The sequence below is a fragment of the Bradyrhizobium sp. LM2.9 genome (genome assembly GCF_054056555.1).
This window is the reverse complement of the sequence record NZ_JBSRYJ010000002.1, coordinates 1,999,602-2,112,207: the sequence shown is the minus strand read 5'-3', so window position 1 is coordinate 2,112,207 and position 112,606 is coordinate 1,999,602. Positions and strand designations below refer to the sequence as shown.

The window sequence follows — 112,606 nt, the reverse complement described above, 5'->3', positions numbered from 1 at the left end:
CCCACGAGCAGGGCGCCGTGCTGATGCTGAAGGGGCTGACCGTCTGGTATCTCCTGCACAAGACCTTCAAGGTCGAGCCGCATCATCGCGTGCTGATCCATGCCGCGGCCGGCGGCATCGGCCTGCTCGCCTGCCAATGGGCGAGGGCAATGGGCGCCCACGTCATCGGCACCGTCGGCTCGCGCGAAAAGGCCGAGCTTGCCGAGGCCAATGGCTGCGACCACGTCATCCTCTACAACGAGGAAGACTTCGTCGCGCGCGTCAAACAAATCAGCCGCAACGAGGGCTGCGACGTCGTCTATGACGGCGTCGGCAAAGCGACCTTCCCGGGCTCGCTATCCTGCCTCAAGCCGCGCGGCATGTTCGTCTCCTTCGGCAATGCCTCAGGCCCGGTGCCGCCGTTTTCGATCGCCGAACTCAACGCACATGGCTCGCTGTTTGCGACGAGGCCGAAGCTCAACGACTATGTCGGCACCCGCAAGGAGTTGCTGGAAGGCGCCGACACGCTGTTCGCCGCTGTCATCAATGGCAAGCTGCACGTGCCGATCAACCACGCCTACGCGCTCAAGGACGCCGCCAAAGCGCATATCGATCTCGAAAGCCGCAAGACCACGGGCGCGTCGATCTTGAAGCCGTAGTTCTTCCGTCGTCATCCGCTCCCGTGTCCCGGCTCTGCAGCGCACCGCGAAGGGGCGCTGCGCTGCGTTCGGGGGTACGAGGCAGGCCTTACGCCACCCGCCGTGCCGCGCCGGCCCTGATCAAAATCCCGTCGAGGCAGCCGATCATCTCGGCGATCTCGGCCCGCGTGACGTTCAGCGCCGGCATGAAGCGCAGCGTGTCGACCTGCGGCGCGTTGAGGAGCACGCCGGCCTCGAACGCCTGCGCGACGATGCCGGGTGCGATCGGCAGCTTGAGGTCGAGCGCGAGCAACAGGCCGCGGCCGCGCACCTCGCCGAGGCCGTGCCGGGCGGAGACCTTTTGCAATTCGCTTTCGAGCAGCAAGCCGGTCTCGGTGACCGCCTTGAGGAAGTCCGGCTTGCTGACCTCGTCGAGCACCGCAAGTCCTGCCGCGCACATGATAGGGTTGCCGTTGAATGTGCCGCCCTGATCACCGTGCTCGAAGCAGGCCGCGCGTTCGGTCGCGAGCAGGGCTGCGAGCGGCACGCCACCGCCGATGCCCTTGCCGAGACTCATGATGTCGGGCGCGATGCCCGTATGCTCGTAGTGGAAGAGCTTGCCGGTCCGGCCCATGCCGGTCTGGATCTCGTCGAAGATCAGCAGGAGACCGTGCGCGTCGGTAAGCGCGCGCAACTCCTGCAAGAACTGATCGGTTGCAGGCCACACGCCGGACTCGCCCTGGATCGGCTCGAGCATCACAGCGACGGTGTTGTCGTTGATCAGCTTTTCGATCGAAGCGATGTCGTTGAGCTTCGCCTTCTTGAAGCCCGCGACCTTCGGCTCGAACAGTGGCTCAAAGGCCTTCTTGCCCGAGGCCGACATCGTCGCCAGCGTCCGGCCGTGGAAGCCACCCTCGAAGCTGATGATCTCGAACGCGCCGCCTCTGTGCAGGCTGCCATATTTGCGCGCGAGCTTGATCGCGCCCTCGTTGGCTTCCGCGCCGGAATTGGCGAAGAACACCTGGTCGAACGCACTGTTTGCGACCAGCGCCTGCGCGAGCTTCAGGCTGGGCTCGTTGTAGAAGGCCGGGCTCGGCGTCAACAGCCGCTTGGCTTGCGCGGCGAGCGCGTCGGCGATCGCGGGCGGGGAGTGGCCGAGGCAGTTGACGGCCCAGCCCTGCACAAAATCGAGATAGCGCTTGCGGCTGTCGTCCCAGAGGTAGGAGCCGGCGCCGCGGACGAACACGGCCTTGGGCCGAGCGGTGATGTCCATCAGCGCGTCATACGGGTGCGTGGTCATGTCGAACTCCTCTGGAGGCGGATCAAAAATGCGCGCGAAATGCAAAAAGGCCGCACCTTGCGGGTGCGGCCTTCTCGAAAACTGGGCTGAATTCAGTGGTTCAGCGGCGTCGTCGGACATGGCGCACCCTCTCATCGTCGCGGAAGCGACGGCGGAGCATTTCGATGCGCTGATGGGTCCGAGCGTTGATCATGGGGCGCGGCAATACAGGCGAATGGCGGGGCTTGTCAAGCAGGCGTTTTACAGATCACCCGCCCAGCGTGCATGGGGCAGGTCCGATCCGTGGCTTGCCCGGCGTGTGGCGGTTGTGACGTCGCGGGTGACGAGGAGGCGCAACTCGTGCGGTTGCGCGCGGTACGATGCGCCGGATGTCACTCGCACGATTGAATTTTATCGATCGTGCGCCTAGAAACCATCACGTCTCTAGCGCGTTTGTGATCGACCAACGCGAATTGGTTCGAACCGTACGCATGACGGTTCAGACCAAGAGGGGCGGGACCAACCAGATAGTTTTAAACCTTGTCCGACACGCCTTACCCGATCGACCTCGACAGCATTCGCGGCGCGTTTCCGCCGGGCATCGAGGCACCATCCCTTTTGGTCGACTTCGCCGGCTGGCTGAAGGGGCGCCCCTGGGGCAGCGTCGGCTGCTTCTCGCTGCAAGGCCAGTTTTCCGATCAGGCGCCGATCTTCGACGGCAGTCCCTTGCGCGACAGGTTTTCGCTGTTCATGCGGCTGCCGGATGGCTCGGCCGTCGGCGGCTGGTATGGCGCGGGCCTTGACCGCGACAATCCGCCGATCGTGGGGCTTGGCTCCGAGGGCGACTACGAGCTGCTGGCGCCGAGCCTCGATGGCCTGCTCGCAAAATTGACATTGCAGCAATTCGACAAGGCGTGGCACGATCTGCTGCCGCATGACGAGGTCGAATGCCAGACGGTCGAACTCGCACAGTGGCTCGCCGGACGGCCAACCGGGGAGGCGGCGGCGCCCGATGACAATTCGTCGGAGCTGCCCGACTTTCGCGGCTTCGTGGAAAAATGGAGTCGGGATCGCGAAGACTACTGGGCCAATCATCGCTTGATGGCCGAGCTCGGCTGGCGCCTCGCCGCGCATCTGCCTAAAGGCAAGAAACCCTGGGACAAGACGAACTTCGAGATCGCGATCGTCGGCAAGCAATACGAGGCGCGCGTCCTGACGCGCGGGCCGCAGCCGTTCGAGGAAGCCGGCTCGATCGAATCCCTGCTGCGCGATCTGCGTGAGGAGATGCGCCGCGCGCAGCCCGAGCTCGGGCTGTGGCACGCCATGAAGTTCGGACTCTATGCCGACGGCCGGGTCATGCCGAACTTCGAATACGATGTGCGCCCGAGCATCGACGGCGAACCTGCGAAGCTGTCCGAGGCACAGGCTGATCTTGCGCGCGCACCGCGGCCGGAGCGCTGGGTGCCGAAATGGCTGGTGTGACGAAGCGCCGTCAGAATCCCGCGACGCTGCCGTGCAGGTCGTATTGGTCGGCGCGCTCGATCTTCGCGGTGACGATCTCGCCAACGCGCAAGGGGCGGCGGCTCGACAGGTAAACCGCGCCGTCGATCTCGGGCGCATCGGCCTTGGAGCGGCCTTTCGAAACAGTCGGACCGACCTCATCGATGATGATCTGCTGGCGCGTGCCGACCTTGCGCTTCAGCCTGCGCGCTGAGATCTTCTGCTGGCGGGCCATCAGCGCGTTGTAGCGCTCCTGCTTGATCTCTTCCGCAACAGGATTCCCGATCGCGTTCGACGTTGCGCCTGCGACCGGCTCGTATTTGAAGCAGCCGAGCCGATCAATCTCGGCTTCGTCCAGCCAGTCGAGCAGATAGGCGAAGTCGGCATCGGTCTCGCCGGGGAAGCCGACGATGAAGGTCGAGCGCAGGGCGAGATCGGGGCATTCCTCGCGCCAGCGCTTGATTCGCGTCAGCGTCTTGTCCTGCGCCGCCGGACGTTTCATCGCCTTCAGCACCTCGGGACTCGCATGCTGGAACGGGATGTCGAGATAGGGCAGCACCTTGCCCTCCGCCATCAGCGCGATGACCTCGTCGACATGCGGGTAGGGGTAGACATATTGGAGCCGCACCCAGGCGCCGAGTTCGCCGAGCTCGCGCGCGAGATCGAGGAATCTGGCGCGGACCTGGCGATCCTTCCACGGGCTCTCGGCATATTTGAGATCGACGCCATAGGCCGAAGTGTCCTGCGAGATCACCAGCAGCTCTTTCACGCCGGCACTGACCAGGCGTTCGGCCTCGCGCAGCACGTCATTGGCCGGACGAGAGACGAGATCGCCGCGCAGCTTCGGAATGATGCAGAAGGTGCAGCGGTTGTTGCAGCCCTCGGAGATCTTCAGATACGCGTAGTGGCGCGGCGTCAGCTTGATGCCCTGCGGCGGCACCAGATCGAGATGCGCATTGTGCGCCGGTGGCAGCGCGCGGTGCACGGCGTCCAGCACGCTCTCATATTGCTGCGGGCCGGTGATGGAGAGCACACCGGGATAGGCCTGCTCGATCTGCTCGGGTTCGGCGCCCATGCAACCCGTCACGATCACCTTGCCGTTCTCGGCCATGGCCTCGCCGATCGCCGAGAGCGATTCCTGCTTGGCGCTGTCGAGGAAACCACAGGTGTTAACGATGACGATGTCGGCCCCGTCATGCTTGCGGGCAAGCTCGTAGCCCTCGGCGCGCAGGCGCGTGATGATACGCTCGGAATCCACCAATGCCTTGGGACACCCGAGCGACACGAAGCTCACCTTGGGCGCAGCCGTCTGATCCATATCCAAATCTGCCTGATTGACGGGCCTGAGCTAGTCCCAATTGCCCATAATTACAACCCTTTGCAGGGCCCTCCGGCGTGCTATGGGTGAATCACCTGCCGTGAGTGAGCTATGAGCGCCGAACAGTCACCCAAAATCGTGATCGTCGACGAAAGCCCGATCCGGGCTGCGATCCTCGAAGAAGGGTTGCGGGAGGCCGGATTCACGCAGATCGTCCATATCCGTGAAATGCAGAGCCTGCTTGCCCGTATTTATGCGGTCGACCCCGACATCATCGTGATTGATCTCGAAAATCCCAGCCGCGACGTGCTGGAGGCGATGTTCCAGGTCAGCCGCGCCGTGAAGCGGCCGATCGCGATGTTCGTGGATCAGAGCGATTCATCCTCGATCCAGGCGTCCGTGGAAGCGGGGGTCTCCGCCTACATCGTCGACGGGTTGAAGAAGGAACGCATCAAGCCGATCCTCGACCTTTGCGTGTCCCGCTTCAATGCTTTCGCAAAACTCCAGGAGGAGCTGGAGCGCACCAAGTCGCAGCTCGAGGATCGTAAGATCATCGAAAAGGCCAAGGGCATCCTGATGAAGGTGAAGGGCCTCACCGAGGACGAGGCCTATGTGCTGCTGCGCTCCACTGCGATGCGCGAGAAGAAGAAAATCGGCGAGATCGCGCAGTCGATCATCACCGCGTCGGAGATGCTGAAATGACCGCTCCTCTCCGCATCGGGTTCATTCCGCTGGTCGATGCCGCCGCGCTGATCGTTGCCGTCGACAAGGGCTTCGCCGCGGCCGAAGGGCTCGATGTCGAACTGGTGCGCGAAGTCTCTTGGTCCAACGTCCGCGACAAGCTCAATATCGGCCTGTTCGACGCGGCGCATCTGCTGGCGCCGGTCGCAATCGCGTCGTCGCTCGGGCTCGGTCACGTCAAGGTGCCGATCGCGGCGCCCTTCAATCTCGGCATCAACGGCAACGCGATCACGGTGTCGCCGGCGCTTCATGCGGCGCTGATGGAGGAGATCGACGGCGATCGCTTCGATCCGCTCGCTACGGCAAAAGCGTTGGCACGCGTTGTCGCCAAACGGCGCAAGGCGGGAGCCGATCCGTTGACCTTCGGCATGACCTTCCCGTTCTCCACCCACAATTACCAATTGCGGTTCTGGATGGCGGCGGCCGGCGTCGATCCCGACGAGGATGTGCGCCTCGTGGTGCTGCCGCCGCCCTACATGGTCGATAGTCTTGCCAACGGCCACGTCGATGCGTTCTGCGTCGGCGCGCCCTGGAATTCGATCGCGGTCGATCTCGGCATCGGCCATATCCTGCATTTCGTCTCCGACATCCTCGCCCACGCGGCGGAGAAGGTGCTGGCAGTTCGCCAGGTCTGGGCCGACAAGCATCCCGACGTGGTCGCTAGCCTCGTGCGCGCCGCGGGTGAAGGCGGCCGAGTTCATTGAGCATCCGGAAAACCGAACCGAAGCGGCGCGGATCCTGGCGCAGCCCGAACGGATCGGAGTCGACGCCGAAGTCATCCAGCGCACCCTCACGGGACGCCTCAAGATTTCGCCGGACGGCACCTTTCGCGAGAGTGGCAGCTACCTTCTGGTGGGACGCGAAGAGGCAGGGCGCCCCGATCCGGTCCAGGCCGCCTGGCTCTATGCGCAGATGGTGCGCTGGGGGCAGACGGCGTTGAGTTCGGAGGGCGTCAAGACAGCGATGGCGGTGTTCAGGCCCGACCTCTACGACGGCGCTCTCGGCCGACGGCCGCCCACGCAAGCCCCCGCGGCATTCGGCGCATTTGCCGGCCCCGCTTTTGATCCCGCGAATATTCGGGGGCATCTTGCGGCCTTCGAGGTGGGCCGCTGGAAGGCCTGATTCGCGTTTGCATTGTTTTTGGGCGCTGGAGATCAGCGTCTAAATTTTAGGCCGACTGCTCGAATTTCATAAGAATTCCAGAGGCGCGAGTTCCCTAGGGCGCGCCTAATCATCTGATATTGCACCAAGTTTCATTTCATCAAAGCTGGCACGCAACTTGAATGTTGCAGTGCGGCCAGCCTGTCACAGGTGCCTGCTGAGCCAGTCCCGCAGCAACGAAGCTGATCGGACCGTTGGGTGCAGAGCCGGCTATCAAGCCAGCCGAGTTCCTCGCGGGTCGTGCACTTTCCGTCGACACCCAGGTGGCCGCAGGAGCTTCGTTACTGACCATGAAAATCGACACCGTCTCAGTCGACTTTACCGACGACCAGAAACGCTATCTCGAAGGCTTCACGAGCGGTTTGCAGATCAGCCGGGTCGGCCGCGGTCTCGGCGGCGCCGGCAAGGCGAGCCCCGAACCGACCGGCCCCGATGCCGTGCACATCAAGGCGCAGGACAAGGTCATCGCCGCGGGCAAGAAGCTCGCCGATCAGGAGAAGATCAAGCGCGACGAGCATCCCTTCGATGCTTATCCGCGTCTCCGCCAGCAGGCGCTCGACAATACGCCGCCAAGCCTGGCGGACAATTTCCGCTGGCGCTATTACGGCATCTTCTACGTCGCGCCGACGCAGGACTCCTATATGTGCCGTCTGCGGATTCCGAACGGCATCCTGAAGCACTGGCAGCTGTCCGGCCTTGCCGATCTCGCCGATGAAACGTGCGGGCCCTACAGCCACGTCACGACGCGCGCCAATCTGCAGCTTCGCGAGATCCCGCCAAAGAACGCCGTGAAGCTGATCGAGGGCGTTCAGGACCTCGGCCTGTGCTCGCGCGGCTCAGGCGCCGACAACATCCGCAATGTGACGGGGACACCGACGGCGGGCATCGATCCGCAGGAGCTGATCGACACGCGGCCTTATGCACGCGAATGGCACTACCATATCCTGAACGATCGCTCGCTGTACGGCTTGCCGCGCAAGTTCAACGTCGCCTTCGACGGTGCCGGCAGGATCGCCGTGCTCGAGGAGACCAACGACATCGCATTCACGGCCTTTGAAGTGAAGGACGGTTTCGGCGTCGAGCCCGGAGTCTGGTTCCGCCTCGGCCTTGGCGGCATCACCGGGCATAAGGATTTCGCCAAATATTCCGGCATCGTCGTCAAGCCTGAAGAAGCCACGGCCGTTGCCGACGCCATCGTGCGCGTGTTCATCGAGCACGGCGACCGCACCAACCGCAGCAAGGCGCGGCTGAAATACGTGCTCGATGCCATGGGCCATGATGGCTTTCTCAAGCTCGTCGAGGAGCGGCTGAAGAAGCCGTTTACGCGCGTGCCGGAAGAGGCGTTTCTCCCGCGGCCGGCCGCGGACCGCATGGCGCATATCGGCGTACACAAGCAGAAGCAGGACGGTTTGCACTGGATCGGCGTGTCGCTGCCGCTCGGCAAGATCAGCTGCGATCAGATGCGGAGCCTCGCCAAGGTGGCGCAGGACCTCGGTGACGGCGATATCCGCCTGACGGTTTGGCAGAACCTGCTGATATCAGGGGTGCGCGACGAGAATGTCGAGCTCGCCGTCGCGGCGATCAAGCAGATCGGGCTCGCGGTCGAAGCCTCGCACATCCGCGCCGGCCTGATCGCCTGCACCGGCAATGCCGGCTGCCGCTTTGCCGCGGCGAATACCAAGCGCCACGCCGCCGAGATCGGCGACTGGTGCGAGCCGCGCGTTGAGATGGACAAGCCGGTCAACATCCACGTCACCGGCTGCCACCATTCCTGCGCGCAGCATTACATCAGCGACATCGGCCTGATCGGAGCACGCGTGCCGGTGAACGAGGAGGACACGGTCGAGGGCTATCATCTCTTCACCGGCGGCGGGTTTGGCCCCGATGCCGACGTCGGGCAGGAGATCTATCACGACCTCAAGGCCGAAGACGCGCCGAAGACGGTCGAAGGGCTGCTCAAGGCCTATATCGCCCATCGCTCGTCTCCCGACGAAACGTTCCTGTCCTTTGCGCGCCGCCACGACGGCGAGACGCTGCGCAAGCTTGCCGATGCCGAGGTGTCTTCATGAACCAGATCAGCCCTCCGCCGAAACTCGACATCATTCCCACGAGCGCTCCGTTCTCCGACGCGCAACGCTCCTGGCTGAACGGCTTCTTTGCCGGGCTTCTGTCGCCCGATGCAGCAGCGCCGCTGTCGGCCGAGCAGGGCGCCGCCGTGTTGCAAGGCGCAGCCGGTGACGGCGACGACGGCGAATCTCCGTGGCACGACCAGACCATGCCGATCGCGGATCGGATGAAACTCGCCGAGGGCCGTCCCGTGCGCCGCAAGATGATGGCGGCGATGGCGCAGCAGGATTGCGGCCAGTGCGGATACAATTGCCACGACTATTCGGAGGCGATCGCGGGCCGCAGTGAAGCGCGGCTCAACCTTTGCGTCCCCGGCGGCAAGGAAACCGCGCGGATGCTGAAGTCGCTGTACGAAGAGCTGGACAAGACGCCGATGGCCAAGGCGCCCGACAAGCAAGACGCGGTGGCAGCCCCCGCCGTGACCGTGACGATCGCCGAGCCCGGCCGCTCACGCGACAACCCTGTTGCGGCGACCTTCCTGTCTCGTCGTCTTCTCAACAAGGGAAAGTCTGAGAAGGAAACCTATCACGTCGAGTTCGGTCTCTCCGAGAGCAAGCTCGACTATACCGTCGGCGACAGCTTTGGCGTGTTTGCGCGCAACGAGGTCGGCCTCGTCGACCAGATCATCGCGTTGCTCGGCGCCTCTCACACCACGAAGGTCAATGGCAAGACGTTGCGCGAGGTGCTGATCGACGACGTCTCGTTGTCGCCTGCGCCCGACACGCTGTTCGAGCTGCTTTCCTTCATCACCGGGGGCGCGCAGCGCGAGAAGGCGCGGGCGCTGGCGCAGGGCGAGGATCCCGATGGCGATGCCGCTACGCTCGACGTCATGGCGGCACTGCAGAAGTTTTCGGGCACGCGTCCGCACCCAGAGGCCTTTGTCGAGGCGCTGGAGCCACTCCAGCCGCGGCTCTATTCGATCTCGTCTTCGCACAACGCGACACCCGGAAAACTGTCGCTGACGGTGGACTCCGTGCGTTACATCATCGGCAAACGCAAGCGCATCGGTGTCGCCTCGACCTTCCTCGGCGAGCGCATCGGCGAGGGCGAGAAGCTCAAGGTCTATGTGCAAAAGGCGCACGGCTTCGGCTTGCCGCAGGATCCGAAGACGCCGGTCATCATGATCGGTCCCGGCACCGGCATAGCGCCGTTCCGCGCCTTCCTGTTCGATCGCAAGGCGACCGGTGCGCCCGGCAAGAACTGGCTGTTCTTCGGCCATCAGCGCAGCGATTGCGACTTCTTCTACCAGGAGGAACTCAATGCGATGAAGACCTCGGGCCTGCTCACGCGCATGTCGCTGGCCTGGTCGCGCGACGGTGAGAAGAAGTTCTACGTGCAGGACCGCATGCGCGAGGTCGGTCGCGAGTTGTGGACGTGGCTTGCCGAGGGCGCTCATCTCTACATCTGCGGCGATGCCAAGCGCATGGCCAAGGACGTCGAGCGCGCACTGGTCGACATCGTCGCCCAATTCGGAGCACGTTCGACCGACGAAGCCGTCAGTTTTGTCGCCGAGCTCAAGAAGGCCGGCCGCTTCCAGGCTGACGTGTATTAAGGCGCGGCAACGAGCACAGGCGGGCCGGTCGGTTCCGATCGCCTCGGACTTTAACGAATAAGATGCTCGGAACCCGCCCGCGAGGAGAATTTGCATCTTCGATTGGGCTTCTTAGGAGAACCCGCATCGCTATTTCCGCGGGTGTCTTGCCCACCACCCGGATTGATCCTTCATAATCCCGCAAATGGGGCGTTGGAGATCGACCATGCGCGAACTATCGGCGGAAGCCAGGCTGCACTTCTACGCGCGCTCGCTCTCGCGGCGGACCGCGGCGAGCATGCATCATGCCGCGATGTACAGCGCCTTCGCCGTCATCGCGGCCATCGTGTTCGGCACGCTCTCGGTACACCCGTTCTGATCACGCCCCGCGCTTGAACGGGGCCACTTCGATTCCCGCATCCTTCAAGGCCTGACGCAGGCCGCGCGCGATGTCGACTGCTCCCGGCGTATCGCCGTGGATGCACACCGTGTCGGTGCGCATCTTGATGACCTTGCCTGTCACCGAGACCACCGCGCCATCCTGCACCATGCGCACTACGCGGTCGGCAATGGCCTTGGCGTCGTGCAGCACCGCGCCAGGCTTCTTGCGCGAGACGAGGTTGCCGTCGTCCTCATAGGCGCGATCGGCGAACACCTCGTGCACCATCGGCAGATTGGCGTCTTCGCCGGCCTTCACCAACTTCGAATTGGCGAGCACGACGAAAATCAGGCCGGGATCGACCGCCTTGATGCCGGCTGCGATCGCCTTCGCGGTCATGTCGTCCTCGCAGGCGACGTTGGACAGCGCGCCATGCGCCTTCACATGCGTCACCTTGTGGCCGGCGGCCGTCGCGATCGCCTGGCAACGCGCCGATCTGGTAGGCGACGAGGTTCTCGATCTCGGAGGCTTTTAGCCCCGCGATCGGATGCCGGCCAAAACCGTGCAGGTCGCGATAGCCGGGATGTGCGCCGACCGAGACGCCGCGCGCCTTCGCAAGCTCGACTGTCCGGCGCATGATGTCGGGGTCGCCGGCATGAAAGCCGCAGGCGACGTTGACCGAGCTCGCCAGCTCGATCATCGCAGCGTCGTTGCCCATCTCCCACGCGCCAAAACCTTCGCCGAGATCGCAATTGAGATCGATCGTCTTCATGGTGTCCTCCGCCTTTGGTCTTGTCGTTTACGGCTCGGCCGCGACCTGCCAGGTCCGGGCGTCGACGGCACTTACAGCATAACCCGCGACGTTGGCATCGCTGAGCGCCTCGATGTTGAGCGCGACGGTGTCGGCAGAGCGCAGGCGATCGGGCAGGCTGCGGATGGTTTGCGCGAATTTCTTCGCCTCGTCTTGCGCCTCGGCCATGCTGACCGCCTTGAAGCGGAACGCCGTTCCTGCCGAGGTCTGCGCGAGGCGGCCCACATCGGCCGTGATCACGGTTGCGATCTTCGGGTAGCCGCCGGAGGTGCCGCGGTCCATCATCAGCGCGATCGGCGCGCCGTTGCCGGGCACCTGGATGCTGCCGTTGACCGTGCCGTCGGAGACGATGTTGTGGCCGTGCAGATGCTTGATCGCGGGGCCTTCGAGCCGGTAGCCCATGCGATCGGAGGTCGCCGAGATCTTCCACTCGCTGTCGAGGAACAGCGCCTTGTTGGCGTCGTCGAACTCGTCGTCCTGCGGTCCCAGCAGGACGCGGATCGGACCGCTCGATGGCTTCGGCAGTTCGATGCGCAGCTCCGGCGCACCGCTTGCGGCGCTGACAGATAATTCGTCACCGGCCTGGAGCGGGCGCGGGTAGGGGCTGCCGAGGCCGGCGCGGGCGTTGACCGCGAGACTGCCGAACACCGGCTCGCCCTTGATCCCGCCTTCGATCGCCAGATAGGTGAACGCACCGCTGCGAGCAAAACCCAGCGTCAGCGTCTCGCCGTCCTTCAGCGTCAGCGATGTGTCCATGGCGACCGGACTGCCGGCGATGTCCACATTGCGCGGCGCGCCTGAAATTGCGACCCGCACGGCCCCGTCGCGGGCGGTGAACGAGGCGCCGAACGGGCCGACCTCGATAGCGGCGGCGAACGGTTCGTTGCCGACAAGCGTGTTCGCTGCCGCGAGCGACAGGCGGTCCATCGCTCCGCTGACCGTCAGGCCATAGCGTTGCGCTCCGTGGCGTCCGCCATCCTGGACGGAGCTTGCAGGCCCGATGCTGGCGATCACAAGCCGGCTCATGCGACCACCTGCTCGGCAATGATCTCGCCGGCCTCGGCGGCGCGATCCTGTTCCTCGAACGTCTTATGGTCGATTGCGAAAAACGTCACGCGATCGCCGGGTTCGGTGAGGAAGGTCGGATTGCGGTGGAGCTGATAGGTCCGCACCGGCGTGCGGCCAAGCAGGTGCCAGCCGCTGGGCGCAGCCAGGCACTGGATTCCGGCCTGGATGCCGCCGATCGAGATCGTGCCGGCAGGCGTCAGCAGCCGCGGATTCTGTCGCCGCGACATCTGCAGGGATTTGTCGAGGCCGCTGAGATAGGACCAGCCCGGCGTGAAGCCGATCATGGCAACCTTATAGTCGCCGGCGACGTGGCGGGCGACGATGTCGTCGGGCGTGGTGTTCAGCGCCTTCGCGACATCCTCGAGGTCAATGCCGTGCTCGCCGCCATAGGCGACGGGAATGCGCCAGCGGCGCGCATTGGTGGCCGGCGGCAACGGTTGGCTCGCGAGCGCGAGCAGCTTGTCGCCGAGTGCGTCAAAGCCGATCTCGCCGGGGTCGTAGTGCACCAGCAGCGAGCGATAGGTCGGCACGGACTCGGTGATGCCGTCGATGGGACTTGCTGCGAGCGCCTTGTCGAGTGCCAGCACGCGCTGGTTGGCGGCGTCGTCGATGGTACGGCTGAATTCAACCGTGACGGCGCTGTCGCCACTGGGCAGAAGGCGGGGCGGGGGAAGCGTCGCGGACATGGGCTGTCGAAATCGGGCTTCTGGAGATACGCGGGCTCGGCCTTGAGTTCCGCTTCTTCCTGCTTCGCGTAAATGCGCCCCCAAGTCCAATAAATTAATGCAGGGGGAGACGATAAAGCCTTGTTATCGCGACGCATAACAGCGCTGCGGCCCTGCATGATTGGTACCTTCTTGGCCCTTGACGGCACGCCCGCACCTCGCAAGATGCGCGCGTTCATTCCCGCCCATCCGGAGCTCGTCTGTTTCCATGTCGCTGTCCCCCGAAGCCCGCAAGACCCTCGCCGGCATCACCACCGCCACCATCACCACGGTCCTGCTGAAGAAGGGCCTGCGCAACATCTGGATGCGCGGCGCGCGTCCGCTGCGCCCGGGTCTGCCGCGCCTGGTGGGACCGGCCTTCACGCTGCGCTTCGTGCCGGCGCGCGAGGATCTGGCGACGCCGGAGTCCTGGTCGTCGCCGATCTCGACTCGGACCGCGATCGAAGCAATGCCGGAGGGCTGCATCGCCGTGGTCGACGCCATGGGGATCACCGATGCCGGCATCTTCGGCGACATCCTGTGCGCGCGCATGATGAAGCGCGGCGTCACCGCACTCGTCACCGACGGCGTCGTGCGTGACGTCGAGGGCGTGCTCGGCACCAACCTGCCGGTCTGGTGCGACGGTTATGCCGCACCGCCGTCGGTTGCCGGTCTGACCTTCGTCGGCTGGGGCGAGCCGATCGGCTGCGGCGGCGTTGCGGTATTCCCGAACGACATCGTGGTCGCCGACCAGGACGGCTGCGTGCTGATCCCGCAGGCGATGCTCGAACACGTGCTCAATGAGAGTGTCGAGCAGGAGCGGATGGAAGCCTGGATCGTGAACGAGGTGAACAACGGCGCGGTGCTCCCGGGCCTCTATCCCATGAACGCCGAGACCAAGGCGCGCTACGCCGCAAGCAAGAAGTAACAGACAGCAAGCGAGGTTACCCCATGGAGATCACTGTCGCAGGCACGCGGCCGACCCGCCGCGCGCCCAAGGAACACTTCACCGGCACGGTCCTTCAGGACCCCGTGATCATGGCGCCCGCGCCGGCGCGGCTGAACTGCTCGCGCGTGTCGTTCGAGCCGGGCGCGCGCACCAACTGGCATCACCATCCGCTCGGGCAGACGCTGTACGTCATCTCGGGCGTTGGCCGGGTCCAGGCCAAGGGCGGGCCCATCAGGGAAATACGTCCTGGTGACACCGTCTGGATTCCACCGGGCGAGCTGCACTGGCACGGCGCTACGCCGACCAACGGCATGACCCACATCGCCATGCAGGAAGCGCTCGACGGCGTGTTCTCGACCTGGCTGGAGCCGGTGACCGACGCGGAATATGGGGCGGCGGTCGGCTAACTCTCGTGCCCCCGGGACAAGACGCATCGCGTACCGCGATGCGTCGCTGCTCGTCCGGGACACGGCACTTTACATCCTTTCCGCCGTCCACGTGCCCGTGCACATGGTGCCGCGCCAGGTGCCGGAGCCTGAGGTGCCGCTGAGCCGGCCGAAGCCGACGGCGCGCTTGATGCCGGTGCTCAACGTGACATTGATGCGGCCGGCATCCGCGACGCGGCCGGACGCCGTCACTGCGGCGCTGCTCGACGCGATCTGACCATTGTTGATGCCGATCGAGACGGTCGAGCCGTTACCGCAGGTCTCGCTCGACGATGAGATACGGACATTCCATGCGCCGTCGAAAGTGCTGGCGCTGGCCTGAGCGGCCGGCAACGCGATGACGACGATCGTGGCGAAAAGACATTTGCGAAAACCGTTCATGACACGCCCCTGTGGTTGAGCCTGCGGGGATCCTGGCATGGGCGCCGTACCGGCGATGTGAGGGCTGTCACGCGCGCGACGGGCTCTGTGACGTCGCGCACGTCGCAATCGATTTGGCGGACAAAAGCAAAGGGGCCCGCGTTGCAAGCCCCTTTGTCTCGGTCAGAGTGTCGTCTCGACGTCAGTTCAGACGCGTCCAGGTCTGGCCGCCGCAGAACATGCCGCCAAAGGCGCAGCCCTGCACGCGCAGCCGATCGGTGCCCTTCAGCGCGATGGTTGAATCGTAGGTCGAGCCGGAGTTCGGATCGAGGACGCGGCCGGACCATTTCTGGTCCTTGTTCTGATCCTTGCCGGGCTTCATGTTGATCAGGACCTGCTCGCCGTTCTGGTTCGATTTCGAATCGACCGAATAGCCGCAGAGATTGTTGCCGCATTGCTCGATCCGGACCTTGCCTTCCTTCTCCTCGGTGAGCCAGACGCCGAGCGGTGAATTGAGATCGCGCGTGGCCGCGGCCGCGGGAGCCGGCGGCGCGACTGCAGCCGACTGAACGGGGGCAGGCGCAGGCGCCGGGACGGGAGGCGGAGCCGGAGGCGCGGCTGCGACCGTCGGGGCTGGCGGTGCGGGCGGTACTGCGGCCACCGTCGGGGCAGCACTCGAGGCCGGCTGAGGCGGCGGCACAAGCGCGTCTTCGGCCGGAGCATTGTTAGCCGTGGTGGCCGGAGGCGCCGGCGGGGCAGGAGGCGCCACGACCACGGGGGCTTGGACAGGGGCCTGCTCGGCCGCCGGAGGTGCTACGACAGGCGCGGGTACCGGCGCCGGATTGGCCGGCGGCTGCGGGTCGGCCTTGGCTTGCTGCGGTGCCTGCGGGTCCGCTTTAGGAGCCCCCTTGGCATCGGTCTTGGTCTTCTTTGCCTTGCCCTGGCCGGTGTTGTCATAGACGCCGGGGATTTGCACCGTGCCGCGGTCGGGATCGATGCGGATGGTGCGCCCGCCATAGTCGAAGGTGTACTGCGCCTGCGCAGCGGTGCTCGCCAAAAGGAATGCGGCCGTGGCCAACAGCTTCCTCATTTCCGTCTCCTGAAACAGGTGGTCCCCGCACCGACGCTTACGCCCCGGTGCGATCGGCAAAAAGTGATCTAGATCACTGTCACCGTATGAGTCGTGCTCCGGCTGTTCCGGGTTCAATAACACCGGAGCCGGTCCAAAGTTTGGCCGGGGCAAGCGACAGGAGGACGCGCCCTAGTCGAACCAGGCGGCGTAGATCTTCTTGTAGCTGCCGTCCTCCATGGCGATGTGCAGCCATTGGTCGACAAACGCCTTCAGCGCCATGTCGCGCTGGAGCCAATAGGCCTTCTCGGAGAAATCGAACGGCTTTTCGGGATGCACCGCGCAGAGCACGCCAGAATGCTGCTTCTGCTGGTAGCGCGTCTCGGAGGCGTCCGTCATCATCAGGTCGGCATTGCCCTTGGCGATCTCATCGAAGATCACGGTATTGTCGGGGAAGACGGTGATGTCGGCGTCCTTGATGTTGGCACGCGCAAAGCGCTCGTTGGTGCCGCCGGGATTGACGATCACACGGGTGCCCTTCTTGTCGATGTCGGTGATGCTCTGGTATTTGCCGACATCGGCACAGCGCGCGATCGGCGTCTTGCCCTCGCGCATGATCGGCCTGGAGAAAAAGCCCTTCTTCTGCCGGTCGAGCGTGACCGAGATGCCGCCCATGGCGATGTCGAATTGGTCAGCCTCGAAATCCTTCATCAGCTTTGGCCAGGCCGTCGGCACGAATTCAACCTTGACGCCGAGCGCCTTGCCTAGCGCCTCGGCCATATCGACGTCGAAGCCGCTGAACTGCTGCGTTGTCTTGTCGAGATAGGTGAAGGGCTTGTAATCGCCGGTCATGCCGACGCGCAAAGTGCCGCGCTTGACGATCTCGTCGAGGCGGGAGGACGCCGCCTGCTGTGCGTGGGCCGAAATGTTTGCCAGCAGGACCACGGCCAAAGCCGCCAAAATTCGAATGGTCATTCGAACGATCATCTCTTTTCCACCCATGCCCGAGCTGTCATTGTGCAGCTCTTGAGGCTTGGATCTAGACCAGATGCCCGTCGCTGGCGAGGCGGAATTGAAGGGAATTTTGAAGTGACGATCTCGATGTATGACGCCTCGGTCGGCGTCTTCGTGCCTTACCTGCGCAACCTGTCCGCACTGCTCGACAAGGGCGTTGCCTATGCCGAAACCCGGAAGTTCAATCCGTCCGTCCTGCTCGGCATGCGCATGTCACCAGACATGTACGATCTGGCGCAGCAGATCGGCGAGGCCTGCCGCCATGCCGCGGTCGCTTCGGCCTTGCTGGCCGAGCGCGAGCCGGTGACGCTGCCGGTGCTGGAGCACGACATGGCCGGGCTTCAGGCCCGCATTGCCACGTCAATCGAGTTCATCGAAAGCCTGCCGCGCGCGGAGATCGACGCCGCGGCGGAACGGAATGTCTTCTTCAGGCTGAAAAACGGGACCGAGCTGCCGTTCACCGGACGGACGCTGCTGCTGACCTTCAGCGTCCCGCAGTTCTTCTTTCACGTGACGACGACCTACGACCTCTTGCGGCACGCAGGTGTCGAGCTCGTGAAGAAGGATTATCTCGGACGACGATAAGCCTAGGCTTCGCCCTTGCGCTCGTAGTCGGCGAGCGAGCTGCGGCCGGCGATCTCGCTGCGCAGCTCTTCGAAGCGCCGATGTGCCTCGTCCTCGTGCGCGTCGACGAAATGCACGGCAGCCTCGCTGGTCATCGGGCCGCTGATCACGGGCACGGACTGCTCCCCGATGGTTTCGTGGACGTAGAACTGGCTGTCGTCGCCGCGATGGACCGTCCATTTCAGACGGATCGCCACCATCGGCCCCGGACCGACCTTGCTGTAGCCGTCGGCATCGGCGTGCTCCGGCACCAGCGGCTGCTCCTCGACCACCGGATGCTCATCGACCATCGGGTGCTCATCGGCGACCACATGCTCACCAGCAACCACCATTTCTGTTACGGTCAGGGTCTCGGTCTCGCGCACGACGAGGACGGGCTCGGGGTGCTCCAAAATGCTGGCGATGGTCGCCAGCGTGTGGTCGGTCGGGTCGATCTCTGACAAGGGTCCATCCTCCAGCTCGACGCGGCCGGCAAGTCTGTCCCACTGCCGCCGCGGCCGGACCTATTACGCGGGTTTGATTAAGGCTGAGTGAGGGCTCGATCTGCACCAAAATGGGACGCATTCTGGCGTTCCGAAGGCGGGCGGGTGGGCCGCCCGCCCCCGAGGTCGGCTCAGCCCAGGACGTCCTGGTTGATGATGTTCTGCCTGATGGGATCGCCGTCCAGCACACTCAGAATATTGCGCGCGGTCTGCTCGCTCATGCGGCTCACCGCCTCCACCGTGACACCGGCGACATGCGGGGCCATGATGACGTTGGACAGCGCGAACAGCGCATTGCTCACCGGCGGCGGTTCGACCTCGAACACGTCGATGCCGGCGCCGGCGATCTTGCCCGAGACCAGGGCGTCGTACAGCGCGGCCTCCTTCACGATGCCGCCGCGAGCGGTGTTGATGAGATAGGATTTCGGCTTCATCCGGCCGATCCGCGCGGCGTCGAACAGGCCGAGGGTTTCCGGCGTCTTCGGGCAGTGGATGGTGACGAAATCGGCGTGAGGCAGCGCCGCGTCGAGATCGGCGACGGGCTCGCAGCCGGCCGCTTTGATATCTGCGGCAGGTTTGTAGGGATCGTAGACTTGCACGTTCATGTCCATCGCCAGGCAGCGCTTGGCGGTACGGGTGCCGATCCGGCCGAAGCCGATGACGAGGACGGTCTTGCCGTAGAGATCGAACGGCAGCATGCCGAGCCGGTCGGCCCATTTGCCATCCTTGACGCAGGCGTGCATCTCCTGCGCGCGTTTTGCCAGCGTCAGCATCATGAACAACGCCTGCTCTGCGACCGAGGGCGAGTTCGCGCTGCCCGCGACCATCAGCGGCACCTTGCGGCGGGAGAGGGCGGGAACGTCGACGGCGTCGTAGCCGACGCCGATCCGCGTCACCACCTTCATGTCTTTCGAGGCTTCGAGTTCGGTCTCGCCGAAGGCGGTGGCACCAAGCGCCACGCCGTGGACCGGCGCGTGGCTCTCGAGCAAGGCCTCGAAGTCTTTGGCGGAGATCAGGTTCGGAAACTCGATGAGCTCGATGTCATCTCGCTGGGTGAGGAGGGTGCGCGCGCCTTGCGACAAAGTTTGTGTAACGAAAATCTTCTTTTTGTTGGTCGCCATTGCTCCCCGCCTGCTCGCGTTTCCAAAACCGGCGTCACAACACGACGCCGGTCTCTTCGTTTAGCAGGTGCATATTGTTGAGGTCCATCGCCAAACGCATGGGAGCCCCGTCCGCAGCGCCGGCATTGGGATCGACACGGCCGCAGACGGGCGTGCCCTCGAGCCCGAAATAGACCAGGGTCTCCATGCCCATCGGCTCGGTGACGTCGAGCACGGTGTCGAAGGTTTCGACACCCGGCCCCAGATGCGCGTGCGACTCGGTGAGATGCTCGGGCCGGATGCCGAGCAGGAGCTTGTCGGTGCGCGGCAGTGCGTTGTAGCGAGTGGCGCGGGCCGGGCGGCAGCGCGAAGGCGATGCGGTCGGTCAGGCGGATCTGGAGTGTGCCGCCGGCGTCCTCCAGCCGGCACGGGAGGAAGTTCATCGCGGGCGAGCCGATGAAGCCCGCGACGAAGCGCGTCGCCGGCTTGTGGTAGAGCTCGTTCGGCGTGCCGATCTGCTCGATGCGGCCCTTGTTCATCACCACCACGCGATCGGCCAGCGTCATCGCCTCGACCTGGTCGTGGGTGACGTAGACCGTGGTGGTTCGTACCTTCTGGTGCACCTTCTTGATCTCGATCCGCATCTGCACGCGCAGCTTGGCATCGAGATTGGACAGCGGCTCGTCGAACAGGAAGACCTTTGGATTACGCACGATGGCCCGCCCCATGGCGACGCGCTGGCGCTGGCCGCCGGAGAGCTGCTTCGGTTTGCGGTCGATCAGGTCGGTGATGTCGAGGAGGCGGGCGGCTTCCGTCACCCGCGCCTTGATCTCGGCCTTGGGATAGTGCTTCAGGCGCAGCCCGAACGACATGTTTTCCGCGACCGTCATGTGCGGATAGAGCGCGTAGTTCTGGAACACCATCGCGATGTCGCGGTCCTTCGGCGGCACGTCGTTGACGACGTCCCCGCCGATCATAATGTCGCCGTCGGTGATGTCTTCAAGTCCTGCGATCATGCGCAGCGTCGTCGACTTGCCGCAGCCGGAGGGGCCGACGAGCACGATGAACTCATGGTCGGAGATGTCGAGATCGATGCCGCGCACGGCTTCGACGTCGTCGTAACGCTTGATCACCTTACGCAGGGAAACGTCGGCCATTGCAGTTCAACCCCTCGTTCTCAACCCTTCGTCGCGCCGGCGGTCAGGCCGGCAATGTAATAGTCCATCAGGAAGGCGTAGATGACCAGCGGCGGGGCTGCGCCGAGCAGCGCGCCGGTCATGATCTGTCCCCAGTTGAAGACGTCGCCCTTGATCAGCGTGGTGGTGATGCCGACCGGCAGCACGAGCTGGTCGATGGATGTCGTGAACACCAGGGGATAGAGGAACTGCGCCCAGGACACGGTGAAGGCGAAGATGGTCGCGGCGATCAGTCCGGGCAGGGCTACCGGGATGAAAATCCGCGTTAGGGTCTGGAGCCAGGAAGCGCCGTCGATGAGGGCAGCCTCGTCCAACTCCTTCGGGATCGAGGCGAAATAACCGATCATGATCCAGGTGCAGAACGGCACGGTCAGAGTCGGATAGATGAAGACAAGAACGTACCAGCGGTTGAGCAGAGTGATGCCGGTGAAGTCCTGGACCACCGCGAGCATCTTGAACAAGGGAATGAACAGGAGGCTGTCCGGGATCAAATAGGTGAGAAAGACGCCGGTCGCGAGCGTCGCCGAGCCCCAGAACTTCATCCGCGCCAATGCAAACGCCGCCGGAATGCTGATCAGCATCGTCACGATCACGACCACGATCGAAATCATCGACGAATTCCAGAAGAACCGCAGGAACTGGTTCGAGGTCAATAGCTCGACATAGTTCGACAGGGTCGGATGAAAGACCCACCACGGATTGGTGGCGGCCGAGATCTCCGCGCTGCTCTTGAGCGAGGTGATCAGCATGTAGACCGGCGGGATCAGGAAGAAGATCGCAAACAGCACCAGGAAGAAGTAGGACCAGCGCAGCGCCCAGGTGCGGTCGCGGCTCATGCTTCGCAGCTTGACCTTGCGTGTCGGTCCGGCCTTGTCGATCGCGAGCGTGCTCATCAGGCTTCGTTCCCACGTTTGTTGACATCGCGCAGGATGAAGACCGCTGCGACGGCGAGGATCGGCACCATGAACAGCGAGACGCAGGCGCCGAGCGGAATGTCGCTGCTCTGGATGCCGACCTGGAACGCCCAGGTGGCGAACAGATGCGTCCGGTCCAGCGGACCGCCGGAGGTGAGGATACGCACGATGTCGAAATTGGCGAAAGTGACGATCAGCGAGAACAGCGTGGTGATGGCGATGATGTTGCGCATCATCGGCAAGGTGATGTGCCAGATCTTCTGCCACCAATTGGCGCCGTCGATCGCCGCGGCTTCGTAGAGCTGGTCAGGCACGGATTTCAGCGCGGCCAGATACATGATCAGGAAGAATGGCGCGCCGTACCAGACGTTGACGAGGATGACGGAGAAACGCGCCCAGAAGGTGTCACCGAGCCACGGGATCGGACCGATGCCGAAGAACGAGAGGGTATAGTTGAAGGCGCTGTAGGAGGGGTCGAACAGCCACAGCCATGCCAGCGTGCTCATCGCCGGCGGGATCACCCAGGGCACCAGCAGCATGCCGCGCCATTTACGTTGCTTCTTGCCCGGAATGTTGTGGACGAAATGCGCGACGATGAAGCCGATCAGCGCCTTGAAGACCACGGCGGTAATCGCAAAAATGCAAGACTGTCTCACCACCATCCAGAACGTCTCGCGTTTGAACAGGAAGGTGAAATTGCTGAGGCCGACGAACTTCGTCATCGCCTTGTTCAGCGTCGCCAGGTAGACCGAATAGAAGGCGGGATAGAGCACGAGCAGGGCGATCAGGAGGATCAGCGGCAGCGTCAGGAAGAACGCTACGGTCGATTTCCGTCCCATTGCATTGCGCAGGCTCGTCCGTTTGCGCGGGCCCGCAGCACGAGCGAGACGGCCTTGCTCAACGACGACATCGGCCATGACGTTAGCCTCTTTGCAGGACATGTAGCAGGACATGTGGAATGGCGAAGCCGGCGCTGCCGTCGGCTTCATTCGGCAAGCGGATCGAGCGAGGGGTGCCTCGGCGGCTCACGCGCGAAGCGTGAACCCCCATGGTACATACCCGTCTCAGGTCCGCATGAAGCCCTCGCACTCACCCTCCGCCCAGGCGAGCGCCGTTTCCAACTTCTCTCCTTGCGCAAAGCGCAGCGCCATCTTGGTCAGCGTCGCCTGGAAGTAGATCTGCTGGGCGATCTTCGGCGGCGCTGGAGACGCTGCGATCGACATCGTCTGCTGCTTGTAGGGATCCGGATAGTGGAACAGCGTGCCCTTCGGCGGCCCTTCCTCGGCCCAGGTCTTGAACTTCGTCATGTTTGCGTAGGCCGGGAGATCGTACCCGCCGCTTGCCGCGACGAACTTCTCGATCGCCGCTGGCGAGGACAGGTGAACGAGCAAGCTCTTGGCCGCTTCCTTGTTCTTGCCAAAGGCCCAGACGCCCCAGAAGTAGGGCAGGAAGGGCGCAAAACGTCCCTTCGGACCGGACGGGAAGCCGTGCGTCCAGCACTGTTCGGCGACTTGCGGTGCGTCGCGCTTGGCGACCGCCCAGGCACTCGGCGGATTCAGGATCATCGCCCCGCGGCCCGAGATCAGCCATTTGTTGTTGGAGGCATCATCCCAAGACGGTGCGTCGGTGGGCAGAACGGCGATCAGCTTCTTGTAGAATTCGAGCGCCTGTCTGACCGCGTCGGTCTTGACGGTGATATCGCCCTTGGCGTTGACCAACTCGGCGCCGAATGACTGGAAGATCGCGCCCGCGGTGTCGACGCTATCGGTGGTCTCGCCGAGACCGATGCCGAAGGGGAAGCCGGCCTTGTGGCAGGCCTCGGCCGCCTTCAGGAACGTCTCCATGGTCCAGTTGTCCGCTTTTGGCGGACTGCCGGCCGGATACATCTCTTGCACGTCGATGCCCGCGTGCTTCTTCATCAGGTCTATGCGGGAGCAGGGGCCCTTGATCTGGCTTCCCGGTGTCGCGGGCACTGCCAGCCATTTTCCGCCCGACTGCCCGAGATATTTGACGGTGCCGTTCACCTCGCCGTTCTGCTTGATGAGCGGCTCCATGACGTCGTTGAGCGGCTCGAGATTCTCCGAATAGGCGTGTGGCCACCAGCTCGGCATCTGGAGAATGTCGTGACCGGACTTGGCCTGGGCTTCGGCCGCCGCGGTCAACTCGATCTTCTTGTTGTTGCTGGTGATGTAGTCGATCGAGACTTCGACCTTCTCCTTCTCGCCCCATTCCTTGACGAGGGCGGTGGAAGGCATCGTTGGCGCCGGGCACCCAGTGGTCCCAGAAGCCGATCGAGAGCTTGCCGGCGGCGTAAGCGCCTCGGACATAGGGCGCGGTGATCAGCGCCGCAGAGGACATTGCAGTGGCAGCCACAAATTGACGTCGCGTCAGTGTCTTGCGTGACATCTCGTTTCCTCGCTTGGGTGTTTTATTGTTCTGGTGTTTCCTCTGAACTCTTCTTCCGAGTTTTGCTTTTGATTTTCTTGTTGGGAGTTTCTTGTTGAACGTTCTTGCAAATTGGTAGCGCGATCAGATCATGATTGATCGCGTCTGTCGAGAAAACCGGACGGCTCGCGCCTAGAACTAACGTTGTGTCCCGGGAAGGCGGGATTACCTCCGGTGTCGCGCGCCGGCCATGAACCGCGGTCGGTCGTTTTGCGACGCACACTTTGCGCCGCCCCGCCGCAGCGACATGTGCGCAATTACGCCGCAGTTTCCAACGAGCCTGCATAAGCGCCTCGCGCCAAACAACTTTTCGGGCGTGGATAGCATTTGTCGGCGCCTAGACCTCGAAGCGGTGAAAACGATAGAGTTGCAACTGGCGGGTGGCTTCCACCCCGACAGGCCAACAGATCGACCATGGAGACCAGAATGAAAAACCCGGCGCCGCCCGCGCGGCTTTACCTGCGACGATGGTTCGCGCTGGGCGCCGTTTTCGTGTTGCTGCTCGGCGCAGCCGCGGTCGCGCATGCACAAGGCCTGGTCAAAGGCGTTCAGGATGGAGCCGCGGCCGGCAACAAGGCCGCGGGCCCCGTCGGGGGCGTGCTGGGCGGCGCGATCGGCGGCGTGGTCGGCGTCTTCACCGGCGTGCTCGGCGTCAACAACAATAACGGCAATCAGGCGCCGCCGGCCGCCAAGGATTCTAACAAGGATGCTAGCAAGGACTCTAAGCAGCCGGGCGCTGGCAAGGACAAGGATGCCAAGAGCGGCAAGGCGGGCAAGGGCGCCAAGGCGAGCAAGGAAGCCAAAAATGCGCCGCAGGACAATAAGGACGTCCCCGTCCTCACCCAGACCGGCGCGCCGCAACAGACCGCCGAGCAAATCGTTGCCAACAGTGATTCCTATATCGAGCGGATCAAGACGGAACTGAACCTGACGCCCGATCAGGAGAAGCACTGGTTCGGCTTCTCGAGCGCCATGCACTACCTGGGGCACAATGGTGCGGAGCGGCTCAACCTGCGGGTTACCCGGGCCAAGCGGGATCCCCCGGACGACATCATCGAGCAGATGCGCAACGAGTCGCAGTTCCTGATCGATCGCGCTGCCGACCAGCGCAACGTCGCCGACGCTGCCGAGCCACTCTACTCGAGCCTCGATGACAAGCAGAAGCAGGTCTTCATACAGGAGATGGTGCGCCTCAGCCACGAACGAGGATTGGATTGATCAAGTTGAATCGGATCGGGCGCGCCTGAATTAACGGCGCCCGCCACGAATTCGTGAATCCTCTCCGCAATTCGGTTATGATTAGCTTCGTAAGCTGATTGCGGGGTTCAAATGGCGGACGCACTCTCCGTTTTCCTGGTCGAAGACGAGGCGTTGATCCGGATGATGATGGCGGACATGGTGGAGGAACTCGGCCATCACGTCGTCGCGGAAGCCGACAATGTCCGGGACGCCAGCGCTTTTGCCATGACCGCGCAGTACGATCTGGCAATTCTCGACATCAACCTCAAGGGCGTCTACGTCGATCCCGTGGCCGACCTGATCGAGCGCCGCGGGAAGCCGTTTCTGTTTGCCACGGGCTACGGGCCGGAACTGCTGCCGTCCTTGCTCCGGCGTCGGCCGATCCTGCGCAAGCCGATTGGGATCGATCAGCTCAAGGCGATGATCGATTCGATGTTTCCGGAAGCGGGGGCGAAGACGCCGCACTGAGTGACGGCGAAAATGACCGCCCATCAGGGGCGGCCATTTTGCGACGGAATTCGTCGCGGTCTCACATCAGGCCGGCGCCAAGATCGATGCCACGCGCCATCAGGCCGAACGAGGCGACGAGGCCCGTGCAGCTGAACAGCAAGATGGTCTTGAACGAAAAATCGGCCAAACGCGTTTCGACGGTGGCCGGCATCGCGGCGATCGAAATCATGCTCATGTTCATTCCCCCCTTTGTTGCCCCTGAATTGCATCAGGTGAGGGAAGCCTTAGAGCAAAAAGTTTGACGCGAGCTTTCGATGCATCGTTAACGGAATCGCAATCGGTCCCGCGTTTGCGCGCGCCGTAACGAGATCACGCCTCAGTGGCGCCCGTTCTTCAGCACCGTGGCGATGGTGTGGGCTGTCATGGCCGCGCGATCGGAAGCCCGCTGGGCAGCAAGCCGATCCCGCGCCTTTTCCTCGATCAAAAGCTCGATCAGGGCCAGCCGCTTGCCGTCGTCGTCCGCCTCGATCAGCAGGCGGTGATAGCGGTGATAGTCGAAACCAAAATCCTGCTTACGCATGTCACGCCCCCGCAACTACGCCACACACAACGCCGAATTGTTTCTGATCCGAAACATGCACGCAAGCGCCATCCCGTATGGAACCGCGCGTTCGGTGCAATGAGCTGTGAATTACTGGAACTCGTATGAGATCTTAAGGCTGGTTGTGCTCGGCAAACATCTTCAGGCCGACGAAACTCGCGTCAGGCTTCGTGACCAGCCTGGTCGGGATGTTGCGTAGATAGTCCTGGAAGCGCCCCTTGGCTTCGAAGCGCGCCCGGAACGCGGAAGCTGCGAGGAAATCCGGAAAACGCGGCACGATTCCGCCGGCGATATAGACACCGCCACGGGCGCCGAAGGTCACTGCGAGATTGCCGGCGACTGAGCCGAGAATGGCGCAAAACATCCCCAGGGTCGCGCGGCTGAGTTCGCAACTGCCTTCCAGGGCCGCCTTGGTGATGGCGGCAGCATCGCGATGCGGCACCCGAGCGCCTTCAACTTCGGACAGCGCTTCGTAGAGGCTTTGCAGGCCGGAGCCGGACAATGCGCCGCGCTCGATGGAGACATGGCCGAGGCGTCGGCGCATGGACGCGATCACGCGTTCCTCGTGCTCGTTCTCCGCCGGCAGGGTCGCGTGGCCGGCTTCGGTGACGACGGCCAGCCGTGCGCGATGGCGCTCGACCAGGCAGGAGACGCCAAAGCCGGTTCCAGGTCCGACCACCAGCAACGGCTCTCCGGGAAGGCCATCCTGTCCGCCGAGCGGGATCAGGTCGGCGGGCTGCAGGGCAGGCAGAGACCAGGCCACCACCTCGAAATCGTTGAGAACGTGAACGCTGCCGAAGCCAAGGGCCGGCTGGAGCTCGTTGCCGTCGATGACCCACGGACTGTTGGTCATGACGCAGCGATTGTTGGTCACCGGACCCGCCACGGCCAGCACGGCCCTTTGGGGCGGTTCGCCGCCGGACCGGCGCCCGAGGACATCGACAATGGCTTCCCTGACGGTGGGGAAGTCTGCCACCTTCACATAGTCGATCGGTCCGGTCTGATTGCCCTGACTGAGCGCGAAGCGCGCATTGGTGCCGCCGATATCGGCGAGAAGAATCGGTCCTGTCTTGCCGATGGTCATGTGCATATGGCTGCCGCGGCCTTGCCGGCTGCGGGAACCTCTTCCTCCGTTCTATCGGATCGCAAGATGCGAACGGCTTTCAGAGTCCGTCCTCGGGTGGATCTAGTCAACACGCACGAGGCCAAACCGTTGCATCCTTGGGAATGACGGCGCGGCCATTCGCGCAGATCGCCGCACCTTGCGGTGGTTGCCGGGAAGATCGACATTGGAGGAGCGTTCGGCGCCGGTCGCGCGGGACGGCTTGAAATGGACCTTGCGATGAAGATTTCCGACCGCGACGTGCTGCTGGTGATCGACGTGCAGAACGATTTCTGCACCGGCGGGGCGCTCGCCGTTCCCAGCGGCGAGAAGGTCGTCCCCGCCATCAATCGAATCGCCCAAAAATTCGCCAATGTGGTGCTGACCCAGGACTGGCATCCCCGGGATCATGTCCTCCTTTGCCTCGAACCATGCGGACAAACAGCCGTTCCAGACCATCGCGCTTGACTACGGCGCCCAGGTGCTGTGGCCGAGCCATTGCGTGCAGGGCACCGCGGGCGCCGAATTTCATCGCGATCTCGACGTCACCCGCGCAAATCTGGTGGTGCGGAAGGGGTTTCGGCGCGGCATCGATTCCTATTCGGCGCTGTTCGAGAACGACAAGAAAACACCGACCGGCCTGCTCGGATATTTGCGCGAACGCGAGTTGAACACCGTCTTCGTCGCCGGCCTCGCGCTCGACTTCTCCGTCCGCTTTTCGGCGGAGGATGCCCGCGAGGCGGGGTTCGATGTCGCCGTCATCGAGGACGCCTGCTGCGGCATCGATCTCGACGGCTCGATGGGCGCGACCCATCAGAGTTTTCGGGAGCGCGGCATTCCGGTCATCGGCCTTGAGGCATTCCTGTGAGAACGGTGACGTAGCCATGGCGGAGAAGACCGGCAAACAGCTGAGCGCGCCGGGGCAGGTCCCGGGTGACCCGGTGCTGTGGCCGTTCGCAGCGGCTCAGCTCGCCATGGACGCCTGGTTCGGATGGCTTGAGCGCGGTCCGCCGGAGCAGGTCGACAGCAGGGTGCCGTGGACCACGGCCAACTTCGTTGCGCTGGAGCTCGCGACCATGCGCTTGCGCGATTGCACGCGGACGCGATCCGGCCAGCCGGCGCTGGTCTGCGCGCCCTATGCGCTGCATCGAGCCCTGATCGCCGACTTCGCACCCGGCCACAGCGTGGTGCAGTCCCTGCAAAATGGCGGCATCGACCGGATCTATCTCGCCGACTGGCGGTCAGCCACGCCCGAGATGCGCTATCTCTCGATCGACAGCTATCTCGGCGATCTCAACGTCGCCATCGACGAGATCGGCGCGCCGGTCGATCTCGTCGGCCTGTGCCAGGGCGGCTGGCTGTCGCTGCTCTATGCGGCGCGCTTTCCCGCCAAGGTGCGGCGGCTGGTCCTGGTCGGCGCGCCGGTCGACCTCTCGATCGAGTCCAGGCTGTCGCAGCTCGCCCGCGACGCTCCCGAAATGGTCTATGACCAGCTCGTCGCACGGGGCGGCGGTAATGTCAGCGGCGAGGAGATGCTGCGTGTCTGGTCCAAGGCGCCAACCCGCGACGACATCGCCGCGGCGTTGCAGGTGGACCTTGCGGCTGAGGGGAGCGCAACGCTGCTCGCGCGGTTCGAGCGCTGGAACACGGAAACGCTCAATCTGCCCGGCGCTTATTATCTCGAGATCGTCAACCGGATTTTCCGGGAGAACCGGATCGCAAACGGCCAATTCACGGCACTCGGCCGCGTGATTGATCTGAAGGACGTCAAGGCGCCGGTCTTCCTGCTGGCCGGGCTCGATGACGACGTCGTGCCGGCCGCGCAGGCGCTCGCCACCGCCGGTTTGCTCGGCACGCCACCGGCCTTCATTGCGACGGCCTCCGAACCCAGCAACCATCTCGGCCTGTTCATGGGCGCGCGAACCCACGTCCATGCCTGGCCCGCGATCGCCGTGTGGCTGCGCGGCGATCTGTCCGGGGTGCTGGCCCGTAGCGCCTGACTTCGCCAGGCACCGGGCGGACGAGCCTGCAAGTCCGTTATGCATGACGGTGGATGGCCTGCACGGGACCGGCTCGATGGGTTACATATGGTCCGGAGCTGACGGCTGCGGCCGGCCGCAGAGAGATTGAATCGAAGGTGCTGAGCTCGATGAGTTTCCACTCGATCTATGCCCACGGATTTGCGCGCGTGGCGGCCTGCGTCACGACTTCTCATGTGGCCGATCCCACGGCCAATGCGAGGGCGGTTCTGGCGGCGGCGAAGGACTGCCACGAGCAGTCGGTGGCGGTTGCCGTGTTTCCCGAGCTGTGCCTGTCCGGCTATGCGATCGAGGATCTGGTCAAGCAGGATCCGCTGCTCGATGCGGTCGAGCGCGGACTTGCCGCGATCGTCCAGGCCTCCTCGGCACTGATGACCGTGCTGATCGTCGGCGCGCCGCTGCGCTTTGGCCATCGCATCTACAATTGCGCGGTCATCATCCATCGCGGCAACGTCCTCGGCGTCGTGCCCAAGAGCTACCTGCCGACTTATCGCGAATTCTATGAGGGGCGGCATTTCGCCTCCGGCGCCGGCATCCTCGGCGAGACGATCGCGTTTGGCGGGCTGCATGCCCCGTTCGGCGTCGATCTCCTGTTCGCGGCCGAGGACGTCCCGGGCCTGACGATCGGTGTCGAGATCTGCGAGGACATGTGGATCCCGGTGACGCCGGCCTCCGAGCTCGCGCTTGCTGGCGCAAGCGTTCTTGTCAATCTCTCGGGCAGTCCGATCACGATCGGTCGTGCCCGTTCGCGCGCGTTGCTGTGCCAATCCACCTCGACGCGCTGCCTCGCGGCCTACGTTTATTCCGCCGCGGGGGCAGGGGAATCGACCACGGATCTCGCCTGGGACGGCCAAACCTCGATCTACGAGAACGGCCGTGCTGCTGGCTGAGGGCGAGCGGTTCCGCCAGGGCGGCCAGATCACGCTGGCCGACGTCGATCTCGACCTGCTCAGGCAGGAGCGCGCCTCGATGGGGACGTTCGACGACAATCGCCGCCAGCGCGAAGGTTTCTACCGAAGGATCACCTTTGCCCTGAAGCCGCCGGCCGCCGACATCGGCTTCCTGCGCAAGATCGAGCGCTTTCCGTTCGTGCCGAGCGACGAGAGCCTGCTCGAGCAGGACTGCTATGAGGCCTACAACATTCAGGTCGCCGGCCTCGTCCAGCGCATGCGCGCCACCGGCACCAAGCGCGTCGTCATCGGCGTCTCGGGCGGGCTCGATTCGACCCATGCGCTGATCGTTGCGGCCAAGGCCGTCGATCTCCTTGGCCTGCCGCGCGAGAACATCCTTGCCTACACCATGCCGGGTTTTGCCACGGGCAGCGAGAGCAAGACCAATGCGCTGGCGCTGATGAAGGCGTTGCAGACGAGTTGGCAGGAACTCGACATCCGCACCACGGCGACGCAGATGCTGAAGGACATCGGCCATCCCTTCGGCAAGGGCGAGAAGGTCTACGACATCACCTTTGAGAACGTGCAGGCGGGCCTGCGCACGGACTATTTGTTCCGGCTCGCCAACCATCACGGAGGCATCGTGATCGGCACCGGCGATCTCTCTGAGCTCGCACTGGGCTGGTGCACCTACGGCGTCGGCGACCAGATGGCGCATTATAACGTCAACGCCGGGGTGCCGAAGACGCTGATCCAGCACCTGATCCGCTGGGTGATCGCCTCAAAACAGTTCAGCGACGACGTCAACCGGACGCTTGCCTCGATCCTGTCGGGCGAGATCTCGCCCGAGCTGGTTCCGGTCCAGCCCGGCGAGAAGGCACAGAGCACGGAAGCCTCCGTCGGTCCCTATGAGCTCCAGGATTTCAACCTGTTCTACACGCTGCGCTTTGGCATGCGGCCGTCCAAGATCGCCTTCATGGCGCTGCAGGCATGGAAGGACGTCGCCGAGGGCGAATGGCCGCCGGCATTTCCGACCGATAAGCGCAAGGCCTATGATCTCAAGGAGATCCGCCGCTGGCTGGAGGTGTTCCTGCGCCGCTTCTTTGCCTTCAGCCAGTTCAAGCGATCGGCGATGCCGAACGGGCCGAAGGTCTCGGCAGGCGGCTCGTTGTCGCCGCGCGGCGACTGGCGCGCGCCGTCGGATTCCAGCGCGGCCGCGTGGCTTGAAGATCTCGAACGGAATGTGCCGAACTGATCGGCAAGGTCTGACCGTGCAGCTGCCCAAAACGAAATCGCGCCGCGCGGCTCATGAGGCCGGGCGGCGCGAAATCGCGTTCAATCTAGAAAGTCCCGAGGTCCGGAGTGCCTAGGAGTCCGGACCTCGTAACCTTGCCCCAGCCTTTGATCCCCCGCCCCATGCGGTCCCCCAACCCCATGTAGCGCGATCAGAGGGTGATGCCCTTTGGAAGGCCGCCGATCGATGTCACGCGATGTACGCGACATCTGAATAGGACTCCATTCCGGATCACTACGGAGACGAACGTGTTCTGCCGTGAACACTCGCGCTTCATCGCCGTGCAGCCTTGCGGCGGGCAAGAATAGACCGCGCCGGGAGCAGGGGAGGCCTGCGAAAGGCCGATCCGGCCCTGTCAGGCCCAAGTTACCGTTGCGCCGGCCCATTCCGTGCGCTATCCGGCCGGGAAAGGCCTGAGGCGGCTTCCATTTTTCTCGCCCGGCCAGCCAAACCGAGGACGGAAACCGCCATGCCAGCCTATCGCTCCCGTACCACCACCCACGGCCGCAACATGGCGGGCGCTCGCGGCCTCTGGCGCGCGACGGGCATGAAGGATGGCGATTTCGGCAAGCCGATCATCGCGGTCGTCAACTCCTTCACCCAGTTCGTGCCCGGGCACGTCCACCTCAAGGACCTCGGCCAGCTCGTCGCTCGCGAGATCGAGCAGGCCGGCGGCGTCGCCAAGGAGTTCAACACCATTGCGGTCGACGACGGCATCGCCATGGGCCATGACGGCATGCTCTACAGCCTACCGTCGCGCGAGCTGATCGCCGACAGCGTCGAGTACATGGTCAACGCCCATTGTGCCGACGGCATGGTCTGCATCTCGAATTGCGACAAGATCACGCCCGGCATGCTGATGGCGGCGCTGCGGCTCAACATTCCCGCCGTGTTCGTCTCGGGCGGACCGATGGAGGCCGGCAAGGTCACGCTGCAGGGCAAGACCAAGGCCGTCGACCTGATCGACGCCATGGTCGCGGCCGCCGACTCCAAGGTCAGCGACGAGGACGTCAAGGTGATCGAGCGCTCGGCGTGCCCGACCTGCGGCTCGTGCTCGGGCATGTTCACGGCCAATTCGATGAACTGCCTCACTGAAGCACTTGGTCTTGCGCTGCCCGGCAACGGCACGGTGGTCGCAACCCACGCCGACCGCAAGCGCCTGTTCGTCGAGGCTGGCCACACCATCGTCGATATCGTGCGTCGCCACTATGAGCAGGACGACGCCTCGGTGCTGCCGCGCAACGTCGCCAACTTCAAGGCGTTCGAGAACGCGATGACGCTCGATATCGCCATGGGCGGCTCGACCAACACCGTGCTGCATCTGCTCGCCGCCGCCCATGAAGGGCAGGTCGAGTTCACCATGCAGGACATCGATCGGCTGTCGCGCCGCGTGCCCGTGCTCTGCAAGGTCGCGCCGTCGGTCGCCGACGTGCATGTCGAGGACGTGCATCGCGCCGGCGGCATCATGGCCATCCTGGGCGAGCTCGACCGCGCCGGCCTGATCGACACGTCGGTCTCGACCGTGCACGCGCCGACCATGAAAGACGCGCTGGAGCGCTGGGACATCAAGCGCTCGAAGAGCGAGGCTGTCCGCACCTTCTTCCGCGCCTCGCCCGGCGGCATCCCGACCCAGGTCGCCTTCAGCCAGGAGCGCCGTTACGACGAGCTCGATGCCGACCGCGAGAAGGGTGCCGTGCGCAACCTCGAGCACGCCTTCAGCAAGGACGGCGGCCTCGCCGTGCTCTACGGCAATCTCGCGCAGGACGGCTGCATCGTGAAGACCGCGGGCGTCGACGCCTCGATCCTGAAATTCTCCGGGCCCGCGCGCGTGTTCGAGAGCCAGGACGCGTCCGTCGAGGCCATTTTGGGCGGCAAGGTCGTTGCCGGCGAGATCGTCGTCATCATCTACGAAGGCCCGCGCGGCGGTCCCGGCATGCAGGAGATGCTGTATCCGACCAGCTACCTGAAATCGATGGGTCTCGGCAAAGCCTGCGCGCTCGTCACCGACGGACGCTTCTCGGGCGGCTCGTCGGGCTTGTCGATCGGGCATCTGTCACCGGAAGCCGCCGAAGGCGGCAACATCGGTCTGGTGCGGACCGGCGACCGCATCGCCATCGACATCCCGAACCGCAGCATCAGCCTCGAGGTCTCCGACGAGGAGCTAGCCAAGCGCCGCGCCGCGGAAGAGGCGAAGGGCGATGCCGCCTGGCAGGCGACGGGCCGCAAGCGCAACGTCTCGACCGCGCTTCAGGCCTACGCTGCACTCACCACCAGCGCCGCGCGTGGCGCGGTGCGCGAGGTGAAGCGTCGCTCGAAGTAGGAGCCTCTTGCGCGGGCGTGATTGCAAGCGTCGCCCATCGCGCATGGTCAACAAGTTCTGAACGGCCGGCGAAAGCCGGCCGTTTGTATTAAGGATGCCCCGACGAACTTCGTCAAAGCAAGGTTTTGCGGCGTATACTGCCATCGACCTTCGCACATCCATTTCGGGCAACTGGGGCACCACAATAATGTCTCGTACTCTTGCTGTCGTTTTCTCGACGGTCGTCGCCGCGATTTCCATGACGGGCGCAGCTTCCGCCGGCTGCTACAATTGCTACACACCGCCGCCGTGCACGACCTGCTACCAGCAGCAATACGTGCAGCCGCAATACCGCACCGTCGACGAGACCGTGATGGTTTCGCCCGGTGCCACGGTGGCGCACCGCGCGCCGGCGCAGTACCGCACCGTGATGGTGCCGCAGACCGTGATGGTGGCGCCGCCGAGCGTCCAGTACGAGCGCATCCCGCCGCAATACGCCACGCGCCAGCGCGTCGAGATGGTCCAGCCGGGCTATTCCTATTACGCCCCGGTGCAGATGGGCTGCGCGTCCTGCGGCTACTGAAGCCAACGCAGCAACGAAGAACTCCATGCGGCGCTCCCAACGGGACGCCGTTTTGCTTTTGAGAGCAGCAAACGAGGCCCGGAAACGGAGATGAATCCAGACCGGGCCTCGCAACCGGCGACGCCCTGGGAGATGTCGCCAGTGTCCGGATGGCTGAGGCGTACAGGCTAAGGGAACAGGCTGACGCTCGCCTGACAGATCGTGTGCGGGCGAGGGGGTTTCGGGTCGGGCGCCAACTTCGCGTTGCCTTGGACCGTCGACTGCGTTAAGCGACAGCAATTCCGGACTTGGAAGGGTGGCCGAGTGGTTTAAGGCACCGGTCTTGAAAACCGGCGTGCCCGCAAGGGTACCGTGGGTTCGAATCCCACCCCTTCCGCCAGTAAATTACACTAACAAGCTGATTTTGCTGTCATAATTCGCCGATGCATTTGGGTGTGCCCTAGCAGCAGCCCTAGCAGGAACGTGGCGGACGGGCTGGTTTTGGCCGGATCATAACGCCCGCTGTGGGTAACAAGGATAACCTTCCATAACGCATTCGCCTAAGGCGGGTGCGTTGGCATCCTGATCGCATAACGCGAATCAGGAGATTGCGGATGGGCGTTTACTTGGTGACTTGGGATTTGAATAAACAGAAGTCGAACTACAGCCAAGCTCGACAGAATCTGATTGATCACCTGTCGCGCTACCCCCATGTCAAAGATCAAGGTCTAGACTCGGTATGGTTCATTCAATCGGCTGCGTCGGCCGACGCGCTAGATGATGACATCCGAAAACACATGGATACCAATGACAGGCTGATGGTCACCAAGCTCGTGAGCGGGCAGCACCAAGGCTGGCTGTCCAAGGAGATTTGGGATTGGATCAATGCGCGAATCTAGGGTGGCTGCTGAGCTGCTACTGGCATGCACAATCGCCCTGATCGCGAGTTCAGCAAACGCTAAAACGTTGCAGGAGCGGTCGTGTATAATGGCGGCTGCCGTAAAGCTTCCGACCATTGCTGGCTTAGCAATCGTCGCTAGTCGCATGAAGAATGCTCCACTTGAGGAAAAGCAGCGGCAAGCCGGAGCAACGTTCGGCGGCGTGGTCGAGCTCGATGTAAAAGCCGCCGGCCAGGATTCAGCCTTCGGATTTTACTGCCTCTCCAGTGACAAGACAGGCCCGCTCCTCGTGGCCTCATTCGTTGGGCCAACACTCTTGGCTGACACGTCACGCTGAGGCCGTCGCGTTCATACGGGATCTCTGTGAATAACGCCGCCCGTTAACCCCGCGACGCTTCGACAATGGCATCCTCTTCCTCCGCGAATCACGAGACGGTGGAAGGCAAATGACAATCGACAGCGATCGACGGAAAATAAACCGGGGCCTCCGAAGGTCACAAGCGGAGATCCAGCATCTGATCGACTGTTTCGGCGATCACCTCGCCCAGAAGCACAAGTACAATCGATCGGGCATCGAGGCCGTTTGGTTTTATCTTGTGCAGACGTATCGCTGGACGCCGGCCGTTGTTCGGGCGCTCAACACCGAAGACCTTGATTTCCTGCTCCACGACGAGATGAACGGATGGAAGGCACCCAATGACGACAAGCCCGGCGAAGGCTACGCTTGACGCCGACGACCTGCGACCCGTGCTCTCGCTGCCGGACGCGCGCTAAAACTCACCTCATGGAGGAAACGTGGGACGCTCCGAAGATGGGCCGCGCTCCTGGCCTAACAACCTCGAGGGCCAAAGCGCGATCGTCGCAGCGATCTTGCGCGAATTGCTCAAGGCGGGAATCGCTCGATCAGAGTTGAGTGTCGATCAATTCAGAGCTGACATCCGAGAAGCCGGCTACCCAGAGCCCGCCGACTTCGAAGGTTTGTTCGGCGACATCATGATTTGGTTGAAAGACGAGAGCATAATCCGCTTTGAGACGGTCACCGGCGATGGGCGGGGCGGTGAAGTATTCCTCGATGTAGTAATTACCGGCCACGGCATGAATCTTCTGGGAAAGAGAATTGACGCTTTGAACGGTGCATCCGCGGCGGACGTAATAATGGAAACCAAGGACAAAAATGCCTCGGCGCCTCAGTTGGTGAAGCTAGGCGGACTCATCGGCGGAATCATCGGCGGATTTACCAAATCAGCGAGCTAGCAGCGGAGCTTGAATGAAGCGCCTTTTCTTGGTGGCCTTTGTGGCTAGTTTTGTTGGGATCGCATCGGGTGCAGCGGCAGTATGGGGCGTTTGGCATTATAAGGACAAAGTCACTCATGCCGCGACGGAAAAAGAAAGAACGGACGAGGCGCTCGCCGAATATACCCTGTGGCTCATGGGCTTCACCGGCTTGTTAGCATTCGCAACAATCGGCCTTGGAGCTGCAACGATCGGCCTGTACCTCACCGGCGAAAAACAGGTCGCGATCACCCGTGAAGCCCTCATTGGCGATCAGCGGGCCTGGATCATAACGGAATTGGAGATCGGCAAAGACGGGGTTTCAATCCGGGATGGCCATATCGAAGTAGACGTTCGGTTGAAGGTAATTAACGTCGGTCGAACTCCGGCACTGCGAGCGCACACAAACATGACGGTCGTTACTGACGTCCTCAAGACCAGCGAGGCGGTTCCGGCCCTCTCCGCCGACAGTAGGAAATCCGAGAAAGTGTTTGGGCTGCCTCTCGCGCCGAATTCACACTATTACCGGCAATGGTATCCCAGCGCCGATGATAATGATGTCTACAATCAAGGGCCGAACCGAGGGATAAACATTGTTGTAATCGGTTGCGTCAGCTACGAGATTCTTCAAGACAAAGAAGTCCACCAAACTGCGTTCGCTTATCTTTTGACAAAGAAAGACGGGGCTGATTTGGGCCGATCCATATCGGCTAATGAAGAGCTCGATGCCGACGCCGTGGAGATCAGGCCATGGGCCGGAGGCTTTGTGACGTGAACCGCTCACAGCGGGCAGTCCGCGATCAGCCAATCTTCCGCGCGCTCAGTGCCGGCTGCGTGGTCCTGCTCTATCGGACGTACATCTACTAGCGATTTTCGCAATTGAACAGAGAGGGCAGACCGAATGGCTGAGAAGCACGTGACGAAGCTGAACGACGGCGACGAAATCATCTTCAAGCTAAGCGCAGGGAAATGGACCGCACACGTGAAATACGCCAGCGGAGGAATGTCTGGTCGCATGGTGCCACTTCCTTCGTTCGACGCGGCGGTCGCGGCGATTAAGGACGACCACCAGCTGTAAGCACGCAAAGCAAAGGGGCGGCATTGATGGCTACAACGAAGCGGGCGAAACCACATTTCCGAGTTGGCGAATTTGCCAGCAGGCCAGCCTTGGGTCATCATGGAGTGCTTCGACGGGGACAATCTCTCGCTGTTCGAGAAAACCGTCGGCTTCGATCTTCGCCCCGGAATCTCCTACGAAGAAGCCCAGCGCATTGTGAGCTTCCTCAAGGAAAATCTGGTTGCAGTGAACGAATCCTAGGACTCGTACCTGGGGCGGGACGAACCCTGAGGGAGTGCTTGTAACCGTCGGTGAGGGGCGCTGCGGGCTACGGCTTGTTACCGCCCACGCGATTGTGAGCTTGTTACCAGCTATTGTGCGCGCCAAACTTATGATTGGCTGTATCCGTCCAGAAAGTACTTTGCCGTCACGCCTCCGGGTTGTCCGGGGCGGGGAGGCAAGATGCACCAACAAGAACCTCAGCCCTTGGCGCCGCTGCCCGCAGCGCAAATGGCGTTCTCCGTGCCGGCGGCCTGTAAGGTTGCAGGTGTCGGGCGCACGAAGCTTTATGAAGCAATCCAGTCAGGTGCCCTGCGCGCGCGCAAGAACGGCGCAAAAAACCTGATACTGCGCGACGACCTTCAGCAGTGGCTGGAAAGCCTTCCAACGGAGAAGGCCACCATTCCTTCGACCAAGCGCCCTTGAAGTCGTGACCAGTAGCAATCTGATCGCGCAGCTTTATGAGCATTGGCGCATCGTTCTCGTTTCCAACTCCGACACGTGGCGTCGCCGGGCGTGGCTTCTTCAGCACCTGGTCGACGATGCCTGGCACGACCGCGCCGCTGTCCGCACTTCGGGAGCGCTCCGCGCTCTCGCGCGAGTTCATGCCGGGCGCATCGAGACGGGTCCGCTGCAAAAATCCTGGATGCGCTGCCGGAGCGCGTTGATCTTCGAACACGGGAAGCCACGATCGCCGCGGGGCCCGGCAATATCCATCCGTCAGCCAAGGAAAATTGGGCAAATAATGGCCGCACCAACTTATCAGGATATCGAAGATCTGACGCAGACAACATCGACGCGTTCCGGATTCCATCATTGAATTGAGAGGAAGCGGGCACTCGATGTTGGGGCACGTATTGGGGCAGGCTCGGCAGACATGGGACTTTTCGCTCGATTTTGGGGGCTTTGTGGCGGAGACCCGCTCCGTCGCTCGAGGGCGTGCACATGAGCGAACCTGAATTGGTGGCGCAGCTAAACGATCGTTGGCGGGTAATGCTGCTCTTCGACGGCATCACGTGGAGTCGCCGCACGTGGCGGGTGGAGCAACTGGTCGACGATGCTTGGTGCACTCATACCACCTTGCGCAGCGCGGATATGCTGCGCTGGCTGATCATGGGCGAGGCCATCGGGCCCGTCGAGGCCGCTGCTGCTGCTGTGCTCGCGGCGTTGCCTCCGCGTGTTAATGTCCGCGCAGCCGCAAAGGCGGAACCGGTTGTCCGTGCGCCGGTCGCGCGCGCGGCGCCCATCGCTTTTACCGCGCCGGCCGTAATGCGGATCCCGGCGAAGCCAGAGTCTATCCAGGACGCTGCGGGACGCGAGCGGATGGCCATCGAGCGCGCCAGCGTCGACGAGGAGCGAGCGGGCGCGGAGGAGCGCTATTGGCGCGGCATCATCAAGTGAGGGTAACAAGCGGCGACGTGTACAGAATGGCACTTGCTAGGATGATTTCGGCCGGCTTGCTGAATCGTTGGGCCAATATTATCTGCCGACTACCGGAGATCGGAGGCATGCAAATGCGCCTTTGATCCTTCCCCCTGGCGCTCGCGAGCCATCAATCCGTGACCCCCCACACCAGACCCATCAACCGCGGCGCCGGGAGCCGCACACGAAAAACCCGCCGGCTGTGAACCGACGGGCTTTTCAGTAACAACAGGGCGTGCGGCCTTGTACGAAGGAGTCAGATATGGCATCGCGCCGTTTGGATTTCAAGAGCCGCCACGCCCTCAATTTGAGAGGAGCAAGCAATGGCCGAACTACAGAAGGCGTTCACCGCCCACAAGCTTAACTGGCTGGATTGTGTCGCCAATGATCGCAGGCTGAAGCCCGCGGCGTTCAAGATCGCCTATGCGATCATGCAGCACGTCAATTCCGAAACGCTAGTCGCGTGGCTATCCGATGAGACACTGGTCGACGTCACCGGCATTTCGAGCGCTGAGGTTCAGCGGCACCGCAAAAGCCTGAAGGCGTGCGGCTGGCTGACGTGGAAGCGCACGGGGAACGCTAACGTCTACACGCCGCTCTTCGATCAGTTGCCGGAAGGCTTGGAGTTCATCCTCGACAAACGACGGAAGCGGAAGGAACTGCGCGAAGCCCGCCGCGCAGCGCGCGCCGCTACCCCCGTCACCTCCGTTCAATCGCCGGTGATGGATCACGATCCATCGCCGGTGATGGATCACGATCCATCGCCCGCGATCAACATACACCTACGTAAGAACACCTCCGGTCTAACACCTACGAACACAATTCCCTCGCTTCGCTCGGGGGTCACGTCGGCTGAAGAAACCGACGCGACCCGCGCGCTGAAGTGGGATTATGAAGATCATCAGCCGAAGGCGCCTTACCTGCAAAGCGACGAAGCAGCCGAGCGGGCGATGCAGGAGCTGCGGGAGCTGCCCTTCAATACCGAGTGGTGCGGCGGTCTCGACGAATGGGGCGCAGACTTCAAGCCGATGAGCGATAGATCTGATCGAGCAGTGAGGGTTTATTGGAAGCGGCTGCTTCGCGCGCCGTACCACGCTACGGACGTGGTGATGGTGGCCAAGCGTGTTCTGTGCCGTACCCCACGGCATCAACGGTCATCGCTCGCCGGCTTCCTGGCGAGGTTCGAAAGCTATCTGGCGCACGACGACGCGGTCTCGCTGCCGGAGCAGCGCGCGCCCGCGACCGGCCATCACCATATGCAGGGAGTTTGACGATGCGAATGAAGATCGCCCCCGACGCCGCGCTCTTCGCCGAAGAGCTGCGCTTGCGAGATCCTGATGCCTTCGTGCTCTTGGAGCTGTGCCACTTCGATCACGGCGAGAGCGTATTCGGGTTGCGAGACGAGATGCGCCGCGACATGCCCGCCGGAAGCTGGTCGGAAGAACGCTTCTACGGCGCGCTCTCTCGGCTCATTGCAAAGGGCTGCATGGTTGCCGTGAGGGAGACGATGCAATGACGAAGCCAGCAGCACCGGTGCAGGAATCCGCCAAAAAGAGAGAACACTAAACCATGCGCTATTACCGGATCGAAATAGACGGCGGCAAGACCGTCTTCACCAGCTACGCCAACGGTCAGAACATTCGGGGTGCGCTGCAGGTGGAGTTGGACATTCCGGTTGCGCCGTTCCACTCACCGGGCAATGCCGGCGCCTTCGTGAAAGTGTGGGGCATCCCGCTTTCCATGATCAGCCAAGCGCACGACCTCGCCTTCAAGGCCATCAAGGTCTACGGCGGATTCCAGAAGGGCTTACCGCTAGCCAACCCGAAGCAGTCCGGCCTGCTTGTGCAAGGCTACATCAGTCAGGCGTTCGGCAACTGGCAGGGCACTGACATGTCGCTCGACCTCATAATCTCGCCCGGTGTGCCGCCGGCAGGGAGCGCGGCGGCCGTCCCGCCAAAGAACCTGTCTCTCAATTGGAGGAAGGGGCAGAACGCTTCGGACGCGATCAAGTCAACGTTGCAAACGGCCTATCCGGGTATGACCGTCAAGGTGAACCTCAACGGCAACCTTGTCGCGCCGGAAGATTCGCCCGGCATCTACACCGGTGTAAAGGCGCTCGCCGATTATCTGTTCGCGGCCAGCAAGTCGATCATCAATAGGCCGGACTACCACGGTGCGCAGATCGCCATGGACGGCAACACGATCAACGTCACCGATAAGCCCAACACAACGGCGAAGCAGATCGCGTTCAATGATCTGATCGGGCAGCCGACATGGATCGCGCCGCTGACGATCGCCTTCAAGTGCGCGATGCGTGCGGACATCACTCTCTCCGATCAGGTGACAATGCCCAAGACGCTGATCACCAACACGCAGCGGGCGCAAAGCGCGCTGATCAATCAGACCGCCGCGCAGCAGGGCACATTCATCATCACGTCGATCCACCACTATGGAAACTTTCGGCAGCACGATGCCTATAGCTGGGTGACCGAGTTCAACGCGGTCGCGACAAATGTGCAGGGGAGTACGCCGTGAGCGTCGCCATGAAGATTGCAGGACCGGGGCGACGACGGTCCGCCACACGGCGCCGTGGTGCAGCGCTTGCCGCTAGTGCGGGCATGACCTGCCAAGCCCGCCCGACGCCGGACGGCGGCTACCGGTGCCACGCGTGCCGCTGTTCATGGGATCGGGACGACGCGCGGGACTGCGCGACGCTCGACCAGCCCGAGGCAGTTTCGACTGGACGGCCCCGGGCCGCGCTGCCGTCTGGCGCCTGATGCGCTCCGGGGCCGGCGCGCGACGTCGCTGTCCCGGAGACGGAAGGCCACTCAGCGGGCGTCCCTGCGGGCGTGCAGAGGCCATTTACCCGCCCCCTTGGCCGACGCGGCGGCGCATGAGCGATATCAGGATCTGCCGCAGACAACGTCGACACGTTCGATGTTAGGGCAGGCGTTGGGGCAGGCTCACTCACTTTGATGGAATTACGCGCAACTTCAGTTGCTTCGGTTTCCCATGTGGCGGAGAGGGGATCCGCCAAGCCATCCTTTACCAGATTGACTCCGCGCACGGCGCCGGGCGGTATGGTAGGGCTGCACGAATACCGGGGGAATGCATGGCTAGATATTTCACGCTTCTTTTTGCTCTCTTGATCTCTTGCTGCCAAGCCTTTGCAGATGACGGGCGTTGCAACGCGCCGCCCTACGGAATGTCCGATCACGACTTCAAGCTGTTCGTCGACTTGTTCGGGCACATCGTGACACCAACTCGGATGCTGCCTGCCATCTGCAACATCAAGTTTGGCGGAGCCGATCGAACTGCGCTCTACAATCTCGGCCTCACTGACAGAGACATAGATTCCAAAAGCGTAGGGATGCTTGCGTCCGACGCGCTCATCGCCGCGAAAAAATTAGCCGACAAAGTTCAATGACTACAATCAGTCTGTGGGGACGCGCAATCGGGCCGCGGTGCCGCCCCAGCGAATGCGCACGGGCCGGCTTTCAACGCTGCCGAAGCCTCACGGCCATCGCGGCGGCCGAGTGTCGCGCCAGCGCGTCAACGTCCCCATTGCGGCGGGCCTGCATCGCCAACCGTTCCTGATGCCGCGCTACCGCTTCGAGCCGGCGCCTGTCGGCAAGCCGGGCTTCGCGCTCGTCGCTGCTCTGCTGCTTCATCGACATCGCGCGTGCTCGGTTTTGAAAACGGCCCCCGACGAATTGCACAACGCCGGAGGCCGCGATGTTGGCTGACAGTACATCCGTGCCAGCCTCAGAACAAACCCGGCCGCCAGCGAAGGACAATCGCGGCGGCCGGGTCACAGGACGCTGCCACATCTAGGAGGAGATCACAGCACGCGCACCATGCAACACACGCGCGGCGAAATCAAATTTAAACACGCGTGCGTTGTTACCCGCAGGGTAACAAGAACCCCTATTGTTATAGGCAATTCGCGCACGAGCTATTATGGTTGCCGACACAGGGACCGCGTACCACAGCCACAAACCTCTCAGGAGATTACCGAACATGGATCCCGAACAGTTGAAAGCCTTTATGGACGCGCTCGAAGCACTTCGCGCCGACATCACCAAGAGCATCAGTGCAGTAGACGCGAAATGTGATGCACTCGCTGAAGACGTCAAGGCGAGCAAGAAATCCGACACTGCCGGCGAGCGCGATCGCGGCGTCGACGGGACAATGGCCGAACGTGTCGCAGCCGACAGCGTCGGCGCCACCGAGTTTTCCGTTTTGTGCCGGGAGGTGGCTGACCTGCGGAAGAAGGTGGCGCGCCCGCAGGCCGATCTGAACGCGTTCGCAGATGTGCAGGCAAAGGCGGACGCGGTGATGCGGACGCACAATGAAAGGGCTGAGCCGCCGATGGCCGGCGAGGACATCGTCGCCTATAAAATCCGCCAGCATCGCGGCATGCAGAAGTTTTCTTCCAAATGGAAGGGAGTCGAACTCGGGATCATCGCGGCGGACGGTAAGGCTTTCGAGAACGTCCTGGCGGAAATCCGCGCCGATGCGATGCAGGCCGGCTTGAATCCGGTCGGTCTCCCTGAATTTCAACATCGAGAGATAACGCGGCAAATGCCGGGCGGTCACCTCGTGAAAAGTTGGGTCGGCACCGGAACAATTTTCAAGCAGCTTTCGCGTCCGGTTCGGCATGTCGGCTTCATCGGCGTGCGCACGGGGACCGGGCAGTAACGGAACGCTCGACTGCACCTGGCCGTCGGCGACGCTCTCGCCGGCGGCCTTTTGATTCCTGAGATGGTGGCGTGTGGTGACCAAACCGGAGTGGCAGAAAGCCGCGGAGGCAGCAGACGCGTCAGCAGCACCTTCAGAAGCAGCGCCGAAGGCAGCTCAAAAAGCAGCGCCAGAAGCAGCGACGAAGAAGGTCCGGGGCAAGCCGTTCGTGAAGGGCAAGAGCGGCAACCCGGCCGGCCTGAAGCCGGGGACTCGACATCGCAAGACCCTAATGCTCGAGCATATGAGCGATGACGATCGCGTGGCTATCGTCTCCAAGATTATCCGACAAGCCAAACGCGGGGACCGGCCGTCGCAAAAGATGATCGTCGACAGGATCGAACCGCCGCGCAAAGGCCGGGCCGCGCCGTTCCCACTGCCGCCGGTCAAAACCGCGGCCGATGTTGTTGCTGCCCTGGCTGCCGTCACCGCGGCTATGTCGGCCGGCAAGATATCGCCGGCTGAGGCTGTCGAGATCGCCGCCGTTATCGAGACGGCGCGCCGCGCGATCGAAACGCAAGATGTTGAAACCCGGCTGCACACATTGGAGGAGCGCTTCAAATGAGCAACGAACTAACCCGCCGTCTCGAAGCACTGGAGAAGCGCTTGAACTCATCGGAACACCGGAGTGGATCATCCCAACCGCTTCGTGTTGTGGTCGTGTACGGTTGCTTGCCGCCCGGCATCCCTTTGTGGGCCACTGCGGGATCACGCGAATGGTTTCCCGATCCGGGAGAAGAAGTCGAAGCATTTGCCGATCGCGCGGCCGCGGCTGCGCGAGAGCTGAAAGAACGGCTGCTAGTCGTGGGCGGCCTCCCGAAGACGCAGGCGCAGGCCGATGTAGCGCTTGCCGCTTATGATGCATGGTTGCTGTCCAATGACGGCGTGCCTCCGGTCGAGCCGGGCCGGGGGATCCCCGCATGACTGACGCCAGCACCACGGCGCACGCGCAGGCGCTACCCAGCGACGTCAGAGACGGCGATCAGCGCGAGAAACCGAAGCACATGTTTCGCGACATGTTGGAGGGTTGGGCGTCTAAGGAGGTGATGGCGGCTCAGGCGCGTCATCCGCTGCGTCACCGGACTGGATTCCGTCGCGCCACGCGCGCAAAGCGTCGCCCGCACTCTCTACGGCTTGCTGGTGTTCGGATATTTCGTCATCGGGCAGCTCTCTTGCCTCGATGTTCCCGTCCTCATCGACCTCAAGAGTCGCAATTCTAATCGGACCAGCCACCCCGCCTGGGTTGGTGTTGATCACGTGCTGAACCGTCCAGGCCGCTAGGAAGATCGCCTCTCGCAGCGTTGGCCGGCCATTTTGACAGAAAGTATCTGCTAGAAACCGAAGGAACGGATCGGCCGACAGCTTGCCGGATCCGAGTGCAGCATAATAATGATGCTCGTCGAGCAGGCGAGGCTGAAGCAGTCCTTCAAAAATGCAGCATTGAGATTCGCCCCCGTGAGAGTAGGCAAGCACGGTATTGACATTTATTGCACCACCGATGCCGGTGGATTGGAATTGCTGAATTACTGTCGCGCTCAACCACAACGGATGATTGATAGCATGGGACTGCGCTGGAATCTGCGCGTGGGAGCTATCTGCGATAATCTTAAAGCGAGCACTCTGGCCCTGGTCGCCTGCGAAGGCAAATAGCTGAGGGCCGGCGAGCACGCTTATCTTGCGGCCGTGATGATGACCAACGCTGAGACCGCCCATGCTCGGGGTGATCATACTATCAGCAGCGATTACAACGCCATCAGAACAGTGGAATGCAACTATAACGGTCATCCGCGAAAGACGCTATTCGCCTTCATATCGGGATACTTGTTGTAGATCGACGCCACGAGCTGTTGGAACGACAACTGCCGAACCCAGCGAGCCACGTTCGCCAGATAGTCTCTGGCGCCTGGCGCCAACGATTCTAGGACACGGCAGCCCTCGACTTGTCCAGCTTGGGTCAACCCATAGACCCGATAACGACCGGTGCTCTGGACGAGGGCCAAATCGCGTCGGGCAAGATCGTCCAAGCCGGCATACACAGCCTGATCAAATGGACCATAGTCGTAGGGCACAAACTTGAAATGCGGACCGCCTAAGGCTGCGGATGCCTCGCGATCCAAGAGAAAGAAAAGCTTCTGAACTTGGACAGGCGTATAGGTGGCGCGTTCTCACCGCCTGCAGCGAGGCCCGCTAGCAAGATCTCACTTTTGTTCATCATCGAGCTCCGTGAGAGCGAATCGAGCTTACTTCGCCGCTTCTACGACACAGGGTTGCAGGTTAACACGGAATTAACGCCTTGCGCGAGCCAATGATCCGCGCTAGCGCGCCGATGTGATTCACCGTGTCGCGGCGACGAGCGGGCCACGGGCGGCCCCTAACCCCGCTCGATCTGCCAACCGTGAGTTTCTCCACCCACGATCGCCAATCGGAAGCCCGTGTGTTGGGGCCGCCGTTAGGGCACCCGCGCCCACCCGATAGGATTATTGATTGATTTCAGCTACCTGGGATTCCGGCGCGGCGGACGAAGGTTCCGCCAAGCGGGTGTTTTCCGCGAAATTCTTCCTCGCGCGTGTTGCTGCGCTGGAACTCGAACAGGTAGTGGTGGAGGAGATTAACGTCAGATCATTAGCTGAGTCGGTTGCGCGAAGGGGAAGAGGGTTGGGGAATCGGGAGCGTTACGAAGCCCAGAAGGAAAAACGAGACCGCCGCGCCCAACAGAACAGTCCTCAACCATGGTGGTGGCTAGGACAGCGCGACCCGATCGTTCGCCTCACGAAATGGCTTGTTATTTGGACCGCACTTCTCTTCGTCGGGACCGGGGTTAGCGGGGCGATATTGTGGAAAACAGATATCACCTTGCGTGAGACTCTTGAGGTTAATCAGCGCCCATGGCTCGCAATCAGTGCAACACCCATCGCCGATGCAGAAATCAGCGACGATAGCGGCCTTTTCTTGCCTGTCGAATATAGCCTTAAGAATTCGGGTAGGACCCCGGCGGTTGGCGCAACGATTGAAGATGACCTCTACGTTGGGGGTGGCGCATTCGATGTTCCGGACGCTCAACGGAAGGCTTGTTCGCGTAATCAGGTGAAATTGAAAGATGACGATCTAGGTGTTGGCTATAGTGTCTTTCCAGACGATATCGTCAAATCGCAAAACACGCTTTAGTGCGACGCAAGATCAGATCAGCGGGGCGGTTGCCACTAACGATGCGTTCCAGCGTGCCGTTAAAATCTCTCGCGACACGACCTCTCTAAACATTTGGATCGTCGGATGCGTGAATTACCATTTCACGTTTGGAGACGAGCAAAAGGTCCACCAAACCGGCTTCGCTTTGCAGGTGACCAGAAACAACCAAGTGGGCTATATCCGCTCCACCGACAAAAAGGTCCCCCTCAGCCAAGTGATGATCGACCGCAACTCCTTTACAGGAGGTAAGGCGGATTGAAGCGACCCACGGCGCGCGCATTCGAGGATCAGAGGCGCTGATGCGCATTGGCCCGCTCAAGGGACTGGATGACGGAGGACTGCCGGAATGCGCAAGCCCTGCAAAAAGGCAGCAAAACGCTTCAAGACTGTCCGGAGGGTCGCAGTGCGTTGCGACGAGAATTCATCGGAGCAGACTCTCCGGGCGCCCAACACCAGGTGCGATTCAGGAGAGAAAAATGAAGTGCCCACAGTGCAGCGGGTCTGGATATGCCCCCATTTGATACAAAGCCTGGCGAGCCTATCGACCCACTACCAATCTGCGCGCCCTGCAAGGGGACTGGCGACGTTCCCGGGCCAAAGCGAGCTCCGTTCATCAGCAAGATGACCGCGGTCCGCCGAACACGAAAGGTCTGAAACGATGGAGGCCCCGGATCATCTCCGGGGCCTCATTCACTTTTTTACTTACTGTGGGTCCGATGCAGATTGGGGCGCGGTGCTGTGAACACCGGTGCCAGGCCCATCCTCAATCTGATCGATCGGCGGCGCGAGCGAGAGGCGGGGATGCCGGCCGGTGTAGGCTTCGACCAGCCGCTTCGCGCGCGCTACGGTGTCTTGGGTTTGGCGCATCACGGCCAGCTCGCGCTCAAGCCGCTCGAACAGCGGGACCGCTACAGTGCCGTCCCGCTCGACCAGGTACGCACACAGTGCAAGCCCGCGCTCAAGCCGGTCGACGGTGATTGCTTCACTCACGCAACAACTCTCCCTGCTTTCTGGCTCGATGAACGTCATGGTGACGCTGTAACTCGGTCCAGTCGTCGCTGTCGTCCTCCGCCGCAATGGCATGGACGAGCGCGGCGTTGTACGCGGCGCGGAATTCCCGCGTCGTCGGATCGTTCGGCAAAGGAGTGCCGGCACCTCGATCTACGCGAAACGACAAATGCCCATCGCGGGGATTGCGTTCGACGTATCGCGGCAAGGTCTTCTGTTGCTGCTGTCGGGCGCGAAGATCCTCGCGTAGCGAAGCCAGACAGACGAAGAGCACAAAACCTGGCTCTCCCGATGTACGGGGTGGAAATAGTCGGTGTTCGGACGTAACGTCCGCGTCAGCTTTGGCCATGGTATCCTCATGGTTGAAGTTAGGGCTGGCTGGTGCTTCCAACACCGGCCAGTCCGCCCTTCTAACGCGAATCGCGCAAAACCCCAAATTGCAACGTCCAACACGACTCCCGTTTTCAGGAGGAAAGGACACGCCATGTCTGAGGAAGTCACCACCGCGCTTTTCGATCTGGAAGAACCGCTTCGCGATGCTACTGACATTGTGCAAGCGATCCGCATGTTGGGTTCGTCGGAAGAAGTACCAGCCGATCAAAGAGGACCGCTCATAACACTCGCGGGTCTGGCCCTCGAGAAATTGCAATTGGTGGCAACAGAACGGACGCGGCTATCCGTCCTTGTCGCCGGACATCTGACTGCTCCAGTGGGACGGCAGAACTCGAAACGCCGCTCACCGCGCAATCGCGGACAATTGAGAGCTTAGAGCTAATGGTTTGGTTCAGCGGGTCATTTGCTTGCCGCTGAACTGCACGATCCTGCCGGCCTTCGGCGCTGAGCAAAACGTCGCCCACGCCTCCATCATCTTCCGGCGCTTCTCTCGCATGTCGCCACGACGGTAAGCGGCCTCTACCTTGTCGGGCAGCGTGTGAGACAGCGCCATTTCGGACATGTCGTTCGGATACACCGTCACCTCGCTGCACCAGTCTTTGAACGTCGAGCGGAAGCCGTGCGGGACGACTTCACGATTGCCTTGCTGCGGATCAACCCATTTGGGCAGACCTTCCTTGACGCGATCTTCGTTCATGCGATCGATGACTGCCGCCATCGCGGCATTGCTCAGCGGCTCGCCCGGATTGCCGCCCGGGAACAGGAAGTCGGCATCATTGGGCGGGCTGTCCAAAATGGCGAGAGCTCGACGGGTGAGGGGGACGACATGATCCCGTTTGCGCGCTCCCTTTTTGCCCTTCATGCGTTCCTTCGGGACTGTCCATAGATTCTCGTTCGGCTCGATCTCGTTTCGCGTTGCGCAGATCGTCTCGCTCGTTCGGGCAGCAGTCAGGATCGTAAATTCGAGCGCGCGTGCGGCGATGCCTTCGCGCTGGCGCAGACCGGTCATGAATTCGGATATCTGCTGATAAGGAAGTGCCGGGTAGTTCTTGACTGGCGCCACTTGCGACTTTTTCGGCAAGAGCTGGTCGAGATGCCCGACCCACCGAGCGGGGTTCTCCCCAGAGCGCAGCTTCAAAGCCTTGGCCCGGTCGAGCACTTTTTCAATCCGTCCCCGAATTCGGTTTGCGGTCTCCGTCTTGGTGTTCCAGATCGGCTGCAGAATCTTCATGACGTGAAGGTCGGTGACCGCGTCAACGGAAAGACTGCGGATCGATTTGCAGTAATCGTATTTCGCCGGCTCTCCCTTGGGTCCGATGCCCAACAACGTCATTCGCCACTGGTCGAGATGCTTGTCGTTCTTCCAGCCGGCCCGGTTGGCCTCGATGTAGTCCTTGGCGCACTCTCCGAATGTGGAGCCTTCGGTAACGCTCCGAGCGTCCTTCGGATTGATACCTTTCGCCAGCTGGGCGCGCGCCTCCGTGGCAAGCTCCCGCGCATGCGCCAGCGTCACGCCCGCCCGTGCGGAAACGTCAGGTGTGCTCGCGCGCGGTGCCGATCCAAATCCGATCTCAGTCGGCTTGCCGTGCCAGCGATACAGAAACACCCACCGCCGGCCGCCGTTCGGTGAGATCGATAGGTACAAGCCGCCGCCATCGGCATGCCGCCCAAATTTCTTGATGGTTGCGGCTGATCTAGCGTTCAGCCTGTTGATCTTCCGCGCCATCGTCTGCTCCCTCTGCCCCAACATGTGCCCTAGCACATTCGTCGGATTGTAGCGGACGGTTACAGTACGGGAAAGACGAATGCGATCGAAACGCCTGCGAAATAAAGGGTGTGAGGCGCATTTGCGGACTGATATGAACTGATGTAAACGATGGTTCGGCGGACACCCCTTCCGCCAGTCAAGGCTAAAAAGTCTTTTATTTCTAGGGGGTGGCCGTTTCACTAACCAAATGGCTCTCACCAATTGGCGACGCTTTTGGACAAGTATCGTGTAGTGAAACATGCTTGCAACTTTTGAGCGCGTCGAGTATCTCGGCGCGGGGGAATTTGCTTGCTCAAGCTGCCGGAAAATTTGGCGGATGTTCTAACGTTTGACGTTGACACGCTTTCCGTGTCCGGGCGCGAGGGTAAGCACCGCGAATTCAAGGTCGACTTCGCCCAGAAAGACATGTCTGACTACACGAAGGCGCTTGCGGCTTTTGCTAACGCCGACGGCGGTATCATCATATTTGGCGTTCGAGATCGGCCACGAGAAATCGTTGGCATCAAGGAGGTGATCGACGAAGCCCGGTGGGCTGATCGCCTACGGGAAGATTTTGCCCCCGAGATCGTTTTTTCCACGCGTACCTACGAAATAAAAGGAAAGATCCTTCTGGCAATCGGCACCAATGCCTCGCCCCATAGGCCGATCATCGCCAAGATCAACAGGTCCAAGAAATCAGCCGATAAGGACGGCAAGCCGATCATCACTGAGTCGATCCGCGAGGGCACAATTTATTATCGCTACGGAGGTCAAATCCGACCGATTGGGTACACCGAGCTTTCCACGATGCTAGCTGACCGTGAGCGAAACCGCATCAAGGCGATGATGGAGAACCTGAAGGTCGTCGAGAAGATCGGCATTCAAAACGTCGGCATTGTCGACATGAAGGAAGGCTCGTCGCACCTCTATTTGTCGAAGGAAACCGCTAGGGGACTGTCGTTCATTGACCGGGGCCGGTTCGTTGAGGAGGACGGCGCGCCGGCCTATGTCGTTCTGGGCAACGTCGACCTCAATCAGGTTATCCACCGCCCTTTAGAGGATGAGGACAAAAATCTTCCGATGGAAGTGGCCAAGCATCTGAAGCCAATTGTCCAAAAAATCTACGGGATCGAAATTCCCTTTTCGCCGGGCCAAGTATCTCAAATTCTGCGTCATCTGGGTGTGCTGGACGACAACACTCATTCGATCTGGGAGAAGAAATTGCGGCGCCGGTATATCACCCGCAAAGGCATCGAAGCGATCGAGGCTTTCGTCCTGGCGGCGCCTCTGGAAGCACTACGGGCGTTTGGGTCAAAGGCGGTGATCGCTCAATACGAGGCGCTTCCCTAGCTATCTTGGATCGATGGCATTGCGTTCGAATTGACGATTGGTTAGCGGCGGTGGTGAGCGACGCGATTTCTCCAAGTGGCTCAACGCAGATTGCGGATGACGTTTCCGCCACTCGTCCGCTCTAGCGCGCTTTCCAGACATATCGGGCTCAACGTCGAGAGTCCGTAATGGGCCACCAGCCGACATAGGGCTGATTCTATTGAACCTTTCATAGATTGCAGCGACCTATTTATTCGCTCACCAAGCGAGTAAGCTGAATCCTCAACGATTGAGCAAAGGATTCCATTAATGAAATCGGCCCGAAGATCATTCGTTTATGCGGCGCTTGCCGCCGCCGCCTACTTCACGACGACCCTGCCTGTAACGGCTCAAGCGCTCTCGCCGATGGAAGCACAACAGATCGCCGAAGACGCTTACGTCTATGGCTATTCGCTCATCACCACGGAGGTCACGCGCGTTCAGATGAGTAACGTGCCGAAGGTTGAGGGATTCAACAGCCCGACAGGGCAATTCGTCAACATTCCACGCTATCCGCCTGCCGATTATCGCGGCATTTCCGCGCCGAATGCGGACACGCTGTATTCGGTCGCTTGGCTCGATCTGAGCGAACCGCAAGTCTTCAGCCATCCAGACATGGGCAGCCGCTTTTACCTTTTCGAGATTACCGACCTATGGATGTCGGACTCCGAGTCGTCCCCGAGCAAGCGCACCGCTGACGGAAAGGCTGCAAACTACCTATTTACTGGCCCCGGCTGGAAGGGCGAGGTGCCGTCAGGCATGAAGCACTTCCCGGTCGCGACGCGATACATGGTCGTCCTCGGCCGCACCTACGCCGATGGGACGGAGGAGGATTACAAGGCCGTCAATGCTCTACAGGCACAGTACAAGATCACGCCGCTGTCCGCTTGGGGCAAGCCTTACACCCCCGTAGCGTCCCCTGTGAACCCGAATCCGGGGTTCAGCATGACCGACAAGCCGCAGGCCGTCATTCTCGCGATGGGAACGGAGGGTTACTTCAATCTGATGGCTAAGCTGATGAGTGGAGACGCCCCGCCTGCAGCGGGCGACGCGCCGATGGTCGCAAGTATGGCGAAAATCGGTGTGGTACCCGGAAAGCCGTTTGAGTTGAGCAAGCTCGATCCGGCTGTACAGACTGCATTGAAAGACATTCCTCAAATCGCTCTGAAGAAAGTCGAGGCCAACAAGAATAGCATGGGCGAGGTCGTTAGTGGTTGGGTGGTCTCGAAGGGGCTTGGTACCTACGGTCCTGCGGACTACCTCAAGCGCGCTACTGTAGCCGCCTTCGGCTGGCCCGCAAACAACGAGCATGACGCGATCTACCCCTATACCGAAGTCGATTCTGCGGGCCAAAAACTGACGGGAGCAAACAAGTATACATTGACTTTCGCCAAGGATGCGACGCCGCCGGTCAATGGATTCTGGTCGATCACCATGTACATGATCGATGGGGGCTGGTGGTTTGTTCCCAATGCGCTCAACAAATTCACGGTCAGCCCGCGCGACAATCCGAAGCCTAACGCCGACGGCTCGTTGACGCTCTACTTCCAGAACGAGTCGCCCGGCAAGGACAAGGAAGCCAATTGGCTGCCCGCTCCGAAAGGCGACTTTCTGCCGATGATACGGATGTATTGGCCCAAGGACACATCGCCCTCGATCATCAACGGTTCGTGGAAGCCTCCGGCGGTGAAAAAAGAGAACTAATAAGTACCGCGCCAAGCACCAACGCCTGGCGCGGTATATCCAAGGCTGGCTGCCAAATCGGGGCAAATTCGGATGTCCGCCTTGGGTCATAAGCTGCCGATGATCGACCGAACCGGCAGCTTCCGCTTTATAACCGGAAGCCGACGTTTATGAGTACACGCCCTAGCTTAGCCCGGCGTGAACGATGCGACTTGCGTGTTCGACGCTGTGATGATCTGGGCCGGCCAGTCCTGCTTCAAGCTGGGAGCGAACTCGGCGTGTTGCAGAAGCCGCACAAGATCATCAAGTGCGTTCTTGCCGCGCAAGAAGGACAGCATAGGGGCCGGCCCGCCGACATTGCGATTTTCGATCGTGCGGTCGAGAGCGGCGCGGATATCGCGTGACGATTTCCACAGCCATATAAACCGCGATCGTTAGACAATTTGGTGAGCGGGCTAAAATCACAAGCGATGACAATGCGCCGGGAGGAGGGCGCGTCCGCCGCTCCACCGAAACATTCCCCGGACGCCTTGTGTACATCCGACAAAGCGTCCGGGGCCTGCCCATGAACCAGCAACGGAGAAGCGACTAACCTTTGCTGGGGCATTTCGATTAACGTTTGTCGGGGGAACGCTGATCTCGGAGATGTCGATCTCGCGATCCAGTACACGCCACGACGATCCACCCACGTGGAGGAGGCTCAGCAGCGAGCGGAGCAGTCGGGCAAGTCGATGAGCAACTTCCTGCAGGTCATCACATACGGCACTTCGGAGATTAGACAGATACTGAAGAACAAAAGTCCTCACCTGTCGCTTCACGAGCACTCTGAGCCTGATCGACTTGGCGTAGCCTCCCGCGTGCTCTTCGCCGCACCTTGATCAAGCCAGCAATCGTTGCCACGGATCAGTGCTACGGTGCATCGTTAGGTGACCGTTATTTTCGTAATCGGATCAATGTCTTTAGGCAGACCCACCCCTTCCGCCAGTACGATCCGGCCGAGGTCTGTCGGTTGGGCTTTCCCGGGCAGGTGATCGGTGAATCAGACGTTCAATCCGGCCGCGCTCGACAAGCTGAAGCTCCGTATTCAGGCGTTGCGCGCCAAGACGATCGCCAATGGTTGCACCGAGGACGAGGCGCTGTCTGCGGCCGCCAAGGTCGCCGAACTGTTGGATCGCCACGATCTGTCGCTCTCCGATGTCGAACTGCGTGCGTCGCCGTGCGAACGGAGGGTCTACGAGACCCATCGCAAGAAGCGAATTCCGCTGGACGACTGCATCGGCGCGATCGCTCATTTCTGCGATTGTCGGGTCTGGCGCGAGAAGAACGCGTCCGGCGAGAGCAGGTTTGTGTTGTTCGGTCTCGGCGCGGATGTCGAGGTCGCGCATTATCTGGCCGAATTGATCGACGGCGCCGTGCGCGCCGAACTTGGCCGCTTCAAGACCTCGGTCGACTACGCCCGCTTCCGGCACCAGGAGCGGCATCTGGCCAATGCCTCCTTCGCGCTCGGGATGGTGGCGTCAATCGCGGACCGGCTGCTGGCGATCAAGGCCAGTCGCGATCAGGTCAATGAAAGCACCGGCCGCGGGCTGGTCGTTCTCAAGACCTCGGTGGTCGATGCAGAATTCGACAAGCTCGACCTGAAGATCCGGACCCAGCGCAGCAGCAGCCGGATGGTGTCGATGACGGCCTATGAAGCCGGCGGCGCCGCCGGAGCCTCGCTCGCCATCAATCCCGGCCTTGGCGAGTCGCCGTCGAGGACCACTCCCAAAGGGAGCTGAACGCACCAGGGGGGCGCGGCTTCGGCGGGGGCCGAGAGCATGGCGATGTCATTCCGGCTCATCAGCTGCCGTCTGTCGTTTATGCTGCCTTGCTAATAAAGTGCAGCGACGAGCATCCGGAACGCGATCGAATTTGAGAAATTAGCCCGGCAGGAGTTTCACACCGGGCAACGCATGTTCTTCATTTTCTCCAACCGATTGGGGTGTCTCGGCTCGCTGCTGATCTCCGGCGTGATCACTGTCGCGCTGCTTGTCCTGTTCGGGATCGTCCGGCCCTGAACCCGGAGGTGAGGTGCAGCTCTCGCCACAGGAACCTGGTCCTTGCTGGCCTGTTGTTCGCACTCTCGTCCAGCCACGGAGCACGCCCTTGGAAAGTACGATCATTGGAGAATTCGAAACGCGCCGCAGCGCGGAGCTTGCGGTTGAGCATGTCGTGCAGGAATGCGGCGTGCAGCGAAGCGACGTCTTCGTCCAGTCCGCCGGCGACGCGAACACGGCAGGGACACATCCTGCCGGTGCTGACGTCAAGGCGGCGCCCGCGCCGGAGGGGCGCCAACAATTGGGAGGTCTGATTGAAGTGTCCGTGGATTTTCACGGCGACGCCCCTGAGAAGATTGCAGACATCTTGAGGGACGCCGGCGCAAAGACTGTCCGAACCAAATAGCGGCAATGGGCGACTGTGGCACCGGGATCCGCACGCGCTGAACGGTCGCCTCTGGTCTGAAGGCGCCTCTGGTCTGAAGTCGTGGAACCCCTTGAGCGTTCAGAGCGTTTAGACGCGAATGCGAATTGCGAGGTCCACCTGCTTCAGAGTTCATCCACCCTGATCCCCGGCGACACCGTCTGGCGGCGGTGCAAGGCGCGGCGCGTGGCGGTTCTGAACGATGCTGCCGCTTATTTCTCGGCCCTGCGGGACGCGCTGCTGGAGGCGCGAGATCTCGTCTACATCGTCGGATGGGATATCCATAGCGAGACCAGGCTGGTCGGCGCTTCCGGACAAGCGGATGACGGCCTGCCGGAACGGCTTGGCCCATTCCTGCGCGCGCTGGTTCAACGCCGTCCCGCCTTGCGGATCAACATTCTCGTCTGGGACTTCGTCTCGTTTTACGCTGCGGAAAGGGAGTGGAACTCCGCAGCGAAATTCACCGCCGCAACAGATGGCCGCGTCCGATTTCATCTGGATTCCACGCTTCCGTTTGGCTCGGCCCAACACCAGAAGATCGTCTGTGTCGATGGTTCACTGGCGTTCGTCGGCGGGCTCGATCTGACGATCAGGCGCTGGGACACGAGTGACCATCGCGCCAAGCACGCATCGCGCTGTGATCCCCACGGCAAGCCATACCTGCCATTTCATGATGTTCAATGCATGGTCGACGGGGGTGCGGCTGCGTGGCTGTTCGACCTCGCAGAGCAACGCTGGCGAGCGGCAGGTCAACAGCCTGATGATCATCGCGCGCCGCAGGGCATTCGGTGGCCGGCGAATGTGCCGGTGGAGGCCGCGAGCACTTACCGGTGGGTATCGCCAGGACCGAGGTCATCGGTCCTGCAGGTCTAGGCATCAATGAGGTCGAACGCTCGTTGATCGCAGCGATCCGGTCGGCGACGAGCTTTGTCTATATCGAAAACCAGTTTACCAGCGCCATCAAGATCGCGCGTGAATTGGCGGAGCAGATGTTGCGCGTGCCTTCGCTTCGGACTCTGGTCGTCGCTCCCAAGCTGCATTCCTCGTGGCTGGAATCCCAGGCCATGCAGAATGGCCGTGGTGCCTTCATCGACTGTTTCAGCGAGGCTGGCGTCGCAGATCGCATCCGCTTCGTCTACCCGGTCTCAAGCAGCGGGGATGCGGAAGCAGCCGTGATGGTGCACAGCAAGCTGATGGTCGTGGACGATCGGATCTTGAGAATCGGCTCGGCGAACCTGAACAATCGCTCGATGGGCGCCGACAGCGAATGTGACCTGATCTTCGAATCGGCCTCCGACCAGCATCGGGAGTTCATCGCTTCGGTCCGCCGTCGCCTGATCGCCCATTTTTGCGGTCTCGACGAACAGGCCGTAGCGCAAAACGAAGATCGTCTTTTCGCGCTCCTGGACGATGTCTCGAGAGCCGATGGGGCGAAGACGCTGCGGGACGTGGAATTCTCGGTCCTGACCAGCACTCTGGCCACGATGGTTCAGCCGGTGGCGGACCCTGAGCGGCCTCTTCATCTGGAGCGAGCGGCATCTCGCATGTGGAGCACGAAGACGATCATCGGGATCGTGTCGATTGCCGTGGCGCTTTTTGGACTGGCGACGGCCTGGTCGTACACGTCCTTGAGCGATTTTGCCGATGCGGGGCATATTTCGACGTTCCTGTCTGCCTACGCGCAGTCCATCTGGGGGCCGCCATTCGCGATCGCGGTTTTCGTGGTGGGCGGCTTGGTCGTGTTTCCGGTTCTCGTGCTCATTGCGGCAACTGCTGCCGCACTCGGACCATGGCTAGGCTTCGTCACCGCCATGACGGGCGTCTTGCTCAGCGCCTTTGTGCTTTTTGCGATCGGACGGGCACTCGGCCGCGAACGCCTACAGCGTTTGCTCGGACGACGTGCCGCGCGCATCCAGGAACGTGTTGTCGGCAAGGGAATCCTGGCTGTCGTTGTCATCCGGATGATTCCCGTAGCGCCGTTCTCGGTGGTGAACGTCGTGGCCGGTGCGAGCACGCTGCCTCTGCGTGACTTCCTGGTCGGAACCCTGCTCGGCATGACGCCCGGGATTCTCGCCATGGCAGTTCTGGGCGCTCAGATCGCAGATCTGGCCAGAAATGCGTCCTGGGCCAACATATTGCTCCTCGCACTGGCGTTCTTAAGCTGGGTCGCGATCTGCGCAGGCGCGCAATTCGTCGCGACGTGGCTCGCCGGGAGGCGCTGATGCGCTTCATGACGTGGAATGTGCATGGCACGTTCAATCTCAATCCGAAGTTCGATCTGGAGGGGATCTGTTCCATCGTTCGCAAATGGGCTCCCGATGTCGTCGCGCTTCAGGAGGTGGATTCGCGATCGCGATCAGACGATCCGTTTGCGAAGCTGGCGAGTGTTGTCGGCGATCACCGTGTTCACGCCACGTCGATCGTCACGGCGGATGGCGAATACGGCCAGACGCTCCTGAGCCGGTTTCCATTCTCCGGCCCGCCGGAGATCGTCGACGTGTCCTATCGTGAGCGGGAGCCGCGCAGAGCGATTGCGACGGGGCTGCTGACGCCGGTTGGCGATGTACGCGTGGTGGCCACGCATCTCGGCTTGAGTATCCACGAGCGCCATGCGCAAGCTCAGGCGCTGGTGAGCCTGGTGAAACCAGAAAGGACCGTCGTCCTCGGGGATTTCAACGACTGGTTTTGGGTCAAATCGGTGCGGCGCGTGCTCGCGCAGGTCTGCCCAAACCGTACGCGGCTGCGAACTTTCCCGTCGCATTTACCTCTTCTGCGGCTTGACCGGATTTATGCAACCTCCGACAGCCGGATCGGGAAAGTTTGGACCGATGAAGAGGCAAGGGCCTATTCAGACCATTTGCCGGTGATTGCGGACATCGAGATCTCCCCCGACGGGAGATGATCTGGCCATCTTCAGGATTTCCGAAGATGGCAGAATGTCACTGTTTTGCCCGACGCGTCAAACGGTTCGGTGCCGAGGGTCAAAAACGAGACATTGGAAAGCATTGCATTTCAAGGGGTTGGCTACTGTGCATGGGGTTGTTTTCGAGCTTTTATCGGAGCAACCTTCGGCGGGTGAGGTCGTTCGATAAGCCCTTGAGAAGTTGCTTTTCCGGAAGGGCTGAGGCGCGCGCGGGTTCGATTTGCGGAACTTCTGTCCCGCTTGCGCGTTATCGCGGCATGACTGAAGACCTTTCCTACCGACGCAAACCTTTGACCCCTGAACAGCGCCAAGCGCGCGATGCCACACGCCGGATCGAGGCCGAAAAGGCCATGCGCGATCATGAAGAGGCGCAGAAGGCGTTTTATGCCAACAAGGAACGGCTGAGGGCCGAACGGCTGGCACGTGAACAGACGGGGGCGAAGGGCTGACCGAACGCGGCCGCCACGCCAAAGACGTCTCTGCCCCGAGCGCCGGCCTCAGTGCCGGTGGGGGACGCGCGTCACGCTCAACGCCTGCTTCAGTGCTTGAACGGCGCTTGCGAAAGGTTTCCGTGGCGATTGCGCCTCGATCGCTTCGGCTGCGACGCGACAATCGTCCGCGACCTTGAGCAACCCGCTTCGCGCGAGGTCCATGGTGGAGAGGGCTGCCTGCTCCAAGCAAACCCGTTCAAGCCGTCGAAACTCCCGCAACTCTTTGTTCATGCGTCAGCTCTCGATGTCCCGGGACCATGCGGCGCTGAGTCTGCTTAATGAATGGTTAAAACATCTCTGCCTAGCCGGGTTGGCTGGCGTAGAGCTGGTGCGTGCCGGTGCATGCGCCCGGTCTGCGGCGCGGCCCGGGCGGGCTTGACGGCATTTGTCTTCCGCCGGAAGCTTCAATGATCGGTAACTGACATGAACCACGGAGACGTTCGCTTCCAGCCAGTCCGATCCCATCAGCCAAAGCGAGAATGGAGCTGATCATGACCACGTTCGACAAGCGCGAGCAGGGCTTCGAGACCAAATTCGTCCACGACGAGGAGCTCATGTTCAAGGCCACGGCCCGGTCCAACAAGCTGCTCGGGCTCTGGGCCGCAAGCCAGCTTGGCCTTAGCGGCGATGCCGCGGCCAGCTATGCGACGGCGTTGGTGACGGACCATCTGGAAAGCCAGACGATGGACGAGATCCTCGACAAGGTGTCAGGCGATCTTGCGGCCAGGGGCGTAGTCCGCGAGCAGGTCGCGGCCAGGCTTCAGGAATGCTTGCATCAGGCGTTGCAGCAGCTTGAAGCTGACAAGTGAAAGAAGCCGGCCTTCGAGATTGCCGGCCTCGATGAAGGTGCTCAGCAGCGCGATCGAGGAGATGCGGATGACGGCCATGGCGAGCTTGATCTTGAGGACGCTCGCATTGACGTGGCCGAGCCATTCCGGCTCGCTTCCGGGCACCGTGCCGTTTCGCGCTACCGTGCCGAGCGGGAGGCGGGAAGTGTCTTGGAGCGGCTTCGGCAAGTGGCCCGGCGCGATCGCGCTCGCTGCTGCGATCCTGGTTGGCTGTAGCGGCGCTGAGGCGTCGGCGACGCCGCTGACGCCGTTTCGCTACGAGGCGCAGGCGCAGCGTCATTGCCCGCATGACCAGGTCGTCTGGCTCGATTTCAGCAAAGGCGTCTACTACGGCAGGCGTCAGAAGCAGTACGGCCAGGGTTATGACGGCAGCTTCGTTTGCCTGAACGAGGCCCGCGACAGCCTCTATCGCCGCTCGCTGTTTGGGCTACGCTAAAACGGGAGCAGGGCAATCCAAAACAGATCGCGTGCTGCATCGCGGTGTAGTCGTGGTTATAAAAAGGAAAGTGGTGGTCGTGCTCAGCCGAAGGCCAATGCCACGAGGCTCGAGCAGAGCAGGACCAAACCGCCGGCGGTCAATGCCAGGAAACTATCGGATACGAGGTCATGGTTGCGCATGGGACACCTGTCGCTCTTGTCTTCGATGCTCGATCGGATCGATTAAGATTGTCCGAACGGGCCGTCTTGAAAGAGGTGATGCTTGCCGCCCGCGCGAGTGCCTCAGGCCCTCGTGCGGTAACCTTCAAACGCATGGGCCAAGAATATCCCCGCGCTTACCAAACCCATCAGTGCCGAAACCGTCTCGATCATCGTCTAATTCCATTCCGCCCTGCACGCGAGAAAACGCGGGCGGCCTTGCACAGTCAAAAGAATTCCAGTGAGCGGCCCGACAATGGGGGTGGAGTGAGGATTTGGCGCAACAGAATGTCCGGCGGTGGCACAGAGCAGGGTGACCCCGACCCGTACTTCAGCGGGGAGAAGCAAACGCCCCGTTTACCATCCCGGCGTGAACGCTGTGGGGCTCCCCATTTCCGCCGTGTTCGGGTTGCGTTATCGTTACCACTTCCGGCGCGGTGGTGGGCCGCCTCGGATTAAAGGACCGGACAGCGCTTCCCCGTAGCCTAAGCGGGTTGGGTACGCGTCCGGCGAAATGGTATTTGGGGCGAATGGGGATCCGACGGTCAGATTCGGTTTTGCGGGCCGCGCGAGCTGTTGCGGCGGCCGCGGCGTGCCTCGCGCTTGCCAATTGCGCCTCCTCCAACAAATTCGCCAGCCGCGTCGATCCGAAATACGGCGTGTCCTCGAGCCCTCGGGTCGTGGCTTTGGGTGACCCGGTCCCGAAGGGCGGTGGCACTTACCGCGTCGGCAAGCCCTATGTGGTGGGCGGCCGGACCTATGTGCCCGAGGAGGACGTCAACTACCGCGCCGAGGGCATGGCGTCCTGGTACGGCGACGATTTCCACGGCCGCCTGACCGCCAATGGCGAGGTATTCGACATGGGCTCGCTGACCGCGGCGCATCCGACCCTGCCGATGCCGTCCTATGCGCGGGTCACCCAACGTCTCGAACGGCAAGTCGCTGATCGTCCGCGTCAATGACCGCGGGCCCTATCACGGCAACCGGCTCATCGACGTCTCGAACAAAGCCGCTGAACTCCTTGAATTCAAAGGCAATGGCGTCGCCAAGGTCCGTGTCGAATATGTCGGCCGGGCGCCGCTCGAAGGCTCCGATGACCGCCAGCTGATGGCCACCCTGCGGACCGGGATCCCGGCGCCGTCACCCTCGATGGTCCGGGTCGCCTCCGCGAGGCCCTTCGTACCGGAGCTGCCGTCGTCGAACCGCGGCGCCATTCGCGGCGAGGTTCCGACGCCGGAGGGACGACCCTACAATCTCGGCAACACCTCCGCCGACATGGCTTCACTCAGTGCGACCTCGGAAATGTCGGCTTCGAGCCGCAACCGGGGCCGGGCGCTCCAGAACGCGCGCGCCGTGTCCTATGACGGGGACGGCCGCTACGCCACCGAGAGCGCGCCTGACGGTGCCGCCGAGGCGCGCAGCATCCTGAGTGGCCGCGGCCTCTACTAGGGTCTGTTGGGATTCATCTGGAGTTTATCGCGGCCGCGGCCAGATAGATCATTGAAGTGAAGCTCTGGTCGGTCTTGTCGGCGCGCATTGCGATGCGCTTGAATTCCTTGAGCTTGCCGAAGAAGTTCTCGATGAGATGCCGCCATTTGTACATCTCCTTGTCGATGGCGAGAGGCTGTGCACGGCGCGGATGCTGGGAGATGACGACTTTGGCGCCACGCGCTTCGAGCTCGGCGATGATGGCGTTGCTATCGAAGGCCTTATCAGCGATCAGCGCGTTGAAGGCCAATCCCTCGATGAGCGGCGGCACGCCCACCGTATCGAAACGCTGTCCCGGCAGGAGCACGAAGCGCACGAGATTGCCGAGCGCATCGGTGAGCGCCAGAATTTTGGTGGTCATGCCGCCTTTCGAGCGGCCGATCGCCTGGCTTTGCGTCCCCCTTTTGCGCCCTGACCGTGGCGGTGGACCTTGACGATGGTGGCGTCGACCATGGCGTATTCCATGTCGGGATCGTCGGAGATGGCCTCGAACAGCCGCTTCCAGACATCCGCCTTCACCCAGTCGCGAAAGCGCGTGAATGTGCTATTCCAGTGGCCGAACATCGCCGGCAGATCCCGCCAGGGACTGCCGGTTCGGGCGATCCACAGAACGGCCTCGACAAACAGTCGGTTGTCCTTGCCGCTGCGGCCCGGATCTCCCGGCTTGCCAAGACAATGCGGCTCCATCTTCGCCCATTGGGCGTCAGTCAAAACGAATCGGTCCATCCCAAGCTTGAATCACAACCAAGCCCCGATGAGAATCCTGAATCCCAACAGACCCTAGGCCGCGCTTTCCTTCAAGAACCCGACCAGCGCCGCGTTGACCTCGTCGGGCCGCTCCTGCTGGACCCAATGGCCGGCGCCCTTGATGATCAGCTTTTGCGTCAGATTGGGCAGCACGCGCTCGAGCTCGTTGACGCGCTTGGCTCCGATCAGGCCGGTGATGACGGCGTCTTTCGAACCGGCAATGAAGAGCGAGGGCTGGTGGATCTGCGCATTCTGCCACGGCGCCGTCAGCTCCCAATTGCGATCGAGGTTGCGATACCAATTCAACCCGCCGCGAAAGCCGGACTTGCGGAAGGCTTCGGTGAAAAAGGCGAGGTCCGCCACGCTGAGCCAGTCCGGCAGCGGCTCTTCGGCGGTCGTATGGCCGAGAAAGCCCGTACCCTCCTGCACGAACATGGCCCCGGAGGGATCGGCAAGGCCGCGCCCGCCGAGCACGACGCGCATGGTGCGCGCGACGTCGTGCTCGAACTCGGCCTCGGCCACGCCGGGCGCCTGGAAATACTGCCAATAGAAATTGGTGACGCCGCCCTGGCGCAGAAGGTCGAGCGGCTTGCCGCGGCCGCGGAACGGTGGCGGCACGCTCAAGCCTGCGACCGCCGTGAAGATGTCCGGCCGGAACAGCGCCGCGTGCCAGGCCACCGGTGCACCCCAGTCGTGGCCGACCACCATGGCCTTGCTCTCGCCGAGTGCCTGCACGAGACCGACGACGTCGCCGACCGTGTCGAAGATAGAATAGGCGGCGACGTCAGCCGGCGCTGAGCTTTGGCCATAGCCTCGCATGTCGGGAGCGACGACGTGAAACCCGGCCTCCTCCAGTGCCGCGATCTGGTGGCGCCAGGAGTAGGAGAGTTCCGGCCAGCCGTGGCACAGCACCACCAGTGGACCCTGACCGGCTTCGCGGATGAACAGGTCTATCCCGTTGGCCTTGATCACGCGGGTGGAGGACATCGCTTTTCCGCCTCGTTTCAGGGGTTTGGTCAGAAAATCTGAGGTGCCACGATAGGGGCGCGACAAGAATCGTGCAATCTCGGGACACGCGACCGGCCTCGTGTTGTTCGCACCGATTCCAGCTGTTAAAAACGCCGCTCTCAGGGCTTGGCCATGGCATTTCGTCTTTTTTCGTTTGCTCGCACCCGGTTCAGCGCCGGAGCGCTGGCGCGCGGTCTGATCGCTGCGGCTGTGGTGGCGGGCATTGGCTGGGGCGGGGCGCTTTACGCCGCCAACCAGAGCGTCCAGGGCGCCAAGAAGTCGGAAGACTCCGGCTTCGACGGCGACGCCCCGACCGCGATCCTGATCGAAGCCTCCAGCGGCAGCGTGCTGTTCGAGAAGAACGCCGACGAACTGCGCGCGCCCTCCAGCATGATGAAGCTGATGACGGCGGAAGTCGTCTTCAACGCCATCAAGAAGGGCGACGTCAAGCTGACCGACGAATACCGGATCAGCGAGAATGCCTGGCGCAAGGGTGGGGCGCCCTCCGGCGGCTCGACCATGTTCGCCGCCATCAACAGCAAGGTCTCCGTCGACGACCTCCTGCACGGCGCGATCATCCAGAGCGGCAACGACGCCTGCATTGCGCTGGCCGAAGGCATCGCCGGCAATGAGCGTATCTTTGCCGCCGACTTCATGACCAAGCGCGCCCGCGAGCTTGGTCTGACGAAGTCGACCTTCGGCAATTCCAACGGCTTGCCCGACCCCGGCAACAAGATGACGGTGCGCGAGCTCGGCATCCTCGCCCGGCACATCATTCTCGACTTCCCCGAATTCTACCAACTGTTCGGCGAGAAGGAGTACACTTGGAACAAGATCCGCCAGCCCAACCGCAATCCGTTGCTCAATTCCATGGAAGGCGCTGACGGTCTGAAGACCGGCTACACCAAGGAAGGCGGCTACGGCATGGTCGGCTCGGCAGTGCAGAACGGCACGCGGCTGATCGTTGTCATCAACGGGCTGGAAGACGCTGAAGATCGCGCCACGGAAGCCAAGAAGATGCTGGAATGGGGTTTCCGCAATTTCGAGACCCGCACACTGATGGCGGCCGATCAGCCAGTCGGCTACGCCAAGGTGTTCGGCGGCGAGAGCCGCTCGGTGAAACTGGTCGCCAAGTCGCCCGTGCAAGTGATGGTGCACAAGAACGGCGGCGACAAGCTGATCGCGCGTGTCGTCTATAGCGGTCCGGTGCGCGCGCCGATCGAGGCGGGTCAGAAGGTCGGCGTGATCAGGGTCTGGCGCAGCGGCAATATCGCGGTGGAGACGCCGGTCTATGCCGCTGACGCGATCGGCACCGGCTCGACCATGCGGCGTGCAATCGACGGCGCCAGCGAGCTCGTGATCGGCATGTTCCGCGCGGGCGCCGAGAAGCTCTGATCATGAGTGAAAGCGCGGTAAAGTGGCCGTCCGGACGCGGACGCTTCGTCACCTTTGAAGGCGGCGAGGGGACGGGCAAGTCGACCCAGATCAAGAAGCTCGCCGATCGTCTCAAGGCGGCAAGGATGCGCATCCTCGTCACGCGCGAGCCGGGCGGCTCGCCGGGCGCCGAGATCATGCGCCATCTGGTGCTGTCCGGCATGGGCAAGCTGCTGGGACCCGAGGCCGAGACGCTGCTGTTCGCGGCTGCCCGCGACGACCATGTCCGCACCGTGATCCAGCCCGCGCTCAACCAGGGCACCTGGGTGCTGTGCGACCGCTTCGCCGACTCGACGCGGGCCTATCAAGGCAGCCTCGGCCGCGTGCCGACGGCGCTGATCAACGCGATGCAGCGGGTCACGATCGGCGATCTCAAGCCGGACCTCACCATCATCCTCGACCTGCCGGTCGAGATCGGCTTGCAGCGCGCGGCCGCACGCCGCGGCAGCGGCACGCCCGACAGGTTCGAGGCCGAGAAACTCGGTTTCCATCAAGGGCTGCGCGAGGCCTATCGCAAGATCGCGGCGGACGATCCCGCGCGCTGCGTGCTGATCGACGCCAATTCCGATCCCGATACGGTTGCCGGACGCGTCTGGACCGCGCTGCGGGATCGTCTGCTTCCGACGCCGGCATCGGTGGTGTCCCTATGAGCCCGCGTCAGACCGAGCGCGAATCCGCCATTCCTCATCCGCGCGAGACGAGTCTTCTGTTCGGCCATCGCGAGGCCGAGACCGCGCTGCTTGCCGCCTATCGCAGCGGGCGCATCCCGCATGCCTGGCTGATCGGCGGGCCACAAGGCATCGGCAAGGCGACGCTGGCGTATCGGATGGCGCGCTTCGTGCTCACTCACGGCCAGCCGTTGGCGCCTTCCGTGCAACGCGCCGAAGATCTCGCGATCAATCCTGATAACGCCGTGGCGCGGCAGGTTGCGGCGAGCTCGCATGGTGGCTTGCTGACATTGGAGCGCACCGCCAACGACCGCGGCGTGATGCGCACCGTGATCACCGTGGACGAGACTCGCGAGACGATCGGCTTCTTCGGCTCGACCGCGGCGGCCGAAGGCTGGCGCGTCTGCATCGTCGACACCGTCGACGAGCTCAATCCGAATGCCGCCAACGCGCTGCTGAAAATTCTCGAGGAACCGCCGCAGCAATCGCTGTTCCTCCTGGTGAGCCACGCGCCGGCCCGCGTCCTCGCAACGATCCAGTCGCGCTGCCGCAAGCTGCGCCTGCGCCCGCTCGCAACGGACGATGTGATCGGTGCAGCCGCCGCCACCGCCGATCTCGACCCGAGCGATCCGGCGTTGCGCGAGGCGGCAGAAGCCTCCGAGGGCAGCGTCGCGCGGGCGCTGACGCTGCTCGGCGGTGATGCCCTGAAGCTCCAGCAACGAACGGCCGCGCTGCTTGCACGACTGCCGCAGGTCGATCCGCGCGAATTGCACACGCTCGGCGATTCGCTTGGCACCAGCGACCGGGTTGCGCTTGCCGCCTTCATCGACGGCATCGATCGCTGGATCGCGGAACGCCTGCACGCCGACGAAGCCAATGCCAACCAGAACCTGCCGCGCCTTGCGCGCCTAGCTGAGGTATGGGAAAAGATCGTCCGCGCCGCGCGTGACACCGAAACCTACAATCTGGAGCGAAAGCCCTTGGTTTTCTCGGTATTCGGCTGGCTGGCGGACGCAACGCGCTAGGCGCAGGTTCGTTTCCAAATTTCGAGAAGCCGGTAAAGGAATTCGTCGTGGCAGCGCGAGCTAAGAAAACCGCTAAAGGCAAGAGCAGCAAGAAGAAGGCCGCGAAGAAGGTTGTAAAGGCGCTCGCGCGCAAAGCTGCCAAGAAGGTCAAGAAAGCCGCTAAGACCAAAAAGACGGTCGCCAAGAAGGGCATGAAGAAGAGCGCTGCGAAGACGGCAAAGAAAGCCGGCAAGAGGGTTGCGAAGAAGCAGGCCGTTGCCAAGAAGGCGGTAAAGAAAGCAGCCAAAAAGCCAGCCAAGACTCCTTCAAGAACCAAGGCTAGTTCGAAAAACAAGACTCCTTCAAAAAACAAGACTCCTGCAAAAAACAAGGCTCCTTCGAAAAACAAGGCTTCAGCGAAGCAGGTGATGAAGAGCGCGAGGGTGACTGCTTCTCCCGCGATCGCAGCACTGGCTCCCATCGCCACGCCGCCGAAAGTTGCCAAACCCAAGGCGGCGCGCGCGCCGAAGCCCATCGCAGCGCCGCAGGCCACCACGCCCGTGGCCGCCCCCGCGCGCGACAACGTCTTCTACATCACGACCGCGATCGCCTATCCCAACGGCCATCCGCATATCGGGCACGCCTATGAGGCGATCGCCACCGACACGCTGGCGCGCTTCGCCCGGCTCGACGGCAAGGATGTGTTTTTCTTGACCGGCACCGACGAGCACGGCCAGAAGATGGTTCAGACAGCGGCCAGTGAAAAAATGTCCGCCTCGGAGCTCGCCACCCGCAATGCCGCCCGTTTCAAGGAGATGGACGAACGCCTGAACGTGTCGTTCGACCGCTTCATCCGCACCACCGAGGCGCAGCATCATCGCTCCAGCCAGGAGATCTGGCGGCGCATGGAAGCGAACGGCGACATCTATGCCGACACCTATGCCGGCTGGTACTCCGTGCGCGACGAAGCCTATTACGCCGAGGACGAGACGCGCCTGAACGATGACGGCGTGCGGCTCGGACCGCAGGGCACGCCGGTCGAATGGGTCGAGGAGAAGAGCTACTTCTTCCGTCCTGTCGTCCTATCAGGACAAGCTGCTCAAACTCTACGCGGATCGTCCCGATTTCATCGGGCCTGACTCCCGCAAGAACGAGGTGGTGAGCTTCGTCAAAGGCGGCCTGCGCGATCTCTCGATCTCGCGCACCACGTTCGACTGGGGCGTCAAGGTGCCCGGTGACGAAGAGCACGTGATGTATGTCTGGGTCGACGCGCTCACCAACTACATCACCGGTGTCGGCTTCCCCGACGAAAGCGATAAGAACTGGCGCTACTGGCCTGCCGACGTGCACATCATCGGCAAGGACATCATCCGCTTCCACGCGGTGTACTGGCCCGCGTTCCTGATGTCGGCCGGCATTCCCGTGCAGAAGCGGGTCTATGCGCACGGCTTCCTGTTCAACAGGGGTGAGAAGATGTCGAAGTCGGTCGGCAACGTGGTCGACCCTTTCAACCTCGCCGACCAGTACGGCGTCGACCAGATGCGCTATTTCTTCCTGCGCGAGGTGCCGTTCGGACAGGACGGCAATTACAATCACGAGGCCATCGTCGCGCGCATCAATGCCGATCTCGCCAACGATCTCGGCAACCTCGCGCAGCGCTCGCTGTCGATGATCGCCAAGCAACTCGGCGGCGTGCTGCCGGAACCCGGCGAGTTCAGCGACAACGACAAGGCGATTCTGTCACAAGCCGACGGCATGCTCGCTGCGTCGCGCGAAGCGATGGCGGGTCAGCAGATCCATCACTGGCTCAACACCGTGTGGGCCGTGGTGGCGGAAGCCAACCGCTATTTCGCGGGCGAAGCGCCGTGGGCGCTGGCCAAGACCGATCCTGTCAGGCAAAGGACGGTACTCTACGTCACCGCCGAAGTCGTGCGCCAGATCGCGATCCTGGCCCAGCCGGTGATGCCGACGGCCTCGGGATTGCTGCTCGACAGCCTCGGTATCCCCGAAGGGGAGCGCAACTTCGCCGCGCTCGGCGGCGCCAGCCGCATCGCGCCAGGCTCGACGCTGCCCCCGCGCCGACGCCTGCCTTCCCGCGCTACATCGAGCCGGCAGCCTGAAGGCGTTCGCACCATGCTGGTCGATAGTCACTGCCATCTGGATTTTCCGGACTTTGCCAAAGATCTCGACGGGATCGTGTCGCGCGCGCGAGCGGCCGGCATCGGCCGCATGGTCACAATCTCGACGCGGGTGCGAAAGCTGAACCAGCTTCTCGCCATCGCCGAGCGCTATGACGACGTCTATTGCTCGGTCGGCACCCATCCGCACAACGCGGATGAGGAAGACGGCATCGCGCCGGACGAGCTCATCGCGCTGACGCAGCATCCGAAGGTCGTTGCACTCGGCGAAGCCGGGCTCGACTATTTCTACGACGACGGTTCGCCGGAGGCGCAGGCGAGGGGCTTTCGTGCTCACATCGCCGCCGCCCGCGTCACCGGCTTGCCGCTGGTGATCCACACCCGCGAGGCGGACGAGGATTGCGGCCGCATCCTGGAAGAGGAGGCGGCGAAGGGATTCGTTTCGCGCCGTGTTGCATTGTTACACGGGCGGACGCGAGCTGGCGTTGAAAGCCGTGTCGCTCGGGCTCTATATCGGTTTCACGGGCATCCTGACCTTCAAGAAGTCGGAGGCGTTGCGCGCGCTCGCAGCCGAACTGCCGTCCGACCGTATTCTGGTTGAAACAGACTCGCCCTACCTTGCGCCCGGCAAGTTCCGGGGCAAACGCAACGAACCGGCCTATGTGGTCGAGGTCGCAAAAGTGCTCGCCGAAACCCGCGGCGTATCGTTTGACGAGATCTCGCGCCAGACAAGCGAAAACTTCTTTCGCCTGTTTTCCAGGGTGAAAGCTTAGAACTGGGAGCCGCATGACGCTGACGTTGACGATTCTGGGCTGCGGCTCCTCCGCCGGCGTGCCGCGCCCGGCGCTCGGCTGGGGCGCCTGCGATCCCAACAATCCCAAGAACCGCCGCCGCCGCTGTTCGCTGCTGGTCGAGCAGACATCGGGCGACGGCACCACGCGCATCGTGATCGACACCTCGCCGGACCTGCGCGAGCAATTACTCTCGACCAATGTCGACCACATCGACGCGGTGTTCCTGACTCACGAGCACGCCGACCAGACCCACGGCATGGACGATCTGCGTTCGGTCGTGATGCATATGCGCCGGCGGATTCCGACCTATCTCAATCAGACGACTGCGAACGACATCATGTCGCGGTTCTCCTATTGCTTCGTCTCGCCGGCGGGCAGCGACTATCCGCCGATCCTGACGGCGCATTCGATCGAGGCCGGTGAAAGCCAGATCATCCTGGGGAAGGGCGGCGCGGTGACGATGACGGCCTTCCTGGTGCAGCACGGCCACATTCCTGCGCTAGGCTATCGCATCGGCGATGCCGCCTACACGCCGGACCTCAACGACATCCCGCGCGAGAGCTGGGGCGCACTGGAAAATCTGGACCTCTGGATCGTCGACGGCCTGCGCTACACCAGCCATGTCAGCCATTTCAGCATCAACGACGCGTTGTCCTGGATCGACCGCTTCAAGCCGAAGCGCGCCGTCATTACCAACATGACCGCCGACGTCGACTACGAAGTGATCCGGCAGTCGCTGCCCGCGGGTGTGGTGCCGGCCTATGACGGGCTGCGGCTGGAGACTCGCTGAACCTGCGGTGGAAATTCGGGCACAGGCCGGCATACTCCTTGCTTACGTGGACGCCATCATGTTGATCTAACGTCTGAAAGACAGGCGCTGGGCAGGGGCGATATCCATGCAGGACCGGCACAGGACGTGCGATCGCCGGGACCGTTTGAATCGCCTCGTGTGAGGATGAGGATCGCGTTGGCAGGGAACGATGTAACGAGCCGGGGACCGGTGCGACGCGCGCTGGATCTCCTTTATCTCGGTGCGGGCTACGCCGCCGGCGCCTTCATGGTTGCGATCTTTGCAATCATGATGATCATGTCGGTCGGGCGCCAGTTTGCGGTCAACATTCCCGCCGGCGATGATTTCGCCTCCTGGTGCATGGCCGCGATGGCATTCCTCGGCCTCGCACACACCTTCAAGCGCGGAGAGATGATCCGCGTCGGCCTGCTGCTGGAGCGTCTGCACGGGCGCACCAAGCAGGTTGCGGAGGTGGTGGCGCTCGGCATTGCCACCGCCTTCGTTCTCTATTTCACCTGGCATGCCGTGCAGATGACCTACGATTCCTGGCGCTTCAACGACGTGGCGCAGGGCGTCGTCGCGCTTCCGCTCTGGATTCCGCAGCTCGGATTTGCCGGCGGTCTTGTGATCCTGTCGATCGCGCTCATTGATGAAATGGTCGGTGTCGCCGGCGGCAACCGGCCGAGCTACGAGAAGGGCTCGCCGGACGAGACCCCGGACGAATTCATCGAGCGCATCTCGCAGGGCGGCGGAGGTTGACGATGGCCAATCTCGGCATGATCGAGCTGTCGTTCGTCCTGCTCGGCGTCATGATCCTGCTGCTGGGAAGCGGCGTCTGGATCGCGGTCTCGCTCGGCCTCGTCGGATTCGTGGCGATGGCGCTGACGACGAGTCTGCCGCTCGGCGCGGTGCTCGCCACCACGACATGGAGCGCCAGTTCGTCGTGGACACTGGCCGCGCTGCCGCTGTTCATCTGGATGGGCGAGATACTCTTCCGCACCAAATTGTCGGAAGAAATGTTCCGAGGCCTGTCGCCCTGGGTTCAGTGGCTGCCCGGGCGCCTGACTCATGTCAACGTGATCGGCTGCGGCATCTTCGCGGCGGTGTCGGGCTCGTCGGCGGCGACCTGTGCGACCATCGGCAAGATCGCGCTGCCTGAGCTCGACAAGCGTGGCTACGACAAGGGCCTCAGTCTCGGCTCGCTGGCGGGCTCCGGCACGCTGGGACTCCTGATCCCGCCGTCGATCCCGATGGTGGTCTATGCGGTCACGGCGAATGTCTCCGTGCTTCAGGTCTTCCTGGGCGGTTTTCTGCCGGGCGTGCTCGTGATGGTGCTCTATTCCGGCTACATCATCATCTGGTCGCTGCTCAATCCGAAGAAGATTCCGCCGCGCGACCCGCCGATGTCGTTTCGCCAGAAGCTGCGCGAGTCGGCCAGGCTTGCACCCTGCCTATTGCTGATCCTGGCGGTCTTTCTCTCGCTCGTACTCGGCTTTGCGACCGCAACCGAATGTGCCGCCTGGGGCGTTTCCGGCGCGCTGCTGTTGGCTTGGTGGAGCCGCACGCTCACACGCAAGAACTTCCTCGAGAGCATCATGAGCGCGACGCGCCTGACCTGCATGATCATGCTGATCCTGGCAGGCGCTGCCTACACGACCGCAGCGATGGCCTATACCGGCATTCCGGCGGCACTCGCCACCTGGGTCCAGGGCCAACAGCTCACGCCGGGCATGCTCGCGCTGTATCTGAGCATCATGTACATCATCCTGGGATGCCTGATCGATGGCATCTCGATGATCGTTCTGACCGCCGTGATCGTGCTGCCGATGGTCAAGCAGGCCGGCCTCGACCTGGTCTGGTTCGGCGTTTACCTCATCATTCACGTCGAGATGGCTCAGATCACGCCGCCGGTCGGCTTTAACTTGTTCGTGCTCCAGAACATGAGCGGGCGCGATACCTTGACCGTCGCCCGGGCGGCATTCCCTTTCTTTGTCCTGCTGCTCGCCGCCGTGTTCATCATCACGGAATATCCGCAGATCGTGATGTTTCTGCCCAAGCTCGCCTTCCCAGACTGAGCGTACCGCTTTCAAATTGACTGTGAGGAGAAGCCCGATGATCTCTCGTTTATTCCGCGCATCCCTGATCGCCGGCGCCGTGCTGGCTGCGACACCCGCTTTGGCTCAGACCAAATGGAATCTGCCGGCAGCGTATCCCGCCGACAATCCACACTCGGAGAATCTGGTCGCGTTCGCCAAGGACGTCGATGCCGCGACATCCGGCAAGCTCCAGATCACGGTTCATCCCGGCGCCTCGCTGTTCAAGGCACCCGATATCAAGCGCGCGGTGATGACCGGGCAGGCGCAGATGGGTGAAGTATTGCTGTCGATCCACGAGAACGAGGATCCGGTATTCGGGATCGACGTGGTGCCGTTTCTGGCGACCAGCTTCCCGGCTGCGATGAAACTGTATCAGGCGTCGAAGCCGCTGATTGCCAAGAAGCTCGATGCGCAGGGTCTCAAGCTGCTGTTCGTCGTGCCGTGGGCGCCGCAGGGCGTCTATGTCAGCAAGCCGCTTGCGACGATCGAAGACATGAAGGGCCTGAAATGGCGGGCCTATAACGTTGGAACCGCGCGCATTGGCGAGCTGGTCGGCGCGCAGTCCGTCACCATCCAGGCCGCCGAGCTGCCGCAGGCACTTGCGACCGGCGTCGTGAACTCCTTCATGTCGTCCGGCGGCACGGGCTACGATGCGAAGGCATGGGAGTCGCTGAAGTACTTCTATGACGTGCAGGCCTGGATCCCGAAGGACTACACCTTCGTCAACAAGGCTGCGTTCGAGGCGCTCGACAAGCCGACCCAGGAGGCCATTCTCAAGGCCGCCGCGACCGCGGAAACGCGCGGCTGGAAGGCCTGGGAGGACAAGAGCACCTGGTACATCGACCAGCTCAAGGCGAAGGGCATGACGGTCGAGCCGCCGAGCCCGGCCCTCAAGGCCGGCTTCCAGAAGATCGGCGAGCAGCTCACCGCCGACTGGCTCAAAAAAGCAGGGCCCGACGGCCAGGCGCTGATTGACGCCTACAAGAAGATGTAGCGACGGAGAGGCCTTTCGCCCGTCGCCGTCCGGCGGCGGGCGTCTGAGCCCGAACAGACTTAGGTCGAGATCGCCTTCGCCGATCCGGCTTCGTTGCGCAGCAGGAATTTCTGGATCTTTCCCGTCGATGTTTTCGGGATCGGCCCGAACATCACGGCCTTCGGCGTCTTGAAGCCGCTCATATGCGAGCGGCAGAAGGCGATGATATCGGCTTCGCTTGCGCTTGCGCCGTCCTTCAGCTCGACGAAGGCGCAGGGCACTTCGCCCCATTTCGGATCGGGCTTTGCGACCACGGCGGCGAACAGCACGGCCGGGTGCTTGTAGAGGATGTCCTCGACCTCGACGGAGGAAATGTTCTCGCCGCCGGAAATGATGATGTCCTTGGAGCGATCCTTGATGATGACATAGCCATGCGCGTCGAGCACGCCGAGGTCGCCGGTGTGAAACCAGCCGCCTTCGAAGGCGTCCCTGGTCGCCTTCTCGTTCTTGAGGTAGCCCTTCATCACGATGTTGCCGCGGAACATGACCTCGCCGATGGTCTCGCCATCGCGCGGCACTTGCCTCATGGTCTGCGGATCGATGACGGTGACGCTTTCCTCGAGCGGGTAGGGCACGCCCTGCCGCCGCTTCAGGCTGGCGCGCTCGGAGGCGGGGAGTTCATCCCAGCCGGGCTGCTCGGCGCAGACAGAGGCGGGGCCGTAGACCTCTGTCAGGCCGTAGACATGCGTCAGCTTGATTCCGATGTTTTCCGCGCCTTCGAGTACCGCGACGGGCGGCGCGGCGCCGGCGATCAGACCGACGACATGGCGCGCGGCATTTCCCTTTGGTGCGTCGGGCGCGTTGATCAGCGTGTTGTAGACGATCGGCGCCCCGCACATGTGGGTGACGCCGTGCTGCTTGATCAGCTCGAAGATTTTGGTCGGCTCGACCTTGCGCAGGCAGACATTGACGCCGGCGGCGGCAGCAATAGTCCAGGGGAAACACCACCCGTTGCAGTGGAACATCGGCAGCGTCCAGAGATAAACCGGATGCTGGCCGAGATTGCCCGCGAGGATATTGCTGACGGCATTCAGATATGCGCCGCGATGATGGGTCACGACGCCCTTGGGATTGCCCGTGGTGCCCGACGTGTAACTTAGCGCGATGGCGTCCCATTCGTCGCCCGGCGGGATCGCCGCGAAGTCAGGATCGCCTTGCGCGACGGCGGACTCATACTCGATCTCGCCGATGCGCCTGCCGCCCGTGAACGCAGCGTCGTCGACGTCGATCACGAACGGCTTCGGTCCGGTCATCTGCGCGAGCGCATCGGTGATCACGCCCGAAAACTCCGGATCGACCAGGATGATCCTGGCGCCGCCATGGTCGAGCTGAAACGCGATCGAGGGCGCATCGAGGCGGATGTTCAGCGCGTTGAGCACGGCACCCGTCATGGGCACCGCGAAATGCGCCTCGTTCATCGCCGGAATGTTCGGCAGCATTGCCGCCACGGTGTCGCCGGCGCCGATGCCCTTGTTCGCGAGCCAGGACGCAAAACGCTTGCAGCGCTCATGCGTCTCGCGCCAGGTGAAGCTGCGCCCCTCGTAGACCGTGCTGACGTGATCGGGATAGACCGCGGCGCTGCGCGCGAGGAAGCTCAACGGGCTCAGCGGCACGTAGTTGGCGGGCGTCTTGTCGAGGCCGATATTGTACTGGTTCTGCCGCTCGCTCATCGACACCTCCCTCACGCGCCGGCTTACAGGAATCCGATCGAGATCCACGGAAAGACAGCGACGACAATCAATCCCACCAGCAGCGCCAGCAGATAGCCCCAGATCGGCCGGATGCCTTCGGCTGGATCGACGCGTCCGATAGCGCAGGCGGCATAATAGCCGACGCCGAAGGGCGGGGCGAATAGCCCGATACCCATGGCGAGAATGATCACCATCGCATAGTGCACCTCGTGCACGCCGACGGCGCGCGCGATCGGAAACAACAGCGGCCCGAACAGCACGATCGCCGGGATGCCCTCCAGCACGCTGCCGAGGATGGTGAAGGCCAGGATCGAGACGGCGATGAAGGTGCCGGCGCCGCCGGGCAATCCGGTCATGGCCGACGCCAGCGAGCGCGAGAAACCGGACTGGGTCAGGCCCCAGGCCATGCCGGTCGCAGTGCCGATGATCAGCAGGATCGCGCCCGACAGCGCCGCGGTTTCGACCAGCATCGGAAACAGCCGCCGCCAGTCGAAGCGGCGGTAGACGAGCAGGCCGACCAGGGCGCCATAGACGATGCCGATGGTGGAGACTTCGGTGGCGGTGGCGATGCCCTCGACCACGGCGTAGCGGATCACGAAGGGCAGCGCGAGCGCGGGCAGGGCGATGATGAAGGTCTTGCCGATCTCGCCACCCGTGGCGCGGCGGACATGGCTCATGTCCTCGTGGCGATAGCGCCACCAAACCAGCATGCACAGCGTAATCGCGAGCACCACGCCGGGCAGGAGGCCGCCGGTGAACAGCGCGGCGATTGAGACGCCGGTGACCGAGCCGATCGTGATCAGCACGAGGCTAGGTGGAATGGTCTCGGTCTGCGCGCCGGTGGCCGCGAGCAGCGCAACGAGATCGCCCGGCTTGGCGCCGCGCTGCTTCATCTCCGGGAACAGCACGGGCGCGACCGCCGCCATGTCGGCAGCCTTGGCGCCGGAGATGCCGGAGACCAGGTACATGGCGCCGACAAGGACGTAATGCAGTCCGCCGCGGACATGGCCGAGCAGGCTCGCCAGGAACGCCACCATGGCCCGTGCCATGCCTGTCATTTCGATCAGGAGCCCCAAAAATACGAACAGCGGCACCGAGAGCAGGATGAGGTGGCTCATGCCCTCGTCCATCCGCCCGACCAGCACCATGACCGGCGTGCGCGTGGTCAACGCCAGATAGCCGAAGATCGCGAGGCCGAATCCGAACGCGATCGGAACGCCGGCAAAGACGCAGAAGCCGGCGACGCCGACGAAGAAGATGACGAGGTTGAGATTGCCGAGCGGCCGTAGATAAGGCTGCGCCAGCCAGAACAGGCCGACAACGACAGCAACGGAGATCGCGGCCGTCAGCACCATGCGGTAATCGGCTGCACGCAGCAGCCGCAACAGCGCGAACGCCGTCATCAGGCAGATGCCGGCCGGCAGCGCGGCGGCGCGCCACATATTGGATATCTGCAGCGCCGGCGTGGTGATGAAGCTTTCCTCGTAGGCGTAGTCCCAGGACGGCCAGACGATCAGCGCCAGGAAGGCCAGCGCCGCGCAGGTCGCCACCAGATCGAGCCAGGCCCGCATCGCAGGCTTGGCGCTGGCGACGATCGCCGTCATGCGCATGTGCTCGGAGCGGCGGAACGCAACGGCCGCGCCCAGCATCGCGAGCCACAGGAACAGGATCGAGGCGAGCTCGTCGGACCAGATCAGCGGCCGGTGCAGGCCGTAGCGCGCAACCACGCCGGCAAACAGGATCGCGATCTCGGCGACGACCAGGATCGCCGCCGGGATTTCGACGAGGAGGCCGAGTGCGCGCTCCGTCGAGGCCAGCAGCGAAGGTCGGCGAGGGGACTGAACAGTCGCCTCGCCCGCCACGCCGCTCACCCCGACCTCGATATGAGCCATGACGGCCCCAACGCGTTACGACAGCTTGCCGACGGCCTTTTCCAGCAGGTCCCAGGCCTGGTCGCCATATTTGCCCTTCCACTCGGCATAGAAGCCGGCGGACCGCAGCTTGTCGCGGAACGGCGCGACCGCGGGCTGGTTGAAGGTCAGGCCCTTGGCCGCGAGCTCCTGCTGGAGATTGGCATTGAGCTTGGCGGTGTCCTCGCGTTCCTTGACCGCTGCGGCATTGATGTTCTTGGCGACGACGGTGCGCACATCCTCGGGCAAGCTGCTCCAGGCTTTGCGGTTGGCCAGGAACCAGAAGCCGTCCCACATGTGGTTGGTCAGCGAGCAGTATTTCTGCACCTCGTAGAGCTTGGCCGTCGAGATGATCGCCAGCGGGTTCTCCTGGCCCTCGACGATCCTGGTCTGGAGCGCGGAATAGACCTCGGCGAAATTGATCGAGGCGGGCGCCGCATCGAACGCCTTGAACATCGAGGTCCACAGCGGCGATACCGGCACGCGGATCTTGAAGCCCTTGAGGTCGTCAGGACCGGTGATCGGCTTGCTTGACGACGTGGTCTGGCGGAAGCCGTTGTCCCAGATCTTGTCCATGACCTCGAGGCCGGACTTCTTGATTTCGCCGCGGACGAAGGCGCCGAGATCGCCGTCCATGGCCTTCCAGACCGTGTCGTAGTCCGGGAACGCAAAGCCGATGCCGTTGATGGACGCCGCAGGCACCAGGGTCGACAGGATCAGACCCGACAGCGTGAAGAACTCGACGCCGCCGGAGCGGATCTGGCTCAGCATGTCGGTGTCGGACCCGAGTTGGTTGTTCGGGAATATCTGCAGGTCGAACTTGCCCTTGGTCTCGGCCTTGATCGCCGCCGCCATCTCCTTGGCGCGCACGTTCATCGGATGGGTGTCCGGCAGGTTGTTGGCGTATTTGAAGGTGAACTCGGCGCTCTGAGCGCGGGCCACATGGGGCGCACCGATGCCGCCCAGGACCGCGGTCGCGGCGGAGGCCTTGAGAAGCGTGCGTCGGGAAAAGCTCATGGGTCTGCTTCCTCGGAAGGTTTGTTGTTGTTCTGAGATGCAAACCATACGGACGTCGGGTCAGAAGGTCATCTGCGATCTCGCGAAGACTCGCTTATTGCAGAGCCGGACATCGTCACGGCAATATCGGCTTTCGGATGCATAGACCGGAATCTAAACTGCGAAAACAACCCCATGCACAGTAGCTGTCGAGAGCTGGGACGATATGCGACCGCCGGGCCGGAAAAGACGAGGAGCGAAGGTGTAGTGAGAGGAATTCCAGCTAACTGACTGATCTGATTGTATATAAAGATATTCCATAATATACCTTATGCGAATTACGGATATGGGTGTGCAGATCAGCCCGGCCTAATCGACGGCTACCGAGAACCCTGCTCCCGGCTCAGACTTGTACGCTAGGCAGGCAAGTCACCGGACGCAGCCAGACAAGCCGCGCCAGACATTGGGAGGTTCGTTATGCAGGAGAACGTCGCCCGCGCAGACCGCTCGCGCGCCATTCCATTCGATGCCGCCAAGCTCGACCGTCTGATGGAGGCCGCCGGCCTCGACGTGCTGGTCGCGACCTCCAAGCACAATGTGCAGTACCTCCTGGGTGCCGAGCGCGCGATCTTCTTCGACTACATGGATGCGCTGGGCGTCAGCCGTTATCTGCCGGTCCTGGTCTATCCCAAGGGCGCGCCGGAGCACGCCGTCTATGTCGGGCACAGGCTGGAGACCCATCAGCGCGCCGTTGCGCCGCCATGGGTCGCACAGGTCCGGACCGAGTCCAACGGCTCGATCGATGCGATCACACGGGCCGCAAGCCTGATCCGCTACGCCGGCATGCCCTTGAAGCGGGTCGGAGTCGAGATGGCGTTTTTGCCGATGGATGCGGGCCGGGCGCTTAGTGACGCCCTGCCCGGCGCCGAGCTCAAGGACGCGCTGCTGGTGCTGGAGCGGCTGCGCTCGGTCAAGTCTGCCGAGGAACTCGCAAAGCTCAAGACCGCGTCCGAGCTCGTCATCGCGTCGATGCTGGAGGTGATCGCCGGGCACGGCCCGGGCACCACCAAGCAGCAATTGTCGGATGCATTGCGCATCGCCGAGGCCAATCGCGGGCTGACCTTCGAATACTGCCTGCTCGCCTGCGGCAACAGCCACAACCGGGCGCCGTCAGCGCAGCGTTGGGAGCAAGGCGAGGTGCTGTCGCTGGACTCCGGCGGCAATTATCACGGCTATATCGGCGATCTCGCGCGCATGGCGGTGCTCGGCGATCCCGATGCCGAGTTGAAAGACTGCCTGGCCGAGATCGAAGCGGTCCAGCGCGCCGCCTTCGCCGCGGTCCAGCCCGGTGCCATGGGCGGCGACATCTACGTCGCGGCCGAGCGGCAGCTTGCCCAGATCAGCCAGCGCGACTGCACGGAGTTTTTGGCCCACGGCATGGGCCTCGTCAGCCACGAGGCCCCTCGCCTGACCGCCAAGGGCCCGATCCCCTACGACGACCCCGACGCCCGCCTGCCGCTCGAAACAGGCATGGTGGTGTCGATCGAGACCACGATGAAGCATCCCAAGCGCGGGTTTATCAAGCTGGAGGATACTGTTGCAGTGACGGCGACGGGGTACGAGATCTTTGGCGAAGGCGGCCGCGGCTGGAATTTGGGCGGCAGCGCGCTCTACCGCAGCGGCAGCAGCTCCAACTGACTCTGCGCTTTCTTGACCGCCGCCGCGAACCAGCTCTGCCTCGGCGCCTCCTTGGCGAAGCATGCCGTGTATGTGGTCATCGCATTGTCCTCGCGGGTGATGTCGCCGCGTGGGTCCTTCTTGTCGATGGGCTTGGCCATCATCTGCTTCCAGACTTTCTCGCAGGCCGGGATCTCAGCCGTTTTCAAGGCGTCGCTTGCGGCGAGGAAGTAGACCTTTTCGCCCTGAATCGCGACCACGTCGATTTCATGCGGCGGTCCCTTCAGGTCGCCATTGCCACGCACGCCCAGCACAGCGACCGCCGCGCTCACTCCCGCGGGCTTCGTGATCGGCAGCTCGGCATATTTGGCGAAGGCCGAGTCCTGGATCGCTTGATAGTAGAAGCGGTCCGACTTGAAGGCCGCGTCGATGCCCTCGGGCATGCCGTCCTCGCCGTGCTCGCGCAGCCAGTGCTTGAGCAGCGCAATGGTGGTCACGACGGCCTGCATCGTGTCGCTTTCCGAGGCGAAGCCGAGGCCGTCGAGATGGCCGAAGCCGGAGTCGCCCTTGAAGAGCGTGTCCGCGTTCGTCTTGCCGTCGGCCGGCAGTCCCTTGATCGCGACGGGGCCCACCAGGCCGCGCAGTACAGTTGTCAGCTCCCTGAGCGCCGCATCGTGTTGCTTGCTGGTCTCGTCGTTTTCCGGAGCCTTCGAGAACTTTGCGATGTAGCGATCGCGCAGGTCGAGATAGTGCTGCTCGGGCGTCGCCGCATAAGCGGGCGTGGCCAAGGCGAGCAGGCAGAGCAAGGCGAGCGATCTCATTGCAAGTTCCGGCTGGGTGCGATCTCCAGTCTTTGTACCGGTCCCGGCCGGGAAGGTTCATCCGCGAGGGGCTGTGCCCTACTCCGCCGGCGTGAGCTGTCGGTCGAGGCGCATCGCAGCCGTCTCGCGCACGCGGATACGGGCGCGATTCCGGTGACCGAGAGCGCGGCCGGCGCTATTGGGGCGCGGTGTGGCCGGTGACGCGGGAGAACTTCGTCTCGTTGCTCTACAAGCTGCACTACACCATGCACATCCCGGGATTCTGGGGCGACCGCTGGGGCATTGGAATCTCTCCAGAGGTGCGCGCAGCGCGTGGGACGTATGCGCGCTTGGTCTTGCGCGCCTGGCCCTGGGTGAAAAGCCCACAATCCGACCGGTCGAAAAACGCACCACCCTTGTGCGTAGTTCCGCACTGAACGGCTGATACGAACCGACCTAGTTGAGGTTCTCCGGACGAGCCGGGAACGCAAGCCAAGGGACGTGTCATGTCGAGATTGGAAGGCAAGGTCGCAGTGATCAGCGGCGGCAACAGCGGGATCGGGCTTGCCATCGCCCAGCGGTTCGTGAAGGAAGGCGCGCACGCGTTCATCTTCGGCCGTCGCCGGGAAGCGCTCGACAAGGCGGTGAAGCTCATCGGCGGCAACGTCACCGCGATCCAGGCCGACGCATCCAGCCTTGCGGATCTCGACCGCGTTGCGGACACCGTCCGAAGCACGAAGGGCAAGGTGGACGTGGTCGTGTCCAATGCCGGCATCACCGAGCAGGTGCCGCTGCGCGACATCACGGAGGAGCACTACGACCGCACGTTCAACCTGATGGCCAAGGGTCCTCTGTTCCTGGTGCAGAAGATGCTGCCGATGATGGGCGGCGGAGGATCGATCATCCTGGTGTCCTCGGCCATGCACTCCATGGGCCTGGCGAACCACTCGACCTATGCGGCCACCAAGGCGGCGGTGCGTTCGTATGTGCGGACCTGGGCGGCCGAGTTCAAAGACAGCGGCATCCGCGCGAACCTGCTGAGCCCCGGCCCCGTCGACACGCCCATCATGGACTCCCAAGCGTCGACGCCCGAGGAGGCCGCCGCCATTCGCAAGATGTACGCCAACTACGTTCCGATGCTGAGACTCGGGCGTCCCGAGGAGCTGGCGGCGGCGGCGGTCTTCCTCGCCTCGGACGAGAGCGCGTTCATGACAGGCTCCGACATGCTCGTCGACGGCGGCGTCAGCAACGTTTGAATTCAGCAAAGACAGGTACGGAGATCAATATTCAGAACCACATCAAATACCCGATGTGAGGGCCGCCCCCAACCGATGTCAGCGATGCCGCAGCCGGCGGTTGACCCGGCGCGCGAGATAATCGCCGGCGCTCTGGACGAGCTGCACCAGCGCGATTAGCACCACGACGACGGCCAGCATCATCTCCGGCATGAAGCGCTGATAGCCGTAGCGGATGCCGAGATCGCCGAGCCCGCCACCTCCGACGGCGCCGACCATGGCGGAATAGCCGAGCAGGCTGACCACCGCGAGCGTCAGCGCGAGCAGAAGACCCGGCAACGCTTCGGGGATCAGCACCTTGAGCACGATCTGGATCGGCGAGGCCCCGAACGAGGACGCCGTTTCAATGAGGCCGCCATCGACCTCGCGGATCGCGGCCTCGACTAGGCGCGCGATGAACGGCGCCGATGCGATCGTCAACGGCACGATCGCGGCCGTCGATCCGATCGAGGTGCCGGCAACGAGGCGCGTGAACGGGATGATGGCTACGACCAGGATGATGAAGGGCGTGGACCGCGTCGCATTGACGACGATGCCGAGCACGCGATTGACGACGGGCGCCGCGAACAGCTCCCCTTTCCGGCTGGTCGCGAGAAAGACGCCGAGCGGCAGGCCGATGACGGTGCCGATCAGCGCCGCGAGCCCGACCATGTACAGGCTCTCGCCGGTGGCCTGGATGATCAGGTTGATGAGTTCAGGCGACATAGCCGAGACGCTCCGCGGGGAATTGATATTGTGAGAGCCAGGCCAGCGTCCGCGTCGTCGCGTCGTCGCTGCAAGAAGTGCCGAGCGGAATACCCAACGTCAGCGAGCCCACATGCTGGCCGCCGATCTCGTCGATGCGGGCCGACAGCAGCGAGACGTCGAGGCCGAGCTCGCGCGCGAGACGCGCCACCAGCGTGTCGCCGGCTCCTGCCCCACGCACCTGGATGCGAATCACGGCCTGTCCGCCCGCAGGCAGCTCCGAAACGATCCGGCTCGCCAGCGACACCGGCAAGCTGTCGCCGATGACTTCAGCCAGGAATGATTGCGTGATCGGATGTTCGGGATGGGTGAAGATATCCGCGACGTGGCCGCTCTCGACGACGTGGCCGGCGTCGAGCACCACGACGTCCCTGGCGAGCTGACGCACCACGGACATTTCATGGGTGATCAGCACGATGGTCACCCCGAGCTCGCGATTGATGTTGGCGAGCAGATCGAGGATCGCCCGCGTGGTCTGCGGATCGAGCGCCGAGGTCGCCTCGTCCGACAGCAGCACGCTCGGCCGCGTTGCCAAGGCCCGCGCGATGCCGACGCGCTGCTTCTGGCCGCCGGAGAGTTCTGACGGGTAGCGGTCGTGCTTGTCGGCGATGCCCACCAGCGCAAGCAACTCGGCCACGCGTGCGATGATGTCGGCCTTGGCCCAGCCGGCGATCTCCAGCGGCAGCGCGATGTTGGCGGCTGCGGTGCGCGATGACAGCAGATTGAAGTGCTGGAAGATCATGCCGATCGAGCGCTGCGCCAGCCGCAAATCGCGGCCCGCAAGCACCGAGATGTCACGGCCGTCAACGACGACGCGGCCGGTGGTCGGCCTCTCCAGTCCGTTGATAAGCCGGACCAGGCTCGATTTGCCGGCGCCGGAGCGGCCGATGACGCCTGTGATCGAGCCACGTGGGATCGCGAAATCGATATTTTGCAGAGCATCGACGCCGGGTTTGCCGCGATAGGCCGGATAGGTCTTGGAGATGCCCTCGAAACGGACCATCGCGTCAGGCGCAGTCGCGGCAGGTGAGACCGCGTCACGTGAGATCGCGTCAAGCTCTTCGATCGGCCGTCCGATCGCGAGCGATGGGTGGGCGTTCATGGAGGCGCCTTCATGCACAATTGTTCCGCTTGGCCTCTGGGGCATCCGGGAACCGGGTCGCATCAAGCGACGGAGAATGAAACCGCGATGAGGGCTCGCGTGGAGCGCGCTGCACCGCAGCACGCACCATCGCCCTTTCAGGTCGCTCTTGCAATGTCACATATTTGCGAGGAATTGGACGAAGTTTTCCAAATCCCGCCCCACCGAAGAAAATTCATCTGCCGGGGGACTCCGGCCTGGCTCAATGGACCTGCAACCAGGGCAGGATGATCAGCAGGAGCCCCGCGAAATAGAGCACTCCGAAGATCAGCCCAAAACCCCAGAACTGGCCCTTCCCGATATAGCCGCTGCCGAAACACATCGGCGCCGGTCCCGTCGCGTAAGGCGAGTCAAGCGCGGTCCGAGATTGAGATGCCGCCGCAGCGCGCCGAGGTCCATGTCCTTGCGCGAGCGCCCTTCGACATCCTTGAGGTCGAACCCGGCGCAGAACGCGTCCGCGCTGCCTGTCAGCACCACGACAGAGGTTGCGGCGTCATCCTCAAAACTGCGCGCGGCCGCGGTGAGCTGGCGCAGCGCCTCCGGCGACAGCGCGTTGATGCCGTCGCCGCGGTCGAACCGCACCACCGCAATCCGCCCCTCCGGCCCGAGGCCCTTCTCGATCTTCACATAGTCAGACAACGCAATCTCCCCTGTTCTTGGTTTTCTTGGTGCTCACAAATGCCCGGTGCGGTGGTGCTCGGGCTCGCTGCCGCGGACCGGAAACCGGACCGTGGTCCCGATGGTGATCCAGTTGCCGCTTTCGCCGGTGATGTTGCGGCCGTAGATCACGTCGACGGAGAATATCTCGTTCGGCCGGTAGCGGACGCCGGTCTCGAAACGCGGCTGGACGACGCTTGCGACCTCGGAGGCGCCAGCTTGCCCGTAAGCTTCGATCGTCCATTGCAACGTGTCGGTGAATTTCCAATCGAAGCCGACGCCGTAGGTCAGGTAATGACGATCGACCGTGCGATCCCACAGCCAGCCGCCATTGACATTGATGCGCATGGTCTCCGACAGGCGGAAGGTCGCGGGGATCACGACAAAGGCGGACAGGGCATCGCCGCTCGCCGCGTCGAATGATTTGCCGCCATACGCTGACAACCCCCACCGGCCTATTCCGGTCGGGACGAAGTTCGTCTTCGCTTTTGGAGCGACCGTCGTGCTCCAGTCACCATCGCTCCGGGCCCGGATGGTCTGCAGGCTCAGCTCGATCGGCCTGAAGGGATCAACGACACAGGAGGGATTGGCGACCGCCGAAAAATCCGTGTTGGTCGCGACCGACATCCAGCTTTCCACTTTGCAGGAGCCGACCTCGGAAATGTCGGCGGCATCGACCGCATAGGCGCCATTCGCGGCGCGCGCACCCTGCGCCGCGAATGCGCCAAATGCTGCGATTGCAGCGGCTATTCCGGTTCTCGCAGCCCAGCCCATGGTGCGATGTTAGCAGAGTCTTCGTCTCGACAACGCCCGGATTCTGGGACTATCTTTGCCCCATGAGCGAACATCATCATCACCACGATCACGATCATTCCGAGCTGTCGGAGACCGAGCTTCGCGTACGCGCGCTCGAAACCATCCTGACCGAAAAAGGCTATGTCGAGCCGGCAGCGCTCGACGCCATCATCCAGGCCTATGAGACCAGGATCGGCCCGCATAACGGCGCGCGCGTCGTCGCCAAGGCCTGGACTAATCCCGCGTTCAAGCAGGCGCTGCTGGAAGACGGCTCCAAGGCGATCGGCACGCTAGGCCATGTCAGCCGCGTCGGCGACCATCTCGTCGTGGTCGAGAACACGCCGCAGCGTCACAACATGGTCGTGTGCACGCTGTGCTCCTGCTACCCCTGGGAAATGCTGGGGCTGCCGCCGGTCTGGTACAAGGCCGCGCCCTACCGCTCTCGCGCGGTCAAGGACCCGCGCGGCGTGCTCGCCGATTTCGACGTCACGCTGCCGAAGGACATGGAAATTCGAGTTTGGGACTCCACCGCGGAGACACGCTTCCTGGTGCTGCCGATGCGCCCCGACGGCACGGACGGCTGGAGCGAGGAACAACTCGCCGAACTCGTCACGCGCGATTCCATGATCGGCACCGGCTTTCCCAAAACGCCGGGAGCGCCGTCATGAACGGCGTGCACGACATGGGCGGCATGGACGGATTCGGCAAGGTCGAGCCGGAGCCGAACGAGCCGGTGTTCCATGCGGAATGGGAGTCGCGGGTGCTGGCGATGGTGCGCGCGATGGGCGCGGCCGGTGCCTTCAATATCGACACCTCGCGCTTCTATCGCGAGACGCTGCCGCCGCACGTGTACCTGTCGAGCTCCTATTACAAGAAATGGTTCCTCGGGCTCGAGGCGATGCTGATCGAGAAGGGCTACCTCACAAGGGAGGAGGTCGCCGCCGGCCATGCGATGCAATCCGCAAAGGCGCTCAAGCACGGCAGGCTGGAGCGCGATAATGTCGAGCGCACCATGGTGCGCGGCAAGTTCGCCCGCCCTGCTCCGGCGCCGGAGAGATTTGGGATCGGCGACCGCGTGCGCGCGAAAAACATTCATCCGGCAACGCACACGCGGCTGCCGCGCTACGTGCGCGGCCATGTCGGTGTCGTCGAGCTGAACCACGGCTGTCACGTGTTTCCGGATTCGGCGGCGATGGAGCTCGGCGAGAATCCGCAATGGCTCTACACGGTGGTGTTCGAGGGCCGCGATCTCTGGGGCGCGGACGCTGATCCGACCTTGAAGGTGTCGATCGACGCGTTCGAGCCCTATCTGGACCCGGCGTGATGAGCAGCACGGCCGCGGCCGCAGCAACTGCGGCCATACCGAGCATTCCGCGCGATGACGACGGCCCAGTGTTCCGCGCGCCCTGGGAGGCGCACGCCTTCGCCATGGCGTTGACGCTGCACGACCGCGGCGTGTTCACCTGGCCCGAATGGGCGGCAGCCTTGGCCTCAGAGATCAAGCGCGCGCAGGCGGCCGGCGACCCTGACACGGGCGAGACCTACTATCTGCACTGGCTCGCCACGCTGGAAGGCCTCGTCGCGCGCAAGGGCGTTGCGTCTGCGGAAACGCTGCACCGCTACCGCGATGCCTGGGATCACGCTGCGGATCGCACGCCTCACGGCAAGCCGATCGAGCTAAAGCAGGAAGATTTTGGCTAGCTCGCGCCACACCCGTCATTGCGAAGACTTCGTGTCCCGGACAAGCTGCAACGCCTAAGCGTTGCGGCGCAGAGCCGGGACCCAGATGGCAACACGATAAGCTATGATGGATGGGCCCCGGCTCTGCAGCGCACCGCTGAGGGAGCGCTGCGCTGCGTCCGGGGCACGAGAGGAGGCGAGACGCGCTACCTTCCCGCCACATACTCCCGCCACCCCTTCGCCCGCAGGCTGCATGCAGGGCACTCGCCGCAGCCGTATCCCCAATCATGCTGCGCGCCGCGTTCGCCGAGATAGCAGGTGTGTGCGACTGCTCGCGGATGAGGTCGACTAGCCCCTCGCCGCCGAGATCGTGCGCGAGCTGCCACGTCGCCGCCTTGTCGATCCACATCAGCGGCGTATGCAGCTCGAACTTGCGGGCCATGCCCAGCGACAACGCGGCCTGCATGGCGCGGATGGTGTCGTCGCGGCAGTCGGGATAGCCGGAATAGTCGGTCTCGCACATGCCGCCGACGATGTGGGTGATGCCGCGCCTGTAGGCCAGCGCCGCGGCGAAAGTCAGAAACACCAGATTGCGGCCGGGCACGAAGGTGTTGGGCAGGCCGTCGGCACCCATCGCGATCGCGACATCGCGCGTCAGTGCCGTCTCGGACACGTCCGCCAGCGTCGGGATCGACAGCGTGTGGCTCTCGCCGAGTTTTGCGGCCCAATCCGCGCGCAGGCCCCTGATGCCGTCGAACAGCTGGTCGCGGCAGGCCAGCTCGATGGCATGGCGCTGGCGGTAATCGAACCCCAGCGTTTCCACGCGCGCAAAGCGGTTCAGCGCCCAGGCGAGGCAGGTGGTGGAATCCTGGCCGCCGGAAAACAGCACCAGCGCGGTTTTTGATGAAAATGCGTCGCTCATGGTCCGCGCTTTAGCATTGCGCACCTCGGCCGCCAATCGGTGGAAATCGGCCTGTTCCGCCGCGCTACGCTGGGAACGGCGGCCCGCTTTTGGCATAAGGCTTGAGAGCCAGGAGACTGCCCCGCAATGACCCCTTCCCGCGACATTTCACGCCTGATCGAGATCATGGCGGCGCTGCGCACGCCGGTGACCGGCTGCCCCTGGGACCTCGATCAGAATTTTGCGACCATCGCGCCCTACACGATCGAGGAAGCCTATGAGGTGGTCGAGGCCATCGGCCGTGGCGATCTCGACGATCTCTGCGAAGAGCTCGGCGACCTCCTGTTGCAGGTGGTGTTCCACGCCCGGATGGCCGAGGAGCAGAATGCGTTCGCTTTTGGAGATGTCGTCGAGGCCATCACCCGCAAGATGATCCGGCGCCATCCTCACGTTTTCGTAGACAAGGACGGTAACCTCGCCTCCTCCCACGTCAAGGAAGTCTGGGACCGCATCAAGGCCGAGGAGAAGGCCGAGCGCGCCGCACGCCGGCCACCGGAAGAAATTTCGCACAAATCGCTGATGTCAGGCGTGAAGGCCGGCCAACCGGCGCTGACGCGCGCCATGGAGCTTCAGCGCAAGGCCTCGACCGTCGGCTTCGACTGGAACGACCCGCGCGCGGTGCTGGCAAAAATCCGCGAGGAAGCCGACGAAATCGAGGCCGCCCTCGACCGCAACGACAAGCATGAGATCGCGGAGGAAACCGGCGACCTGATGTTTGCGCTGGTCAACCTCGCCCGCCATGTCGATGCCGACCCGGAGGCCGCGCTGCGCGCGACCAACGCGAAGTTCGAGCGGCGCTTTGCCTATATCGAACGGGCGCTGGAAGCGCAGGGGCGAGCGCTGGAGCAGGCGTCGCTGGAAAGAGATGGACGCGCTGTGGAATGCGGCGAAGGCCGAGGAGAAGCCGGCGTCAGAGGGACGCAAGGAAGCCAGCCGCTAAGTCCAATATCGTGTTTGGGATCGCACCTGGTTCGAGATACGACGCGACTAATGCCGCGCACCAAATTGCTTGCTGTGGATAAGGGCCGCGGATCTGCGCGCTTGCGGCGCCCTTGTCCGGGACGACGTGGGAGAGATCACGCCACGCGCGGCACGGCGTCGAACCGGTTCACCACGATGTCCCGCTTGGTCTCGTCCACCCGCACCGTCATGTCGAAGCGGCCGTCGTGCAGCTCTTTCACCAACACCTCGGCATTGCGGTGCAGCCAGCTGATGCCGGCGCCATCGGCCGCGTCGATCGAAAGGTCGAGCGTGGTGCGTTTTGAGGCGAGCCGTTCCTCGATAGCGGCAAGAAGTGCGTCGACGCCCTCGCCTGACACGGCCGAGACCAGCATCGCCGGGTGGTCTTTCGGCCTGCGCGCAGCGATGTTCAAAAGCTCTTCGCGCTGTTCGGCGTCGTAACGGTCGATCTTGTTCCAGACTTCAATGATGCGGCCTGAGTCATCGGGATTGATGCCAAGCTGGCGCAGCACGGCGTCGACGTCGCTCTGCTGCGCCTCGGCGTCATCGTGCGAGATGTCTCGCACGTGCAGGATGACGTCGGCCTCCAGCACCTCTTCCAGCGTGGCGCGGAAGGCGGCGACGAGCTGCGTCGGCAGGTTGGAGATGAAGCCGACGGTATCGGACAGCATCGCCTTGCCGCCGTGCGGCAGGGTGAGCGCGCGCAGGGTCGGGTCGAGCGTGGCGAACAGCATGTCGGCCGCCTGCACATCGGCGCGGGTCAGGCGGTTGAACAGCGTCGACTTGCCGGCATTGGTGTAGCCGACCAGCGCGACCACGCGATACGGCACACGCTGGCGTCCTGCACGATGCAGACGCCGCGTCGCCTGCACCTTCTTCAGGTCGCCCTCGAGCTTGGAGATGCGCTCCTGGATCAGGCGGCGGTCGGCTTCGATCTGCGTCTCGCCGGGACCGCCCATGAATCCAAAGCCGCCGCGCTGGCGCTCGAGATGGGTCCAGGAGCGGACGAGACGCGAGCGCTGGTAGTTGAGATGCGCGAGCTCGACCTGGAGCGAGCCTTCCTTGGTCTTGGCGCGGCGGCCGAAGATCTCCAGAATGAGGCCCGTGCGGTCGAGCACCTTGGCCTGCAATTCCTTCTCGAGATTGCGCTGCTGGATCGGCGCCAGCGCGCAATCCATCACCACGAGCTCGACATCAAGGCTCTTGATCAGCCCGGCCATCTCCTCGACCTTGCCCTTGCCGATGTAAGTCGCGGGCCTGATCTGGTTGACCGGCGTGATGATGGCGTCGGCAACGACGAGATCGATCGCGCGCGCGAGGCCGGCGGCTTCATCGAGCCGGGCCTGGGCGTCACGCAGGATATGGCTTTCCGATTGCGCGTCGGCACTACCCGCGCGCACCCGCAAGTAGGGGCCGATGACAAGCACCCGCCCCGTTTGCTTGGCCCCTGCCGACCGCGGACGGTCGGTATCCCCGTCGAAATTCCGGGGTTCCAATCAGATCACTCTCAAGCCGGCTCCTCGCCGCCTTCGAACAACTGGATCGGAGCGCCCGGCATGATGGTCGAGATCGCGTGCTTGTAGACGAGCTGCGAGTGACCGTCGCGCCGAAGCAGCAAACAGAAATTGTCGAACCAGGTCACGATGCCCTGGAGCTTCACTCCGTTGACCAGAAAGATCGTCAGTGGCGTTTTAGTTTTGCGAACGTGATTAAGGAAGGTGTCCTGCAGGTTTTGTGCGCGGTCTGCCGCCATTTTTTTTCTCGCTTTGAGTTTCTTTTTATTGCGCCGGTTGCGGCCCTCTTTCTGAAATTCGGCGCCTCTCCCGGTTGCCGTCCCTCATGAGATCCCCCTCGGAAGGAACAGCGGTGCGATTAGAGGACAGGTGGGCTTATTAGGCAAGCCGCTTCACGCGCCAGCCCACGCCGTATGGCTCCGAAAAACTACGGAAATCAATGATTTTCCTCGCCTATCTCCGCCACGTCGCGGCGTCAGCCGACACCGAGCGCCTTCAATTTCCGGTGCAACGCCGAGCGTTCCATGCCAACAAACTCGGCCGTGCGAGAAATATTTCCTGAAAAACGGCTGATCTGTGCAATCAAATAGTCGCGCTCGAACACTTCGCGCGCTTCGCGCAGCGGCAGGCCCATGATGTGCTCGCCATTGTTGCTGGTCGGCATCGCCGGAACCATGGAGCCGACGTCCTGCGGCAGCATGTCGGCGGTGATGATGATCTCCGGGCCGCCCGCCGCCAGAATCATGACTCTCTCAACGTTGTTGCGGAGCTGACGCACATTGCCGGGCCAGACATGCGACTGCAGCACCGCCATCGCGTCTTGCCCGATCTGGCGCTTGGGGAGGCCGCTGCCCGCCGAAATCTGCTCCATGAAGTAATCGATCAATTCCGGAATGTCCTCACGACGCTCCGACAGCGCGGGCACGCGGATCGGCACCACCGAGAGCCGATGATAGAGGTCCTCGCGGAAATGGCCGCCCGCGATCTCCTCTTCCAGATTGCGCGCGGTGGAGGAGATGATGCGGACGTCGACCTGCACCTTGCCGTTGCCGCCGACGCGCTGAAACGACTGCTCGACCAGCACGCGCAAGATCTTGTTCTGGGTTTCGCGCGGCATGTCCGCGATCTCGTCGATAAACAGCGTGCCGCCATGGGCCTCTTCGAGCGCGCCGGACTTGCGCGCGTGCTCGCCGTTGGACTGCTCGATGCCGAACAGCTCGTGCTCCATCCGTTCGGGCGTGATCGCGGCGGCGTTGATGACGACGAAGGGGCCTTCGGCACGGCCCGAGGCCGTGTGCAGTGTGCGTGCGGTCAGTTCCTTGCCGGCACCGGCGGGGCCGACGATCAGGATGCGGCTGTTGGCCTTGGCCGCACGCTCGATGGTCTGGCGCAGCTGGTTCATGCTGGGCGAGCGGCCGACGAGCGAGCTTGCACTCGGCGCGAGCTGCTTCAGCTCCTTGACCTCGCGCTTGAGCCGCGAGTTCTCCAGCGCTCTGGTGGCGACCAGGATCAGCCGGTCGGTCTTGAACGGCTTCTCGATGAAATCGTAGGCGCCGCGCTTGATCGCGGCGACCGCGGTTTCGATGTTGCCGTGGCCGGAGATCATCACGACCGGCAGATCGGGGTTGTCCTTCTTGACCTGCTCCAGCAGCTGCAAGCCGTCGAGCTTGGAGCCCTGCAGCCAGATGTCGAGAAACACCAGATGCGGCCTGCGGTTGGCGATCTCGGCGAGCGCCGTATCGCTGTCGCGCGCGGTCCGGGTCACGAACCCCTCGTCTTCGAGGATGCCCGCAACGAGATCCCGAATATCGGCCTCATCATCGACAATCAGAATTTCACTTGCCATGGGTCGCGCCTGTTTTCTCAGCTGCCTGTTGAGGCTTCGGTTTTCGTTGAATCATTGGTCTTTTCAGCCGGCTCTTTGGTTTCAGTGGCCGGCTCTTTTGTTTCCATATCCTTGACGGATTCCGTGACCGTTTCCCTGATGTCCGGCTTGGTCGTTGCCGCGGTCACCGGTTCGGCCCCCTCGCTTTTCGCGGGAGTGCCGGAGACCGCAAAACGCATCCGCATCCAGGCGCCGCGCTGGCCCTCGCGGAAGTCGGAGGCGTCCTTCAGTTCGATGCGCCCGCCATGGTCTTCCAGCACGCGGCCGACGATCGCGAGCCCAAGGCCGGTGCCCTTGGCGCGTGTCGTCACATACGGCTCGAGGAGGCGCGAGCGCGCCACCTTGGGCAGGCCGATGCCGTTGTCGACGACGTCGATCAGCACGTCCTCGCCCTCGCGCGACGCCACGACGTCGATCCGGCCTTTGCCGAGCTCCTCCAGGGGGACCTGCTCGATCGCCTCGGTGGCGTTCTTGACGATGTTGGTGACCGCCTGCGAGATCAGCCGCCGGTCGAACTGGGCGCGCAGCGGGTCTTCCTTGAACTCGGCCTCGATATCGATCTCCGGATGGGCGACCTTCATCAGGAACACCGCCTGTCGCACGGTGTCCACGACGTCCTCGCCCTCCATCACCGGCTTCGGCATCCGCGCAAAGCGCGAGAACTCGTCGACCATGCGGCGGATATCGTCGACCTGGCGCACGATGGTGTCGGTGCACTGTTCGAAGATCTGCTTGTCCTTGCCCTCGGTGATGTCCTTGCCGAATTTGCGGCGGATGCGCTCGGCCGAGAGCTGGATCGGCGTCAGCGGGTTCTTGATCTCGTGGGCGATGCGGCGCGCGACGTCGCCCCAGGCCGAGGTGCGCTGCGCCGAGACCAGATCGGTGATGTCGTCGAGCGTGATGATGTAGCTGTCGTGCGGCTGGCTGGTCTTCTCGGCGCTGACGCGGACCGACAGATTGCGTTCCTGCCCGTCACGCGTAATCGTGATCTGGCCCTGCACCAGGCGCTGGGTCCCTTCCCTCGCCGTCTTCATCATCTCTTCGAGCTCGGGCAGCACGTCGGAGAGCGGATGGCCGAGCGTCTCGGCTTCGGAGTGCCCAATCAGCTTTTCCGCGGAACGGTTGAGGATGCCGACGCTGCCTGAGGTATCGACGCCGATAATGCCGGCGCTTGCCGAGGACAGCACGGCTTCGATGAAGCGGCGGCGGCTGTCGATGAGATCGCTGGCGTTGACGAGCTCGTCGCGCTGGCTGCGCAATTCCTGCGTCATCTTGTTGAAAGTCTCACCCAGCTGGGCGAGGTCGCCTTCCGATTGGTGCACCGGCACCTTCACATGGAGATCGCCGGTCGAGACCGTCTGGGCCGCGTTCATCAACCGCCGGATCGGCGAGACCAGCGAGTTGGCGAAGTTGAGGCCGATGATCACCGAGGCCATGAGGATGGTCAGCGCGATCACCGCGAACATCAGAGCGAAGGCGACCTGGATGCCGAGCCGGCGCGACTCGATCTGGGCGTATTCGGCGACGCTGAGCTCGGTCTGCTTGAGCTGGTTGACGACGTTCGGATCGAGCGGCCGCGCGACGTAGAGGAAGGTGTCGCTGAAGGCACGCAAGCGAACCACCGCGGCGACGAAGCTCGCATCGGGCAGCACCGCGATCTCGGGCTCGGATTCGTTGACGTTGCTGAGGAAGTCCGGCGCCGGCGGCGAATAGGCCAGCCGCATGCCGGTGTCGGCGGATTCGAGAATGTTGGTGTTCTTGTCGATGATCATCGCGCCCGGCAGGTTGCGCGAGGCTGCGCTGGACGTCAGCAGCTCGCGAAACGAGCGGCGATCCTGATCGTAGAGCGGCCGGGCGTGGGCGATGTCGTTGGCCATGCCGAGGATGTCGCCGCGGATCAGCTGCGCATGGTCCTGCATGTAGGCCCGCGCGATCGTCAGCGAGTTCTGGATCACCTCCTTGGTCGGTCCGGAGAACAGGCGGTCGAGGCCGCGCTCGATGGTGACGTTGGCGACGACGGCGACCAGCACCGCCGGCAGCACCGCCACGATCGAGAACAGGCTGACGATCTGGACATGGAGTCGCGCCGCCGCCCTGCCCCGCCGCCGCGCCAGGATCAGCTGCCAGAGTTCGCGGATGATGATGCCGACCAGCAGCAGGATCGTGCCCGCATTGATCAGATAGAACGAGCGGACAACCGCCGGCGTTGGCTCGATTGACGTGAGGCCGGTCAGGACCATGAAGGTCAGGAACGCCGACAGGAGCGCCAGCGCCACGGCGAACGGCGCCAGCCAGCGTCGCGCCGACCAACGCCGGGGCTCTTCCGCTGGGGCCGTGTCAAAGGATGCGGCCGAGGTCTCTGCGCTGGTCATTCCGGCAATGGGTGCTGAAAACGGGATCCGCCGCGGGCGGATACTGATGTATTCGTACCACATTGTTGCCGAATTGCGACAATTCCGCGGCGTCCAGGCCGCAACCGACCGGCGCATCCACAGGCCGCTGTCGCAAGACCTCCTTGCGGGAACGGTTTTCCGGCCCAGCGGCTTAACCGGGCATGGACAAGTTCTATCTCGCAATGATGGTGTCGGCCGTGCTGCTGCTGATTGTGGCCGCTGACCTCCTGGTCAACGGCCCCGGCTTGCAGGTGCCGCCGGCGAATGTCGCCAGCATGATGCCGATGACAGGCCGGCTTGTCAGATAGTGTGTGAGGCCGCATCCCGCGGCTGAATGACCATTTTCAATGTTCCAGCGGAACATTTCGGTCCAATCAGGACTTCTGCCCACCGCGTCAGCCATAACGGCCAGCGCGATCCGGACAGGCTCAGCTCTCTTTGGTAGGGGGAGCTGAGCCACCGTCCGTTCCGGGAAGGCTAGCCCCCGCTTCGATAAACCTGGATATCGAGATCCCGGATCTTCTTCCGCAGCGTGTTGCGGTTGAGGCCGAGCAGATCGGCGGCGCGTATCTGGTTGCCGCGGGTGGCGGCGAGCGCGGCCGTGAGCAGCGGCACCTCGATCTCCTTGAGGATGCGGTGATAGAGGCCCGGCGGCGGCACGCCGTTCGGGAAGCCCTGGAAGTGCGAGGAGAGATACGCCTCCACCGCGCCGCCGAGATTGTCGACGCCATGCTGGACTGCGGCACCCGGGCTGACCGTGGGTGGCGCCAACTCGCCGTCGATGACGGAGCCGGTGATCACGTCCTGCGGATAGAGCGCCGCGAGGCGCCGCGCCAGGTTTTCGAGCTCGCGCACGTTGCCCGGCCAGCGGTGCTGCTTCATCCGCTCCAGCGCCAGCGTGTCGAGCTTTTTCGGCGGCAGGCCGTCCTTCTCGGCGAGCGCGAAGAAATGGCGGATGAGATCCGGCAGATCCTCGATGCGCTCGCGCAAGGGCGGCAGCCGCAGCGGCACGACGTTGAGGCGGAAGAACAGATCTTCGCGGAACAGGCCCTGCTGGATCAGGACGCGCAAATCCTTGTTGGAGGCAGCGACAATGCGCACGTCGGTCTTGATCGGGGTGCGGCCGCCGACGGTGGTGTATTCGCCCTGCTGGAGCACGCGCAGCAGGCGGGTCTGCGCCTCCATCGGCATGTCGCCGATCTCGTCGAGGAACAGCGTGCCGCCTTCGGCCTGCTCGAACCGGCCGGAGGCGCGGGTGTTGGCGCCGGTGAAGGCGCCGCGCTCATGGCCGAACAGTTCGGACTCGATGAGGTCGCGCGGGATCGCCGCCATGTTGACCGCGACGAACGGGCCGTTGCGGCGCTTGCCGTAATCATGCAGCGCGCGCGCCACCAGCTCCTTGCCGGTGCCGGACTCGCCCGTGATCATCACGGTGAGGTCGGTCTGCATCAGGCGCGCCAGCACGCGATAGATTTCCTGCATCGCCGGCGAGCGGCCGACCAGCGGGATCGCCTCCATCTCGGCGTCCTCGTTCGGCGTCGAGACCCGTTCCTTCGGCTCGGCCAGCGCACGGCCGACGATGGCGATCAGCTCCTTCAGGTCGAAGGGCGTTTGGCAGATATTCATAGGCGCCGCGCTCGGAGGCGCGGATCGCCGTCATGAAGGTGTTCTGTGCGCTCATGACGATAACAGGCAAATTCGGCCGCATCTTCTTGATCCGCGGCAACAGGTCGAACGCGTTCTCGTCGGGCATCACCACGTCGGTGATGACGAGATCGCCCTCTCCCTGGCTGACCCAGCGCCACAGCGTCGCGGCATTGCCGGTGAGCCTGACTTCGTATCCGGCCCGCGACAGGGCCTGATTAAGAACCGTGCGGATGGCGGTGTCGTCATCAGCTACGAGAATGCTACCTGCGGGCATTGTTGATCCTCATTTTGCCCCCTGAGATGCAGACGACGACTTCCCGGCAGAGCCGTCGCGACTGCTGTGATCGGCATGTTTCACCGATGTGGAATACATCGGCATCAGCACGCGGAACGTGGTCTTGCGCGGCTGAGATTCGCATTCGATGATGCCCCCGTGATCGCCGATGATCTTTGCGACCAGCGCGAGGCCCAGGCCCGAGCCGGTCTGCTTGGTGGTCACGAAGGGATCGAACAGGTTGGTCAGGAGATCGTCCGGCACGCCTGGTCCGTTGTCCTTCACGCAAAATTCCAGCGGCAGGGATACACGGGATTTTTGACCGGGGACTGACAGGCGCACGCCGGGACGAAACGCGGTGGTGAGCTGGATCTCGCCGTCGGGAACATCGATCAGCGCTTCGGCGGCGTTCTTGACGAGGTTGAGGAACACCTGGATGAGCTGGTCCTGGTTCGCCAGCACCGGCGGCAGCGAGGGATCGTAATCCTCGACGAAGCGGATGTTGCGGGCAAAGCCGGATTGCGCCAGCCGTTTGACGTGATCGAGCACCGAATGGATGTTGACGGGACCGCGCACCACGGGACGTTCGTCGCCGAACACCTCCATGCGATCGACCAGCGTCACGATGCGGTCGGCCTCGTCGCAGATCAGCCGCGTCAGCATGCGGTCTTCGGAAGAGGCCTGCTGCTCAAGAAGCTGCGCGGCGCCGCGGATGCCCGAGAGCGGGTTCTTGATCTCGTGCGCCAGCATCGCGGCGAGCGCGATCACCGAGCGCGCGGCGCTGCGATGGGTGAGCTGGCGGTCCATCTTGTCGGCGATGGAGCGCTCTTGCAGCATCACCACGATATGGCCGGGCCGTTCCGTGAGCGGAGCAACGTGCAGATCGACCTGGCGGTCTCCGCCCATGCGCGGCGTGCCCAGATCGACCTTGTATTCGTTGACCGCCGCGTTCGACGAGCGCACCTGATCGATCAGCGCCAGCAAAGGACTGCCAAACGGCACCAGCTCTTTCAGCGACTGCCGCTTCAGAAACTGCGTCGAGATATCGAAGAAGGCTTCCGTTGCGATGTTGGCGGCAACGATCTTGCCGTCCGGCCCGATCATGAGCACGGGATTGGGCAAGGCATCCAAAATCGCGTCGTTGTCGGACGGAACAGGCCGACGATGTTCAGCAGCTGAGCTCATGCAGCAGCGCTCCATGCGAAGTCGTCGAAGGCATCTTGCAGTGACTGATGGACGAGCCGGGGATCCTCCGAGGTGAGGATCTTCTGGCGCCAGGATTTCAGCTTCTCCGCCGGCGCACGGCTCACATCGGCCGCGACGTCGAGCGCCCAGCCGAGATGTTTTCGCGCGTGCCGCAGACCAACGCGCAGCCCATAGAGCGCGCAGACGCCTTCATAGAGCGTGCGGACATAATGCAGCTGCGTCTCGAGCGACGGCGTGGCTTCCGCCGCCCCGCCTTTCAGGCGTCGGCCGATCTCACCGGGCAGCCAGGGCTGGCCCTGCGCGCCGCGGCCGATCATCACGGCGTCGGCGCCGGAGGCTTCGAGCGCCGCGAGCGCCTTCTCGAAAGTGGTGATGTCGCCATTGACGACGAGCGGAATGGAGATGGCATCGCGCACGGTGCGGATCGCGTCCCAATCGGCCTCGCCCTTGTAGAACTGGCAGCGGGTGCGGCCGTGCACGGTGGACCAGCTTGATGCCTGATGCCTGCGCCCGCCGCGCCAGTTCCGGCGCGTTGCGGGTGCGGTCGTCCCAGCCGAGCCGCATCTTCAGCGTCACCGGCACCTTCACCGCCGCGATCGTCGCCTCGATCAGGCTGACGGCATGGTCGAGGTCGCGCATCAGGGCCGAGCCGGACTGGCCGCCGGTGACGTGGCGGGCCGGACAGCCCATGTTGATGTCGATGATGTCGGCGCCTTCGGCTTCGGCAATCCGGGCGCCCTCCGCCATCCAATGCGTCTCGCAACCGGCGAGCTGGACCACGTGCGGACCGATCCCGGTGGCTTCGCAGCGCAACCGGGACATCCGATGGCCGTTGGCGAGCTCATCGCTGGCGGTCATTTCGGACACGACCAAACCGGCTCCCAGCTCGGCGGCGAGCCGGCGCACGGGCGAGTCAGTCACCCCCGACATCGGTGCCAGGAAGACCGGGGTGGCGACTTCAATATCGCCTATTTTCAACAGCTTAGAGTCTGATACTGCTGAGCCGGTCACAGGAGTTCCGTTCCGTTGGCAGGGCCTCATCGCGCCTGCCATGACCCATCTTGCGCACAATTCTTGTGCAGTCAAGCGTCATGCCTACAGTTTAGACAGTTCTGCAGAATTTTCAAGTGCAGTGCAGCAAAATGCTGAATCCTACAATCCGGGGAAACCCCTTTTTTTGCGGGCCTGCCGTGCTAGAGGCATGCGGCATCTCCCTCTCCCCGACTCTCGTGATCACCAACTGAGTATTTGAGTCCTATGGCGAAATCACAGCGCACCGCAGTCGTTCTCGTCGCGGCCGGACGCGGCCTGCGCGCGGGCGCCGGTGGTCCCAAGCAGTATCGCGAGATCGGCGGTGTGCCCGTGATCTATCGCGCCATGGAAGCCTTCAGCCGCCACGCGGACGTGTTTGCGGTGCAGCCGGTGGTGAACCTCGACGACAGCGCCATCTTCACCGCGGCGGTCGCAGGGTTAAAGCACGAGGCGCCGACGAATGGCGGGGCCACCCGGCAGGCCTCGGTGCTCGCCGGTCTCGAAGCGCTCGCCAAGCACAAGCCGGACATCGTCCTGATCCACGACGCCGCGCGGCCCTTCGTCTCGGAAGGCGTGATCTCGCGCGCGATCGATGCGGCCGGTCGCACTGGCGCTGCGATCCCCGTTGTTCCCGTCACGGATACCATCAAGGTCACCGGCGAGAACGGCAATGTCGAGGACACGCCGGACCGCGCGCGGTTGCGAATTGCGCAGACGCCGCAGTCCTTTCGTTTTGACTTCATCCTCGAGGCGCATCGTCGCGCGGCCAAGGACGGGCGCAGCGATTTCACCGACGATGCCGCGATTGCCGAATGGGCGGGATTGACGGTCGCAACCTTTGAAGGCGATGTTGCCAATATGAAGCTCACCACCCCCGAGGATTTCGTGCGCGAGGAAGCGCGGCTGGCCAGCCTGCTCGGCGACATCAGGACCGGCACGGGCTACGACGTGCACGCTTTCGGTGACGGCGACCATCTCATGATTTGCGGCGTGCGCGTGCCGCACACCAGAGGCTTCCTCGCCCATTCCGACGGTGATGTCGGCCTGCATGCGCTGGTCGACGCCATCCTCGGCGCGCTCGCCGACGGCGACATCGGCTCGCACTTTCCGCCCAGCGACGCAAAATGGAAGGGCGCCTCCTCCGACCAGTTTCTGAAATACGCTATCGAGCGCCTTACCCAGCGCGGCGGCCGCATCGCCAATCTCGAGGTCACGATGATCTGCGAGCGGCCGAAGATCGGCCCGTTGCGCGACACCATGCGCGCGCGCATCGCCGAAATTTCCGGCGTCGACATCTCGCGCGTCGCGGTGAAAGCGACCACCAGCGAGCGGCTCGGCTTTACTGGCCGCGAAGAAGGCATCGCGGCCACCGCGAGCGCCACCATCCGCCTGCCCTGGAGCGCGTAAGGTCATGGGCAGCAGCGACGCACGCGCCCTCTCCCGCTCGCTGCTCGATCTATGCCGGATGCGCAAGCTGACGATCGCGACCGCCGAGTCCTGCACCGGCGGCCTGGTCGCCGGCGCACTGACCGATATCCCCGGCTCGTCCGACGTCATCGATCGCGGCTTCGTCACCTATTCCAACGACGCCAAGCGCGCGATGCTGGGGGTCGAGCCGAGTACGCTCACCAATTTCGGCGCCGTCAGCAGGGAGACCGCGACTGCAATGGCAGTCGGTGCGCTGGAACGCGCCGACGTCGATCTCGCGGTCGCCATCACCGGCATTGCCGGCCCCGGCGGCGCCACGCCCGGCAAGCCGGTCGGCCTCGTCCATTTCGCCGTCGCCGCGCGCGACGGCCGCATTGTCCATCGCGAGCATCGCTTCGGTGCGATAGGCCGCACCGCAGTGCGCCAGCGCTCGGTGGTCGAGGCGCTGCGCATGCTGATGGACCTCGCCCGCGGCCCAGTTCAAGCCAAGCCGCGCCGTGAAGCCGCGGTAACCCGCCTGCGACCCCGCGTGACACGCTCGCCGCGCCGGCACGCCGCGAAGCGCAGGACTCCGCGGTCGCCGCGGGGGTGAGACCCCTCACGCAGCCGCGAGCAGCGCACTCGCATGGTCGAGCACGCACTGCTTGACCGCTTCGGCCTCGGACGGCTTCGCTCTTGCGCTGACCGTCAATTCCAGGATCGGCGCTGCCGGATTGGCGACGTCGACGACCTTGGAGACGCGGACGGCAGGCTCTGCCTGATCGTCGATGCGGGAGTCGTTGCGCAACTCCTTCAGGATCCGGTCCGCTAGCGCATTGGCGGCGCCTGCCGGGACCGGAAACGCCACCTTGACCTCGCCGGTGCCGGGATAGGCGCTGTGGTTGACGATGGCTGCGCCCCACACCTGCCCGTTCGGCAACAGGATCTGCGTGTTGTCAGGCGCAACCAGTTCCGTCATGAACAGCGACAGCGACTTCACCTTTCCAGCCTTGCCGGCGACCTCGACGTCATTACCGATGTGGAAGGGCCGGAACAACAGCAGCATCACGCCGGCGGCGAGATTGGAGAGCGTGCCCTGTAACGCGAGACCAATGGCGAGTGATGTCGCGCCCAATACGGCAACGAGGCTCGCGGTCTGGATGCCGAACAGCTGAAGCACGGCGATGCCGACCACAGCCAGCACGCCGTAGCGCGTGACGCTCGAGACGAACAAGGTCACGAGCGGATCGACCCGATGCGCGACGTTGAGGACGCGCGTGACGAAGCGCTGCATCGCGCCGGACAGATACCAGCCCACAGCGAGCAGCAGGATCGCGTAGATCGCATTCAGCCCGTACAGAACCAGCGATGCTTTCAGCGTGTCGAAATTGATGGTCATGAGCTCTCACCCGGGGGCAATCCGAAGAGAACTCGTGGCGGCGCGAAATGATCCCCTTGCCGCAGAGGGAACACAAATCCCGTAGCGCGGACGGAGAAGCGCAATCCGCGGGCCACGATCCGTTGTGTTGCCCGACGGGCAAAACACACAAACAGCGGGTCAATCGGCTCGCTTCAAAATATTCGTCTTTACAGAAATTCTGATTTGTCGCATCGTCCCGCCACCTCATCCCTGTCAGAGGGGCGTATCGCGATCGTCACGAAACGCGGGATGAGTTGTGGTGGACGCAGGCAGCATCGGCGCGTAGGGCCTCGCAGGGCGGGAAACCGTGAGCGAGGGCGTCGCGCACACGACCGGTGCGGTCTGCGTACGGCAAAACCGTGTCGTCCTGACGCCCGGGGTCTGTGCGTCAAGTCTTGTGGTGATGTGGGTTTGCCCGACCGGGCACGCGCATCAGCCATCCGCAAGGCGACGGGGGCAATAGTGCATCGCTCCCCGGGGAGAGCTCGGCATAAGCCGTAAACCACTGCGCAGGGAAGGCCGGTTGTTTGGCTTCACCTGTATGCCGCTGTGCAGATTCTTGTAGCGCAACCTTCGCACAGTGGACCGTGGGTGCCAGCCGGCACCCGGTCTTCCCTGTACCCTCCGATACCTGAGGGCCACGGCAAAAAGCAAAGCTCGGGCGAGAAACGTCGCGAGACTGCAAACCTGTGTTTGCTTGTCAAAATGCACGCAAATTTTGTCGAAACCGATCGGGATCGCAAATCTGCATCCGCGACCAAACGTCATCGCGCCCTGCCATCTTGCGCGCGGCTATATTGGCGCAATAATGCCGCTCTACGTTGTGACCGGGAATCAACCCGGCCCAGCCTCCTGGAGGGCGACGAGAGTGTTCGCTCGCGGTACTGCCCTGGCAATCGCCATTGCCGCCTTCGCCGCTATTCATGGCGCGGCCGCACAAACGGCCAACCAGCCGCCCGATACCATGGCGGCGCGGGTGGAGGCGTGCACGCCCTGTCACGGCAACAAGGGCGAAGGCACCAGCGACGTTTATTTCCCGCGGCTTGCCGGCAAGCCGGCCGGTTATCTCTACAACCAGCTGCTCGCCTTCCGCAGCGGCCGGCGCAAATATCCGCCGATGAACTATCTGCTGGAGTTTCTGCCCGATCCCTATCTCGAGGCAATGGCGGAATATTTTGCCAGCGAGCACCCGCCGCTGCCGCAGCCAGCACCGAGTGAGGTCAGCAAGGACGTCCTGGCCCAGGGCGAGATGCTCGCCACCAGCGGCGATGCGGGCCGCGGCATTCCGGCCTGCGTGAGCTGCCATGGCTCGGGTCTCACGGGCATGCAGCCGGGTATCCCCGGCCTGCTCGGCTTGCGCGCGGCCTATGTCAGTGCCCAGCTCGGCGCCTGGCGTTACGGCACCCGCACCGCGAAGGCACCCGACTGCATGCAGCTCGTCGCCGGTCATCTGACCGAGGCAGACGTCACCGCCGTCGCGGCCTGGCTCGCGACGCGGCCGGCGCCTGCAAACCCGGTCCCCGTGCCGAAAGGCACCTACGCGCTGCCGTTCGGCTGCGGTAGCCAGCCCAACTGACGAGGCGGATGATGGGCTCGAAATCGTGGACCACGCTGCTCGCTCTCGCCGTGCTCACCACGGTCGCGCAGGCGCAGGACAAGAGCAGCGATGTCATTGCACGCGGCGAGTATCTCGCGCGCGCCGGCGACTGCACCGCCTGCCACACTGCGCCGGAAGGCCGCCTGTTCGCCGGCGGCCACGCCATGCCGACCCCGTTCGGCACCATCTACACCTCCAACATCACGCCGGACGCGGATACCGGTATCGGCAAGTGGAGCGCCGACGACTTCTACAAGACCATGCACAATGGCCGTTTCCCGGATGGCGGGCTGATCTATCCGGCGATGCCGTTCGCCTCCTACACCAAGGTCACGCGTGCCGACAGCGACGCGATCTTCGCCTATCTGCGTTCGATCGCGCCGGTGAACCAGAAGAACAAGCCGCACGAGCTGCGCTTCCCCTATGACAACCGCCAGCTCATTCTCGGTTGGCGTACGCTGTACTTCCGCGAGGGCGAGTTCAAGCCCAATACGACCAAGTCGGTGGAATGGAATCGCGGCGCCTATCTGGTCGAGGGTCTCGGTCATTGCGCCATGTGCCATTCGCCGATCAATGCGCTCGGCGGCACCTCGCAAGCGGACACCTTCAAGGGCGGCTTGATCCCGATGCAGAACTGGTACGCGCCGTCTCTCACCAACAATCGCGAGGCGGGGCTCGGCGATTGGAGCATCAAGGACATCACCGATCTGCTCCAGACCGGTGTCTCCATGCGGGGCGTGGTTTACGGCCCGATGGCCGAGGTCGTGCATAACAGCCTGCAATACCTCAACGACGAGGACACCAGGGCAATGGCGGTGTACCTCAAGGGCATCGCGGAGCCCTCGCCTCCGCCGGCCGCGAGTTCGGCGCTGCCGACCACCGAGAGCAGCCTCTTGGTCAGCCTCGGCAAGACCGTCTACGACAAGAACTGCGCGAGCTGTCATGGCGCGCAGGGCGAAGGCAAGCCGCCTCATTGGCCGCCGCTCGCCAATAACCAGTCGATCGAGATGCAGTCGGCGGTCAATCCGATCCGCATGGTGCTCAATGGCGGCTATCCGCCGGGCACCAAGGGCAATCCGATGCCCTACGGTATGCCGCCCTTCGCCGGCCTTCTCTCCGACAATGAGGTCGCCGCCGTCGTCTCCTACATCCGCACCGCCTGGGGCAATCGCGGCACGCCGGTCTCGGCGCGCGAGGCCAACGAGCTGCGCTCGGCACCGCTGAACTGAGGGCCGCCATGTTCAATTCCGATCCGCCGACCAGCCCAGCCGCCGCCGAACAGGCCATCGAGGAGGTCGTTGCCCAGGGACCATCTGGTGCGATCGTGATCGCCGGCATCGCCACGGCCTGCGTGGTCGCGATGTGGCTCGCCTTCTATCTGTTCGTCTTCCTGCCGCGCGGGTCGCTGCAATGAGCGCAGGGCAAACCCACGGCAGCGGCAGCGCCGAGGTCGCGGCCCGCGTCGAGCGGCGCTGGACCATCGTCGCCGTGATCATCATCGTGATGATGGCGCTGCTGGCGGCGTTCGCCGGCATCCATCGTGCGACCATGCCGCAGCCGCGCGTCGAGACCACCGATCCGTCGCGGCTGCACCTCTCAGGCGAATTCGTCGAGAGCAATCTCGGCAGCGTGCTCGAGGCGAACGGCAATGTGACCGTGCGCGCGATCGGGCAGCAATATTCATTCACGCCGGCCTGCATCTTGGTGCCCGTGGACACGCCGATCACGCTGCGCGCCACCAGCGCCGACGTCGTCCACGGCATTCTGATCCAGGGCACCAACGTCAACACCATGCTGGTGCCGGGCTACATCTCCGAGCAGCTCATGCGCTTTACCAAGGCCGGCGACTATCTGATGCCCTGCCAGGAATTTTGCTCCTTCGGCCACGAGGGCATGTGGGGCAAGGTCAAGGTGATCGAGAAGACCGAATTCGCTGAACGCGCGAAGGGTGGCGGGAGGCTGAGCTGTGTTGGTCAATAGAAAGCTCATCCTCGCCCATTTCTGGCTGGCCTTCGCCGTGTTCGGCATCGCGCTCACGCTCGGCGCCTGGCAGATGTTCATCCGCAGCCCGATCGGCACCTGGCTGTCCAATCCCGAGCTCTATTACCGTTCGCTCACCGCGCACGGCACGGTGATGGGCTACGTCTTCCCGACCCTGGTCGCGATGGGTTTTGGCTATGCCATCAGCGAGTCCGCGCTGGAGCAGCGGCTGGTCGGCGTCCGCTGGGCCTGGGCCGGGTTCTGGCTGATCGTGGTCGGCGCGATCATGGCGATGGTCCCGGTCGGGCTTGGCCGCGCCTCTGTCCTCTATACGTTCTATCCGCCGCTGATTGGCAACGTGTTCTACTACCTCGGCGTTGTGCTGGTCGTGGTCGGCTCGTGGATCTGGGTCGCGCTGATGTCGATCAATCTGCGCGTCTGGCGGAAGGCCCATCCCGGCGCGCCGGTGCCGCTGGCGATGTTCGCCAATGTCGCGGGCTCTTACTTGTGGGCCTGGACCGCGATCGGTGCTGCGCTCGAGCTATTGCTCCAGATCATTCCGGTTGCGGCCGGGCTGAAGGCCACCATCGACGCCGGTCTAGGGTCTGTTGGGATTCATCTGGAGTTTATCGCGGCCGCGGCCAGATAGATCATTGAAGTGAAGCTCTGGTCGGTCTTGTCGGCGCGCATTGCGATGCGCTTGAATTCCTTGAGCTTGCCGAAGAAGTTCTCGATGAGATGCCGCCATTTGTACATCTCCTTGTCGATGGCGAGAGGCTGTGCACGGCGCGGATGCTGGGAGATGACGACTTTGGCGCCACGCGCTTCGAGTTCGGCGATGATGGCGTTGCTATCGAAGGCCTTATCAGCGATCAGCGCGTTGAAGGCCAATCCCTCGATGAGCGGCGGCACGCCCACCGTATCGAAACGCTGTCCCGGCAGGAGCACGAAGCGCACGAGATTGCCGAGCGCATCGGTGAGCGCCAGAATTTTGGTGGTCATGCCGCCTTTCGAGCGGCCGATCGCCTGGCTTTGCGTCCCCCTTTTGCGCCCTGACCGTGGCGGTGGACCTTGACGATGGTGGCGTCGACCATGGCGTATTCCATGTCGGGATCGTCGGAGATGGCCTCGAACAGCCGCTTCCAGACATCCGCCTTCACCCAGTCGCGAAAGCGCGTGAATGTGCTATTCCAGTGGCCGAACATCGCCGGCAGATCCCGCCAGGGACTGCCGGTTCGGGCGATCCACAGAACGGCCTCGACAAACAGTCGGTTGTCCTTGCCGCTGCGGCCCGGATCTCCCGGCTTGCCAAGACAATGCGGCTCCATCTTCGCCCATTGGGCGTCAGTCAAAACGAATCGGTCCATCCCAAGCTTGAATCACAACCAAGCCCCGATGAGAATCCTGAATCCCAACAGACCCTAGCCCGCGTGTTCTTCTCCTGGACGCTGCACGCCATCGTCTATTTCTGGCTGATGCCGACCTACATCGCCTATTACACCATCGTGCCGCGCGCGATCGGCGGCCGGGTCTATTCCGACAGCATGGCGCGGATCTCCTTCATCCTGTTCCTGGTGGTCGCGATGCCGATCGGCATGCACCACACCTTCGCCGATCCGCAGGTCGGCGCCGGCTTCAAGTTCATCCATTCGGCCTTCACCGCGCTGGTGGCGCTTCCGACGCTGCTGACCGTGTTCACCATCTGCGCGTCGGTCGAGATCGCCGCGCGCCTGCGTGGCGGCCGCGGCATGTTCGGCTGGATCAGGGCCCTGCCCTGGGACAACCCGATGATGCTGGCGCTTGCCTTCTCCTTTGTCATGCTCGGTTTCGGCGGTGCCGGCGGCCTCATCAACATGAGCTACCAGCTCGATGCGTCGATCCACAACACGCAGTGGATCACCGGCCATTTCCACCTGATCTTCGGCGGCGCCATCGTGATCATGTATTTTGCGATCGCCTATGATCTGTGGCCGCATCTGACCGGGCGAGAGCTGATCGACGTCCGCCTGATCCGCACCCAGCTATGGCTGTGGTTCATCGGCATGATCGTCACGACTTTCCCCTGGCACTGGGTCGGTATCTTGGGCATGCCGCGCCGCATGGCCTATTTCGACTTCGGCGATCCCGCGATCGCGCCGCAGGCGCTCTCGGTCATCCTCTCCGTGATTGGCGGCTTCATCCTGCTGGCGTCTGGCATCCTGTGCCTGGTCATTCTGGCCCGCGGCATGCGTGCGCCGCAGGTCGATGCCGGTCCATATCGCTTTGCGCTGGCCGTGCACCAGTCCACGACGGTCCCGGTCGCGCTCAACACGCACGCGCTGTGGGTGGCGCTGATGATCGTGCTCACCCTGACCAATTACGGTTACCCGATCCTGACGCTGGCGCTGACCGAAGGCACGTCGGTGCCGGCCGTCTATGTGGGAGCGCAGTGATGGGTGCGCGCGACCTCTTCACGTTCCGCAATCGCCACTTCACGACAGGCGTCGGCGTCGTCGCCGGCATGCTGATCGTGACTGTTGTCACCGGCTTTATCGTGCTGCCCTTCGCACAGCCCTGGGTTCAGTTCGCCAACGTCTGGGATGCGATCTGCAGCGCCGCGGGCGTACCGCAGCGCGCCGCCAGCGTGACGACGCCGGGGCAGACCAAGCCGTTGTCGGAGGTCGTGCTGACCTCGCGCACGCTGTCACGGCCGAGCCAGGAAGCGATCGGCCACGGCGCCACGCTGGCGCAGCGCTGCGCGATCTGTCATGGCCCAACCGGCATCAGCCGTGCGGACTCGCCTAATCTCGCCGGCCAGTATGCCGCCGTGATCTACAAGGAGCTGCATGATTTCCGCTCCGGCGCGCGCACCAATGCCGTGATGTCGCCGTTCGCCGTCAATCTGACGGAGCAGGAGATCGCCGATCTCTCGAACTACTACGCCTATCTGCCGCGGCTGCCGGCCTATCATCCGACTCCGCAGCTCCCAAAACCCAACATCGTCATCTACGGCGCGCCGATGCGCGGCATCGCGCCCTGCGGCGCCTGTCATGGCAGCCTCGACAACAAGACCGGCAGCCCGTGGCTGGAAGGCCAGTCCGAGACCTATCTGAAGGTGCAGCTCCAGGCCTTCGCTTCCGGCGAGCGCCGCAACGACATCAGCCAGCAGATGCGCAACATCGCGCGCGCCATGACGCCGCAGGAGATCGAGCAGGCCGCCGCGTATTACGCCTCGCAGCCGCCGGATGTGGTGAAGGCGGTGGATTGAAGCGAGGAGTTCGTGCCCCCGCCGCAAGATCCTACGACGACGCCAGCTTCCGCCGTCCGTAGATCGCATCCGCACGCCTCTCGAACGCAATGGAGAACCGCGCGAACGCGGCGTCGAACATCGAGCCCATCAGCAGCGCCAGCATGCGGCTCCTGAATTCGTAGGCGAGGAAGAAACCGACATCGCAGACGCCCTCACCTTTGGGCTCGAACGTCCAGCGGTTTTCCAGATTGCTGAAAGGACCTTGCAGATATTCGACCAGGATCCTCAAATTGGCGCGGTCGAGCGTCACGCGGCTGGTGAAGGTCTCCTTGACCAGCTTGAACGACACCGTCATGTCGGCGACCAGCACCTCGGTGCCGTCGGGTTTCGCCATGCGCTGACGGACCTTCAGCGCGCTGCACAGCGGCACGAATTCAGGGTATCGCTCGACGTCGGCGACCAGATCAAACATCTCGGACGCGCTGTGATCGACACGGCGCTTGCTCGAAAATTTGGGCATGGCGATTCAGCGGGCCGTCGCGGCCCGCGCGGCCTTCAGTCTGGCAAAATCCTCGCCGGCATGGTGCGACGAACGGGTCAGCGGGCTCGCCGACACCATCAGGAATCCCTTGGTGTAGGCGACCTTCTCATAGGACGAAAACTCGTCCGGCGGCACGTAGCGCATCACGGCGTGATGCTTGCGGGTCGGCTGCAGGTATTGCCCGATGGTCAGAAAATCGACGTCGGCGGAGCGCAGATCGTCCATCACCTGCTGCACCTCGTGGCGCTCCTCGCCGAGCCCGACCATGATGCCGGACTTGGTGAAGATGGTGGGATCGAGCTCCTTGACCCGCTGCAACAGCCGGATCGAATGGAAATAGCGCGCGCCCGGCCGCACCGTGAGATAGCACGACGGAACGGTCTCGAGATTGTGGTTGAACACGTCGGGCTTCGCCGCGACGACGACCTCCAGCGCCCCCTCCTTGCGCAGGAAATCGGGCGTCAGGATCTCGATCGTGGTCGAGGGGCACGCGGCGCGGATCGCGCGGATGGTCTGGGCAAAATGCTCGGCGCCGCCATCAGTAAGATCGTCGCGGTCGACGGAGGTGATGACGACATGGGCAAGGCCGAGCTTGGCCACGGCCTCGCCGACATTCTGCGGCTCGGTCGCGTCGAGCGCGTTCGGCATGCCGGTCTTGACGTTGCAGAACGCGCACGCGCGGGTGCAGGTGTCACCCATGATCATGAAGGTCGCGTGCTTCTTGTCCCAGCACTCGCCGATATTCGGGCAGCCCGCTTCCTCGCACACCGTATGCAGGCCGTTGGCGCGCACGATGTTGCGGGTGTCGGCATAGCCACGGGTATTGGGCGCGCGCACGCGGATCCAATCCGGCTTCGGCGGCGAAGCGGAATCGGGTCGGTTCACCTTTTCGGGGTGACGCGGGCGCAGCGGGTTCGAGATGGTATCGACAATAACGACCATGGGGTGTCCGGTCTGTTCAGGTCCTACCTAGTCGGTCTCGCCGGGCATCGCAACCCGGCTCGCCCTGCTTCAGGGAACATGGCAGATATGGGCATTATCCTGCTCTGTTCTCAGGCGATTCTCACCTCGAATGGCTCCAACCTCAAAAGCCTCTACACCTCGGCTCGGCAAGCCGCTGAAGCGCGCCTTCTTCGGCCGCAACGTCCGCGAGGTCGCGCACGACCTGATCGGTGCGACCATGCTGGTCGACGGCGTCGGCGGGATCATCATCGAGGTCGAGGCCTATCATCATACCGAGCCAGCGGCGCATTCCTACAGCGGACCGACGCCGCGGAACCAGGTGATGTTCGGCCCGCCCGGTTTTGCCTATGTCTACCGCTCCTACGGCATCCATTGGTGCGTGAACTTCGTCTGCGAGGACGAAGGCTCGGCCGCTGCCGTGCTGATCCGCGCGCTGGAGCCCACGCACGGCTTGGCGACGATGCGCCGCCGCCGCCATGCGGTCGATGTGCACGCGCTGTGCTCGGGCCCGGGCAAGCTGACCGAAGCGCTCGGCATCACCATCGCGCACAACGCCCTGCCGCTGGACCGTCCCCCGATCGCGTTGCATGCGCGGACGGAGGATTTGGAGGTGGTGGCCGGAATCCGGATCGGCATCACCAAGGCCGTCGAGCTGCCCTGGCGCTATGGCGTCAGGGGATCGACGTTTCTGAGCAAGCCGTTCCCGAAATAGGGCTACGAGGCCAGCTTCAGCCGCTCCAGCGCCTCCAGCAGCTTGGCCCTGCGAGCGAGCGCGGCCTCACGCTTCTCGCGCTCTTCCTCCACGACTTCCTCGGCCGCGTTGGCGACGAACTTCTCGTTGGCCAGCTTGGACTCGGCGCGCTTGATGTCGGCGTCGGCTTTCGCGATCTCCTTGTCGAGGCGCGTACGCTCGGCGACGACGTCGATCACGCCCTTGAGCGGCAGCGCGGCCACCTCGCCGCGCACCAGCAGCTGAACCGCGCCGTCGGGCGCGCGATCGGCGAAGGAGATGTCGGACAGCCGCGCCATGCGCTTGATGACGTCGCTCCAGCGAGGCGCGCGATCCTTCGTCTCGGTCGAGGCGCCTGCGAGCACCAGTGCCGTCAGAGTCGCCGGCGCGATGTTCATCTCGGCGCGCACCGAACGGATCTGGGTGACGAGGTCGATCACCCAGCCGATCTCGGCCTCGGCCGCGGGATCGGTGAAGTCGGCATGGTCGAAGATCGGCAGCGCCCAGGCCGGAGAGACGAGCGCATCGGTCGGCCCCGTCGTTGCCGCAAGCATCGCAAGCTGCTCCGGCGTCGGCGCGGACGGCTTCAGCGGCCATGGTGCCAGCGCGAGCAGACCGTCGCGCTTGGCCGTCACCTCCCACAACTCCTCGGTGATGAAGGGCATGAAGGGGTGCAGCAGTTTCAGGATCTCGTCGCGCGCCCATGCCACCATGGCGCGGGTCTCGGCCTTGGCAGGGCTGTCGGGACCGAGCAGCACGGGTTTTGCGAGCTCGACATACCAGTCGCAATAGACGTTCCAGACGAAGCGGTAGATGCTGCCAGCGGCATCGTTGAAGCGATAGGCCTCGATCGCCTCGGTCACCTCGCGCGTGGTGTGCGCGCTCTCATGCGCGATCCAGCGGTTCAGCGTCTCCTTGACCTTCGCCGGCTCGAAACCCTCGGGCACGGCGCAGTGGTTCATCTCCGCGAAACGGGACGCATTCCAGAGCTTTGTCGCGAAATTGCGATAGCCCTCGACACGGCTGGTGGCGAGCTTGATGTCGCGTCCCTGCGCGGCCATCGCGGCCAGCGTGAAGCGAAGCGCGTCCGCGCCATATTCGTCGATCAAGTTGAGCGGATCGATGACGTTGCCCTTCGACTTCGACATCTTGGCGCCCTTCTCGTCGCGGACGAGGGCGTGGATGTAGATCGTCGAGAACGGCACCTCCTTCATGAAGTGCAGGCCCATCATCATCATGCGGGCGACCCAGAAGAAGATGATGTCGAAGCCGGTCACCAGCACGTTGGTGGGATAGTAGCGCTGCACTTCCGGCGCGTCTTCGGGCCAGCCGAGCGTCGAGAACGGCCACAGCGCCGAGGAGAACCAGGTGTCGAGCACGTCCTCGTCGCGCGTGATGAAGCCGTCCCGCTTGTTGCGGTCGAGCGCCATCTCGCGGCCCTGCTCGACCGTGATGACTTCCTGCTCGACGTAATAGCCCAGCGCGTGGCTGACGGCCTCTTCCTCGGTCTCGGCGACGAACACCTTGCCGTCAGGGCCGTACCAGGCCGGGATCTGAT

101 protein-coding genes, 1 tRNA gene and 19 pseudogenes (2 of these 121 only partly in view) are annotated in these 112,606 nt (G+C 63.2%); 74 read left to right on the top strand and 47 right to left on the bottom strand.

Going from position 1 to position 112,606, the window contains the following annotated elements; genetic code table 11:
- Window positions 1–638, top strand: the 3' portion of a protein-coding gene (locus tag ACVWW3_RS11575) for a quinone oxidoreductase family protein (protein WP_456649976.1). The gene continues 337 nt to the left of window position 1, outside the view; only the last 638 of its 975 coding nucleotides appear in the window; its start codon lies beyond the left edge, outside the window; its stop codon occupies window positions 636–638.
- 88 nt (window positions 639–726) lie between these two features.
- Here ACVWW3_RS11575 and ACVWW3_RS11570 read toward each other — a convergent pair whose 3' ends face one another.
- Window positions 727–1,917 (bottom strand): acetylornithine transaminase, encoded by a 1,191-nt coding sequence (locus ACVWW3_RS11570; RefSeq protein ID WP_456649977.1) that lies wholly within the window; start codon window positions 1,915–1,917, stop codon window positions 727–729.
- A 519-nt stretch (window positions 1,918–2,436) separates the two neighbouring features.
- Between ACVWW3_RS11570 and ACVWW3_RS11565 the strand changes: the two genes are divergently transcribed.
- A complete protein-coding gene (locus ACVWW3_RS11565; protein WP_456649978.1) occupies window positions 2,437–3,378 on the top strand; it encodes a hypothetical protein in 942 nt (313 codons plus the stop codon).
- Between the two features lie 10 nt (window positions 3,379–3,388).
- On the opposite strand, the gene rimO is transcribed toward ACVWW3_RS11565, so the two are convergent.
- Complete coding sequence (gene rimO, locus ACVWW3_RS11560; protein WP_456649979.1) at window positions 3,389–4,714, bottom strand: 30S ribosomal protein S12 methylthiotransferase RimO; 1,326 nt, start codon at window positions 4,712–4,714, stop codon at window positions 3,389–3,391.
- Window positions 4,715–4,825: 111 nt separating this feature from the next.
- Between rimO and ACVWW3_RS11555 the strand changes: the two genes are divergently transcribed.
- From ACVWW3_RS11555 to ACVWW3_RS11535, 5 genes and pseudogenes are all read left to right on the top strand, one after another.
- Window positions 4,826–5,416: an ANTAR domain-containing response regulator gene (locus ACVWW3_RS11555; RefSeq protein WP_247346876.1), complete on the top strand. Its 591-nt coding sequence runs from the start codon at window positions 4,826–4,828 to the stop codon at window positions 5,414–5,416.
- Window positions 5,413–6,577 (top strand): annotated as a pseudogene (locus ACVWW3_RS11550) (CmpA/NrtA family ABC transporter substrate-binding protein). Before ACVWW3_RS11555 ends, ACVWW3_RS11550 begins: the two are co-directional and overlap by 4 nt.
- A gap of 329 nt (window positions 6,578–6,906) precedes the next feature.
- Window positions 6,907–8,685 carry a NirA family protein gene (locus tag ACVWW3_RS11545; protein WP_456649981.1) on the top strand — a complete coding sequence of 593 codons (1,779 nt, stop codon included), beginning with the start codon at window positions 6,907–6,909 and terminating at the stop codon, window positions 8,683–8,685.
- Complete coding sequence (locus ACVWW3_RS11540) at window positions 8,682–10,295, top strand: sulfite reductase subunit alpha (RefSeq protein WP_456649982.1); 1,614 nt, start codon at window positions 8,682–8,684, stop codon at window positions 10,293–10,295. The genes ACVWW3_RS11545 and ACVWW3_RS11540 overlap by 4 nt, the downstream gene beginning before the upstream one ends.
- Window positions 10,296–10,500: 205 nt before the next feature.
- A complete protein-coding gene (locus tag ACVWW3_RS11535) occupies window positions 10,501–10,653 on the top strand; it encodes a hypothetical protein (RefSeq protein ID WP_247346884.1) in 153 nt (50 codons plus the stop codon).
- Here the strand turns inward: ACVWW3_RS11535 and ACVWW3_RS11530 are convergent.
- The 3 genes and pseudogenes from ACVWW3_RS11530 to pxpB form a co-directional block, all read right to left on the bottom strand.
- A pseudogene (locus ACVWW3_RS11530) lies at window positions 10,654–11,425 on the bottom strand (LamB/YcsF family protein).
- Window positions 11,426–11,452: 27 nt separating this feature from the next.
- Window positions 11,453–12,490 (bottom strand): 5-oxoprolinase subunit C family protein, encoded by a 1,038-nt coding sequence (locus tag ACVWW3_RS11525; RefSeq protein WP_456649984.1) that lies wholly within the window; start codon window positions 12,488–12,490, stop codon window positions 11,453–11,455.
- Entirely contained in the window at window positions 12,487–13,218 is a 732-nt protein-coding gene (gene pxpB / locus ACVWW3_RS11520; RefSeq protein WP_456649985.1) for a 5-oxoprolinase subunit PxpB, read from the bottom strand. The genes ACVWW3_RS11525 and pxpB overlap by 4 nt, the downstream gene beginning before the upstream one ends.
- A 247-nt stretch (window positions 13,219–13,465) precedes the next feature.
- On the opposite strand from pxpB, the gene ACVWW3_RS11515 reads away from it, so the two are divergent.
- A complete protein-coding gene (locus tag ACVWW3_RS11515; RefSeq protein ID WP_247346892.1) occupies window positions 13,466–14,164 on the top strand; it encodes a ribonuclease activity regulator RraA in 699 nt (232 codons plus the stop codon).
- 23 nt (window positions 14,165–14,187) lie between these two features.
- Window positions 14,188–14,592, top strand: coding sequence for a (R)-mandelonitrile lyase (locus ACVWW3_RS11510; protein ID WP_279667380.1), 405 nt, complete (start codon window positions 14,188–14,190; stop codon window positions 14,590–14,592).
- A gap of 69 nt (window positions 14,593–14,661) precedes the next feature.
- Here the strand turns inward: ACVWW3_RS11510 and ACVWW3_RS11505 are convergent, their stop codons facing one another.
- From ACVWW3_RS11505 to ACVWW3_RS11495, 3 genes are all read right to left on the bottom strand, one after another.
- A complete protein-coding gene (locus tag ACVWW3_RS11505) occupies window positions 14,662–15,012 on the bottom strand; it encodes a hypothetical protein (protein ID WP_354106150.1) in 351 nt (116 codons plus the stop codon).
- A 181-nt stretch (window positions 15,013–15,193) separates the two neighbouring features.
- On the bottom strand, window positions 15,194–16,081 hold the full coding sequence (locus ACVWW3_RS11500) for a DUF2147 domain-containing protein (RefSeq protein ID WP_456649986.1): 888 nt from the start codon (window positions 16,079–16,081) through the stop codon (window positions 15,194–15,196).
- Window positions 16,082–16,252: 171 nt separating this feature from the next.
- On the bottom strand, window positions 16,253–17,035 hold the full coding sequence (locus tag ACVWW3_RS11495; RefSeq protein ID WP_456649987.1) for a transporter substrate-binding domain-containing protein: 783 nt from the start codon (window positions 17,033–17,035) through the stop codon (window positions 16,253–16,255).
- Window positions 17,036–17,161: 126 nt separating this feature from the next.
- On the opposite strand from ACVWW3_RS11495, the gene ACVWW3_RS11490 reads away from it, so the two are divergent.
- A complete protein-coding gene (locus ACVWW3_RS11490) occupies window positions 17,162–17,659 on the top strand; it encodes a DUF1993 domain-containing protein (protein ID WP_456652023.1) in 498 nt (165 codons plus the stop codon).
- Between the two features lie 2 nt (window positions 17,660–17,661).
- On the opposite strand, the gene ACVWW3_RS11485 is transcribed toward ACVWW3_RS11490, so the two are convergent.
- The 6 genes and pseudogenes from ACVWW3_RS11485 to ACVWW3_RS11460 all read right to left on the bottom strand — a co-directional run bounded on the left by ACVWW3_RS11485 (window position 17,662) and on the right by ACVWW3_RS11460 (window position 23,796).
- Window positions 17,662–18,141, bottom strand: coding sequence for a hypothetical protein (locus tag ACVWW3_RS11485; protein WP_456649988.1), 480 nt, complete (start codon window positions 18,139–18,141; stop codon window positions 17,662–17,664).
- A 170-nt stretch (window positions 18,142–18,311) separates the two neighbouring features.
- Window positions 18,312–19,301: a hydroxyacid dehydrogenase gene (locus tag ACVWW3_RS11480; RefSeq protein ID WP_456649989.1), complete on the bottom strand. Its 990-nt coding sequence runs from the start codon at window positions 19,299–19,301 to the stop codon at window positions 18,312–18,314.
- A gap of 34 nt (window positions 19,302–19,335) precedes the next feature.
- A pseudogene (locus ACVWW3_RS11475) lies at window positions 19,336–20,437 on the bottom strand (ABC transporter ATP-binding protein).
- Window positions 20,438–20,457: 20 nt separating this feature from the next.
- Window positions 20,458–21,369 carry a carbohydrate ABC transporter permease gene (locus ACVWW3_RS11470; RefSeq protein ID WP_456649990.1) on the bottom strand — a complete coding sequence of 304 codons (912 nt, stop codon included), beginning with the start codon at window positions 21,367–21,369 and terminating at the stop codon, window positions 20,458–20,460.
- Complete coding sequence (locus ACVWW3_RS11465) at window positions 21,369–22,307, bottom strand: carbohydrate ABC transporter permease (RefSeq protein WP_456649991.1); 939 nt, start codon at window positions 22,305–22,307, stop codon at window positions 21,369–21,371. Before ACVWW3_RS11465 ends, ACVWW3_RS11470 begins: the two co-directional genes overlap by 1 nt.
- 147 nt (window positions 22,308–22,454) lie before the next feature.
- Window positions 22,455–23,796 (bottom strand): annotated as a pseudogene (locus ACVWW3_RS11460) (ABC transporter substrate-binding protein).
- 465 nt (window positions 23,797–24,261) lie between these two features.
- Between ACVWW3_RS11460 and ACVWW3_RS11455 the strand changes: the two are divergent.
- Together ACVWW3_RS11455 and ACVWW3_RS11450 are read left to right on the top strand one after the other, a co-directional pair.
- On the top strand, window positions 24,262–25,053 hold the full coding sequence (locus tag ACVWW3_RS11455) for a Spy/CpxP family protein refolding chaperone (protein ID WP_456649992.1): 792 nt from the start codon (window positions 24,262–24,264) through the stop codon (window positions 25,051–25,053).
- A gap of 111 nt (window positions 25,054–25,164) precedes the next feature.
- Window positions 25,165–25,542: a response regulator gene (locus ACVWW3_RS11450; protein ID WP_354106157.1), complete on the top strand. Its 378-nt coding sequence runs from the start codon at window positions 25,165–25,167 to the stop codon at window positions 25,540–25,542.
- A 61-nt stretch (window positions 25,543–25,603) separates the two neighbouring features.
- Here the strand turns inward: ACVWW3_RS11450 and ACVWW3_RS11445 are convergent, their stop codons facing one another.
- The 3 genes from ACVWW3_RS11445 to glk all read right to left on the bottom strand — a co-directional run bounded on the left by ACVWW3_RS11445 (window position 25,604) and on the right by glk (window position 27,209).
- Window positions 25,604–25,759 (bottom strand): hypothetical protein, encoded by a 156-nt coding sequence (locus ACVWW3_RS11445; RefSeq protein ID WP_456649993.1) that lies wholly within the window; start codon window positions 25,757–25,759, stop codon window positions 25,604–25,606.
- 141 nt (window positions 25,760–25,900) lie between these two features.
- Window positions 25,901–26,104, bottom strand: a complete 204-nt coding sequence (locus tag ACVWW3_RS11440; protein ID WP_247346925.1) for a hypothetical protein — start codon at window positions 26,102–26,104, stop codon at window positions 25,901–25,903.
- Between the two features lie 133 nt (window positions 26,105–26,237).
- Window positions 26,238–27,209 carry a glucokinase gene (glk, locus tag ACVWW3_RS11435; protein ID WP_456649994.1) on the bottom strand — a complete coding sequence of 324 codons (972 nt, stop codon included), beginning with the start codon at window positions 27,207–27,209 and terminating at the stop codon, window positions 26,238–26,240.
- Between the two features lie 246 nt (window positions 27,210–27,455).
- On the opposite strand from glk, the pseudogene pncA reads away from it, so the two are divergent.
- The 23 genes and pseudogenes from pncA (at window position 27,456) to ACVWW3_RS11320 (ending at window position 44,904) form a co-directional block, all read left to right on the top strand.
- A pseudogene (gene pncA, locus ACVWW3_RS11430) lies at window positions 27,456–28,095 on the top strand (bifunctional nicotinamidase/pyrazinamidase).
- Between the two features lie 16 nt (window positions 28,096–28,111).
- Complete coding sequence (locus ACVWW3_RS11425; RefSeq protein WP_456649996.1) at window positions 28,112–29,227, top strand: alpha/beta fold hydrolase; 1,116 nt, start codon at window positions 28,112–28,114, stop codon at window positions 29,225–29,227.
- 149 nt (window positions 29,228–29,376) lie between these two features.
- Window positions 29,377–31,411: pseudogene (locus ACVWW3_RS11420) on the top strand (NAD(+) synthase).
- 508 nt (window positions 31,412–31,919) lie between these two features.
- The gene (ilvD, locus tag ACVWW3_RS11415) at window positions 31,920–33,770 is read left to right on the top strand and encodes a dihydroxy-acid dehydratase (protein ID WP_456649998.1); all 1,851 of its coding nucleotides are present in this window, start codon (window positions 31,920–31,922) and stop codon (window positions 33,768–33,770) included.
- 238 nt (window positions 33,771–34,008) lie between these two features.
- On the top strand, window positions 34,009–34,332 hold the full coding sequence (locus ACVWW3_RS11410; protein ID WP_456652024.1) for a hypothetical protein: 324 nt from the start codon (window positions 34,009–34,011) through the stop codon (window positions 34,330–34,332).
- Window positions 34,333–34,621: 289 nt separating this feature from the next.
- A tRNA-Ser gene (locus ACVWW3_RS11405) sits at window positions 34,622–34,711 on the top strand.
- Between the two features lie 214 nt (window positions 34,712–34,925).
- Complete coding sequence (locus ACVWW3_RS11400) at window positions 34,926–35,210, top strand: hypothetical protein (RefSeq protein ID WP_456649999.1); 285 nt, start codon at window positions 34,926–34,928, stop codon at window positions 35,208–35,210.
- Window positions 35,211–35,298: 88 nt separating this feature from the next.
- A complete protein-coding gene (locus tag ACVWW3_RS11395; protein WP_456650000.1) occupies window positions 35,299–35,547 on the top strand; it encodes a hypothetical protein in 249 nt (82 codons plus the stop codon).
- 109 nt (window positions 35,548–35,656) lie between these two features.
- A complete protein-coding gene (locus ACVWW3_RS11390; RefSeq protein WP_456650001.1) occupies window positions 35,657–35,938 on the top strand; it encodes a hypothetical protein in 282 nt (93 codons plus the stop codon).
- A 67-nt stretch (window positions 35,939–36,005) separates the two neighbouring features.
- Complete coding sequence (locus ACVWW3_RS11385; RefSeq protein WP_456650002.1) at window positions 36,006–36,464, top strand: hypothetical protein; 459 nt, start codon at window positions 36,006–36,008, stop codon at window positions 36,462–36,464.
- A 13-nt stretch (window positions 36,465–36,477) separates the two neighbouring features.
- On the top strand, window positions 36,478–37,257 hold the full coding sequence (locus ACVWW3_RS11380) for a hypothetical protein (RefSeq protein WP_456650003.1): 780 nt from the start codon (window positions 36,478–36,480) through the stop codon (window positions 37,255–37,257).
- A gap of 126 nt (window positions 37,258–37,383) precedes the next feature.
- A complete protein-coding gene (locus tag ACVWW3_RS11375; RefSeq protein WP_456650004.1) occupies window positions 37,384–37,560 on the top strand; it encodes a hypothetical protein in 177 nt (58 codons plus the stop codon).
- 99 nt (window positions 37,561–37,659) lie between these two features.
- Entirely contained in the window at window positions 37,660–37,800 is a 141-nt protein-coding gene (locus ACVWW3_RS11370) for a hypothetical protein (RefSeq protein WP_456671966.1), read from the top strand.
- Window positions 37,801–38,001: 201 nt separating this feature from the next.
- Entirely contained in the window at window positions 38,002–38,244 is a 243-nt protein-coding gene (locus tag ACVWW3_RS11365; protein WP_456650006.1) for a helix-turn-helix domain-containing protein, read from the top strand.
- 519 nt (window positions 38,245–38,763) lie between these two features.
- Window positions 38,764–39,219, top strand: a complete 456-nt coding sequence (locus ACVWW3_RS11360; RefSeq protein ID WP_456650007.1) for a hypothetical protein — start codon at window positions 38,764–38,766, stop codon at window positions 39,217–39,219.
- Window positions 39,220–39,563: 344 nt separating this feature from the next.
- Window positions 39,564–39,785: pseudogene (locus ACVWW3_RS11355) on the top strand (hypothetical protein); the annotation flags it as partial.
- A gap of 728 nt (window positions 39,786–40,513) precedes the next feature.
- Window positions 40,514–40,756: a hypothetical protein gene (locus tag ACVWW3_RS11350; protein ID WP_247369988.1), complete on the top strand. Its 243-nt coding sequence runs from the start codon at window positions 40,514–40,516 to the stop codon at window positions 40,754–40,756.
- Window positions 40,757–40,809: 53 nt separating this feature from the next.
- A complete protein-coding gene (locus tag ACVWW3_RS11345; RefSeq protein WP_456650008.1) occupies window positions 40,810–41,775 on the top strand; it encodes a hypothetical protein in 966 nt (321 codons plus the stop codon).
- A gap of 577 nt (window positions 41,776–42,352) precedes the next feature.
- Window positions 42,353–42,667, top strand: coding sequence for a hypothetical protein (locus ACVWW3_RS11340; RefSeq protein ID WP_456650009.1), 315 nt, complete (start codon window positions 42,353–42,355; stop codon window positions 42,665–42,667).
- 109 nt (window positions 42,668–42,776) lie between these two features.
- On the top strand, window positions 42,777–42,986 hold the full coding sequence (locus ACVWW3_RS11335; protein ID WP_456650010.1) for a hypothetical protein: 210 nt from the start codon (window positions 42,777–42,779) through the stop codon (window positions 42,984–42,986).
- A gap of 274 nt (window positions 42,987–43,260) precedes the next feature.
- Window positions 43,261–43,941 carry a hypothetical protein gene (locus ACVWW3_RS11330; RefSeq protein ID WP_456650011.1) on the top strand — a complete coding sequence of 227 codons (681 nt, stop codon included), beginning with the start codon at window positions 43,261–43,263 and terminating at the stop codon, window positions 43,939–43,941.
- Between the two features lie 76 nt (window positions 43,942–44,017).
- On the top strand, window positions 44,018–44,545 hold the full coding sequence (locus ACVWW3_RS11325; RefSeq protein WP_456650012.1) for a DUF5681 domain-containing protein: 528 nt from the start codon (window positions 44,018–44,020) through the stop codon (window positions 44,543–44,545).
- Entirely contained in the window at window positions 44,542–44,904 is a 363-nt protein-coding gene (locus tag ACVWW3_RS11320) for a hypothetical protein (RefSeq protein ID WP_456650013.1), read from the top strand. The genes ACVWW3_RS11325 and ACVWW3_RS11320 overlap by 4 nt, the downstream gene beginning before the upstream one ends.
- Before the next feature lie 111 nt (window positions 44,905–45,015).
- Here the strand turns inward: ACVWW3_RS11320 and ACVWW3_RS11315 are convergent, their stop codons facing one another.
- Window positions 45,016–45,693, bottom strand: coding sequence for a hypothetical protein (locus ACVWW3_RS11315; RefSeq protein WP_456650014.1), 678 nt, complete (start codon window positions 45,691–45,693; stop codon window positions 45,016–45,018).
- Between the two features lie 771 nt (window positions 45,694–46,464).
- On the opposite strand from ACVWW3_RS11315, the gene ACVWW3_RS11310 reads away from it, so the two are divergent.
- Together ACVWW3_RS11310 and ACVWW3_RS11305 are read left to right on the top strand one after the other, a co-directional pair.
- A complete protein-coding gene (locus ACVWW3_RS11310; protein ID WP_456671965.1) occupies window positions 46,465–47,145 on the top strand; it encodes a hypothetical protein in 681 nt (226 codons plus the stop codon).
- The gene (locus ACVWW3_RS11305) at window positions 47,102–47,425 is read left to right on the top strand and encodes a hypothetical protein (RefSeq protein ID WP_456671964.1); all 324 of its coding nucleotides are present in this window, start codon (window positions 47,102–47,104) and stop codon (window positions 47,423–47,425) included. The genes ACVWW3_RS11310 and ACVWW3_RS11305 overlap by 44 nt, the downstream gene beginning before the upstream one ends.
- A gap of 443 nt (window positions 47,426–47,868) precedes the next feature.
- Here ACVWW3_RS11305 and ACVWW3_RS11300 read toward each other — a convergent pair whose 3' ends face one another.
- Window positions 47,869–48,156 carry a hypothetical protein gene (locus ACVWW3_RS11300; RefSeq protein ID WP_456650017.1) on the bottom strand — a complete coding sequence of 96 codons (288 nt, stop codon included), beginning with the start codon at window positions 48,154–48,156 and terminating at the stop codon, window positions 47,869–47,871.
- On the bottom strand, window positions 48,149–48,523 hold the full coding sequence (locus ACVWW3_RS11295; RefSeq protein WP_456650018.1) for a hypothetical protein: 375 nt from the start codon (window positions 48,521–48,523) through the stop codon (window positions 48,149–48,151). The genes ACVWW3_RS11300 and ACVWW3_RS11295 overlap by 8 nt, the downstream gene beginning before the upstream one ends.
- 135 nt (window positions 48,524–48,658) lie before the next feature.
- Between ACVWW3_RS11295 and ACVWW3_RS11290 the strand changes: the two genes are divergently transcribed.
- Window positions 48,659–48,943, top strand: a complete 285-nt coding sequence (locus tag ACVWW3_RS11290) for a hypothetical protein (protein ID WP_456650019.1) — start codon at window positions 48,659–48,661, stop codon at window positions 48,941–48,943.
- 15 nt (window positions 48,944–48,958) lie between these two features.
- Here the strand turns inward: ACVWW3_RS11290 and ACVWW3_RS11285 are convergent, their stop codons facing one another.
- Window positions 48,959–50,575 carry a tyrosine-type recombinase/integrase gene (locus tag ACVWW3_RS11285; protein WP_456671963.1) on the bottom strand — a complete coding sequence of 539 codons (1,617 nt, stop codon included), beginning with the start codon at window positions 50,573–50,575 and terminating at the stop codon, window positions 48,959–48,961.
- A gap of 48 nt (window positions 50,576–50,623) precedes the next feature.
- Between ACVWW3_RS11285 and ACVWW3_RS11280 the strand changes: the two genes are divergently transcribed.
- The 7 genes from ACVWW3_RS11280 to ACVWW3_RS11250 all read left to right on the top strand — a co-directional run bounded on the left by ACVWW3_RS11280 (window position 50,624) and on the right by ACVWW3_RS11250 (window position 59,197).
- On the top strand, window positions 50,624–51,664 hold the full coding sequence (locus ACVWW3_RS11280) for an ATP-binding protein (protein WP_456650021.1): 1,041 nt from the start codon (window positions 50,624–50,626) through the stop codon (window positions 51,662–51,664).
- A gap of 288 nt (window positions 51,665–51,952) precedes the next feature.
- A complete protein-coding gene (locus ACVWW3_RS11275; protein WP_456650022.1) occupies window positions 51,953–53,386 on the top strand; it encodes a DUF1254 domain-containing protein in 1,434 nt (477 codons plus the stop codon).
- Between the two features lie 1,013 nt (window positions 53,387–54,399).
- The gene (locus tag ACVWW3_RS11270; protein ID WP_456650023.1) at window positions 54,400–55,143 is read left to right on the top strand and encodes a DUF7168 domain-containing protein; all 744 of its coding nucleotides are present in this window, start codon (window positions 54,400–54,402) and stop codon (window positions 55,141–55,143) included.
- Window positions 55,144–56,011: 868 nt separating this feature from the next.
- Window positions 56,012–56,698 (top strand): hypothetical protein, encoded by a 687-nt coding sequence (locus ACVWW3_RS11265; protein WP_456671962.1) that lies wholly within the window; start codon window positions 56,012–56,014, stop codon window positions 56,696–56,698.
- Window positions 56,656–58,047, top strand: coding sequence for a VTT domain-containing protein (locus tag ACVWW3_RS11260; RefSeq protein WP_456671961.1), 1,392 nt, complete (start codon window positions 56,656–56,658; stop codon window positions 58,045–58,047). Before ACVWW3_RS11265 ends, ACVWW3_RS11260 begins: the two co-directional genes overlap by 43 nt.
- Window positions 58,047–58,727: an endonuclease/exonuclease/phosphatase family protein gene (locus ACVWW3_RS11255; protein ID WP_456650026.1), complete on the top strand. Its 681-nt coding sequence runs from the start codon at window positions 58,047–58,049 to the stop codon at window positions 58,725–58,727. The genes ACVWW3_RS11260 and ACVWW3_RS11255 overlap by 1 nt, the downstream gene beginning before the upstream one ends.
- A 278-nt stretch (window positions 58,728–59,005) precedes the next feature.
- On the top strand, window positions 59,006–59,197 hold the full coding sequence (locus tag ACVWW3_RS11250; RefSeq protein WP_247353488.1) for a hypothetical protein: 192 nt from the start codon (window positions 59,006–59,008) through the stop codon (window positions 59,195–59,197).
- Window positions 59,198–59,245: 48 nt separating this feature from the next.
- On the opposite strand, the gene ACVWW3_RS11245 is transcribed toward ACVWW3_RS11250, so the two are convergent.
- On the bottom strand, window positions 59,246–59,470 hold the full coding sequence (locus tag ACVWW3_RS11245; protein ID WP_247353331.1) for a hypothetical protein: 225 nt from the start codon (window positions 59,468–59,470) through the stop codon (window positions 59,246–59,248).
- 260 nt (window positions 59,471–59,730) lie between these two features.
- On the opposite strand from ACVWW3_RS11245, the gene ACVWW3_RS11240 reads away from it, so the two are divergent.
- Window positions 59,731–60,048, top strand: a complete 318-nt coding sequence (locus ACVWW3_RS11240; RefSeq protein WP_247445725.1) for a DUF1476 domain-containing protein — start codon at window positions 59,731–59,733, stop codon at window positions 60,046–60,048.
- 15 nt (window positions 60,049–60,063) lie between these two features.
- On the opposite strand, the pseudogene ACVWW3_RS11235 reads toward ACVWW3_RS11240, so the two are convergent.
- Window positions 60,064–60,180 (bottom strand): annotated as a pseudogene (locus ACVWW3_RS11235) (YqhA family protein); the annotation flags it as partial.
- Between the two features lie 52 nt (window positions 60,181–60,232).
- Between ACVWW3_RS11235 and ACVWW3_RS11230 the strand changes: the two are divergent.
- A complete protein-coding gene (locus tag ACVWW3_RS11230) occupies window positions 60,233–60,523 on the top strand; it encodes a hypothetical protein (protein WP_247445724.1) in 291 nt (96 codons plus the stop codon).
- 997 nt (window positions 60,524–61,520) lie between these two features.
- Window positions 61,521–62,172 (top strand): annotated as a pseudogene (locus tag ACVWW3_RS11225) (septal ring lytic transglycosylase RlpA family protein).
- A gap of 13 nt (window positions 62,173–62,185) precedes the next feature.
- Here ACVWW3_RS11225 and ACVWW3_RS11220 read toward each other — a convergent pair.
- A protein-coding gene (locus ACVWW3_RS11220; RefSeq protein ID WP_247772603.1) for an IS5 family transposase occupies window positions 62,186–62,937 on the bottom strand; the annotation gives its coding sequence in 2 pieces (ribosomal slippage) (window positions 62,186–62,607 and window positions 62,607–62,937; 753 coding nt in all).
- 54 nt (window positions 62,938–62,991) lie between these two features.
- A complete protein-coding gene (locus ACVWW3_RS11215; RefSeq protein WP_456650028.1) occupies window positions 62,992–63,945 on the bottom strand; it encodes an alpha/beta fold hydrolase in 954 nt (317 codons plus the stop codon).
- A gap of 153 nt (window positions 63,946–64,098) precedes the next feature.
- Here ACVWW3_RS11215 and ACVWW3_RS11210 point away from each other — a divergent pair, with 153 nt between their 5' ends.
- The 9 genes and pseudogenes from ACVWW3_RS11210 (at window position 64,099) to ACVWW3_RS11170 (ending at window position 73,884) form a co-directional block, all read left to right on the top strand.
- Window positions 64,099–65,361, top strand: coding sequence for a D-alanyl-D-alanine carboxypeptidase family protein (locus ACVWW3_RS11210; RefSeq protein ID WP_247445721.1), 1,263 nt, complete (start codon window positions 64,099–64,101; stop codon window positions 65,359–65,361).
- A gap of 2 nt (window positions 65,362–65,363) precedes the next feature.
- Window positions 65,364–66,050 (top strand): dTMP kinase, encoded by a 687-nt coding sequence (tmk, locus tag ACVWW3_RS11205; RefSeq protein WP_247445720.1) that lies wholly within the window; start codon window positions 65,364–65,366, stop codon window positions 66,048–66,050.
- The gene (locus ACVWW3_RS11200) at window positions 66,047–67,093 is read left to right on the top strand and encodes a DNA polymerase III subunit delta' (RefSeq protein ID WP_456650029.1); all 1,047 of its coding nucleotides are present in this window, start codon (window positions 66,047–66,049) and stop codon (window positions 67,091–67,093) included. The genes tmk and ACVWW3_RS11200 overlap by 4 nt, the downstream gene beginning before the upstream one ends.
- A gap of 47 nt (window positions 67,094–67,140) precedes the next feature.
- A pseudogene (gene metG, locus ACVWW3_RS11195) lies at window positions 67,141–69,192 on the top strand (methionine--tRNA ligase).
- A gap of 13 nt (window positions 69,193–69,205) precedes the next feature.
- Window positions 69,206–69,983 (top strand): annotated as a pseudogene (locus ACVWW3_RS11190) (TatD family hydrolase).
- 13 nt (window positions 69,984–69,996) lie between these two features.
- Window positions 69,997–70,794 carry an MBL fold metallo-hydrolase gene (locus ACVWW3_RS11185; protein WP_247445716.1) on the top strand — a complete coding sequence of 266 codons (798 nt, stop codon included), beginning with the start codon at window positions 69,997–69,999 and terminating at the stop codon, window positions 70,792–70,794.
- A gap of 165 nt (window positions 70,795–70,959) precedes the next feature.
- Window positions 70,960–71,553: a TRAP transporter small permease gene (locus ACVWW3_RS11180; protein ID WP_456650032.1), complete on the top strand. Its 594-nt coding sequence runs from the start codon at window positions 70,960–70,962 to the stop codon at window positions 71,551–71,553.
- A 2-nt stretch (window positions 71,554–71,555) separates the two neighbouring features.
- Window positions 71,556–72,869 (top strand): TRAP transporter large permease, encoded by a 1,314-nt coding sequence (locus tag ACVWW3_RS11175; RefSeq protein ID WP_456650033.1) that lies wholly within the window; start codon window positions 71,556–71,558, stop codon window positions 72,867–72,869.
- Window positions 72,870–72,906: 37 nt separating this feature from the next.
- Complete coding sequence (locus tag ACVWW3_RS11170) at window positions 72,907–73,884, top strand: TRAP transporter substrate-binding protein (RefSeq protein WP_247353354.1); 978 nt, start codon at window positions 72,907–72,909, stop codon at window positions 73,882–73,884.
- 59 nt (window positions 73,885–73,943) lie between these two features.
- Here ACVWW3_RS11170 and ACVWW3_RS11165 read toward each other — a convergent pair whose 3' ends face one another.
- From ACVWW3_RS11165 to ACVWW3_RS11155, 3 genes are read right to left on the bottom strand one after another with little or no spacing between them, the layout of a single operon-like run.
- Window positions 73,944–75,593, bottom strand: coding sequence for an acyl-CoA synthetase (locus ACVWW3_RS11165; protein WP_456650034.1), 1,650 nt, complete (start codon window positions 75,591–75,593; stop codon window positions 73,944–73,946).
- A gap of 23 nt (window positions 75,594–75,616) precedes the next feature.
- The gene (locus ACVWW3_RS11160; RefSeq protein ID WP_456671960.1) at window positions 75,617–77,506 is read right to left on the bottom strand and encodes a TRAP transporter large permease; all 1,890 of its coding nucleotides are present in this window, start codon (window positions 77,504–77,506) and stop codon (window positions 75,617–75,619) included.
- Window positions 77,507–77,521: 15 nt separating this feature from the next.
- Window positions 77,522–78,541 carry a TRAP transporter substrate-binding protein gene (locus ACVWW3_RS11155; protein WP_354050506.1) on the bottom strand — a complete coding sequence of 340 codons (1,020 nt, stop codon included), beginning with the start codon at window positions 78,539–78,541 and terminating at the stop codon, window positions 77,522–77,524.
- A gap of 456 nt (window positions 78,542–78,997) precedes the next feature.
- On the opposite strand from ACVWW3_RS11155, the gene ACVWW3_RS11150 reads away from it, so the two are divergent.
- Window positions 78,998–80,218 (top strand): M24 family metallopeptidase, encoded by a 1,221-nt coding sequence (locus ACVWW3_RS11150; RefSeq protein ID WP_456650035.1) that lies wholly within the window; start codon window positions 78,998–79,000, stop codon window positions 80,216–80,218.
- On the opposite strand, the gene ACVWW3_RS11145 is transcribed toward ACVWW3_RS11150, so the two are convergent.
- Window positions 80,191–81,018, bottom strand: a complete 828-nt coding sequence (locus tag ACVWW3_RS11145) for a hypothetical protein (RefSeq protein WP_456650036.1) — start codon at window positions 81,016–81,018, stop codon at window positions 80,191–80,193. The two genes, ACVWW3_RS11150 and ACVWW3_RS11145, sit on opposite strands and share 28 nt — an antisense overlap.
- A gap of 485 nt (window positions 81,019–81,503) precedes the next feature.
- Here ACVWW3_RS11145 and ACVWW3_RS11140 point away from each other — a divergent pair, with 485 nt between their 5' ends.
- Entirely contained in the window at window positions 81,504–82,253 is a 750-nt protein-coding gene (locus ACVWW3_RS11140; RefSeq protein ID WP_354106187.1) for an SDR family NAD(P)-dependent oxidoreductase, read from the top strand.
- A gap of 78 nt (window positions 82,254–82,331) precedes the next feature.
- Here the strand turns inward: ACVWW3_RS11140 and ACVWW3_RS11135 are convergent, their stop codons facing one another.
- The 5 genes and pseudogenes from ACVWW3_RS11135 to ACVWW3_RS11115 all read right to left on the bottom strand — a co-directional run bounded on the left by ACVWW3_RS11135 (window position 82,332) and on the right by ACVWW3_RS11115 (window position 85,608).
- Window positions 82,332–82,997: a methionine ABC transporter permease gene (locus ACVWW3_RS11135; RefSeq protein ID WP_247445702.1), complete on the bottom strand. Its 666-nt coding sequence runs from the start codon at window positions 82,995–82,997 to the stop codon at window positions 82,332–82,334.
- Window positions 82,987–84,138: a methionine ABC transporter ATP-binding protein gene (locus ACVWW3_RS11130; protein ID WP_456650037.1), complete on the bottom strand. Its 1,152-nt coding sequence runs from the start codon at window positions 84,136–84,138 to the stop codon at window positions 82,987–82,989. The genes ACVWW3_RS11135 and ACVWW3_RS11130 overlap by 11 nt, the downstream gene beginning before the upstream one ends.
- A 241-nt stretch (window positions 84,139–84,379) precedes the next feature.
- Window positions 84,380–84,526 (bottom strand): annotated as a pseudogene (locus ACVWW3_RS11125) (anion permease); the annotation flags it as partial.
- Window positions 84,522–84,816 (bottom strand): annotated as a pseudogene (locus tag ACVWW3_RS11120) (enoyl-CoA hydratase/isomerase family protein); the annotation flags it as partial. The pseudogenes ACVWW3_RS11120 and ACVWW3_RS11125, both read right to left, overlap by 5 nt.
- Before the next feature lie 33 nt (window positions 84,817–84,849).
- Complete coding sequence (locus ACVWW3_RS11115) at window positions 84,850–85,608, bottom strand: hypothetical protein (protein ID WP_456650038.1); 759 nt, start codon at window positions 85,606–85,608, stop codon at window positions 84,850–84,852.
- 62 nt (window positions 85,609–85,670) lie between these two features.
- Between ACVWW3_RS11115 and nthA the strand changes: the two genes are divergently transcribed.
- The 3 genes from nthA to ACVWW3_RS11100 are packed head-to-tail and all read left to right on the top strand — an operon-like array spanning window position 85,671 to window position 87,330.
- On the top strand, window positions 85,671–86,297 hold the full coding sequence (gene nthA / locus ACVWW3_RS11110) for a nitrile hydratase subunit alpha (protein WP_456650039.1): 627 nt from the start codon (window positions 85,671–85,673) through the stop codon (window positions 86,295–86,297).
- On the top strand, window positions 86,294–86,953 hold the full coding sequence (gene nthB, locus ACVWW3_RS11105; RefSeq protein WP_456650040.1) for a nitrile hydratase subunit beta: 660 nt from the start codon (window positions 86,294–86,296) through the stop codon (window positions 86,951–86,953). The genes nthA and nthB overlap by 4 nt, the downstream gene beginning before the upstream one ends.
- Window positions 86,953–87,330: a nitrile hydratase accessory protein gene (locus ACVWW3_RS11100; RefSeq protein WP_456650041.1), complete on the top strand. Its 378-nt coding sequence runs from the start codon at window positions 86,953–86,955 to the stop codon at window positions 87,328–87,330. Before nthB ends, ACVWW3_RS11100 begins: the two co-directional genes overlap by 1 nt.
- A gap of 185 nt (window positions 87,331–87,515) precedes the next feature.
- Here the strand turns inward: ACVWW3_RS11100 and queC are convergent.
- A pseudogene (gene queC, locus ACVWW3_RS11095) lies at window positions 87,516–88,231 on the bottom strand (7-cyano-7-deazaguanine synthase QueC).
- A 126-nt stretch (window positions 88,232–88,357) separates the two neighbouring features.
- On the opposite strand from queC, the pseudogene mazG reads away from it, so the two are divergent.
- Window positions 88,358–89,210, top strand: a pseudogene (gene mazG / locus ACVWW3_RS11090) (nucleoside triphosphate pyrophosphohydrolase).
- Between the two features lie 136 nt (window positions 89,211–89,346).
- On the opposite strand, the gene hflX reads toward mazG, so the two are convergent.
- The 4 genes from hflX to ACVWW3_RS11070 form a co-directional block, all read right to left on the bottom strand.
- On the bottom strand, window positions 89,347–90,726 hold the full coding sequence (hflX, locus tag ACVWW3_RS11085; RefSeq protein ID WP_456650044.1) for a GTPase HflX: 1,380 nt from the start codon (window positions 90,724–90,726) through the stop codon (window positions 89,347–89,349).
- Between the two features lie 11 nt (window positions 90,727–90,737).
- Entirely contained in the window at window positions 90,738–90,983 is a 246-nt protein-coding gene (gene hfq / locus ACVWW3_RS11080) for an RNA chaperone Hfq (RefSeq protein ID WP_247353387.1), read from the bottom strand.
- 236 nt (window positions 90,984–91,219) lie between these two features.
- On the bottom strand, window positions 91,220–92,590 hold the full coding sequence (gene ntrX, locus ACVWW3_RS11075; RefSeq protein ID WP_247445693.1) for a nitrogen assimilation response regulator NtrX: 1,371 nt from the start codon (window positions 92,588–92,590) through the stop codon (window positions 91,220–91,222).
- Between the two features lie 17 nt (window positions 92,591–92,607).
- The gene (locus ACVWW3_RS11070; RefSeq protein WP_247445692.1) at window positions 92,608–95,001 is read right to left on the bottom strand and encodes a sensor histidine kinase; all 2,394 of its coding nucleotides are present in this window, start codon (window positions 94,999–95,001) and stop codon (window positions 92,608–92,610) included.
- 182 nt (window positions 95,002–95,183) lie between these two features.
- Between ACVWW3_RS11070 and ACVWW3_RS11065 the strand changes: the two genes are divergently transcribed.
- Entirely contained in the window at window positions 95,184–95,330 is a 147-nt protein-coding gene (locus ACVWW3_RS11065) for a hypothetical protein (protein WP_247353393.1), read from the top strand.
- 169 nt (window positions 95,331–95,499) lie between these two features.
- Here ACVWW3_RS11065 and ntrC read toward each other — a convergent pair.
- From ntrC to dusB, 3 genes and pseudogenes are all read right to left on the bottom strand, one after another.
- Window positions 95,500–96,943, bottom strand: a pseudogene (gene ntrC / locus ACVWW3_RS11060) (nitrogen regulation protein NR(I)).
- Window positions 96,944–96,952: 9 nt separating this feature from the next.
- Entirely contained in the window at window positions 96,953–98,128 is a 1,176-nt protein-coding gene (locus ACVWW3_RS11055; RefSeq protein WP_247353395.1) for a two-component system sensor histidine kinase NtrB, read from the bottom strand.
- A pseudogene (dusB, locus tag ACVWW3_RS11050) lies at window positions 98,125–99,127 on the bottom strand (tRNA dihydrouridine synthase DusB). Before dusB ends, ACVWW3_RS11055 begins: the two are co-directional and overlap by 4 nt.
- A 279-nt stretch (window positions 99,128–99,406) precedes the next feature.
- Between dusB and ACVWW3_RS11045 the strand changes: the two are divergent.
- Together ACVWW3_RS11045 and ACVWW3_RS11040 are read left to right on the top strand one after the other, a co-directional pair.
- On the top strand, window positions 99,407–100,588 hold the full coding sequence (locus ACVWW3_RS11045; RefSeq protein ID WP_456650046.1) for a bifunctional 2-C-methyl-D-erythritol 4-phosphate cytidylyltransferase/2-C-methyl-D-erythritol 2,4-cyclodiphosphate synthase: 1,182 nt from the start codon (window positions 99,407–99,409) through the stop codon (window positions 100,586–100,588).
- A 4-nt stretch (window positions 100,589–100,592) separates the two neighbouring features.
- Window positions 100,593–101,201 carry a CinA family protein gene (locus tag ACVWW3_RS11040; RefSeq protein ID WP_354106200.1) on the top strand — a complete coding sequence of 203 codons (609 nt, stop codon included), beginning with the start codon at window positions 100,593–100,595 and terminating at the stop codon, window positions 101,199–101,201.
- Window positions 101,202–101,207: 6 nt separating this feature from the next.
- On the opposite strand, the gene ACVWW3_RS11035 is transcribed toward ACVWW3_RS11040, so the two are convergent.
- Complete coding sequence (locus ACVWW3_RS11035; protein WP_456650047.1) at window positions 101,208–101,987, bottom strand: mechanosensitive ion channel family protein; 780 nt, start codon at window positions 101,985–101,987, stop codon at window positions 101,208–101,210.
- A gap of 889 nt (window positions 101,988–102,876) precedes the next feature.
- Between ACVWW3_RS11035 and ACVWW3_RS11030 the strand changes: the two genes are divergently transcribed.
- The 5 genes and pseudogenes from ACVWW3_RS11030 to ACVWW3_RS11010 form a co-directional block, all read left to right on the top strand.
- Complete coding sequence (locus tag ACVWW3_RS11030; RefSeq protein WP_354106202.1) at window positions 102,877–103,584, top strand: c-type cytochrome; 708 nt, start codon at window positions 102,877–102,879, stop codon at window positions 103,582–103,584.
- Between the two features lie 8 nt (window positions 103,585–103,592).
- Window positions 103,593–104,834 (top strand): cytochrome c, encoded by a 1,242-nt coding sequence (locus tag ACVWW3_RS11025; protein WP_456650048.1) that lies wholly within the window; start codon window positions 103,593–103,595, stop codon window positions 104,832–104,834.
- An 8-nt stretch (window positions 104,835–104,842) separates the two neighbouring features.
- Window positions 104,843–105,019: a hypothetical protein gene (locus tag ACVWW3_RS11020; protein WP_354050583.1), complete on the top strand. Its 177-nt coding sequence runs from the start codon at window positions 104,843–104,845 to the stop codon at window positions 105,017–105,019.
- Window positions 105,016–105,585: a cytochrome C oxidase subunit II gene (locus tag ACVWW3_RS11015; RefSeq protein WP_456650049.1), complete on the top strand. Its 570-nt coding sequence runs from the start codon at window positions 105,016–105,018 to the stop codon at window positions 105,583–105,585. Before ACVWW3_RS11020 ends, ACVWW3_RS11015 begins: the two co-directional genes overlap by 4 nt.
- A pseudogene (locus ACVWW3_RS11010) lies at window positions 105,572–106,195 on the top strand (cbb3-type cytochrome c oxidase subunit I); the annotation flags it as partial. The gene ACVWW3_RS11015 and the pseudogene ACVWW3_RS11010, both read left to right, overlap by 14 nt.
- A 5-nt stretch (window positions 106,196–106,200) precedes the next feature.
- Here the strand turns inward: ACVWW3_RS11010 and ACVWW3_RS11005 are convergent.
- Window positions 106,201–106,952 (bottom strand): IS5 family transposase gene (locus ACVWW3_RS11005; RefSeq protein ID WP_247772603.1). Its coding sequence is split into 2 segments (ribosomal slippage): window positions 106,201–106,622 and window positions 106,622–106,952, totalling 753 coding nucleotides; the frame shifts between segments, so codons are not numbered across the junction.
- A 54-nt stretch (window positions 106,953–107,006) separates the two neighbouring features.
- On the opposite strand from ACVWW3_RS11005, the pseudogene ACVWW3_RS11000 reads away from it, so the two are divergent.
- Window positions 107,007–108,017 (top strand): annotated as a pseudogene (locus tag ACVWW3_RS11000) (cbb3-type cytochrome c oxidase subunit I); the annotation flags it as partial.
- Window positions 108,017–108,832: a c-type cytochrome gene (locus ACVWW3_RS10995; protein WP_354106206.1), complete on the top strand. Its 816-nt coding sequence runs from the start codon at window positions 108,017–108,019 to the stop codon at window positions 108,830–108,832. The pseudogene ACVWW3_RS11000 and the gene ACVWW3_RS10995, both read left to right, overlap by 1 nt.
- Window positions 108,833–108,863: 31 nt before the next feature.
- Here ACVWW3_RS10995 and ACVWW3_RS10990 read toward each other — a convergent pair whose 3' ends face one another.
- Complete coding sequence (locus ACVWW3_RS10990; protein ID WP_456650050.1) at window positions 108,864–109,334, bottom strand: type II toxin-antitoxin system RatA family toxin; 471 nt, start codon at window positions 109,332–109,334, stop codon at window positions 108,864–108,866.
- A 6-nt stretch (window positions 109,335–109,340) separates the two neighbouring features.
- Complete coding sequence (gene lipA / locus ACVWW3_RS10985; protein WP_456650051.1) at window positions 109,341–110,297, bottom strand: lipoyl synthase; 957 nt, start codon at window positions 110,295–110,297, stop codon at window positions 109,341–109,343.
- A 130-nt stretch (window positions 110,298–110,427) separates the two neighbouring features.
- Between lipA and ACVWW3_RS10980 the strand changes: the two genes are divergently transcribed.
- Entirely contained in the window at window positions 110,428–111,030 is a 603-nt protein-coding gene (locus ACVWW3_RS10980; RefSeq protein WP_456650052.1) for a DNA-3-methyladenine glycosylase, read from the top strand.
- A gap of 2 nt (window positions 111,031–111,032) precedes the next feature.
- Here the strand turns inward: ACVWW3_RS10980 and ACVWW3_RS10975 are convergent, their stop codons facing one another.
- Window positions 111,033–112,606 carry the 3' portion of a valine--tRNA ligase gene (locus ACVWW3_RS10975; RefSeq protein WP_456671959.1) on the bottom strand. Its footprint extends 1,303 nt past the window's final position, so only the last 1,574 of its 2,877 coding nucleotides appear in the window; its start codon lies beyond the right edge, outside the window; it ends in the stop codon at window positions 111,033–111,035.

Excerpts from the sequence above, each read along its gene's own strand:
- ACVWW3_RS11470 (WP_456649990.1), bottom strand. The coding sequence starts at position 21,369 with ATGAGCACGCTCGCGATCGACAAGGCCGGACCGACACGCAAGGTCAAG.
- ACVWW3_RS11150 (WP_456650035.1), top strand. The coding sequence starts at position 78,998 with ATGCAGGAGAACGTCGCCCGCGCAGACCGCTCGCGCGCCATTCCATTC.
- ACVWW3_RS11070 (WP_247445692.1), bottom strand. The coding sequence starts at position 95,001 with ATGACCAGCGCAGAGACCTCGGCCGCATCCTTTGACACGGCCCCAGCG.
- ACVWW3_RS11245 (WP_247353331.1), bottom strand. The coding sequence starts at position 59,470 with ATGAACAAAGAGTTGCGGGAGTTTCGACGGCTTGAACGGGTTTGCTTG.
- ACVWW3_RS11045 (WP_456650046.1), top strand. The coding sequence starts at position 99,407 with ATGGCGAAATCACAGCGCACCGCAGTCGTTCTCGTCGCGGCCGGACGC.
- ACVWW3_RS11185 (WP_247445716.1), top strand. The coding sequence starts at position 69,997 with ATGACGCTGACGTTGACGATTCTGGGCTGCGGCTCCTCCGCCGGCGTG.
- ACVWW3_RS11290 (WP_456650019.1), top strand. The coding sequence starts at position 48,659 with ATGTCTGAGGAAGTCACCACCGCGCTTTTCGATCTGGAAGAACCGCTT.
- ACVWW3_RS11545 (WP_456649981.1), top strand. The coding sequence starts at position 6,907 with ATGAAAATCGACACCGTCTCAGTCGACTTTACCGACGACCAGAAACGC.
- ilvD (WP_456649998.1), top strand. The coding sequence starts at position 31,920 with ATGCCAGCCTATCGCTCCCGTACCACCACCCACGGCCGCAACATGGCG.
- ACVWW3_RS11135 (WP_247445702.1), bottom strand. The coding sequence starts at position 82,997 with ATGTCGCCTGAACTCATCAACCTGATCATCCAGGCCACCGGCGAGAGC.
- ACVWW3_RS11320 (WP_456650013.1), top strand. The coding sequence starts at position 44,542 with ATGAGCAACGAACTAACCCGCCGTCTCGAAGCACTGGAGAAGCGCTTG.
- ACVWW3_RS11505 (WP_354106150.1), bottom strand. The coding sequence starts at position 15,012 with ATGAACGGTTTTCGCAAATGTCTTTTCGCCACGATCGTCGTCATCGCG.
- nthB (WP_456650040.1), top strand. The coding sequence starts at position 86,294 with ATGAACGGCGTGCACGACATGGGCGGCATGGACGGATTCGGCAAGGTC.
- ACVWW3_RS11345 (WP_456650008.1), top strand. The coding sequence starts at position 40,810 with ATGCGCTATTACCGGATCGAAATAGACGGCGGCAAGACCGTCTTCACC.
- ACVWW3_RS11330 (WP_456650011.1), top strand. The coding sequence starts at position 43,261 with ATGGATCCCGAACAGTTGAAAGCCTTTATGGACGCGCTCGAAGCACTT.
- ACVWW3_RS11115 (WP_456650038.1), bottom strand. The coding sequence starts at position 85,608 with ATGGGCTGGGCTGCGAGAACCGGAATAGCCGCTGCAATCGCAGCATTT.
- ACVWW3_RS11315 (WP_456650014.1), bottom strand. The coding sequence starts at position 45,693 with ATGGGCGGTCTCAGCGTTGGTCATCATCACGGCCGCAAGATAAGCGTG.
- ACVWW3_RS11040 (WP_354106200.1), top strand. The coding sequence starts at position 100,593 with ATGGGCAGCAGCGACGCACGCGCCCTCTCCCGCTCGCTGCTCGATCTA.
- ntrX (WP_247445693.1), bottom strand. The coding sequence starts at position 92,590 with ATGGCAAGTGAAATTCTGATTGTCGATGATGAGGCCGATATTCGGGAT.
- ACVWW3_RS11410 (WP_456652024.1), top strand. The coding sequence starts at position 34,009 with ATGACGGGCGCAGCTTCCGCCGGCTGCTACAATTGCTACACACCGCCG.
- ACVWW3_RS10995 (WP_354106206.1), top strand. The coding sequence starts at position 108,017 with ATGGGTGCGCGCGACCTCTTCACGTTCCGCAATCGCCACTTCACGACA.
- ACVWW3_RS11440 (WP_247346925.1), bottom strand. The coding sequence starts at position 26,104 with ATGCGTAAGCAGGATTTTGGTTTCGACTATCACCGCTATCACCGCCTG.
- ACVWW3_RS11380 (WP_456650003.1), top strand. The coding sequence starts at position 36,478 with ATGAAGCGCCTTTTCTTGGTGGCCTTTGTGGCTAGTTTTGTTGGGATC.
- ACVWW3_RS11535 (WP_247346884.1), top strand. The coding sequence starts at position 10,501 with ATGCGCGAACTATCGGCGGAAGCCAGGCTGCACTTCTACGCGCGCTCG.
- ACVWW3_RS11515 (WP_247346892.1), top strand. The coding sequence starts at position 13,466 with ATGTCGCTGTCCCCCGAAGCCCGCAAGACCCTCGCCGGCATCACCACC.
- ACVWW3_RS11295 (WP_456650018.1), bottom strand. The coding sequence starts at position 48,523 with ATGGCCAAAGCTGACGCGGACGTTACGTCCGAACACCGACTATTTCCA.
- ACVWW3_RS11425 (WP_456649996.1), top strand. The coding sequence starts at position 28,112 with ATGGCGGAGAAGACCGGCAAACAGCTGAGCGCGCCGGGGCAGGTCCCG.
- hfq (WP_247353387.1), bottom strand. The coding sequence starts at position 90,983 with ATGGCGGCAGACCGCGCACAAAACCTGCAGGACACCTTCCTTAATCAC.
- ACVWW3_RS11500 (WP_456649986.1), bottom strand. The coding sequence starts at position 16,081 with ATGAGGAAGCTGTTGGCCACGGCCGCATTCCTTTTGGCGAGCACCGCT.
- ACVWW3_RS11250 (WP_247353488.1), top strand. The coding sequence starts at position 59,006 with ATGACTGAAGACCTTTCCTACCGACGCAAACCTTTGACCCCTGAACAG.
- ACVWW3_RS11365 (WP_456650006.1), top strand. The coding sequence starts at position 38,002 with ATGCACCAACAAGAACCTCAGCCCTTGGCGCCGCTGCCCGCAGCGCAA.
- ACVWW3_RS10990 (WP_456650050.1), bottom strand. The coding sequence starts at position 109,334 with ATGCCCAAATTTTCGAGCAAGCGCCGTGTCGATCACAGCGCGTCCGAG.
- ACVWW3_RS11390 (WP_456650001.1), top strand. The coding sequence starts at position 35,657 with ATGACAATCGACAGCGATCGACGGAAAATAAACCGGGGCCTCCGAAGG.
- ACVWW3_RS11170 (WP_247353354.1), top strand. The coding sequence starts at position 72,907 with ATGATCTCTCGTTTATTCCGCGCATCCCTGATCGCCGGCGCCGTGCTG.
- ACVWW3_RS11055 (WP_247353395.1), bottom strand. The coding sequence starts at position 98,128 with ATGAGCTCAGCTGCTGAACATCGTCGGCCTGTTCCGTCCGACAACGAC.
- ACVWW3_RS11465 (WP_456649991.1), bottom strand. The coding sequence starts at position 22,307 with ATGGCCGATGTCGTCGTTGAGCAAGGCCGTCTCGCTCGTGCTGCGGGC.
- ACVWW3_RS11020 (WP_354050583.1), top strand. The coding sequence starts at position 104,843 with ATGTTCAATTCCGATCCGCCGACCAGCCCAGCCGCCGCCGAACAGGCC.
- ACVWW3_RS11445 (WP_456649993.1), bottom strand. The coding sequence starts at position 25,759 with ATGAGCATGATTTCGATCGCCGCGATGCCGGCCACCGTCGAAACGCGT.
- ACVWW3_RS11130 (WP_456650037.1), bottom strand. The coding sequence starts at position 84,138 with ATGAACGCCCACCCATCGCTCGCGATCGGACGGCCGATCGAAGAGCTT.
- ACVWW3_RS11065 (WP_247353393.1), top strand. The coding sequence starts at position 95,184 with ATGGACAAGTTCTATCTCGCAATGATGGTGTCGGCCGTGCTGCTGCTG.
- ACVWW3_RS11350 (WP_247369988.1), top strand. The coding sequence starts at position 40,514 with ATGCGAATGAAGATCGCCCCCGACGCCGCGCTCTTCGCCGAAGAGCTG.
- ACVWW3_RS11490 (WP_456652023.1), top strand. The coding sequence starts at position 17,162 with ATGTATGACGCCTCGGTCGGCGTCTTCGTGCCTTACCTGCGCAACCTG.
- tmk (WP_247445720.1), top strand. The coding sequence starts at position 65,364 with ATGAGTGAAAGCGCGGTAAAGTGGCCGTCCGGACGCGGACGCTTCGTC.
- ACVWW3_RS11395 (WP_456650000.1), top strand. The coding sequence starts at position 35,299 with ATGGCGGCTGCCGTAAAGCTTCCGACCATTGCTGGCTTAGCAATCGTC.
- ACVWW3_RS11360 (WP_456650007.1), top strand. The coding sequence starts at position 38,764 with ATGAGCGAACCTGAATTGGTGGCGCAGCTAAACGATCGTTGGCGGGTA.
- ACVWW3_RS11145 (WP_456650036.1), bottom strand. The coding sequence starts at position 81,018 with ATGAGATCGCTCGCCTTGCTCTGCCTGCTCGCCTTGGCCACGCCCGCT.
- ACVWW3_RS11570 (WP_456649977.1), bottom strand. The coding sequence starts at position 1,917 with ATGACCACGCACCCGTATGACGCGCTGATGGACATCACCGCTCGGCCC.
- ACVWW3_RS11285 (WP_456671963.1), bottom strand. The coding sequence starts at position 50,575 with ATGTTTCACTACACGATACTTGTCCAAAAGCGTCGCCAATTGGTGAGA.
- ACVWW3_RS11025 (WP_456650048.1), top strand. The coding sequence starts at position 103,593 with ATGATGGGCTCGAAATCGTGGACCACGCTGCTCGCTCTCGCCGTGCTC.
- ACVWW3_RS11255 (WP_456650026.1), top strand. The coding sequence starts at position 58,047 with ATGCGCTTCATGACGTGGAATGTGCATGGCACGTTCAATCTCAATCCG.
- lipA (WP_456650051.1), bottom strand. The coding sequence starts at position 110,297 with ATGGTCGTTATTGTCGATACCATCTCGAACCCGCTGCGCCCGCGTCAC.
- ACVWW3_RS11160 (WP_456671960.1), bottom strand. The coding sequence starts at position 77,506 with ATGGCTCATATCGAGGTCGGGGTGAGCGGCGTGGCGGGCGAGGCGACT.
- ACVWW3_RS11180 (WP_456650032.1), top strand. The coding sequence starts at position 70,960 with ATGAGGATCGCGTTGGCAGGGAACGATGTAACGAGCCGGGGACCGGTG.
- ACVWW3_RS11450 (WP_354106157.1), top strand. The coding sequence starts at position 25,165 with ATGGCGGACGCACTCTCCGTTTTCCTGGTCGAAGACGAGGCGTTGATC.
- ACVWW3_RS11215 (WP_456650028.1), bottom strand. The coding sequence starts at position 63,945 with ATGTCCTCCACCCGCGTGATCAAGGCCAACGGGATAGACCTGTTCATC.
- ACVWW3_RS11165 (WP_456650034.1), bottom strand. The coding sequence starts at position 75,593 with ATGAGCGAGCGGCAGAACCAGTACAATATCGGCCTCGACAAGACGCCC.
- ACVWW3_RS11400 (WP_456649999.1), top strand. The coding sequence starts at position 34,926 with ATGGGCGTTTACTTGGTGACTTGGGATTTGAATAAACAGAAGTCGAAC.
- ACVWW3_RS11540 (WP_456649982.1), top strand. The coding sequence starts at position 8,682 with ATGAACCAGATCAGCCCTCCGCCGAAACTCGACATCATTCCCACGAGC.
- ACVWW3_RS11555 (WP_247346876.1), top strand. The coding sequence starts at position 4,826 with ATGAGCGCCGAACAGTCACCCAAAATCGTGATCGTCGACGAAAGCCCG.
- ACVWW3_RS11370 (WP_456671966.1), top strand. The coding sequence starts at position 37,660 with ATGGAGTGCTTCGACGGGGACAATCTCTCGCTGTTCGAGAAAACCGTC.
- ACVWW3_RS11240 (WP_247445725.1), top strand. The coding sequence starts at position 59,731 with ATGACCACGTTCGACAAGCGCGAGCAGGGCTTCGAGACCAAATTCGTC.
- rimO (WP_456649979.1), bottom strand. The coding sequence starts at position 4,714 with ATGGATCAGACGGCTGCGCCCAAGGTGAGCTTCGTGTCGCTCGGGTGT.
- ACVWW3_RS11525 (WP_456649984.1), bottom strand. The coding sequence starts at position 12,490 with ATGAGCCGGCTTGTGATCGCCAGCATCGGGCCTGCAAGCTCCGTCCAG.
- ACVWW3_RS10980 (WP_456650052.1), top strand. The coding sequence starts at position 110,428 with ATGGCTCCAACCTCAAAAGCCTCTACACCTCGGCTCGGCAAGCCGCTG.
- ACVWW3_RS11480 (WP_456649989.1), bottom strand. The coding sequence starts at position 19,301 with ATGGCGACCAACAAAAAGAAGATTTTCGTTACACAAACTTTGTCGCAA.
- ACVWW3_RS11375 (WP_456650004.1), top strand. The coding sequence starts at position 37,384 with ATGGCTGAGAAGCACGTGACGAAGCTGAACGACGGCGACGAAATCATC.
- ACVWW3_RS11175 (WP_456650033.1), top strand. The coding sequence starts at position 71,556 with ATGGCCAATCTCGGCATGATCGAGCTGTCGTTCGTCCTGCTCGGCGTC.
- ACVWW3_RS11455 (WP_456649992.1), top strand. The coding sequence starts at position 24,262 with ATGAAAAACCCGGCGCCGCCCGCGCGGCTTTACCTGCGACGATGGTTC.
- ACVWW3_RS11200 (WP_456650029.1), top strand. The coding sequence starts at position 66,047 with ATGAGCCCGCGTCAGACCGAGCGCGAATCCGCCATTCCTCATCCGCGC.
- ACVWW3_RS11015 (WP_456650049.1), top strand. The coding sequence starts at position 105,016 with ATGAGCGCAGGGCAAACCCACGGCAGCGGCAGCGCCGAGGTCGCGGCC.
- nthA (WP_456650039.1), top strand. The coding sequence starts at position 85,671 with ATGAGCGAACATCATCATCACCACGATCACGATCATTCCGAGCTGTCG.
- ACVWW3_RS11510 (WP_279667380.1), top strand. The coding sequence starts at position 14,188 with ATGGAGATCACTGTCGCAGGCACGCGGCCGACCCGCCGCGCGCCCAAG.
- ACVWW3_RS11035 (WP_456650047.1), bottom strand. The coding sequence starts at position 101,987 with ATGACCATCAATTTCGACACGCTGAAAGCATCGCTGGTTCTGTACGGG.
- ACVWW3_RS11210 (WP_247445721.1), top strand. The coding sequence starts at position 64,099 with ATGGCATTTCGTCTTTTTTCGTTTGCTCGCACCCGGTTCAGCGCCGGA.
- ACVWW3_RS11140 (WP_354106187.1), top strand. The coding sequence starts at position 81,504 with ATGTCGAGATTGGAAGGCAAGGTCGCAGTGATCAGCGGCGGCAACAGC.
- ACVWW3_RS11100 (WP_456650041.1), top strand. The coding sequence starts at position 86,953 with ATGAGCAGCACGGCCGCGGCCGCAGCAACTGCGGCCATACCGAGCATT.
- ACVWW3_RS11155 (WP_354050506.1), bottom strand. The coding sequence starts at position 78,541 with ATGAGCTTTTCCCGACGCACGCTTCTCAAGGCCTCCGCCGCGACCGCG.
- ACVWW3_RS11275 (WP_456650022.1), top strand. The coding sequence starts at position 51,953 with ATGAAATCGGCCCGAAGATCATTCGTTTATGCGGCGCTTGCCGCCGCC.
- glk (WP_456649994.1), bottom strand. The coding sequence starts at position 27,209 with ATGACCATCGGCAAGACAGGACCGATTCTTCTCGCCGATATCGGCGGC.
- pxpB (WP_456649985.1), bottom strand. The coding sequence starts at position 13,218 with ATGTCCGCGACGCTTCCCCCGCCCCGCCTTCTGCCCAGTGGCGACAGC.
- ACVWW3_RS11340 (WP_456650009.1), top strand. The coding sequence starts at position 42,353 with ATGGCTAGATATTTCACGCTTCTTTTTGCTCTCTTGATCTCTTGCTGC.
- ACVWW3_RS11495 (WP_456649987.1), bottom strand. The coding sequence starts at position 17,035 with ATGACCATTCGAATTTTGGCGGCTTTGGCCGTGGTCCTGCTGGCAAAC.